Consider the following 115343-nt stretch of genomic DNA (forward strand, 5'->3'; position numbering starts at 1 on the left):
TCGACCAGAGCATTTAAATCGTCCTGAAGTGAGGGAAAGGTAATGTGAATTTCCTGCTGCGCTAAAATGTTGATGAGGATTTCTTTGTATAAATCCAATGTAAACACCCCATCCTTATCATACCATCATTGCTAACTTATAGCAAGCAATATGTTGCTAATTTTCAGTTAGCATGAAGGCATGGGAGAATATGTGGGAAATTATACGCGATATTACAATATCATCGGCGAGAACATAGCCTATTACCGAAAGAAAAAGCATTTGACGCAGGAAGGCCTTGCGCTGAAGGCTAATATTTCGAGAGTACATATCAGCCATATTGAGGCTAAAAATGTACATAAAGCGCCGTCGCTGGATATTCTATTTAGGCTTTGTGATATTCTGGATATTGAGCCATATCAGCTGTTTAAAGAGCGGGAAGATATGTGACACCGGGATACTTCGCACTGTTAAAAGCGGGAAGTAAGCGTAAGCCCGAAAGAAAAGGAGCGCTTGTTAAAAAAGCACCTTCCAATGGAAGGTGCTTTTTCTTATCAATCGAATATCCTTACAGCTCGGGAACGGTTTTGAGTCCCTCGGCCAGCATTTCATCGGTGTATTCTGCATCCACGATCTTGCCGTGATTGTAATTATCGTAGGCCGCCAGGTCCAGATAGCCGTTGCCGCTTAAGTTAAAGAGGATGACCTTTTCCTCCCCGGTCTCCTTGCACTTTAAGGCCTCCTGGATAGCCACGGCGATGGCGTGGGAGCTCTCCGGGGCCGGCAGCAGCGCCTCGTGCTTGGCGAACAGCTTGGCCGCGGCGAATACTTCGCTTTGGGAAACCGAGGTGGCTTCCATCAGCCCGTCCTCGTGCAGCTTGCTGATGATGGGCGAGCAGCCGTGATACCGCAATCCGCCGGCGTGGATGCCACTGGGCACGAAGTCGTGGCCCAGGGTATACATCTTCATCAGCGGCGTAAAGCCGGAGGCGTCTCCAAAGTCGTAAGCTAATTTGCCCTTGGTCAGGCTGGGGCAGGCCGCAGGTTCCACGCCGATAATGCGGATATCCTGATGGTTTACGATCTTATCCCGCATAAAGGGGAAAGCGATACCGCCCAGGTTGGAACCGCCGCCACAGCAGCCGATGACGATATCGGGATACTCGTCGGCGATCTCAAACTGCTTTTGCGCCTCAAGGCCGATAATGGTCTGGTGCAGCAATACGTGGTTGAGCACGCTGCCCAGGGCATAGTTGGTATCGCTGCGCCCGGCCGCTACCTCCACCGCCTCGGCGATGGCGATGGCCAGCGAGCCGCGGGAATCGGGATGCTCGCGCAGGATGCGCCGGCCGCTCTCGGTAGAGGGGCTGGGGCTGGGGATGACCGAGCCGCCGTAGGTCTCCATAATTACCCGACGGTAGGGTTTTTGATCGTAGCTTACCCGCACCATATAGACTTCGCAGGCCATATCGTAAAAGCCGCAGGCGATGGAAAGGGCGGTACCCCACTGGCCGGCGCCGGTCTCCGTAGTCAACTTTTTGATGCCGGCGATCTTATTATAATAGGCTTGCGGTACCGCGCTGTTGAGCTTGTGGCTGCCCGAGGCGTTATTCCCCTCGTACTTATAATAAATGTGCGCAGGGGTACCCAGCGCTTCTTCCAGACAATAGGCGCGGATCAGCGGGGAGGGCCGCATCAACTTGTACATCTTCATCACTTCATCGGGAATGTCGATATACCGTTCCAGCGTCATCTCTTGCTCGATCAGATCCTTGGGGAAAATCGCTTCAAAATCGGCCCCGGAGGCGGGTTTATGCGTAGAAGGATTGAGCGGCGGCGCCACGGGATTGGGCATATCCGCCTGCATATTATACCAGGCTTTGGGCAGCTGGTCTTCAGTTAAATAAATGCGTCCGGGAACCTTCTTTTTAGACATGTGAAAAACTCCTCTCAAACTCGTCTCATTTGCCATTATGCCCGTGCCTTCCGGGCATCTCCGGCCGTTTTATTATAAAGGATGTGGGCACAAAAATGCAAGTTTTTCCGCTGCGCTCTTGACAACTACCCAAAATCCGCTATGATAAGAAGAAGAAATATCGCGCGGCGATGGAGTTAAAGTGGCAAGCGCTAAACTGCTTTTTAGCGAGCCGGGGTGAGTGGAAGCCCGGCGGGCAGGCGGCCACGGGCGCCTCCGGAGCGCGGCCCGTTTGAAAAGAGGGCGCTTATAAAGCAGGCGCCAAAAAGGGTGGAACCGCGGAAGGATAGCTTTCGTCCCTTGGTTTAGGGGATGAAGGCGTTTTTTTATGGCTTTTTATAAAGGAGGAGTATGGATATGGCAAAGGCAGTATCCCAAATGGAAAAACTGGTGGCGCTGTGCAAAGGGCGCGGCTTTATCTTCCCGGGCTCGGAGATCTACGGCGGCCTGGCCAACACCTGGGATTACGGCCCGCTGGGGTGCGAGCTGAAAAACAACGTGCGGGACGCCTGGTGGCAGAAATTTGTGCGCGAAACGCCGATGAACGTGGGATTGAACGCGGCGATTTTGATGAATCCGCAGACCTGGGTGGCCTCGGGTCACGTGGGCGGTTTCTCCGACCCGCTGATGGATTGCAAAGCCTGTAAAGCGCGCTTCCGCGCCGACAAGCTGGTGGAGGACTATCTGGCCGAAAAGGGCGAGGAGCTGCATATCGAGGGCTGGGATAATGCGCAGCTGGAGCAGTTCATTGCCGAGCGGGGCATCGTCTGCCCGGAGTGCGGCAAGGCGGATTTTACCCCTATCCGCAAGTTTAATTTGATGTTTAAGACCTTTCAAGGCGTGACGGAGGATGCGAAAAACGAGATCTACCTGCGCCCGGAGACTGCGCAGGGCATCTTCGTGAACTTTAAAAACGTACAGCGCACCACCCGCAAAAAGGTGCCGTTTGGCATCTGCCAGGTGGGTAAGTCCTTCCGCAACGAGATCACGCCGGGCAACTTCACCTTCCGCACCCGGGAGTTTGAGCAGATGGAGCTGGAGTTCTTCTGCAAACCGGGGGAGGATATGGAGTGGTTCAACTACTGGGTGGATTTCTGCCGCAAATGGCTGCTCTCCCTGGGCATTAAAGAGGAGAACCTGCGCATGCGCGCCCACGACCCCGAGGAGTTGAGCCACTACAGCAAGGCCACTACGGACTTTGAGTTCCTCTTCCCCTTTGGCTGGGGCGAGCTGTGGGGCGTGGCCGACCGGACGGACTTCGACTTAAAGCAGCATGCCCAGCACTCCGGGGAGAACTTTGAGTATCAGGACCCGGTGACCAATGAGAAATATATCCCCTACTGCGTAGAGCCTTCTTTGGGACTGGACCGCGTGGTGCTGGCTTTCTTAAGCAACGCCTACGAGGAGGAGCAGCTGGAGGGCGGCGATGTGCGCACGGTGATGCACTTCCACCCGGCCATTGCGCCCTTTAAGGCGGCGGTGCTGCCCCTGCAAAAGAAGCTGGGCGAGAGCGCACAGGCCCTGCAGGCCAAATTGGCCAAACGCTTTGCGGTGGATTATGACGACGCCGGCTCCATCGGCAAGCGCTACCGCCGCCAGGACGAGGCGGGAACGCCGTTCTGCATCACGGTGGACTTTGATACCGCGCAGGACAATTGCGTGACCGTGCGCGACCGCGATACCATGGAGCAGGTGCGCATGCCCATGGATGAGCTGGAGGCTTATCTGGACCAAAAGTGCGCATTTTAGGTTAATAGGTACTTAAAAGGGGTGGCGGAAGGATTTTCCGGCGCCTCTTTTTGTTGCCGCTCTCTTTTAGCAAAGGGGAGAGACGTGCTATAATAGGGAAGCTTTAGTAAGGAATTTTGGAGGAGAAGATGGCAAGAACGATCGCGGCGCCGGCTACGCCGCCGGGACAGGGCGGCGTGGGCATCGTGCGCATTTCGGGCCCGGAAGCGCTGGCCGTGCTGGAGAAGGTCTTTAGGCCGCAAAAGGGCGGCTATCCCTTGGTGGCCAGGCGTATGACCTACGGCCGCGTGGCGGATGAGAAAGGACTGGTGGACGAAGCGCTGGCGGTCTATTTCGCCGCGCCGCACTCCTATACCGGGGAGGATGTGTGCGAGATCCAGTGCCATGGAGGCAGCATGGCGGTGCGCAGGGTATTGGAACGGTGCCTGTCTAACGGCGCGGCGCTGGCCCAGCCCGGAGAATTTACCAAGCGGGCCTTTTTAAACGGGCGGATGGATCTTTCCCAGGCCGAGGCCGTGATGGATTTGATCGGCGCGCAGAGCGAGCGGGCCCTGTCCCAGGCGGCAGACCAGCTCTCCGGCCGGTTAAGGGGCGAGATAGAGGCCATGCAGGACGCCCTGACGGACCTGATGGCCCAGCTGGAGGTGGCCCTGGACTACCCGGAGGAGGATGTGGAGGAGGAGACCCTCTCCAGCGTGGCGGCGCGCATCGGCCTTTTGCGGGAACAGGGCGGCGCGCTGCTGGCGCAGTTCTCCCAGGGACGACTGCTGCGGGAGGGCGCGCGGGTAGCCATTGTAGGGCGGCCCAATGCGGGGAAAAGCTCGCTGCTTAACGCCCTGCTGGAGGCGGACCGCGCCATCGTAACGGATATTCCGGGCACCACGCGGGATACGCTGGAGGAGACGTTGATCTTAAACGGGCTTCCCATCCATCTAGTGGATACGGCGGGGCTGCGCCAACAGGGGGATGCGGTGGAGCGCATTGGCATCGCCCGGGCGCGGGCGGAGCTGGAACAGAGCGACCTGGCCCTTTGGGTGGTGGACGGCTCGCAGCGCGCGGGAGAAGAAGACCGCCAGCTTGCACAAGCCTTGCGGGATAAGGCTGTGCTGATCCTGGCCAATAAGCAGGACTTGGAGCGGCAGTTTGATATAGCACTGCTGGAACAGTGGCTGCCCCAGGCGGAGGTGCTGGCCATCAGCGCGCTGACGGGAAATGGCCTAGATGAGGTCAAAAAGCGAATTTTTACCCGGCTGACCGGCGGCAATTGGGAAGAAGCGGGCGGCGCACGGCTGACCAATGCCCGCCAGGCCGCGGCAATGGCGCAGGCGCTTGCGGCGCTGGAGCGGGCGGAGGATTCCGCCCGGAGCGGACAAAGTCCGGATTTTGTGGAGATCGATCTGCGGGACGCCTTTGCGGCGCTGGGCGAGATCACCGGCCATACGCTGCATGAGCAGATCATCGACAGGATCTTTGAGAAGTTTTGCCTGGGCAAATAACCCGGTTATCTTAAAGGAGGAAATATGCGTTACAGGGCGGGAGATTACGATATCGTGGTGGTGGGCGCGGGCCACGCCGGGTGCGAGGCTGCGCTGGCCTGTGCGCGGCTGGGATTTAGGACTGCGGTATTGGCGCTGAACCTGGACGGCATCGCGATGATGGCCTGCAACCCCAATATCGGCGGCACGGCCAAGGGGCACCTGGTGCGGGAGATCGATGCGCTGGGCGGCGAGATGGGCCTGAACGCGGACGCTACGCTGATCCAGAGCCGCCTGCTCAATACCGCTAAAGGGCCGGCGGTACACTCGCTGCGGGCGCAGGTGGATAAGCGCCGCTATCACGAGCGGATGAAGGCCGTGATGGAGGATCAGCCGGGGCTGGATATCGTCCAGGCGGAGGCGGCGCGTATTTTGACCTGCGGAGGACGGATATCCGGCATCGAGACCTGCGGGGGCGCGGTGCTGGGCTGCCGCGCGGCGGTGCTGGCCACCGGTGTCTATCTTAAAGGGCGGGTACTGATCGGCGACCGGGCGTTTGCCAGCGGGCCCAACGGCATGTTCCCGGCCAACGCGTTTTCTGCCTCGCTGCTGGAACACGGATTTGCGCTGCAGCGCTTAAAGACCGGCACGCCCGCCCGGGTCCATCGGGACAGCGTAGACTTCAGCGTCATGTCCCGGCAGGAGGGGGATGCGCATATCCTGCCCTTTTCCTTTATGACGCCGGAGATAAAGCGCGAGCAGGTGCCCTGCTACCTGACCTATACCAATCCCGAGACCCATAAGATCATTTTGGAGAATCTGCACCTTTCGGCCATGTACTCCGGGCTGGTGGAGGGGATCGGCCCGCGGTACTGCCCCTCGATCGAGGATAAAGTGGTGCGCTTTAAGGATAAGGACCGCCACCAGGTCTTTATCGAACCGGAGGGACTGACCACCAAGGAGATGTATGTGCAGGGTATGTCCACCAGCCTGCCGGAGGCGGTACAGGTCAAGATGCTGCGCTCCATGGCGGGGCTTGAAAACGTCAAGATCATGCGCCCGGCTTATGCCATTGAGTACGATTGTATCGATCCAACCCAGCTGGGGCCGGATCTGCAGGCGCGCAAGCTGCCGGGGCTGTTTTTTGCGGGGCAGATCAACGGCTCCTCCGGCTATGAGGAAGCTGCGGCCCAGGGAATACTGGCGGGCATCAACGCGGCCCAATACGTAAAGGGCGAGCCGCCCCTGATTTTGGATCGGGCCACGGCCTATGCCGGGGTATTGGTGGACGATCTGGTGACCAAGGGCACCAAGGAACCCTACCGTATGATGACCTCGCGGGCCGAGTACCGGCTGCATCTTCGTCAGGATAACGCGGACCTGCGGCTGACCGCGCTGGGGCGCCAGGTGGGATTGGTAGAAGACGCGCGGTACGATCAAATGATGCGCAAGCGCGAGCAGGTAGAAAAGGCGCTGGCGGCCCTGGGGCGGGTGACGCTGCCGGCAGATGCGGCTTTAAAGCGGGCCATGGCGGAGAAAGAGGGCCTTGCGCCGCCGCAAAACGGAATCGGCGCGGACGCCCTGCTGCGCCGCCCTCAATGGGAATATGCGGACGTGCGGGAACTTTGCCCGCAGCTGCCGGAGATTTCCCGGGAGGCGGCCCAGCAGGTAGAGATCGGGCTGCGCTATGAGGGATACATCAAGCGCCAAGCGGCGCAGATCGCCGAATTTAAAAGGCTGGAGGGCCTAGCCCTGCCGGAGGAGCTGGATTACGCGCAGATCGTCGGACTAAGACTGGAGGCCCGGGAGAAGCTGAACCGCATGCGCCCGCGCACGCTGGGGCAGGCCAGCCGGATCAGCGGGGTCTCTCCGGCGGATATTTCGGTGGTGATGATCGAGCTGGAGCGGCGCAGGCGGCTGGAGGAGGAACGGTAAAGTAATGGAAGGGAATAACCATTTGGAAGTCGCCGCGCAGGCGGCGCAGCGGCTGAGCATCCTCGCCCGGGAGAGAGGGCTTACGCTCACAGCAGGGCAGCAAAAACAGTTTTGTACCTATGCCGGCCTGCTTTTAGAGTGGAATGCGCGGATCAACCTGACCCGTATTGTCGACGCGGAGGGAATCGCCGCCCTGCACTTTTTAGATAGCGTGATGCCCTTAACGATCGAAGGGCTGATCCCGGAGGGCGCAAGGGTGATCGACGTGGGCAGCGGGGCAGGCTTTCCGGGAATCGCGCTTAAAATTATGCGGCCGGATATCCAGCTGACGCTGAACGATGCGCTGCAAAAGCGGCTGAATTTTTTAGAAGAAGTCTGCACAGCGCTTGGGATAGAAAGGGTTCAGTTTGCGCACGGCCGCGCGGAAGAGGTGGCCGCGCTCAATAGCCCGTTGCGGGAGGCGTTTGATATCGTGACGGCGCGCGCGGTGGCGGCGCTGCCCATATTGGTAGAATGGCTGCTGCCCCTTTGCAAGGTGGGCGGGCGCGCGCTTTGCCTGAAAGGGGAGGCGCCTGGCGAGGTAGAGTCCTCCGCCCGCGCACTGCAGGCGCTGGGCGGAAAGGTAGAGCGCATCATTCCGCTTCCGGTCCCGGGGGGAGAAGCCCACCGGCTGATCCTCTGCAGCAAACAACAACCCACTACAAAGCGCTTCCCCCGCCGCCCGGGGGAGGCAAAACGCAAGCCTTTGTAATTGCGAAAACTGTCGAAATACAAAGGAAACAGGAGAAATATAGAGAAAATAGGAGTAAAAATACTGTCGAATCATGCAGAACGATTCTTATCCACAAATTTAGCTAAAATTGCAGGAAATAGAGAAATATTATAGAACCTTTTGCATAACAAAGTGCAGGAGGTTTCTCTATGTTTACGATAAAAAACCCATCCAATTCTCACCCGCAGGGGGGCTATCCTACGCCCACCATGCTTACCTCCATCCCGGTAAACTGTATATTGCCCAATCCCTATCAGCCGCGAAAGGTGTTCCCGGATGAATCGCTGCAGGACCTATGCGAGTCGATCCGGCAGGTAGGGTTGATTCAGCCTATTAGCGTGCGAAAGCTCGGCGGCCCTTATTACGAGTTGATTGCGGGCGAGCGGCGCCTGCGCGCCTGCCGGATGGCGGGCATACGGAGGATCGACGCTATCGTGCTGCCGGCCAACGATCAGGATTCGGCCATGGTGGCGCTGGTGGAAAACCTGCAGCGCGAGAATTTGAGCTTTTTTGAGGAGGCGGAGGGGTATTATAACCTGATTAACGAGCACGGCTTCACCCAGGAGGAACTGGCCCGGAGGATGGGCAAAACGCAATCCGCCGTGGCCAACAAGTTGCGCCTGTTAAAACTCTCGCCGGCGATCCGGCGGCGGTTGGCCGAGTCTACTCTGAGTGAGCGCCACGCCCGCGCCCTGCTGCGCATCCACGACGAAAAGGTGCAGGAGAAGCTGCTGGAACAGTTCATCAGTCGGGATATGACGGTGCGGGCGGCGGAAGAGTTGGTGGAGATGACCCTGCAAAAGCTTTATGCGGACCGCAGCCAGCGCGGTGAAGACCTGGGAAACGTCAAACCACGGGTGAAGCGGGCTATGCGGGATTCGCGCCTGCTGCTCAATACCTTCCGGCGGGTGGCTAAGGATATGCGTGTGGTGGGAGCGAATATCCAATATGAAGAATCCGCCAGCGAGGAATTCTGGGAAGTACATATCCGTATCCCCAAAAATCGCGGAGAAAAGGAAGCGCAGCAGCTCGCAACGGGTGCGGGCAATAAGATCATGGCGATCGGCGGACACAATGGATAGATAGTGTATGTTTCACGTGAAACAAGAAGGGGTGTGCAATAGGGCTTCCAAATGGGTAGCGTCACAAAAAAGCGCCGGTGAAGAGGGGAAAACAAAAGACAAAGAAAAGCGGACTGTTTCACGTGAAACAGTCCGCTTTATTTATAGAAAGCAATGTCGCTTTTAGTTATCGCCTTTAGACCCCAGCGAAGCGGCTAATTCGTAAATGCGTTCCAGATCCTCGCGGGAATAATATTCTAACTGGATCTTTCCCTTGTCAGTTGTGCCTTTGATCTCGATGCGTGTGCCAAAGGCCCGGCGCATGGTCTCCTGCACAAGGGCCAAGTCCTGCGACTGCGCAATGCTGGTTTCGGACGCCGGCTTTGGCGGCTTGGTCGCTGCTTTGACCAGTTGCTCCGCCTGCCGGGCGGAAAGCTCTTTGCCGGCGATCTGCTCCGCCAGCTCTAATTGCAGCTTGCTATCGTCCAGCGCCACCAGCGGCCGGGCCTGTCCGGGGTTCAGACGGCCGTCCTTGAGCATTTGCTGGATCGGGGCCGGCAAAGCCAGCAGTCGCAGGCAGTTGGCTACCGCGGGCCGGCTGCGGCCGATTCGCTCCGCCACGGCCTCCTGGGTAAGGGAGAATTCATCCATCAAAGCCCGGATGGAAACCGCTTCTTCAATGGGATTCAGGTCCTGCCGCTGAAGGTTCTCCACCAACGCCAGTTCCATTTGATCCCGCAGCTCCACCTCTCGCACCAGGGCGGGGATGGTTTTGAGCCGGGCCGATTTGGCGGCCCGCCAACGCCGTTCGCCGGCAATGATGCGGTAGCGCCCTTTCTCCTGTGGGGCCAAAAGGATGGGTTGCAGTACGCCGTGGGTCTTAATAGAGGCGGCCAAAACCTTCAGCGCTTCCGGATCGAAGGTCTGCCGCGGCTGATCCGGGTTGGGGTCGATCAACCGCAGGGGGATCTCCTGTATGCCGCCGCTGGCGGAGGGCTGTTCAGGCGCTGTTTCGGCCTGCTTCTCGGCCTGTGCCCAGTCGGGGAGACCGCTATCCGGCGTGGCGATCAGGGCGCCCAGGCCACGGCCCAGGCCGCCGCTCTTTTTTGCACTCATTTACTTTCCTCCTTTTACCCGGGCAAGCACCTCGTCGCTCAAGGCCAGGTAGGCCTCCGCGCCGGGGCAGCGGGCATCGTATTGCAGGATCGGCTGACCATAGCTGGGCGCTTCTGCCAGGCGAATATTGCGGGGAATGACGGTCTCAAACACCTTTTCGGCAAAGAAACGGCGCACTTCTTCAGAAACCTGGCTGGAAAGGTTGGTGCGGGTATCGAACATGGTCAGCGCCACGCCCAGCAACTCCAGATGCGGATTCAAGTGCTTGCGGACCAGATGTACGCTGTTCATCAGCTGCGTCAGCCCTTCAAGGGCGTAAAATTCGCATTGTATGGGCACCAATACACAATCCGACGCGGCCAGGGCGTTCACGGTTAACAGCCCCAACGACGGAGGACAATCCATTAAAATAAAATCAAAGCGATCAGAAAGGCCGCTCAATGCCCGCTGGAGCACGTATTCCCGCGCCATCATGGAGACCATTTCCACCTCGGCGCCCGCAAGGGCGATGGAGGAGGGCAAAAGGTCCAGATTTTGGACTTGCGTGTGGATCACGGCGTCGGGGCTGTCGGCCTCGCCGACCAGCACCTCATAGATCGAAGCGCGCTCTTGGTGTTTGTCCACCCCCAAGCCGCTGGTCGCGTTGCCCTGCGGGTCGATATCTACAATTAAAACCCGCTGGCCCTGCTTTGCCAGGCAGGCTGCCAGGTTGACCGTGGTCGTCGTCTTGCCCACGCCGCCTTTTTGGTTGGCGACGGATATGATTTTAGCCAAATGCAAAATCCCCTCTCTATAAGGTACAAACTATATTATAGAAGATTTCCCCGCCTATTGCAATGAAGGGATCCCCGCCCAAAAAGAAAACACCGCCGGCGGCCTGTTTACGAGGCCCGGCGGTGCTGACACGCGGTCAATATTTGAGCAAAATCCACACCAGTATTAAATGCAGCATAATGAACAGCGGCATGGAAAGGGTAAATCTCTTTTTACGGATCTTATGGCGGAAAAGCAGCATCCCCGCGCCAAAACCCAGGCAAGCGCCCAGCGCACAGAGCGCCAGCAGCCGTCTTTCCGGGATGCGGCGGCGGTTACGCACGGCGGCCATCTTATCATAACCGCACAGGCTGAAACCCAGCAGGCTGATAAAGCCGTAATACAGTGGCAGAAGGGTCTGCATCCACATCTCGCCCATATCAGGTTACCGCGCCGATGACCAAGGCGATGACGGAGGGGAAAAGGGCCACGACGGTGATGATCCGCGCAATGTGCAGGACCGAGACCTTAGGCCCGCTGGCGCCCAACTCGTCGGCGATCAGCGCCATATCTGAGGCCCCTGCGGGTGTGGTGGCAAAAAGCGCGGTGGTCAGATCCAGCATTTTAGCCTTATAGATGATGTACCCCAATCCCAGATTCATGATAACATAGCCAAAGATCAAAATAATGGCCGGGACGATGATGGTCCGCATGGCCAGGATATCGGCCAGCGTCAGGCCTGCGCCGATCAGTGCGCCCGAGCCGACCTGCGCCGCCTGCCGCACGAATACCGGCATATAGGCCCGGCGGGTGATCAGGTTAAAGGCCGCGGCAAAGAGCAGGGAAAAGGTCATCGTCCCCGCCGGGATCGCCAGTTTATACCCGATAAAGCCGCCCACGCCGCCGATGGCCAGCGTAATAAAGGTATATAGCACCTGCTGGCGGCGGGTAAGGGCCGCGTATTTTTCAACCGGGATATCTTCAGCCACAGCGTCAGGCTGGGATGCAGGCGCATCCTGCGCGGCAGCTTGGCCCTCGGCCTGCTGCTTTTTCAAGGTCCGGTTGGCCAGCGTTTTGAGCATGGGCGGAAACAGCAGCATGACAAAGAGCAGCCGGGCCGTCTGCATGATGGCGACCTGCGAGGTGTTCGCCCCCATATCCGCGCAGATCAGGGAGATATCCATGATGCCGCCGGGCACGGAGGAGAAAAGGGCTGTAGAAATATCCATTCCGCAAAAATAGTACATGGAAAGCCCCAACAGGATATTGATGATCAGCATCCCCGGGACCATGACGAAATAGGGCTTGATGACGCTTCTAAGCTCCTTGACGTTTTCGGGCTGGATGCTCAGCGCGATAAAAGAACCGGCTACCGATTGTGTGACGGGGCGCAGCGCGTCGGGGAAGTAGGCCAGCCCCGTGCAGACGCTGAGCGCCGCCACGGCGAACATCGACCCCACCATAAAGGGCGCCGGGGCTTTGATCTTGGTAAAAAGAAAGCCGCCGGCCACGGCTACGGCAATGGTCAGCAGGCAGGTCCAAAAAAGTTCCACAGTTTACCCCCCAAAAATGCATATTACGCAAAGCTAAAACGTTATAGCAACATTATATGCAACTTTAGAGCGAATGTCAATGGAAAGCTATGAGGGAGGGAATGCTATAGAAATAAAAAAACGGACGGGGTGTCCCGTCCGCTCCAAATGCGCTTTTTGTTTTAATGATTCTCCTGTAGCGCTTCGGCGATCAGCTGATAGATGCGATCATTCATGGCTGCGGCGTCCTCGCGCGTTAGGCCCGCGGTATCCAGTGGCGGGAGGATTTTCAGCCGCACTGTAGCGGGCTTGACCCAGATGCCCTGCTGCTCCATCACGCGGAAGGAACCATCTACCGCCAGGGGAATGATGGGAACTTGGGCGCGCTGGGCGATCTTCATCGCCCCGAACTTAAACTCGCCCATCTTGCGGCCGCGGCTGCGCGTCCCCTCGGGAAAGATGATGACCGAATGGCCGCCTTTGAGCGTATCTACGCTCTTGAGAATGGACGCCAGCGCCTGACGGGGATGATCCCGATCCAGAAAAACGCACTGCAAAAGGCTCATCCAGTACTTGACCAGCGGAACCTTAAGCAACTCTTTTTTTGCCACAAAGGCGTGCGGCCCATCCAAATGTGATAGCAGCACCGGAATATCAAAATCCCCCTGGTGATTGCTGACATACAGCACCGCGCCCTCTTTTGGCAGATTTTCCCGCCCTTCTACGATCACACGGGTCCCTGCCAGGCGCAACAGCGTGCGGGCCCAACGGGTCACGTGGATATCCAGGATGCGATCCACCCCTGCGGTATCTCCCCGTTTGGCCAGGGACTGGCCGCGCCACATGGCGGGCAGCGCATAGATGAGGTACGCTGCGAAGTAGAGGAACATGATGATCGTGCGCATACGGCTCCTCCTCTACAGTGCCAGCGCCGCGCGCAGCTCTGCCTTACCGGTGACGCCTACCAGCGACTGGTGGAACTGACCATCCTTGAGAATGACCAGGGTAGGGATGCTTTGGATAGCAAATCGCTGTGCCAAGGCGGGCTGCTCGTCAATATTGATCTTGCCGACGGTGACGTCGGGCAGCTCCTGGGCCAGCGCCTCTAAAACGGGCGCCTGCATCTTGCAGGGGGCGCACCAGGGAGCCCAGAAGTCCAGCAACACCGTTTTTCCGGGGGCCAGGGCCAGCGAATCAAAATTATCCTGGGTGATGGTGACGGTATTCATAGGGCATCGTCCCTCCTTGTCGATAAAATAAGGGCGCACGCGGGTCTTGCTGCCCTGGCGTGCGCCCGGTCTGCCTTACAGCACGTCGCTGATGACCTCGCCCAAAATCGCGATAGCCTTTTTGATGTTGGCCACGCTGGGCATGGAGAAGTTCAGGCGGAAGGTATTGGTTCCCGTGCCGTCACAGTGGAAGCCCGCGCCGGGGACAAAGGCCACGTTGTGCTCGGTCGCTTTCTTCAGCAGCGCCGTGGTATCGATGTACGGCGGCAGGGTAGCCCAGACGAACAGCCCGCCCTCCGGATGGGTGACCTTGACCTGTGCGGGGAAATTCTCGGAAATAGCCGAGAGCATGGCCTCCATCTTCACGCGGTAATCGTTGCACAGCTCCGCGATATGGGGGACAAGTAGCCCCTCTTTCAGGAACTCAGCTACGATGGCCTGCGAGAGATTGGAGGTATGCACGTCCGCACCCTGCTTGCCGATGGTCATCTTTTGCATCAGCTCGGGGGCGCCGATGGCCGCGCCCACCCGCAGACCTGGGGAGATCAGCTTGGAGAAGCTAGCCAGGTACAGCACATAGCCCGCCTCGTCGAAAGAAGCGATGCTGGGCAGCGCCTCGCCGGCATAGCGCAGGTCGCGGTAGGGGTCGTCCTCCACCACCAGCAATTCATGCTCGGCAGCGATGCGGGCGATGGCCTTGCGCCGCTCCAGCGTCAGCGTGCGTCCGCTGGGGTTCTGAAAGGTGGGGATGATGTACAGGAACTTGGGCTTGCCGTCCTTTAGGGCCTGCTCCAGCGCCTGGGGGATCAGCCCATCCTCATCGGTCTCCACCGGCCGGAACTGGGCCTGATAGGTCTTCATGGTGTGCAGCGCACCTAAAAAGGTGGGATTTTCTACCAATACAATATCACCCGGATTGACCATGGCCTTGCACACCAGATCCAGCCCCTGCTGGGAACCGGTGGTGGTCAGCACGTGGTCCACGTCCGTATGGATGCCCACGCCGGGCAGCCAGCGCACGATCTCCTGGCGCAGCGGCATCCAGCCCTCGGTCGCGCCATACTGCAGTACGGAAGAGCCCTGCTCCTCCATCAGCTTTGTGGTGATGCGGGCCACTTCCGCGCAGGGGAAGGTCTCAGGCGCGGGGTTGCCGCCCGCAAGCGAGATGATCTCGGGGCTGGCCAGCAGCTTAAAGATCTCCCGGATCGCATTTCCAGACAGGTTTTGTAACCGGTCGGCATATTTTAGATTCATGTTTTCTCCCTCCGACTTGCCATATCATATGCGCGCACAATCCCGCCGGGGCCGCGCGGCGCGAAGCGGGATTGCAAGATTTAATCGCTAACATTCATTATCGCCGGGTTGGGCGAAAAAGTCAACCTGGACAGCGGCTAGGAGAAGATTTATCCGGGTAAAATAAAACCGGCGCGCAGAAATGCTTCTGCGCGCCGGCCCTATGTCAAAAGGCAAGGGAGACGATCCAAATTCCTATCAAAACAGGCTAATCAAGCTTTTTGATAGGAACTGCGGCCTTCGTTGCCTTCCGATAAGTATGATGCCCCCGTACGGGGAAATCATACGCCTGGCTTTTTACTATTTTATGGCAGACGGATCTGTGCGGAAATGGCCCGGGCCACCATTTTAAAGGCACCGTTTTCAAGGGCGGTCGGCCCCACTTTATAGCCGCCGGCGATCTTTTCCACAGTGCCGATCAGGTTGTGCGAACCCGCACGAACCCAGGCGACCGTCCCCACGCGGGGCGCAGATTCGCGCACCATAAAGAGCGTGTCGCCCTCATGGATGCCTAAAGCGCGTAGACTGTCGTCCGGTATTTTGAGGTAGAGCACGCTGCCAGCGTCAAAACCTTGAATCTTGCCCCTTTCCAGCACCAGTGTGCGCTTGGCGACCTGCTCGCCCCTTATGTTGAGTACGGGCACATCCTGCATCAGCCCGGCCAGGGCGTGGTTCCACTGCTCGTTGGGCTGCGCCAGGGAGGGGCGCTGCGCGGCGGGCTTGGCCGGTTTAGGCTTGGCAACGGGCCGGACCGGCGGAGTGGATTCCTCCGCCACCGGGGTAAAAGCCTCGGACAGATCGCCCTTTTCCCCCAGGAGAGACAGGATGCGCGCGGCCTGTTCATCGGTCGGGATGCGGCGGCCCTCTTCTACTTCTTGCAAGAACTTATCGGCAATACCGGCTTTTTTAGCTATTTTTTTGCGGTCCAATCCCTTTTGTACCCGCAGCGTATGGATCTGATCTCCTAAACGGCTCATCGCTCTGGCTCCTTTCCCAGCGGAAGGCTTTTTAAATATTGTAGCAAACCGGCCGCCCTTTGTCGAGGCGGCGGCCTAACGCCAAATACGAAATTGTGATAAAATTAACAAAGCAACCTGTTCCATCGCTATGTGTTTTATGGTATAATTATTTGGGTTTTTATCAGAACTTATCGCTGATAATCATTGACAAGGGAGGAAGGTTAGATGCAATATTCCAAAGAAGTGGAAGAAATGTGTTGTGTGGCCAAAGGCCCCAAGCATGGACCGGCACCGATTCCTGAAGAGGGAAAATGGGTCAAAGCTTATGACGTCAAGGATATCTCCGGCCTGACGCACGGCGTTGGCTGGTGCGCTCCGCAGCAGGGTACCTGCAAGCTGACGCTGAACGTGAAGGACGGCATCATCCAGGAGGCCCTGGTGGAGACCCTGGGCTGCTCGGGCATGACGCACTCGGCCGCTATGGCTGCCGAGGTACTGCCGGGCAAGACGATTCTGGAGGCCTTGAATACCGACCTGGTTTGCGATGCGATCAACGTGGCCATGCGCGAGCTGTTCTTGCAGATCGTCTACGGCCGTACGCAGACGGCGTTCTCCGAGGGCGGCCTGCCCATCGGCGCCGGCCTGGAGGATCTGGGCAAGGGCCTGCGCTCTCAGGTGGGAACCATGTTCTCCACCGCTGAAAAGGGCGTGCGCTATCTGGAAATGGCCGAAGGGTACGTGCTGGAGCTGGGCCTGGATAGCAATAACGAGGTCATCGGCTACAAGTTCGTGCACCTCGGGCGCATGATGGAAATGATCCGCAAAGGCGTGGGCGCGCAGGAAGCTTACGACAAGTGCGTAGGCACCTACGGCCGTTTTGACGAAGCGGTTAAGACCATCGATCCGCGCAACCAATAATTTGTTAGCAGGGAGGGTTAAAATCAATGGCTACCTTTGAAGGTTATGAACGTCGAATCGGCAAGATCGAAGCTTGCCTGAAAGAATACGGCTATTCCTCGCTGGAGGATGCGCGCGACGCCCTGCTGGCGAAGGGCGTAGATGTGGACAAGATCGTCCGCTCCATCCAGCCCATCGCTTTTGAGAACGCGATTTGGGCCTATACGCTGGGCGCGGCTGTGGCGCTGAAAAAAGGCTATAAAAACGCGGCGGATGCCGCTGAGCTGATCGGTATCGGCCTGCAGGCTTTCTGCATCCCCGGCTCGGTTGCGGACCAGCGCGAAGTGGGCCGCGGCCATGGCAACCTGGGCGCGATGCTGCTGCGGGAGGAGACCAAGTGCTTCTGCTTCCTGGCCGGGCACGAGTCCTTTGCCGCTGCTGAGGGCGCTATCGGTATCGCCCGCACCGCCAATAAAGTCCGCAAGGAGCCTTTGCAGGTCATCCTCAACGGCCTTGGCAAGGATGCGGCGTATATCATTTCCCGCATCAACGGCTTTACCTATGTGCAGACTGAGTACGATTATGCCACCGGCGAGCTGAAGATCGTCAAAGAGACGCCGTACTCCAATGGCGATAAGGCTAAGGTCCGCGCTTACGGCGCAGACGATGTTTCTGAGGGCGTGGCCATTATGCGCCACGAGAACGTGGATGTTTCCATCACCGGTAACTCCACCAACCCCACCCGCTTCCAGCATCCGGTGGCCGGCACCTATAAGAAGTGGGCTGTGGAGCACGGCAAAAAGTACTTCTCCGTGGCTTCCGGCGGCGGCACGGGCCGCACGCTGCATCCGGATAACGTGGCCGCCGGCCCTGCCTCTTACGGCATGACCGATACCATGGGTCGCATGCATTCCGATGCTCAGTTCGCCGGCTCCTCCTCTGTGCCCGCGCACGTGGAGATGATGGGCCTGATCGGCATGGGCAACAACCCCATGGTCGGCGCCACCGTTGCCGTGGCCGTAGCGCTGGAGGAAGCGCTGTAACAGCGAAATACGAAAGGGATTTTCCAAAGCAGGGCGTTTGGTGTGACTGTCACCTAATGCCCTGCTTTTTTATAGACGCACTGGTGCGAGAAGATGAGTGTGTCGGCGACAGTCTGTTATACGCAAAGAGTGGCTGCCTGTATTTCTCGGTACCATTTTGCAGTGAATATTTTTGCTAGCGGCTGAACCAGTATATATCAAAATGTATTGCGAAAGCCCCCTATCCTGCCAAGGAATTTTCTCCTCGGGGGGAATGGCAGCGGGGGAATGCAGGTCTCCATCTTATGAATACAGGAGCTTGATGGATGACATAAAAGCAGGTAGAATAAAAATATCAATATGATCAACTCTCATTAATTCAAGTACGTTCTTAGAAATGATAAGTTGAATAAACATCATCCGGCAGGATCCTTGTATGGTGCAGTTTTATAAAAAAGCGAGGTGCTTCCTCATGGCGAAAGAAGGGCTGAAAACCCCGGTCTTGCGAGTTGTTAGGGCATGGCTTCTTGCTTGGGTTGTTCTCGTGCAATGCGGCTGTGCCGCACCACCCGCAGAGAGCTCGCAGACGTTAAGCGCTAAACTGACGATCGTAGACAAGTCGGGGGATATCTACTGGACGGCCGGAAACGCCGTTGTACATCAGGAGGGCCATTACCAAACGGGAATGATCACGCCGGACGAAAGGCATCTTGCGGCAGTTCAGGAAGATGGAACGCTGATGGTCGGCGGTGCTGGCGCACCGATCCAGAAGATAGACGAAGGATTTTACCAGTTCGGGGAAGTGACAGATCAGGGTTTTAATTATATTGTAGAGGTAGAGCGCTATCCGCTCAGTACGGTGGAATCGGTTTTAAGCACGCTCATATCGGACGAAAAGTTTGATGGAACCGTAGAACAGGCCCGAGCAGAAATGCTGGCGGCGGGCTACCCTGAAACGGTAGGCGGCGCAAAGAATTTCTACCTTTCTATTGTAGGCAAAGCCTATAACGACGTGCATAAGCCACGTAAAGCTTCATTTTTTGTGCCGCGGCGGTACGATTTTGAGATGGGAGAAATCGTGGGCCCAGAGCGGGGAAGCGATGTGACGGATGTTGTTGCGGCTGCGCGTGGGCTGACCTGCGCGTTTGTCACGGCGGGCGGGCGAAAAATCCAGGTGCTTAAAGAGGGCGCGCGCCAGCCGGAGCAAGTTGCGCGGCGTGAAAGCAACGTCCGCCTCATCGATGTTTCCGGGGACGGGCGTATGGTCTTTTGGAGCGAGGCAGAGAGTCAGGAGCAGAGGATATCCTATTTTTATGCCCTGGACGGCCAGGTCGAATGCTTTGCAACTCTGGAGGAGGCGGAGCGCGTCCATTCGATTGCCGCCGAAGCTTATATCCACGAAACCGGCGAGGCTGCGCTATTCATCTGCCCGTATGACGATGCGATTTATCGCTATGATAGGGGTTTGGGCATGAGGCGTTTTGCGTTAGAAAAACCGATTACCGATATCAAACTTTGGAACGATATCGAAGTTCTCTCGCGCGATGCGGATAGCGACTGGGATGGAATCTATACGGTTGTGGGGCGGGAGGGCAATCGAGAGGAGCTCTTATATTTATCCGCCGACGGAACCATAAAACGCGTTTTGGAAGATGCGGATCTCACCTACATGCAGATTTGTAGAGGAATGATCTATTATCAGGATCGGGCGGGCGCGCTCCACCGGGCCGCGCTGTCGGAGGGGAATTTAAGCGGAGATGCTCTGTTGGACGAGACGGTTAACAGTTTGGCACTGACGCCTGATGGTCGGGGAGTGTACTATACCCGAGCCCAAACAGAAGGGGAGAGTATCCTCTGCTTTGCACAGTTGGACGAGCCGCCCGTACAGATCGGCGAGATTTCGGATCGGATTTGCAGTGTAGGCATGGATGGAAGCGCGTGGTTTACCGCTCCCGGCGAGAAGGCAGTGCAGCTAGACCAGCCGCTGAGCGGAACGCTGATGTGCTATCACGACGGCGTGTTGTCTCCTATAGGCGCGAATCTCTGGGCAGTAGGGCGTCGGGTGGACCAGAAAGGCTATCTTGACCCGCAATTAAACTATTTTATCCAGTTTGTGGGATGGGATGACCACGAGCAACCGAATTATCGTTTAATGCGCTATCAGAACGGAAAACTTGAAGTGGCGATAGAGGATACGAAGCGGTAAGGCGTCCAGCGAAGCGTGCCCAAAAGGCGACATGGGGCAGGAATACAGGCATTAGCGCGATAAAGCCATTGTCAACCTGTTTATAATCAATTATAATAAACGGATGAGAGCGCTGCCTGGGCGGATGGGGGCATAAGAGGCCGCCCGGCGGTAAAATTGAGGAGGTTGTACGATGACGGGAGACAGTATACAAACCTTGATCGCGATGGTCGCCTATATGGCCGTCGTAATCGGGATTGGGCTCTTTTTCGCCAAGCGGGCGAACCAGAGCAGTGAGGACTACTTTATTGGCGGGCGGTCTTTAGGGCCATGGGTCGCGGCCATGAGTGCGGAGGCCTCGGACATGAGCGGCTGGCTGCTGATGGGCCTGCCGGGCGTGGCGTATTGGTGCGGCATCAGCGATGCGGCATGGACGGCGATCGGCCTGGCGGTGGGCACGTACCTGAACTGGCTGCTTGTAGCCAAGCGCCTGCGCCGCTATTCTACGCTGGCGGGCAATGCCATTACCATTCCGGACTTCTTCAGCAACCGCTTCCGCGAGAACAAAAAGGTGATCATGACCATTGCGGCGCTGTTTATTCTGGTATTCTTCACCGTTTACGCGGCTAGCTGCTTTGTGACGTGCGGCAAGCTGTTCAGCAGCCTGTTTGGCCTGCCCTATCAGTGGATGATGGTGGCCGGCGCGCTGTTCGTAATCCTTTATACCTTCCTGGGCGGCTTTCTGGCGGAGAGCGTTTCGGATTTCATGCAGGGCGTGGTGATGATCGGCGCCCTGGCTACGATCCTGATCGCCGGGACCATCGCTGCGGGCGGCGTGGATGCGGTGGTGCAAAACGCACAGTCTATCGACGGTTTCTTTACCTTCTTCGGCATCGCGACGCCGCAGGTGGACGCGGCGGGCGTGCAGCAGATCTCCGAGGCGGGGGCGCCGCTGTTCGGCGCGGCCGGGGATTATGGGCTGCTGACCATTATTTCGACGCTGTCCTGGGGCCTGGGCTACTTTGGCATCCCGCAGGTGCTGCTGCGCTTTATGGCTATCCGCAAGGCGGATGAGCTGCGCAAATCCCGGCGGATCGCCACGGTATGGGTACTGATCTCCCTGTTTGCGGCGGTATGCATCGGCCTGATCGGCCGGGCGCTGTTCCCCACGGAGAGCACGCTGCTTACGGCCGGCGGGGCGGAAAACGTGTTTATCGTGCTTTCTACGCACCTGCTGCCGCCGCTTATCGGCGGCGTGGTCATGGCCGGTATCCTGGCGGCTACCATCAGCTCTTCGGACAGTTATCTGCTGATCGCCGCGTCGGCCTTCTCCAAAAATATTTTCCAGGGCGTTTTGAAAAAAGACGCCACGGATAAACAGGTCATGACGGTTTCGCGTATCATTCTGTTGGCGATCGCCGTTATCGGCATGCTGATCGCGCTGGATGAGAATAGTGTTATCTTTAAGGTCGTATCCTTCGCCTGGGCGGGCTTTGGCGCGACTTTCGGGCCGATCATGCTCTTCTCGCTGTTCTGGAAGCGGACCAACCGCGCGGGCGCCATCGCGGGCATGCTCACCGGCGGCATCATGGTCTTTGTCTGGAACATGCTGCTGCGGCCCTTGGGTGGCTGGCTGGATATTTACGAGCTGTTCCCGGCCTTTGTGCTCAGCTGCATCGCCATCGTGGTGGTGTCCCTGCTGACCAAGGCGCCCTCCAAGGAGATCCAGGATGAGTTCGAGCAGGCAAAGACGTTTGAATGCTAATGCTTTAGATGAGGCAAGGGGCGCTTGACGGCGCCCCTTGTTTGCATAAATTTACCGGTTTGGAGAAATAATTGCCCTAAGGCATTGGCAAAAAGCCGGTCGGGTGCTATAATGATAAAAAATTTCGAGGGGAGGCGGCATAAGATGAAAGGGACTTCGGCGGCGAACTATTGCGGGATGGTCCTTTCCGGTGTCGCCTATGCGCGCGTATACGTGCAGGGCTCTATTTACGTTGGCCCGGCCGGAGTTGTGCTGCCCCTTGATAGATGATGGATTTTGCGGCAGAAAAGCTTCGGTCAAGGACCGGAGCTTTTCTTTTTTCCGCTCCCCGTTATCTTTACGCCGCGGCGCTGGCTTGCTATACTGAAAAAGGCGTTTTGTGGCGGGGCGGCTCATGCGGCACCATTAAGACGCGCGGATGCGAGAGGATGAAGGAGGACAAAGACCCATGCACGTAATGGATACCCTGAAGGAACGCGGATTTATTCAACAGGTCACCCACGAGGAGGATCTATACCGGCTTTTCGACCGGGAGCAGGTCACCTTTTATAACGGTTTTGATCCCACGGCGGACAGCCTGCACGTCGGGCACTATATCCCGGTGATGGCTATGGCGCATCTGCAGCGGGCGGGGCACCGGCCCATTGCGCTGGTGGGCGGCGGCACGGCCATGGTGGGCGATCCTTCCGGTAAATCGGATATGCGCAAGATGATGACGCGGCAGATCGTGGACCATAACGCGGCGTGCATGAAAAAGCAGCTTTCCAAATTTTTGGACTTTGGCGAGGGCAAGGCGTTTGTGGTGGACAATGCCGACTGGCTGCTGAACCTGAATTACGTTGAGTTTTTACGGGATATCGGCGTGCATTTCTCAGTCAACCGGATGTTGACGGCGGAGTGCTTCAAGCAGCGGTTGGAGCGCGGGCTCTCCTTTTTGGAGTTTAACTATATGCTGATGCAGTCCTATGACTTTTTGGTGCTCTATCAAAAATACGGCTGCAAACTGCAGACCGGCGGGGACGACCAGTGGAGCAATATGCTTTACGGCGCGGATCTGGTACGCCGCAAAGAGCAGGGCGAGGCTTTTGCGCTCACCTTTTCGCTGTTGACCAATAGCCAGGGCGTCAAGATGGGCAAGACCGTGGCGGGCGCATTGTGGCTGGACCCGGCCAAGTGCTCGGCCTACGATTTTTACCAGTACTGGCGCAATATTGACGACCGTGACGTGGAAAAGTGCCTGGCACTGCTGACCTTTATGCCGATGGAAGAGGTCCGGCGGCTGGGCTCCTACCAAGATGAGAAGATCAACGAAGCCAAACGCATCATGGCTTATGAGATCACCCGCATCATCCATGGCGATGAGGCGGCCAAACAGGCACAGGATGCGGCGGAAGCCCTGTTTGGCGGCGGCGCAGACGTCGGATCCATCCCCACCAGCCATATCACCTGCGAGATCTTTGAAAATAACCGCCGGGTGATCGACCTGCTGGCGCTGTGCGGCCTGTGCAAATCCAAGGGCGAGGCGCGGCGGTTGATTGCGGGCGGCGGCGTTAAGATCGAAGGGGAGAAAGTGGCCGATGTGGAGCAGGAGGTGGACCCGAACCGGTACGACGCGCGTACCTTCACCCTGCAAAAGGGCAAAAAGGGCTTCCACCGTTTCGTTGTGACGGAGGACTAAAGCATACGGAGGCGGCTTATGGAGATCACCAGCTATCGCTCGCTGGCGGCGGAGGGCAAAAGCGAGGCGGTTATCAAAAAGTCCCGCTTTTTAGGCTATGCAGCCCCGATCGAAAGCGAGGCGCAGGCGCTCGCCTTTATCGAGGATCTGCACAAAGCCCATCCGCTTTCCAGCGCCATTGCCTATGGTTATATGGCCGGGATGCGCCAGAATATACAGCGGTTTTCAGATAGCGGAGAGCCATCCGGCACGGCCGGGATGCCGATACTGGATGTGTTTAAGCAAAAGGAACTGACCAACGTGGTTTGCGCCGTGGTACGCTATTACGGCGGCATCCAGCTGGGCGCCGGCGGGCTGACCCGGGCGTTCTCGGGCACGGCGGCCCAGGCCATCGCCCAGGCGGGCATCGCGGTGTGGCAGCTGTCCTACAAGATTGGGCTGCATCTGGATTATGGGATATGGGGCAGCGCGGAGAACTATCTGCAGCACTCCCCCTTCCGGGTGCTGCACACGGATTTTGGGCAGGATGTGTACCTGGAGGTGCTGCTGCGCGCGCAGGAGGAAGCGCTCTTTACGGCTAAAATGCGTGATATGACCAGCGGCGGCGCACAGCCGCAGCGCCTGGATACCCTTTATTGGCCCTGGGATATCCTCGAATAAAAGGCGGCGCCGGGGCAAAAGGGGCCATAAAACGGCGTAACCGCTTGCGGGCGAAAGCCGGCAGGTGTATGATAATGTTACATGTAAAACGGTAGGATTAAGGCTGCCGGGCAGCCGGATTGGAGGACGAATATGCAATTGACAATCGAGAAAGCCAAAACACTCAAAGCCAAACCGACGGATGAAAGCAAGTTGGGCTTTGGCAATATTTTTACGGACCATATGCTGACCGTGGTCTACAGCCCGGAGGAGGGCTGGCACGATGCGAAGATCGAGCCTTACCACGCTTTTCAGATGGATCCGGCAGGCATGGTGCTGCACTATGGCCAGACCATTTTCGAGGGCCTTAAGGCGTACCGCTGCAAGGATGGGAAGATTCGCCTGTTCCGCCCGGAGCAGAACTTTATGCGCATGAACCGCTCGGCCGAGCGGCTGTGCATCCCGCAGATCGACGTGGACTTCATGGTGGACGCGCTCAAAAAACTGGTGGAATTAGAGCAGGATTGGGTGCCCTCTACGCCCGGCACGTCGCTGTACATCCGGCCTACCATCATCGCGTCGGATCCGCACCTGGGCGTGCGCGCATCAAACCACTATATCTTCTATATCATCCTCTCGCCGGTAGGCGCCTATTATGCCACGGGTCTGGATCCTGTGCCGATCTACGTGGAGGATAACTACGTGCGCGCGGTGCGCGGCGGCACCGGCGCAGCCAAGACGGCGGCCAACTACGCGGCCAGCCTGCTGGCGGGCGAGGAGGCCAAGAAGCTGGGCTATTCCCAGGTGCTTTGGCTGGATGGCGTTGAGAAGAAATATGTGGAAGAGGTGGGCTCCATGAACATCTTCTTCCGCTTTAACGACGAGGTGACCACTCCGGCGCTGGTGGGCAGCATCCTGCCCGGCATCACCCGCATGAGCGTGCTGCAGCTGGCCCAGGATATGGGGTATAAGACCACGGAGCGGCGCATCAGTATTGAAGAGGTGTTTGACCGCTATGATAAAGGCGAGCTGCTGGAGGTATTCGGCACTGGGACGGCTGCGGTGATCTCCCCGGTGGGCGAGCTCAAGTGGAAGGATCGCGTCATTAAGATCGGCGACGGCACCACGGGCGAGCTTAGCCAAAAGCTGTACGATACCCTGACGGGCATCCAGTACGGTGAGCTGCCGGATAATCACGGCTGGATCACCATCCTTTAAGGGGCGCTGATGAGGGCCGCCCGGTTGTGTTCCGGGCGGCCTTTTTTACCCTTTCAATCAATATACAAAAAAGGTAATAAAAATAACGTTTAAGTCAGAAGTTGTTTTCTTTTAATTGACAGCAAAATACGAAGCTCATATAATAAGAAAGAATCCTAAATGAGAGAGGAGTAATTTAACTATGGAGCAGAAAAGTAACGGTACGGCAGTAGCTAGTCTGGTGTTGGGTATCATCAGCGTTGTTTGTATTTTCCTGTGGCTGACCATTTGGGGTACTTACATTGGTTTGGCGCTGGGTATCGTCGGTTTGGTGATGGGCGTTAAGGCGAGAAAAGAGGGCGCCGCTGGTGTGGCGACCGCTGGGTTCGTTCTTTCTATCATCGGCCTGGTACTGAACGCGATCATGTTCTTCTCCTGCGCGATCCCGCTGGGCTGTGCGGCGTGCGCGGGTCAGTCTTTGCTCAACGAGCTCAACAGCTTGATGTAAGGCCAGTGCAATAGACAAAATTTAAACAGCAGTCCTTCCTGGGCTGCTGTTTACTTTCATATTAAGGAGAATGTAAATTGTATCCATTTATCCATCTCTTTGGAAATGTCACCCTGCCCACATATGGGGTGTTGTTGATGTGCGCGGTGGTGCTGGGGATCATCCTGGCGCTTAAGCGCAGCGCGCGTTACCACGTGAAGCGGGATGATGTGATCTATGCCGCCTGTTACATCGGCGCGGGCGCTATTATAGGCTCCAAGCTTTTGTATATGCTGACCATGATGCCCTGGATCGTGGAGAACTTTGCCTTGATACAGAGCAATCCTCAGCAATTTTGGCTGACGGCGTTGGGCGGGCTGGTCTATTATGGCGGGTTTATCGGCGGGGTTGCCGGTTTGCTGCTTTACAGCAGGCAGTATAAGGTCGACAAGTGGGCGTTGCTCAACGCCATCATTCCGGCGCTGCCGCTGATGCACGCCATCGGCCGGGTAGGCTGCTTTATGGCGGGCTGCTGCTACGGCTGCCCGGCCGAGCCCCCGCTGGGCGTGATCTTTGCGGCCAATTCCTCCGCCCCCCAGGGGGTTGCGCTGTTGCCGGTACAGCTGTACGAAGCGGGGTTTAACCTTGTGCTGTGTGTGGCGCTGTACATTATCGGCAACCGCACCCATAAAAAGACCGCGGTGCTGGGCACCTATCTGATCGCCTACGGCCTGGAGCGGTTCGTGCTGGAGTTCTTCCGCTATGACGCGATCCGCGGCGTATGGGGCGGCCTTTCCACCTCGCAGTGGATCAGCGTGATCCTGATCCCGATTGGGCTGTACCTGATCCTGAGCAAGCGCTTTAACCAGCCCATGCAGCTGGATGAAGCGGATCCGGGGGCTGGCCATGCACAGCCGGAAGGAGAAGAAAGTCTGCCGCCGCAGGAGGAAGGCAGCGCCCCGGCGCAGGAACCCGATGCAGAGCATCTCTCAGAGGACGAACCTAAGGAATAACGCAGACCGCACTTTTTGATCCATAGGCAATATAGAAAACCCCCGTCGGGTACCTGGCGGGGGTTTGATGTTCTGACGAGACCCGTGCGCGCGCATTAGCCGGCGGGCCATACAAAGTCGCCGGTAGAGAGCATGATATCGAATAAAAAATGCGATTGCATATCCGTAAAAGGGTAGTAAACGCTGTTGAGCAACAGGCCCTGATTCTTCCCGGGTTCGGGCAGGAAAAAGGTGAGCAGGTCGCCGTTGCGCAGCTCGATCTCGATGCTGGCAATATAGCGGATATCGCTGGGCGGAGGCGCGGCATGCACCGTATCAAAGGGAAGGGTGCGTACAGCCTCGATCATCAACGCGGTTTCCTCCCGGCTCAGACGCGTGTTTTGCTGAGGTTCGCCAGGCGGGCAGAGCAGTACGTCGATGCGGGAGGCCGTATCCATTTGCAAGATCTCAAGCGGCGAAACCTCTGCCGGCCTTAAAAATGTGCAAAGATAGGTAAAAAGCGCCAGCAATAGCGTAACGCCGGCGATGTATAATACCCGTTTCATCCGTTTTGCCCTCCTTTCCCCGGCTTGTATGCCCAGTGTAACATGCGCCGCAATTGTGCGCAAGGCGCGGCGGGCAGTGCCTTGCGCGCCTGCAATATAAACTTTACTTGACAGTAATGGACGCGAAAAGTAGAATAAAATCGGTAAGATGTGCGTATTTATGCACCCCGACGAGGGAGATTGAAGAATAAAGAGGTGGAGGACTGATGCGCAAAAAGACTGCGGGGCGGGGGATCGCCCTGATATTGGCGCTGCTGATGGCGGGGCTGCTGATGATCCCCAGCGCGGCGGCGCAGCCCAGTACCGGTGTGGATATTTCCTATTCCGCTGACCCGGCGGAAATGAGTGCGGCGGGGACCGTGCTAATCGCCGTAACGGTCAAGAACCCTGTAGGCAACGCTACGATGACGGGCGTGACGATCCAGGAAAACGGGCAGATCGTAGAGGAGCTGCAGGATATCGAGGCGGGACGCAACCGCACGACGAATATCGAGTACGACTTATCCGAGAGCCAGCTGGGGCAAGCCCTGCCCTTGCAGCTGCATTATACCCTGGATGGGGAGCAGTATAGCGAGGCCATACCGGTAGTCGTCAAAAAGATATCGGCGGCGCCGTCGCTGGAGTTTACCCGGGAGGTGGACCGCAATCCGGTAGAGCCGGGGGGGACGGTCAACGTGACCTATAAGCTGCGCAACGCGGGCAATGTGGCGATCACCAATATCCAGGTAAAAGACGATGAGCTGCACTTTAATAAAAAGCTGGATCTGCTGCAGGTAGGGGATACGCAGACCCTGACGCATAGCCTTGCGGTCGAGGCGAATATCAATTCCACCCCGGCGGTGACCTTTTCCGCTGCGGGCCAGGGCTATGCCAAGACGCTGGATGCGATGCTGATCTCCGTGGCCGTGCCCACGGTGGATATAAAGACTACCTGTGACCAGATGAATCCCGCGGCGGGGGACACGGTCACCATTAAGACAGAGGTGGTCAACCGCGGCAATATCACGCTGAAAAACATCGAGATCAGCGACGCCAACCTGGGCGTCGTTCACCAGGCTCAGCAGCTGGAGGCGGGCAAGTCGCTCTCCTTTGAGCAGGAGCTGAAGATCGAAAAGAACCAGACGGTACAGTTCAAGCTAAGCGCGATCAATACGGTAACGGGATCCACCTTTACAACGGAGGGGCAGCCGCTGAACTTCCAGGTCAAGCTGGAGGGGAACCCGGTGGATCTGCAGGTCCAGGTCAAGGCCGACCCGGCCGAGTTGGAAGAGCCGGGAACGGTCAAGTTCACGGTCGAAATGAAAAACTATGGTAAAAACGCCTTAAAGGATCTGGTCATCTCGGAGGCAAATAGCGGCGAGCTGGAGAAGGTGACCGGGGAGCTGGTTGCGGGCGAGACCAAGACGGTGGAGATCAATTTAAGCGTGCTCAAATCCCAGAGCTATGAATTCACCGTCAAGGCAGTGGATACAGCCTCTGGTATAGAGGGCAGCGGCCGCGCTGCGCCCATTGCCATTAATGTGCTGAGCGATCAGGCCCAGGAGGGCGAAGAGGACCAAAACGGCATGATGACGGCGCTTTGGAGCGTATTGGGCGTGATCGCCTTCTTGGCGGTGGCGGCAGGTGTGGTGCTGATCATCCTCAAGCGCCAGCAGAAAAAACACGGGCCTAAAGGGCCCAAACCCGGGACAAAGGGCGGCAAGCCCCAGCCGGCGGTTCCCACCGGACGGGTGGTGCGCCCGGTGCCGGACCCGTTGCCGGAGGAGGATATGCAACCGGATGCCGAGGACGAAGGGTTGCCGCAGGGGCCGATCAGAGATATGGACGATCTGGACATTCTGCCCATGGAGCAGCCGCAGCCTTCAGCACCGGAGATAGAAGAGCTGCAGGAGGACGATGCGCTTAGCGGCCCAGGCCCCGTGCTGATGAATGACGATCTGTGGCGGGCGGCACAGGAACCGGATTGGGAAGAGGAGGAGCCGGGCAGCTGGGAGGAGAACGCCTACGGGCAGATCAACGTCCGGCGGGATGCCAATGCGGGCCGGCTGCCGGTCCAGCCGATAGATGATGATGGAGAGGATAAGCCGCAGGTGTAAGCGCGGCCGGAGGCGAGGGGAGTCGAACCCCTCGCCTTTTTGCTGCACGGGCGACGCAGAATAAAATGTAACATTTTGTTATTCTTGTACCTAAAAACAAGGGTTCGACCGGCGTCTTGTCCCTGAAAAGGCCCGAATATCGGGTTTTCGGGCGTTGCAGCGCGCTGTCCCCGGGCGAGGAGGCAGGGTTGCATTTGCGGGGGGCGAGCAGGTATAATAAAGTGTCGGATTATGGGGAGGGATCATTACAATGGCCTTTACGGGTTTTTCTCCGGAATTGCTGGATTTTTTTATGGGCGTGCGGCTGAATAATTCCAAGGCTTATATGGATGCGAACCGGGAGGTCTATAAGCGCGTGGCGCGGGAGCCCTTTTTAGCCCTGGCCGCCGAACTGGCGCCCGTGGTGGCCCGCATCGATCCGGCTCTTGAAGTGCGCCCGGAGCGGGTGGTATCCCGCATTAACCGGGATACGCGCTTTAGCAAGGATAAAAGCCCTTACCGGGATCATCTGTGGATCGGCTACAAGCCACCAAAGACGCGGGCCAGTGAGGCCCACGGCTTCTTTTTTGATGTGACGCTGGAGGGTTATCACTATGGCTGCGGGATCTGGGGCGAGGTGCGCCCGCTGATGAACGCCTTTCGGGACCGGGTGGAGGCCTTCCCGGATACGTTTCGTCAGCTCCTTTCAGAGCCTAAGCTCAAGGACTTTGCCGTTGGCGGAGACCTGTATAAAAAAGACCGCAAGCCCGAAATCGATGCGGACCTCAAGCCCTGGGTAAACCGCAAGAGCCTGTTTTTGGAGTTTGAAGGCCCCTTGGGGGCAGGGCTCTTTACGCCTCAGCTGGCCCAGGAAGTGCGGGCGGGCTTTGAGGCTATGGCGCAATGGTATCGCTTTGTGATGGGTATTTAGATAGATGGAGGAAGCTATGAGCAATACGAGATGGATTATCGAACGCGAAGAACAATCGATCATTCTGGTCACCGAGGAGCTGGCCAAGGGCCGCGGACATAAATCAAAAAAGACCCTGCCGCGGGAGTTGGTGCGCCTGGTGTGCCAAAATCTGGCGGCGGTCACCAATATCTGCGAGGCGGTCATGCTCCGCTCAGAAAAGGAGATCGAAACGCCGGTGCAAAAGGAAACGGCGGTCTGGCTCAAATCCGGGCTGATCAAACGGATGACCGGACGGCGCCGCTGTGTGGTGTTCTTTGCGCCCCCGGCGGAGCTGCTATACGCCAGCGAGGAAGAAGGGGAGTGGCCGGGAGATTTTCTGCTGATCGCCCCGGGGGATATGAAACGGCTCAGCGCCGCGCTCAACCGCTTCGCGCTAAAGGATTATGTGGAGTATTACGACGCCGTATGCCGCCTGAGTTTGGCGACTGTGGCTTTATATGACGATGCGGAGCTGGTCATCAACGCGCCCAGCGACGAGTGGTTGGCTACCGCCCTGAGCGGTATTGAAACGATCGAAGGATGCGTTGGCGGGCATGAGATCCTGCATAAGCTGCTGCAGAGCGTTTCCGCAGTCCAGGAACAGGCGCAAGAGGAGATGGGCGGCGAGGCGGAGACCGAGGCGGACATCGCCAAGCGGGTGGCCCAGCTGTTTTCGGACCCGGAATTTACCACCCATCCCTCCGAGCCGCCCAAGGCCTGGTACGACCTTTTAAGCCAGGAGGACGCTCAAAAGCAAAAGGATGAGCCGGCGCCGCCGCAGGACGAGCCTGCGCCGGAGCAAAGCGAACCGGAAGCGCAGGAGCCGCCCGCCCCGGCATCCCAGGAGCCGGAGCCTCAGGCACAGAGCGAGAAAAGCGGACAGTAGCCGCAAAAACAAACCCTTTTAGAAGGAGTACTGTGATCCTATGAATCCAGGCGCCAGCGCTCGTCGCGGTATGAAGATTTTTTACGTCTACTATGCGCTGCTGTACATGATCAATGCGTGCTCAGCGGTGTTTTCGATCTACTTTCAGAGCATCGGCTTTTCAGTCGCGCAGATCGGCCAGATCCTAGCTGTGGGCTCGGCGGTATCCTTGCTGGCGCAGCCGATCTGGGGTAAGGCTGGGGACCGGGCCAAATCCAAGATCCGCGTGGTGCAGCTGCTGGCCCTGTTGTTGGTACTGGTGGTGGCGGCCATGCCTTTTTCGGGCAGCTATGGTTACGTGCTGTTGGTATTTACGCTGTTTTTCTTTTTGGTCATCCCGCTGATCCCCATGACGGATGCGCTGACCATCGAGTACATGGACCGTACCGGGGGGCACTACAGCGTGGTGCGTGCCTGCGGCCCGTTGGGCTTTGGGCTGATCTCGCTGACGTTGGGGCCGCTGTTAAACGGACGGCCCACGTACGTGTTTTATCTGCTGGTCGCGATTTTGGCGCTGGTGGCGCTGCTGGGCTTTAAGGTGCCCAGCTTGCCCCATACCCCCCTGCCGGAAGGCGCGCTGCCCAAGCGCGCCCCCATGCGCGATCTTTTCAAGGATAAGGGGCTGTTGCTGCTGCTGGGCTTCCTAGTCCTGATGCAGATATCCCATAACTTCTATGCGGCGTTTGAGGCCGTATTCTGTTCGGATATCAGCGGCGGCGACAATAACCTCATCGGCTACAGCATGGCGCTTTGCTCGGTGAGCGAAGTGATCTTTTTGCTATTTGCCGATAAGTTGTGGCGCGCCATCGGCACGCGCAAGCTGCTGCTGATCAGCAGCGCTTTTATGATGCTGCGCTATTTCGGCCTGGCCCTGGTGGCCCAGCCGGCCATGCTGCTGGTGATGGATATGACCCATGCCTTCTGCTTTGCGGCGACCACCTTCGCCCTGGCGCGCTATATCGCGCGCTCTGTAGTGCCGGAACTGCAGATCAGCGGGCAGATGCTGGTGTGGGTACTGGCACAGAGTTTTGCCAAAATCGTTTCCACCCTGTTCGGCGGCATGCTGGTGGACGCCATGGGCGGCATCCAGCCGGTATTCTGGATTGCGGGGGGACTGGTGGCGGCCGCCGCAGCGGCGTTTATACTGCTCTCGAAAAAGGTCAAGGATCCCGAACAGGAGTGGCTTGCTTTACACATTTAATCCTTATAAACCAATATTATAGAAATAGAGAAAAGGGCATATCGTTGTCGCCCACCGGCCTGTTCAGGGCCGGATCATCCCGTTATCATCCGGGGGCGGGCCGCTCCCGGCGCAAATAGAAAAGGGGGATGGGTGCTCATGGGGGGAGAAAGCGCGGCGCGCCGCGGGAAGGGGATCGGGCAGTTCTATCTATTTTACGGGCTGGTGTATGTGACCACGGCCTGTAACTCGGTTCTATCGGTTTATTATGATGCGGCGGGGCTTACAGCCACGCAGATCGGACAGGTGTTGGCCATGGGCGCCGTAATGGGCTTTCTGGCGCAGCCGGTCTGGGGATGGGCGGGAGACCACAGCCGCTCAAAAATGCGCCTGGTACAGCTGCTGGTGCTGGCCATGATCGTGGTCATTTCGCTGATCCAGCTCAACAATACATTTCCATACATCATCGTTATGGCGTCGTTGTTCTATTTCTTTTTAAAACCGCTCAACCCCATGGTGGATTCGGTGGCTATCGAGTATCTGGACAGCGTAGGCGGCAGTTATAGCCGGGCGCGGGCCTGCGGCCCCATCGGCTACGGGTTGACCACGCTGGTGACCGGCGCCCTGATGGACCGCAGTGCGGGCAACGTCTTTTACGTGCTGCTGGCAGCGCTGGGCGTGTTGGCCGTGCTGTGCTTTTTTATGCCGGTCGTCCCGGGCCGCCAGTCCAGCGCGGCGCAGGGTAAAAAAGCCTCCATGTGGCTGCTGTTTCGGGACCGGGAGCTGGTCGTTCTGCTGGTCACCTTTGTGCTGATGCAGGTATCCAATAACTTTTACCATAATTTTCTCCCGCTCTTTTATCAGGAGCTGGGGGGCGATAATACCCTGATGGGGATCGGCCTGGCGATCTGCGCGGCCAGCGAGGCGCCGGTGCTCTTTTTTGCCGACCGGATCTGGCGCAGGATGGGCACGCGCAACATGTTTTTGATGTGCGGCGCGGTAATGACCTTTCGCCACTTCGGCATGGCTTTTATCAATTCACCCTATCTGATCTTCGTACTGGATACCACGCACGCCTTTTGCTTTGCGGCCACCAGTTTCGCCCTGGCGCGGTATGTGGCCACATCGGTCATCCCCGAACTGCGCACCAGCGGACAGATGATGATCTGGGGCCTGGCGCTGAGCTGCGCCAATGTGACCTCCTCCCTTGCCGGTGGGTCGCTGATCGATCTGTTTGGACGGGTACAGCCGCTCTATCTGTTTACCGGCAGCATCTGCCTGGCGCTGGTGGTGGGGTTGTTTATCTACTGCCGTATTTTTGCACCTCCTGCGGCGATACAGAAAATGCAATAATGCCCGTTAAAAAACAAAGTTTTCTATTGGTTAATCGAAATAATGATGATACAATAGGGTTGGAATTGGGGCGCCCGGGTTAATCACGGGCAGCCTCTCCAAAAGGAGTGAGATTATGCAAACAATCGGCTTTATCGGGCTGGGAATCATGGGCAAGCCCATGGCGGCCAACCTGCTGGGGGCAGGTTATCCGCTGATCGTTTATGATATCGTCCCCGAGGCGGTGGCTGAAACGGTGGCCAAGGGCGCCAAGGCGGCCAAGTCCCCGGCGGATGTCGCGCGGCAGGTGGATATCGTAGTCACCATGCTGCCCAACTCGCCCCAGGTCAAGACCGTGGTCTGCGGGGAGGATGGCGTACTTAGCGGCGCCAAGGCGGGGCTGATCCTGGTGGATATGAGTTCGATCGCGCCTCTGGCGGCCCAGGAAATCGCCCGGGAGGCGGGCAAAAAAGGCGTCGTCATGCTGGATTGTCCGGTTTCCGGCGGCCAGCCCAAGGCCGTGGATGGGACGCTGTCCATCATGGCCGGCGGCCCGGAAGAGGTATTTGAGCAGGTCAAGCCGATGCTGCTGTGCATGGGGGCCTCTGCCGTGCTGGTGGGGGACGTGGGCAGCGGGAATATGACCAAGCTGGCCAACCAGATCATCGTAGCGGGCAATATTGCAGCCATGAGTGAGGCGATGGTGCTGGCCTCTAAAGCGGGCATCGATGCGGAAAAGGTTTTTGAGGCCATCCGCGGCGGGCTTGCGGGCAGTACCGTGCTGGATGCCAAGATGCCGCTGATCCTGCAGCGCAACTTCAACCCCGGCTTCAGGATCGATCTGCACGTAAAAGACCTGGGCAACGTGGTGGAAACGGCGCAGGAGGTTGAGGCGCCCATCCCGCTGACGCAGGAGGTGCTGGAGATGATGAAACACCTGCAGGCAGAGGGCAAGGGCGGACAGGATCACGGCGGCCTGGTGCAGTATTACGAGGAAAAGGCCGGCGTAAAGGTCCAGAAATAGCGGTGCGTTTTAAGCTCACGTGGGGCTTAACGATATTACGAAACATTTAAAAGGGGAATACGAGGAGGAAGTAAACCATGGCAGAGATGAAAGCAGCAGTGATGACCAGCCTTGGCCATATCGAGATGAAAAATGTGCCTAAGCCCGAAAAGGCGGCCCCGGGCAAGGCCATCGTAAAGGTGGAATATGTGGGCATCTGCGGTAGCGACCTGCACTATTTCGAGCACGGCAAGATCGGCGATTATATCGTGGATTATCCGTTTATCCTTGGCCATGAGAGCGGCGGCGTAGTTACCGAGGTGGGCGAGGGCGTGACCAACCTGAAGGTGGGCGACCGCGTAGCCCTGGAGCCGGGTGTGACCTGCGGCAAGTGCGAGTTCTGCAAGACCGGCCGCTATAACCTGTGCCCGGATGTGGAGTTTTTTGCCACCCCGCCGTTTGACGGCACGTTTGTGGAGTATGTAGAGCACCCGGCGGATATGTGCTTTAAGCTGCCGGATAACGTATCCACCATGGAGGGCGCGCTGATCGAGCCCCTGGCCGTGGGCCTGCACGCCGCCAATCAGGTGAACGCGCAGATCGGCCAGAACGCGGTGGTATTGGGCAGCGGCTGCATTGGCCTTGTGACCCTGATGAGCCTGAAGGCTAAGGGTGTATCCCCGGTCTATGTGGTGGATGTGATCGATAAGCGCCTGGAGATGGCTAAGAAGCTGGGCGCGGACGTGGTGATCAACGCGGCCAAGGAGAATACTGTGGACGCGATCATGAAATTGACCGATGGCGCGGGCGTAGACCTGGTCTGCGAGACCGCCGGCAGCAAGGTGACCACCCAGTCCACGGTGGAGCTGGTCAAGCGCGGCGGCGATATCGTGCTGGTGGGCATGAGCCCGGATTCGGTTCTGCCCTATGATATCGGCACGCTGATGAACAAAGAAGCCACGCTGCACACGGTATTCCGCTATCGCAACCTGTATCCGGTGGCGATCGCCGCGGTGGCCTCGGGCGCGATCCCGCTCAAGGATATGGTGACCAACGTGTTCGAGTTTGACGACACGCAGCACGCCATGAGCTATAACTGCGAAAACAAGGCGGATGTGGTCAAGGCGGTCATCAAGGTGGCAGACTAATCTGCGATGTTTGAGCCGCCGCGCCCCTTCGCGGAGACGGTGGCGGCTATCGGCGCGGTAAAGATAAAAGTGCAGGGGGAGAGTCCTCCTGCACTTTTTTATGCGCGGGCTACAGTGACGCGCTGTAAAGGGGCTAAAATCCGTTTGTGGCCGTTTTAAGGCTGGGAGGCATTCCGAGCCATTACCTGGGCTAAGTTGCGCCTGGGGCGGGTTTATGGTACGATGAGGGGCAGATAAACGCGTGCGTTTTATAGGTTGAGGGAGGTTAATGCGATTATGGCATCGGGGATCGACGTAGTAGTCAAAATCGGGTCGATGGCGCTGATCCGCAAACGGGAGAACGACATCGATTATAATATTATCAGCCGTTTGGCCGGGGAATTGCGGCCGGGGATGATCCTGGTCTCCTCCGGGGCCACGGAGATCGGCCGGCTGGATTATATTAAGCGCGTAGGGCAGGAGCTCTATGGCGATCCAGATGAGGTCAAGACGGATTATTCGGCCCAGGGGCAGGCGATTTTGATGAATAATTACCGCCAGTTTGTGGACCAGCGCTATGCTGTTCGGCAGATTTTGGTAGAGCATCAACACTTTAACGATCCGGAAAAGCGGGAGTACATCCGCCGGATGCTGCTGCGCGCGCCGGTACAGCAGGCGATCCCCATCATCAATTATAACGACCCGGTATCCTTTGAGGAAAATCGTAAGATGGAGCTGAGCGATCTCAAGGCGCGGGCAGGGGAGAATCGGCATCTGGTGGAGTGCGTGGATAACGACGAAACCGCGGCGGTCATCTCGCAGTTGGTAGGCGCGCGGACGCTGCTGATCCTATCCTCTGTGGAGGGGATCTATCAGGACCCCGGCGATCCCGCCACGCTGGTGGAGCGGGTTACCGGTTCGGACATTCAAAGCGTGGTTGCGGCCATACGCGAGCTGCAAAAGTCCTGCGTAGGGGCCAGCCGTGCGGGGGCCAATGGCGCCAAGGCTAAGCTGGAATTCGTTTTAGGGCCGGTGCAGGCGGGCACGCGGGTCATCATCGGCCATGCGCGCCATAGCATTAGGGATTTGCTGGAGGGCCGCGTTGCGCGCACGGTGATCGGCGTGGAGTAAAAGCGGCAGGGGATGTAAAATCGGTTCAAAGAGGGCGGCATTAGCCGCCCTCTTTTTATGCGTCAGCGACTGAGAACGTAATAAAAAACGCGAATGATATGACTCAAATGTGAACTATATGAAGAAATTTGACTTATTAATGCCGTTAAATACATAATTATTTCATGATTGACATATTAATGACACATTTGTTATAATGGTCTTGCGGCCAAAGGCCGCGGGCATTCTCTGTCATGTCTATACGTCGGCATGCAGCGGGGCCTATACTCTCCGCACATTTCAATTTAGGGGGAAACAGGGAGAGATAAACGGATTAAGGAGGGGAAACACACATGTCTAAACGTATCTCTATTGTCTTTTGTCTGCTATTGGTCGTAGCGATGGCGTTTTCGATCGTAGGCTGCAATAACCAGCCGGCAGACTCGTCTTCCAGCGCGGCGCCTTCGGGCGAGGCTTCGGCGTCTTCCAGCGCGGCAAGCTCAGAGCCAGTCCACATGGAGTTCTGGGATATGGCCTGGGGCCCGGCAGAGAAGTATCCGCCTACGGCCGAGGCTATTGTAAACAAATATTGCCAAGAGGTAGCGCCCAACGTTTCCATCAACTATACCAATCTGCCCTGGAGCAACTGGTTTGAAACCTATTCAACCGCGGTTGCTTCCAACGGCGCGCCGGACGTGGCTATCGGCGGCGGCTTTATGCCCTTCCAGTTTGCGGTAAACAACGAGGCTGCGGACCTTAAGTGGATCGTAGACGAGTGGAAAAAAGAGGGCACGGATGACGATTTCCTCGAAGGTATGCTGGATTACTACGTGTTCAAAGGCAAAACCGTTGGTATCCCGTTCAACTATGACCCTCGCGTGATGTACATCCGCAAGGACTGGCTGGCCGACAAGGGCCTGTCTATGCCCACGACGTATGAGGAGTTCATCAACGTTGCCAAGGCCTTTACCGAAAGGGATAAGGAGATCTATGGCTTGGCTTTCGGCGTTGTGACCAACTCCGCTGGCCCGTTCAGCTCTACGGCTACCGGCAACGGCGGCATGCTGTACAATAAGGATGGCTCTGCGAATATCAATAGCGACCGTAACCTGCAGGTGATGAAATTCTTCCGTACGCTGAAGGATGAAGGTTGCCTGCCCGACGGTATTGAGAACTACTCCGGCGACGACGCGACCAAGCTGTTCAACGCGGGCAAGGCCGGTATCGTGATCAAATCCTGCGGCGACTATAAGAATGCCAGAACTACGGACGGCTTTACGGCTGACCAGGTTTGCATTCTGCCTCCGCTCAAATCGCCCTCCGGCGTGCAAAAAGAGCAGCTGTGCGTGAATGGTTACATGGTATTTGAACAGTCCCAGCACAAGGAAGAAGCGATGAAGTTCCTCAAATGGTTCTCGGAGAACAGCTCTGATCTGTGGGATCAGGACAAGGGTGGTCAGGATGGTTATCCCGCCCGCTTGAGCTACATGAACGAGATGGACGAGTTCCAGAAGGATTATCGCAAAGACGTGATCGATAACGTGTTGTCCAACGCCATCACGCTGTGCTACCCGCTGATCAGCGGCGTGCCCAGTGCTTCGGCGGCTGAGGGCCAGAAGTACGATATGATCTGCATGCAGGCGGCGCTGACCATGGATGAGGCCGGCATGAAGAAGACGCTGGAAGATCTGCAGGCAGAGTTCCAGAAAACGATTGAGGATCAGGATAAGTAAAAGCAAGCGCTTTTGTTTCCAAATAGAGGAGGCGGTCACCCGCCTCCTCTATTTATGTTTTATTAATATTGTTGTGAACAAATTTGAAAAAATATTTGGCGAATTGATTTTATAGGCGCGGTGGCGCTATAATGTCCACATAAAATCCGCATTCGAGCTAATTTCTAGTCCCGCAAATCTAACGGACGTAAATTTAATTCGTTCATCCCGATTTACCTATTGATACCGATATTCAGCGATAGGAATGTCGCGAATATTCGATATAGCGCAGCTATAAATATAGATTGGCTGTGTTAAATGATCAAAAGGGGGAACACACATGTCCAAACGCATCTCTGTCGTATTCTGTCTTATGTTGGCCGTGGCGATGGCATTCTCGACCGTAGGATGCGCGCAGCCCGCGGCGGACAGCGCTGCCAGCTCGGCCCCATCCGGCGATGCTTCTGCATCTACCGAGGCGGGCGGCGGTGAAGCGATCACCCTGGAGTTCTGGGATATGGCCTGGGGTCCGGCGGAAAAATATCCGCCTACGGCTGAAGCCATTGCGCACCGTTATACTGAAGAGGTAGCTTCCAATGTCACCATCAATTATACGAATCTGCCCTGGAACAATAACTTTGAGCAGTATTCTACCGCCGTTGCCTCCAACAGCGCCCCGGATGTAGCCATTGGTAATGGCTTTATGCCCTTCCAGTTTGCGGTGAATGACGAGGCGGCCGATATTGGCTGGATCGTGGATGAGTGGAAAAAGGAAGGTACCGATGGGGACTTCCTGGAAGGCATGCTGGATTACTATGTGTACCATGACAAGGTAGTGGGTATTCCGTTTAACTACGACCCGCGCGCGACCTACTATCGTGCAGATCTGCTGGCGGAAAAAGGCCTGCAATGCCCCACGACCTATGATGAGTTCATCAATGTGACCAAGCAAATGACGGATAAAGAGAACGAGTTTTACGGCTTTGCTTTCGGCGTCGTTTCGGATTCCGCAGGCCCGTTCAGCAATTATGCCACCGGCAACGGCGGCATGCTGTACGATAAAGACGGCAACGCGAATATTAATAGTGAGCGCAACTTGCAGGTGATGAAGTTCTTCCGTACATTGCTGGACGAAGGCTGCCTGCCCGAGGGCATTGAGGGTTACAGCGGTCCGGATGCCACCAAGCTGTTTGCGGCAGGCCAGGCGGCGTTCTGCTACAAAGCGGTTGGCGACTATAAAAACGCGGTCACCACCGATGGTTATACCACCGATCAAGTCAAGATCATGCCTCCGCTCAAATCGCCCTCCGGCGTGCAAAAGGCGCAGCTGTGCGTGAACGGTTATATGGTATTCGAGCAGTCCGCGCATAAAGAAGAAGCCATGAAATTCCTGAAGTGGTTCTCTGAGAACAGCGCTGACCTGTGGGATCAGGAGAAGGGCGCGCAAGATGGCTTCCCGGCCCGCCTAAGCTTTATGAACGAGCTTGACGAATTCAAGAAGGATTACCGACAGGAGGGGATCACCAAGATCCTGAACAACGGCATTACGCTGTGCTATCCTATGCTGAATGGTTCGCCCAGCGCCGCAATGGCTGAAGGCCAGAAATATGATATGATCATTTTGCAGGCGGCGCTGACGATGGATGAGCAGGGTATGAAAGATACGTTGGAAAAACTAAATAATGAATTCCAGCAAATCATCGATGAGCAGGATTGATGAACAGCTATAAGCAAAGTAAAACGGGGTGCAGCTTAGCTGCGCCCCGTTTCGCTATTATACGACAAATTTACATATTGACAAAAATAAGGCAAAAAGTTATACTTAACCAAAGAATATCGTTTGTTTACATATTATATTTACAAATCACGTATTTTGTCATAATTTAACTTTTTCATCTAATGGGATTACAAATATCATCTCGCCGGTTAGGGGATGGGCTGATATTTGCAATAGGGTGGACTGGCTATACAAATAAAGCCGGCACTCAAGAAATTCAAGAGGGGGAACACACATGTCGAAACGTATCTCTGTCGTCTTCTGTCTGCTGCTGGTTGTGGCGATGGCATTCTCGATCGTAGGATGCTCGCAGCCCGCGGACAACTCTGCTGGTTCGGCTTCGTCCGGCGATGCTTCTACATCCGCCGGTGCGGACAATGCTGAGCCGGTCGAACTGGAATTCTGGGATATGGCCTGGGGCAAGGCGGAAAAGTATCCGCCCGCGGCTGAGGCTATCATCGAAAGGTACTGCACTGAAGTAGCGCCCAACGTATCGATCAAGTACACCAACCTGCCCTGGGGCAACTGGTTCGAGACCTATTCCACGGCCGTGGCTTCCAACGGTGCGCCGGACGTGGCCATCGGCGGCGGTTTCATGCCCTTCCAGTTCGCGGTGAACAACGAAGCGGCTGATCTGCAGTGGATCATCGACGAGTGGAAAAAGGAAGGCACCGACGGCGACTTCCTGGAAGGCATGTTGGACTACTACGTGTATCATGACAAAGTAGTGGGTATTCCCTTCAACTACGATCCGCGCGCGACCTATTACCGCGACGACTGGTTTAAAGAAAAGGGCGTTGCGGTGCCCACGACTTATGATGAGTTCATCAGCGCAGCCAAGCAGATGACCGATAAGGAAAAGGGTATTTACGGTTTTGCGTTTGGCGTTGTAACGGATGCGGCTGGTCCCTTCATGAACTATGCTACCGGCAACGGCGGCATGCTGTATGACAAAGACGGCAATGCGAACATCAACAACGAGCGTAACCTGCAGGTGATGAAGTTCTTCCGCGCGCTGCTGGACGAGGGTTGCCTGCCCGAGGGCATCGAGGGTTACAGCGGACCGGATGCGACCAAGTTGTTCAGCGCTGGCCAGGCGGCGATTTGCTACAAAGCTGTAGGCGACTATAAAAATGCTGTGACATTGGATGGCTTTACGACGGATCAGGTCAAGATCATGGCCCCGCTGAAATCGCCCTCCGGTGTGCAGAAAGCTCAGCTGTGCGTAAACGGCTATCTGGTATTTGAGCAGTCTGAAAACAAGCCCGAAGCGATGAAGTTCCTGAAATGGTTCTCCGAGAACAGCCAGGATCTGTGGGATCAGGACAAGGGCGGCCAGGACGGCTTCCCGGCTCGCCAGAGCTTCATGGACGAGATGGATGAGTTCAAGAAGGATTACCGCCAGGAGGCGATCACCAAGATCCTGTCCAACGGCATCACGCTGTGCTACCCCATGATCAGCGGCGCGCCCAGCGCTTCCGCGGCAGAGGGTCAGAAGTTTGATATGATCTGCTTGCAGGCCGCTTTGTCCATGGACGAGGCTGGTATGAAGAAGACGCTGGAAGATTTAAATGAGCAGTTCCAGCAGATCATTGACGAGCAGGATTAGGAAAGAAGATTAGACTAGCAAAAAGAGAGGCGCCGCGGCGCCTCTCTTTTTATTGTGTCTTAAATGTGAAATAATAAGGAGGAAATATGTTTTAGTTGACGAAAATGTTTCTAATTGCTATAATCGTACATGAAATATTCATGATTACTGCAATGATTACACAAATTGCGTTATTATGACATATTTATCCTTGCTGGGGTTACAAATACATGTCCATATCCCATGGGAAGAACATGTATTTGCAATAGAGTGGGGCGTTTATATTTTGAAGAGATTCAAAAAGACGGGCTGCACTCGATCATTACAAAAGGGGGAACACACATGTCGAAACGTATCTCTGTCGTCTTTTGTCTGCTGTTGGTTGTGGCGATGGCATTCTCGATCGTAGGATGCTCTTCTCAGCCCGCGGCAGATAACTCTGCCAGCTCGGCTCCGTCTGGCGATGCTTCTGCGTCTGCCAGCGCGGATAATGCTGAGCCGGTGAACCTGGAGTTCTGGGATATGGCCTGGGGCCCGGCGGAGCAGTACCCGCCCACGGCTGAGGCCATTATCGAGAAGTACACCACCGAGGTGGCTCCGAACGTCTCCATTAAGTACACGAACCTGCCCTGGAGCAACTGGTTCGAGACCTATTCCACGGCTGTGGCTTCCAATGGTGCGCCTGATGTAGCCATCGGCGGCGGTTACATGCCCTTCCAGTTCGCGGTAAACAATGAGGCGGCCGATATTGGCTGGATCGTTGACGAGTGGAAGAAGGAAGGCACCGACGGCGATTTCCTGGAAGGCATGCTGGACTACTATGTTTATCATGACAAAGTGATCGGCATCCCCTTCAACTATGATCCGCGCGCTACCTATTATCGTGCCGACCTGTTGGCGGAAAAAGGCCTGGAAGTACCGACCACCTACGAAGAGTTCATTGATGTTACCAGCAAGATGTCCGATCCTGCCAACAACTTCTACGGCTTCACGTTCTCCGTTGTGGGCAGCACGGCTGGCCCGTTCAGCAATGTAGCTACCGGCAACGGCGGTATGCTGTATGACAAAGACGGCAATGCGAACATCAACAGCGAGCGCAACCTGCAGGTTATGAAGTTCTTCCGCGCTTTGAAAGATGCGGGCAGCCTGCCGGATGGTACCGAAGGTTATGCCGATAGCGATTGCACCAAGTTGTTCGCCGCCGGCGGCGCGGCGTTCTGCTACAAGGGCGTTGGCGACTACAAAAACGCTGTGACCAAAGACGGCTTCACCACCGATCAGGTCAAGATCATGGCTCCTTTGAAATCGCCCTCCGGTGTACAGAAGGCTCAGCTGTGCGTGAACGGCTACCTGGTATTCGAGCAGTCCGAAAATAAAGAAGCTGCAATGAAGTTCCTGAAATGGTTCTCTGAGAACAGCCAGGATCTGTGGGATTCTGACAAGGGCGCCCAGGATGGTTTCCCGGCTCGCCAGAGCTTCATGAACGAGATGGACGAGTTTAAGAAGGATTATCGCCAGGAGGCGATCACCAAGATTCTGTCCAACGGCATCACGCTGTGCTACCCCATGCTCAGCGGCGCGCCCAGCGCTTCCGTTGCTGAGGGCCAGAAGTATGACATGCAGCTCATGCAGGCTGCTCTGACCATGGACGAGCAGGGCATGAAGGATACGCTGGAAAAACTGAATACGGAATTCCAGAAAGTTATCGACGAGCAGGACTAAAATCCATTCGTAACTGAAAAAAAGAGACGGCATAGCCGTCTCTTTTTTTATGCATTTCTTGGAAAATTAGCGTCAAATAAGAAGTGGATGTAAAAAAAGTGAAAAAAGTCCTCAAAAATCCCCCTGTTTTATTAGTTGACTAAGCTTATTTCGTTTTGATATTATAACATCAAAATGAAAGATTATGAATGGAACATGATTGGTGCTCTATTTATAATCAGCTCTTCTATATTGGAAGGGCGAAGAAAAACAGAAAGGGGAACACACGCATGTCAAAACGTATCTCTGTCGTATTTTGCCTGCTTTTGGTTGTGGCGATGGCATTCTCCGTTGTGGGATGCTCGCAGCCGGCAGACAACTCTGCCAGTTCGGCTTCGTCCGGCGACGCTTCCGCGTCTACGGGTGACAGCTCCGAGCCGGTGAACCTGGAATTCTGGGATATGGCCTGGGGCCCGGCGGAGCAGTATCCGCCCACGGCTGAGGCCATCATCGAGAAGTACACCACTGAGGTGGCTCCGAATGTCTCCATCAACTACACGAACCTGCCCTGGAGCAACTGGTTCGAGACCTATTCCACGGCTGTGGCTTCCAACGGTGCGCCGGACGTGGCCATCGGCGGCGGTTACATGCCCTTCCAGTTCGCGGTGAACAACGAAGCTGCCGACCTGCAGTGGATCATCGACGAGTGGGAGAAGGAAGGCACCACTGATGACTTCCTGGAGGGTATGCTGGACTACTATGTCTATCATGACAAAGTGATTGGTATTCCGTTCAACTACGACCCGCGCGCGATCTTCTATCGTGCCGACATCCTGGAGGAAAAGGGTCTGGAAGTGCCGACCACCTATGATGAGTTCATCGATGTGACCAGCAAGCTTTCCGATCCTGCCAACAACTTCTACGGCTTCACGTTCTCCGTTGTGGGCAGTGCGGCAGGCCCGTTCAGCAACATGGCCACCGGCAACGGCGGTATGCTGTATGACAAAGACGGCAACGCGAACATCAACAGCGAGCGCAACCTGCAGGTTATGAAGTTCTTCCGCGCTTTGAAAGATGCGGGCAGCCTGCCGGATGGTACCGAAGGTTATGCCGATAGCGACTGCACCAAGCTGTTTGCTTCCGGCGGTGCCGCGTTCTGCTACAAGGGCGTTGGCGACTACAAAAACGCTGTGACCAAAGACGGCTTCACCACCGATCAGGTCAAGATCCTCACCCCGCTGAAATCGCCCTCTGGTGTACAGAAGGCTCAGCTGTGCGTGAACGGCTACCTGGTATTCGAGCAGTCTGATCAGAAGCAGGAAGCGATGAAGTTCCTGAAATGGTTCTCCGAGAACAGCCAGGATCTGTGGGATTCCGAGAAGGGCGCCCAGGATGGTTTCCCGGCTCGCCAGAGCTTCATGAACGAGATGGAAGAGTTCCAGAAAGATTATCGCCAGGAGGCGATCACCAAGATCCTGTCCAACGGTATCACGCTGAGCTATCCCATGCTGAACGGCTCGCCCAGCGCTTCCGTTGCTGAGGGCCAGAAGTATGACATGCAGATCATGCAGGCTGCTCTGACCATGGACGAGCAGGGCATGAAGGATACGCTGGAAAAACTGAACGCCGAATTCCAGGAGGTTATCGACGAGCAGGACTAAGGCATAGGCTATCCTAATAAAGAGAGGCGAAAAAATCGCCTCTCTTTTTCTTTTGTCAACACAATTAAGGCGAAAGATAATTAATTATGTCAAAATTAAGAATAAATGAGGCTAAGCAGGGTTTTGATTGACACTCATCTTTGTGAACTGCTATAATCGTCCATGCAGTATCCGTTTTTTATGCATTTATTACGTAATTCATGTATAAAGGACATATTGTTCACGAGAGGGTTACAAGTTCCCAGTTGTCTTAGGACTGTTGGGACTGTAATGGTGTAAGCTATTGGAGGGTTTAGCAATAGCCTGCACTCGATCATTACAAAAGGGGGAACACACATGTCGAAACGTATCTCTGTCGTCTTTTGTCTGCTGTTGGTTGTGGCGATGGCATTCTCCGTTGTGGGATGCTCGCAGCCGGCAGACAACTCTACCAGCTCGGCTTCGTCCGGCGACGCTTCCGCGTCTACGGGTGACAGCTCCGAGCCGGTGAACCTGGAGTTCTGGGATATGGCCTGGGGCCCGGCGGAAAACTATCCGCCCACGGCTGAGGCCATCATCGAGAAGTACACCACTGAGGTGGCTCCGAACGTCTCCATCAACTACACGAACCTGCCCTGGAGCAACTGGTTCGAGACCTATTCCACGGCTGTGGCTTCCAACGGTGCGCCGGATGTGGCCATCGGCGGCGGTTACATGCCCTTCCAGTTCGCGGTGAACAATGAAGCTGCCGACCTGCAGTGGATTGTTGACGAGTGGAAGAAGGAAGGCACCGACGGCGACTTCCTGGAGGGCATGCTGGATTACTATCGCTTTAAAGATAAGCAGATTGGTATTCCGTTCAACTATGACCCCCGTGCGACGTTCTACCGTGCCGACCTGCTGGAAGAAAAAGGCCTGGAGTGCCCCACGACTTATGACGAGTTCATTAGCGTGACTAAGCAGATGACCGATAAGGACAATGGCTTCTATGGCTTCACGTTCTCCGTTGTGGGCAGCGCGGCTGGCCCGTTCAACAACATGGCCACCGGCAATGGCGGTATGCTGTACACCAAAGACGGCAACGCGAACATCAACAGCGAGCGCAACCTGCAGGTTATGAAGTTCTTCCGCGCTTTGAAGGATGAAGGCTGCCTGCCTGAGGGTACTGAGGCCTATGCCGATAGCGACTGCACCAAGCTGTTCGCCGCCGGCGGTGCCGCGTTCTGCTACAAGGGCGTTGGCGACTACAAAAACGCTGTGACCAAAGACGGTTTCACCACCGATCAGGTCAAGATCATGCCCCCGCTGAAATCGCCCTCTGGTGTGCAGAAGGCTCAGCTGTGCGTGAATGGCTACCTGGTATTTGAACAGTCTCAGAACAAGCAGGAAGCGATGAAGTTCCTGAAATGGTTCTCCGAGAACAGCCAGGATCTGTGGGATTCTGACAAGGGTGCCCAGGATGGCTTCCCGGCTCGCGTGAGCTACATGGATACCATGGATGAGTTCAAAAAAGAGTACCGCCAGGAAGCGATCACCAAGATCCTGAACAATGGTATCACGCTGTGCTACCCCATGCTCAGTGGTGTTCCCAGCGCTTCCGTTGCCGAGGGCCAGAAGTATGACATGCAGATTCTGCAGTCTGCCCTGACCATGGACGAGGCTGGTATGAAGAAAACGCTGGATGACCTGAACACGGAATTCCAGAAGATCATCGACGAGCAGGACAAATAAGTCCGGTTAGTCTGAAGATTTTAAAAGGGAGACGATCTAAAGATCGCCTCCCTTTTTGTTTGCACAAATTAAAAAACGGCACTGGTCAAGTCTTAAGTGAGTAAAAAATACAGGTATTATAAAATTATCCAGAATATATATATATTCTCAATGCCGGAAGACGCTCCTCCTCGAAATTGACACCCCTTGAAGCGGTCTGTTATGATGGTGCAAGTCTCACGAAATGCGGTACATTTTGTATCATGTTGTGAGGTCAGGGGGAAATTGTAGATTACAAGCCGCGCTGCCGGATCAGCTGGTTGGGTAGCGGGGTTTGCAATAAACGCTACATTAAGCGAGGGATAATGTAGCAAATTCTTCAAGGAGGGGAAACCCAATGTCAAAACGTATCTCTGTCGTATTCTGTCTGCTACTGGTTGTGGCGATGGCATTCTCTGTCGTAGGATGCTCGCAGCCTGCGGACAACTCCGGCGCGTCTGGTGACGGCGCCGCCAGCGGCGAACAGGTCAACCTGGAATTCTGGGATATGGCCTGGGGCCCGGCTGAGACCTACCCGGTAGCAGCGGAAACCATTATCGAGCGCTATACCACCGAAGTGGCGCCCAATGTTTCTGTTAACTACACAAACCTGCCCTGGAGCAACTGGTTTGAGACCTATTCTACGGCTGTGGCCTCTAACGGTGCGCCGGACGTGGCCATCGGCGGCGGTTTTATGCCCTTCCAGTTCGCGGTAAACAACGAAGTAGCCGACATTCAGTGGATTGTGGACGAATGGAAAAAGGAAGGCACGGATGGCGACTTCTTGGAGGGCATGCTGGACTACTACCGCTTTAATGATAAGCAGGTGGGAATCCCCTTCAACTATGATCCGCGCGCGACTTATATCCGCTACGATTGGTTGACGGAAAAGGGTTTGGAAATGCCGACGACCTATGACGAGTTCATCAATGTGGCAAAAGCGTTGACCGACCGTGACAATGAGATCTATGGCGTGGCCTATAGTATCGTTTCGGATGCGGCCGGCCCGTTTATGAATTATGCTACCGGCAATGGCGGCATGCTGTACGATGAAAACGGTAACGCGAACATCAACAGCGAGCGCAACCTGCAGGTTATGAAATTTTTCCGCGCGTTGAAGGATGAGGGCTGCCTGCCCGATGGTATTGAGAACTACGCGGGCGATGACTGTGTGAAGTTGTTCAATGCCGGCAAAGCGGCGATCTGCATCAAGGGCGTTGGCAACTACAAGAACACGGTGACCAAAGACGGCTTCACCACCGATCAGGTCAAGATTGTTCCCCCGCTTAAATCGCCCTCCGGCGTGCAGAAGGCGCAGCTGTGCGTAAATGGTTACCTGGTATTCGAGCAGTCCCAGCACAAGCAGGAGGCGATGGAGTTCCTGAAATGGTTCTCCGAGAACAGCCAGTTGCTGTGGGAAGAGGGCGGCCAGGACGGTTTCCCGGCACGCCAGAGCTTCATGGACGAGCTGGACGAGTTTAAAAAGGATTACCGCCAGGAGGCGATCACCAAGCTGTTGTCCAACTCTATTACCAATTGCTACCCGCTGATCAGCGGCGTACCCAGCGCTTCCTCCGCGGAAGGCCAGAAGTATGACATGGTGATCATGCAGTCTGCCCTAACGATGGATGAGGCGGGAATGAAGAAAACGCTGGACGACCTGCAGGCCGACTTCCAGAAGATCATCGATCAGCAGGATAAAGTAGCGGGTTAAGGCGAGATACTTTTCCTGGTTAGAGAATTAAAAAAGCGAGGCGGAAGAAACATTCTTCCGCCTCGCTTTTTTATGCGCGCAGCGAAGAGGGGTAAAAAAGATGAATCAGGGGATGCAATCGGATGTACCAAAGCGACGGATGTCTGTAAATATCCACCATGAAAAAAGGGGGGAATATACAATGGAAGCCTGCTGGAATAACTATATAAATAGTGGATTCATAGGATATACACATTCATCCAAACTGCTTCGCATTTGAACAATCAATAAGGCAAAATATAGTATTATAAAATTAGGCAAAATTATATATAGTTTTTTGGTTGCGGCGAGCGCTGCGTTTGAGAGAAAAGTCAGTTTTTTTTACCTATAAATGTACGTAAAAATGGAATAGGCGTACAAAAATAATGGTAAATCAACAGGGCGAAGGATACCCTTCGCGAGATCAAAGCCCCAAGAGGATATCGACTGCCTGCTGCATCCCCGTTCGTTCCCGGTAATGGCGGACCAACGCTTCCTCGTGCGAAGATAAAAGAAGCGGCGCCTCGGGTATATCCTGCTCTACAATATGTTGCAATTGATCCACCGTAATAGAAAGGCCGCGACAGATTTTGATGATATTATCGATTGAGGCTTTGCCGATGGCTTGATTGTTCAGAATGGATAATAATGTGCTATAGGGCATCCCGATCGACTCAGCAAATTGCTTGTAAGTCATATTCTTCTGCTTAATTAGTAGCTTGATATACGCTTCTCTTTGCAAGGAATTCACCTCACAGACAGGATAGCACGTAAAAAAGGAATAAACAATAAAAAACGACACAATATAAATATTACAAAAAAACTACTTGCAAAAATCGCTATAGCGTTTTATACTAGCGTTGTAAAACGCTATAGCGATTCATGGAGTGAGAATATGTATCCACGCATTGAATCGATACTGGTCAAAATTGGGATGACCAAAAGAGAGTTGGCGGCAGCCTTAGGGCTGGATTATGAGGTCTTATTACTTAAACTCGAACGCAAAGACTATTTTACATTAGATGAAGCAATTGCATTGAAAAGAATTACCGGCGCATCTGACAGTATCGAAGAATTATTTACCTTTCTTGCTTAAGTACTAGCGTAGTAAAAGCCCAGGCGGATCGACAAAAGAAGCATTGTAGATCACATTTCTTTTTTGGGCAGCTTGTTTTTCATCTACAAACTTCACATTATGGATGATCTATGGTTATCAATAGCATAAACCCAGGAGCGAGTGAATAAAAAGAACTAGTCCTATAAACAGTGGCGGGCATGCTTTTTCGCTACCCTGTTTCCTTATACCCAAAAAGGACATAGGGGAGAGAAAAATCATCTATATTACCACGGTATGTAAAACGAAGGAGGGTCTTTTAATCATGTTGATTCCTTGGAAACCGGTGAAAGTGGCGTTGATTGGCGCGGGGACGATCAGCGGAGAGTACCTGAATAACATGGTACACAATTTCGACATACTGGATGTGGTGGGATGCTCGGACATCATTCCGGAGCGGTCGGCCGCCCGGGCAAAAGAATTCGGCATCCGGCAGATGACCAATGAAGAGATCCTGAGCGACCCTGAGATTGAGGTCGTGGTCAACACCACTTATCCCACGGCACATTACACTGTAAGCAAATCGATCCTGGAGGCGGGCAAGCACCTCTATTGCGAAAAGCCGATGAGCGCAACGAAGGAAGAGGCCAAGGAGCTACTGGATATGGCGCGCGCAAAGGGCCTGTATATCGGCAACGCGCCGGATACCTTCCTGGGCGGAGCTGCGCAAACCGCCCGCAAGCTGCTGGATATGGGGATGATTGGTACGCCCATCACGGCCCGGGCTACGCTGATCCGCGGGTACCACCTGATGGGCGGTGCTGAAGAAAAGCTGCCGTTTACCTTCTATCCCGGCGGCGGCATCATGTTTGACGTGGGGTGCTATTACCTCGTCAATCTGATCAATCTGCTGGGGCCCATCAAGCGGGTCGCCGGCTTCTCTCAAACGGTTTCAAAGGAAAAGTTATATGTTAATCCCGCTCATCCGCAGTATGGGCAGACCATCCCAGTTCAGTCCCCTAACAATACGTTGGGCGCGCTGGAATTTGCCTCCGGCGTTTTGGGGACCATCACCACGACATCGGAGTGCTTCTCAGAGACCCCGCAGCTCGAGATCTATGGGACGGAAGGCACGATCGTCTGTGCGGACCCCAACTGCTTTGGCGGCGAGGTACTGGTGCGGCGCACCGGCAATAAAGAATACTTCCCGGTGCAGCTGACCCACGCCTATACCGACCCGAATTGCCGGGGCATCGGCGTTGCAGACTTCGCTTACGCCATCCGTAACGGCCGCAAGGCGCGGGCGGATGCGGAACTGGCCTATCATTTCCTGGAGGCGACGGTGGGGATGATCGAATCTGGCGAAACGGGACGCTATTACGAAATGCAAAGCAGCTGCGAGCGCCCGGCTGCCCTGGCCTCCGGCATTACTACGGGCTATACCGAATATGTATTTAACCACTGATGAAGATAGGAACCGCCCTAAACAGCGGGGCGGTACTTATAAAAAGGCCGATATAAAAGAAAAGGCCAATGAAGGGGGAAAACACACATGTCCAAACGTATCTCAATGCTATGCGGCCTGCTGCTGGTCGTGGCAATGGCTTTCTCAGCCATAGGCTGCGGCGGCGCGCCCGCAACCGAGCCAACCGACGGCGCGCAGACCTCCGGGGACGCTACCGCAACAGAATCTACCAGCGCGGCGGAACCCGTCACGTTGAAATTCTGGGATATGGCCTGGGGCCCGGCGGAGGCATTTCCGGTAGAATCCGAAAAGATCATCGCCAAGTATACCTCGGAAGTGGCGCCTCATGTCACCATCGAGTACACGAACCTGCCCTGGAGCAACTGGTATGAGCAGTTCTCTACGGCCGTAGCCTCCAACGGCGCGCCGGATGTTTGCACGGGCGGCGGCTATATGCCCTTCCAGTTCTCCACCAACGACGAGATGGCGGACCTGCAGTGGATCGTGGACGAGTGGAAAAAAGAGGGCACGGATAAAGACTTCTACGAGGGGATGCTGGATTACTGGCGTTTCCACGACAAGCAGGTCGGCGTTCCGTTCAACTACGACCCGCGGGCGACCTTTATCCGCATCGACTGGCTGGAAGAAAAAGGGCTGGAAATGCCTGAAACCTATGATGACTTTATCGCCATAGCCAAGGCCTTGACGGATAAGGATCAGGGGATCTATGGCGTCACCTTTGGCGTGACCACTGGCAGCGCCGGCCCGTTCATGCAGTTTGCCACCGGCAACGGCGGCATGTGCTACAACAAAGATGGCACAGCCAATGTGGATAACGAGCGCAACTTGCAGGTTATGAAGCTGTTTAATACCCTGCAAAAGGATGGCTCTTTGCCCGAAGGTATCGTCAACTATAGTGGTGACGACGCGGATAAGCTGTTCATGGCCGGCAAGGCGGGCATTTCGATCCGCTCGGCAGGCGGTTTCAACACCTATTTGAACGGCGGAATGACCATCGATCAGGTGGCTGTTATGCCGCCGCTGACCTCGCCCAGCGGCACGAAGAACGGGCAGGTCAACCCCAACGCCTACATGATGTTTGAACAATCCCAGAATAAAGAGGAAGGCATGAAGTTCCTCAAGTGGTATTCTGAGAACACCTACACCATCTGGACCGACGGTAAGCAGGACGGCTTCCCGGCGCGCATCAGCTATCTGGAAGGCGACGAATTTAAAAAGCCGCAGCGCGCGCAGATCATCGACCGCGTACTGTCTAATGCGGTACAGCTGGTTTACCCGCTGCAGAGCGGCGTGCCCAGTGCCTCTTCGGTCGAGGGCCAGAAGTTTGACCAGACCTGCATGCAGGCTGCGCTGACCATGGATGAAGATGGCTGGAAAGATACCCTGGCGACCCTGCAGACCCAGCTGGAAGGCTTGATTGCGGACCTGGACAAATAAGACTCCGGATGGATCAGAACAACTGCTAATTTCGGGCCTATGTTAGGGGGGAAGGCTGCGTGTTCCCTTCCCCCTGGCAGGGCCTTCTTTATGGGCGCAAGTGCGCGTTTAAGGAGGAAAAACCATGCTTAAACCCTGGAAACCGGTAAAGGTAGCGCTGATTGGCGCTGGCGTGATCAGTGGCGAGTACCTGAAAAACATGGTGTATAACTTTGATATTCTGGATGTGGTGGGCTGTTCGGATATCATTCCGGAGAAGTCCGCGGCGCGGGCGGCCGAATTCGGCATCCGGCAGATGACCAACGAGGAGATCTTAAGCGATCCCGAGATCGAGGTCGTGGTCAACACCACTTATCCGACGGAGCATTATAACGTAAGCAAGCAGATTCTGGAGGCCGGAAAGCACCTGTATTGCGAAAAACCCATGTGCGCGGAGCTGGGGCAGGCCAAGGAACTGATGGACATGGCGCGGGAGAAGGGGCTGTACATCGGCAATGCGCCGGATACCTTCTTGGGTGCGGGGTATCAAACCGCCCGGCACCTGCTGGACGCGGGGATCATCGGCAAACCCATCATGGCCCGGGCTACGCTGATCCGCGGTTCTTACGTTTTGGGCGGCGCCGAGCCGAAGTTCCCATTCCCTTCTTATCCCGGCGGTGGTATTATATTTGATGTAGGATGCTATTATCTTGTCAACCTCATCAATCTTTTAGGGCCCATCCGTCGCGTGGCGGGCTTTGCGCAGACCAATATCAAGGAAAAGCCCTATGTCAATCCCCACCATCCTGAATATGGCGACCAGGTCAAGACCCAATCGCCCACCAATACCATCGGCGCGCTGGAATTTGAAAGCGGCGTGCTAGGCACGATCATGACCACGACGGAGTGCTTCTCGGAGACCCCGCAGTTGGAGATCTACGGCTCCGAAGGCATTTTGACCTGCCCGGACCCCAACTGCTTTGGAGGCGATGTGAAGGTGACCCGGGTTGGGTACCGCGAGCCTTATGTGGTGCAGCATACCCATGCCTATACGGACCCGAACATGCGGGGCATCGGCGTGGCGGAGTTTGCCTATGCGATCCGCAACGGGCGCAAAGCGCGCACGGACGCCTCGATGGCTTATCACTTCCTGGAGGCTTCTTTCGGCATGATCGAATCCGGCGAAACAGAGCGGTACTATCACCTGCAAAGCACCTGCGAGCGGCCGGCGGCTTTGGCCTCGGGCATCACCACGGGCTACACGGAATACGTATTTAACCACGAATAGTCAACTTGAATAAAGGAGTTAAATGCCTATGTATAAATCAGTTGTCTTAGGCTGTGTAAACGTAGATGTGCCGCTTTTAGAGGGGATCGCCCTGGCGGGGCGCCACGGCTTTCAGGGCATTGAGGTGCCGCCGGACGGGGCCGCGCTGATTGGTGAGGACAAAGTGCGGGATGCGCTGGCGCAGTGGGGGTTGAATAACGCTGGGTTTGCGCTGCCGCTGGCTTATAAGGCTGCGGACAAGGCGGAATTTGAAGCGGGGGCCGAGCAGCTCAAGACCATGGCGGAAACGGCTGCGCGCCTTGGCGGAAAGGGGTGCTACACCTGGATCACGCCCTGGCATGAAACGATGACCTATCAGCAGCATTTTGATTTTATGGTGGAGCGCCTGGGGCGGTATGCGGCGATCCTCAAGGAGTTTGGCATTGCCCTGGGTCTGGAATTTGTGGGCGTGCAAAAAGCCAGGGATACCCATCCCAATCCCTTCATTTATAATATCCCGCAGATGCTGGAGCTGTGCGATGCGATTGGAACCGGGAACTGCGGGCTGCTGCTGGATTGCCACCACTGCTATACCGCCGGACACGATATGAAGGATGTGTACGGGCTGAAAAAGGAGCAGATCGTGTTGGTGCACGTCAACGACGCGGTGGCCGGTTATACGCTGCCCGAGCAGCCGGATAATCCCCGTGCCCTGCCGCGGGAGACCGGGGTACTGGACATCGATACCTTTATGGATGCGCTAGTCAAAATTGGCTACGAAGGGCCGGTGGCGGTAGAACCCTTCAGCCCGAAGCTCAAGGCGATGGAGGATAACGACGCAAAACTGGACCTGACGATGGAAGCGCTGAACAGCATTTGGCCTGCGTAACGGTCAAGGAACACCAAACTCAAGGATGATAACGAACCGAACCATGAGGCCGGCAGTATTGCCGGCCTTTTTTTGCGAAAATTGAGGGGATTTAAAAGGGATTCGCTCCCGTAGAGCGAATTTTATTAAAATATGATTTTGGGTTTTAATGAGGTGAGGATAAAGGTGGGTACGCGTATTGAAACAAAGCTGCCGGATTTCTATCTGCGATTTGCGACCGAGCAAGATGTGGATACCGTTTTGGATTTTATCAAACACATCGCGGAATATGAAAAGATGAGCGATCAGGTTCAGGTGACGCGGGAAATACTGCACCAATCCCTGTTTGTACGCCGCGCCGCAGAGGCGATATTGGCCTATGAAGGGGATACCGTGGTGGGTTTTGCCGTGTTTTTTGAAAACTTTTCGACCTTTACGGGCAAGCCGGGCCTTTATCTGGAGGACCTTTTCGTGTTGCCGGAATACCGCGGCAAAGGATACGGCAAGGCCCTTTTATGCTTCCTGGCGCAGTTGGCTGTAGAGCGGGATTGCGCTAGGATGGAGTGGACCTGCCTGAATTGGAATACCCCTTCGCTGCAATTCTACCAGACGCTGGAAGCGCGTACGATGGATGAGTGGACGGTGCACCGCTTAACGGGCGGTACGCTGGAGCGGGCGGCCGCACAATTCCCGGGGAAGTAAAGAGGGAGGAAGGGCCATATGGCGACATACCGACCCAAGCTGCATTTTACCGCCAAAAAGGGGTGGATCAACGACCCCAATGGGCTGGTGTACCGGGATGGCTGGTATCACCTTTTTTACCAGCACCATCCCCGCAGTACGCTATGGGGACCGATGCACTGGGGCCATGCCATCAGCCGGGATCTGCTGCGCTGGCGCCACCTGCCGGTGGCCCTGAAGCCGAACGACCAGGGGATGGCCTTTTCGGGCAGCGCGGTGGTGGATGTGGGGAATACCTCGCACCTGGGCAGCGGACGCGACCCGATGGTGCTTTGCTATACGCAGCACGGCAGCGTGGAGCAGCAGGGGTTGTCCTGGTCAAGTGACGGGATCTTTTTTAGGCCCTATCCCGGGAACCCGATCCTGGAGAATCCCGGGATTCCAGATTTTCGGGACCCCAAGGTCTTCCGCGTAGAGGGCGAAACGCTTTGGCGGATGGCGCTGGCGGCAGGGGACCGGATCTGCTTTTATCAATCGGAAAACCTGCGCGGATGGGAAAAGACCGGGGAGATACTCCGGCCGGGAACCGTCCCCTCCGGCGTGTTGGAATGCCCGGACGTGTTTCCGCTGACGGCGCCGGACGGCAAGATGTACTGGATTTTGCTGTGTAGTATTTCGATGGCGCCGGCGCAAGGCGGCTCGCGCACGCTGTATTTGATCGGCGATTTTTCGGAAGGACAATTTGTGGCCGATCCGCAGCTTCAGGCATCAATCTGGCTGGACGAGGGGGCTGACTGCTATGCCGGCGTGACCTACAACCAAGCGCCTGGCGGGCGGCGGATCATGATGGCGTGGCAAAGCAACTGGGCCTATGCGGATAAGACGCCCACCGGGCCATACCGTGGGACGATGTGCGTACCAAGGGAGCTGCGGCTGGCCAGAGCCAAGGGACGCCTGGTGCTGGCACAGCGGCCGATAGAAGAGCTAAAGCGCTGCCGGGGTCCGTTTATCACATTTGATACCCTGCCCGAGCGGGAAAGAGCGGTGGCCCTGCCTGGCGAATGTTTTGAGATCACATTAAACAGCGATACGCCTTATGCCTGCCGGTTTGAGAACGACAGCGGAGATTGTCTGGCGGTGGGGCTGGATGAGGATGGCCAGTACTATATCGACCGATCCCGCGCGGGGCAGGTAGCCTTTTCGCCGCATTTTTATCCGCGAGCGGTCTGCAAGCGGCTGACTGAGGACGAGGATTTGGCGATGCGGCTGATTTTCGATACGCAGACGGTGGAAGCGTTTTTTGATGGCGGCCGCCAGGTGATGAGCGCGCAAGTGTTTCCTAAAACGCCCTTCACCCGCGTGCGCTTTACGGGCGCTGCGCAGGGGACGGTTTACCAACTGAAAGGATAGCGGAACGATCCGCTTGGATATAAATAGCAAACATTTATTTTGGCAAATGCTGCGCAGGCTGTAAAGACCTGTGCGGTTTTTGCGTTTTAGCTGAACGATCCCCGGTTATAAAACGGACTTAGGAAGGATGTTAACGTTTGGGTGAATAGGGCCTTTAAAGCAGTTTATATATTAGGAAAAAAGAAGTAAAAAACATGTTGCAAATACGACCGGAAGGGCGTAACATTTTTAATGTATAGGAAACACCTCTGAGGAAACACCTCTGAGGAAACACCTCTGAGGAAACACCTCTGAGGAAACACCTCTGAGGAAACACCTCTGAGGAAACACCTCTGAGGAAACACCTCTGAGGAAACACCTCTGAGGAAACACCTCTGAGGAAACACCTCTGAGGAAACACCTCTGAGGAAACACCTCTGAGGAAAGGCACATCATGTCCTCGGGGGGAAAATAGTAGTAGCAAGCCGCCCCTTTCGAGGAGAAAAGAAAGGGGTATCTTTTATGAAGAAGGCAAAAAGGCTGCTGGTTGTTTTACTGTGTTGCGCCCTAACGCTTGGACTGATTCCGATGGCCGCAGCCGCAGCGGAGCCCATAGCGGCGGTTTCCCTGTCCGTAAGCGGTTATGGGATCGGCCAGCCGATGGCAGATGCTAACATTACGACGACTACGCAGGGCGTTACCTTAACCGCTATTGGGGGCTGGCGGGATGCCCAATATAATGAAGTGACAGGGAAGTTTGAAAAAGGGATACGCTACTGTCACTACATTAGCCTGAAAGCGGAAGATGGGTATTTATTACCGGCTATGACGAACGACAACATAAAGGACCTTATAACGGTCAACGGTAAAAAGCCCACATATGCCTTTGTAACGAAAACCGAGGCCGACGGCAGCGTGCAGATCGTCTTTTTTATGGATGCGTTAAGTGAGCAAGTGGATACGCTAGCGCTTACCGTCAAGAATCTGGTCGTAGGGAATACCTGGGCCGAGAGCAATGTAACGGCGGATTCCGAGAAGGTATTTGTACAGAATGCGAAACTTATCTATAAAGGCGTAGTCAGCGACCATGATATTCCGGTAACCGATCCGCTGCAGGCGCACACCGCCTACCAACTGTACCTTTATATTTGGACCAACAGCGGCTACAGTTTTGATGTAAGCAATATTCAAAAAGAGGATGTGACCGTGCGGGTCAACGGCCAGACCGTAACGCCCGTGGCGATTCGGGATGGCGGCGACAATGGGAGAAGCATTGTAATGGATGTGGATATGCCGCTTTTGCATAACTATGGTGCTTATCAGTACGACGAAAACCAACACTGGCAGGAATGCCAAGATGCCGACTGCCCGGATAAAGAGGGCAGCATCCGCTACTCGATGGCGAGCCACAGCTTTGGGGATTGGACGGAAGTAAAGGCGCCCACGGAAACAGAGCAAGGAAGCAAGGAGCGTGCCTGCGTATGCGGCTATAAGGAAACGGACATAGTTTCTGCAACGGGGCATGTTGAAACCGAGATCATCAACGCGAAAGAGGCGACTTGTACCGAGGAAGGATACACGGGCGATAAGGTCTGCAAGGGCTGCGGCGAGGTGCTGGAAAAGGGCACGGTGATCGCAAAACTGCCGCATAACTACGTAGATGGTAAGTGCAGCGTCTGCGGCGCGGCCGATCCCAGCGTAAAGCCTGCGGAAGCTACGCCTACCCCTGTGGCGGAGACCACGGATGGTACCGCAACAGAAACTGCAACCCCGAAGACGGGCGAGACGAACAACATGATGGTGTGGGCGGCACTCCTGCTTCTGAGTAGCTTGGGCATTGCGGGAACGGTGCTGTACGGCAGAAAGAAAGCGGCCAAATAGTTACCGCTCCATAAAAGATATAAGAAAGGCTGGCCGAGGATGATCGGCTAGCCTTTTTTTATATTGTATTCCTTTATAGAGGCCTGGGGATAAGTTGATACCGTCCGTATTCAGGTGCTTTTCAACAGCAGGGAAGCGCGCAAGCGCGGCATTCCATGAATATTCCAAAGCTGTGCAAAAGAAAAAAGAGAGCAGAAAAATCTGCTCTCTTTTTATATGGGTTAGGTTTTATTCCGCAGCCAGGCGCTTGTAGCTATCCAAACGGGCCTTGGCGTCCGCCTCGGTCTTCTCGAACAGCTCATCGGCAACCTCGGGGAACTGCTTCTTCAAGGAAGCATAGCGAATCTCGCCGGCCAGGAAGCCCTGGAAGTCGCCCGTGGGCTCCTTAGAATCCAGGGAGAACGGGTTCTTGCCCTGCTCTTCCAGCTCCGGGTTGAAGCGATACAGCGGCCAGTAACCGGCCTCAACCGCCTTTTTGATCTCCGCCTGAGACTTGCTCATGTTGATACCATGGTTGATGCACGGCGCATAAGCGATGATCAGGGACGGGCCGTGATAAGCTTCCGCCTCGGTCATAGCCTTGATCAGCTGATTGGGGTTCGCGCTCATGGCGACCGTGGCCACGTACACATAGCCGTAGCTCATGGCCATCATGCCCAGATCCTTTTTACGGGTGCGCTTGCCGGCGGCAGCGAACTTGGCGATGGAACCGGTAGGCGTGGACTTGGAGGCCTGACCGCCGGTGTTGGAATACACCTCGGTATCCAGAACCAGGATGTTCACATCCTCGCCCTGGGCCAGCACGTGATCCAATCCGCCGTAGCCGATGTCGTAAGCCCAACCGTCGCCACCGAAGATCCAGACGGATTTCTTAACGAACAAATCGCTCTGCGCTAAGATAGCGGCAGCCTTCTCGCACTTATCGGCGTACTTGGGCAGCAACTCGTTCAGCGCGGCAGCGGCAGCCTTGGAAGCGTCGGCGTCCTCTTTGCCATCCAGCCAAGCCTGATAGGCGGCCTTCAGATCTTCCGGCGCGCCCTCCATGGCGTCGATCATCATGTCGGCCAGTTTGGCGCGGCGCTGATTGAACGCCAGGTTCATGCCGAAGCCGAACTCCGCGTTATCCTCGAACAGGCTGTTGGCCCAAGCGGGACCCTGGCCCTTTTCGTTGGTGGTGTACGGGCAGGTCGGGGCGGAACCGCCATAGATGGAGGAGCAGCCCGTCGCGTTGGCAACGACCATGCGATCGCCAAACAGCTGAGAAACCAGCTTGACATAAGGCGTCTCGCCGCAGCCAGCGCAGGCGCCGGAGAACTCGAACAGCGGCTGGAGGAACTGGCTGCCCTTAACGGTAGCCTTGCTCACCGGTACCTCGACCTTGGGCAGCTTCTCGGAGAAGGCCAGGTTGGGGCTCTCGATGGGTTCCACTTCGGCCAGCGGCGTCATGACCAGGGCTTTCTGCTTGGACGGGCAAACGTCCGCGCAGTTGCCGCAGCCGGTGCAATCCAGCGGATAGACCTGAATGCGGAACTCCATGCCCTCTAAGCCCTTGCCAATGGCTTTCTTATGCGTATAACCTTCCGGCGCGCCATTCAGATCCTCAGCCTTAGCGATGACCGGGCGGATCGCCGCGTGCGGGCAGACCAGCGAGCACTGGTTGCACTGAATGCAGTTCTCGGGGATCCACTTGGGTACGTTAACGGCGATGCCGCGTTTTTCGTACTGGGTGGTTCCGGTGGGAACGCGGCCATCAGCAGAGAAGGTGGAAACCGGCAGCTTGTCGCCTTCCTGCGCCAGGATCGGATGGATGACCTCGTTGAAATAATCGGGAGCCTGCACCTTGACGGGAACGGCGCCCTCGGTGGTGGTAGCCCAGGACTCGGGCACCTTCACCTCGACCAGGCCGCTGATGGCGTTATCGATAGCGGCATAGTTCATGTTGACGATCTTATCGCCCTTGCGGCCGTAGGACTTTTTAACGGCCTGCTTCATGTAATCCTCAGCCTGCTCGTAGGGGATTACGTTCGAAATCTTGAAGAACGCGGCCTGCATGATGGTGTTGATGCGGCCACCCATGCCCACCTCGCCGGCGATCTTGATCGCGTCGATGGTGTAGAACTTCAAGTGTTTTTTGGCGATAACATTCTTCATGGAAGCGGGCAGCTGCTCGTCCATCTCCTCAGGCGACCAGGGGCTGTTGAGCAGGAAGGTGCCGCCATCCTTAATGGATGAAAGCATGTTATAGCGCGTCACATAGGACGGGTTATGGCAAGCCACAAAGTCGGCCTGATCGATCAGATAGGCGGACTGGATGGGCTTATGGCCAAAGCGCAGGTGCGAGATCGTGATGCCGCCGGACTTCTTGGAGTCATACACGAAATAGCCCTGGGCGAACATATCGGTATGGTCGCCGATGATCTTGATGGAGTTCTTGTTGGCGCCGACGGTACCATCAGAACCCAGGCCGTAGAACATGCCCGAGAAGGTGCCTTCCGGTACGGTGTCGATCAGCTCGCCCTCCGGCAGGGAGGTGAACGTCACATCATCGTTGATGCCCACGGTGAAGTTGTTCTTGGGCTGGGCAGCAGCCAGGTTATCCAGAACCACTTTGACCATGGAAGGCGTGAACTCCTTGGAGCCCAGGCCATAACGGCCGCCGAACACCGCGATATCGCTCATGCCGTTCTCAGAGAGCACGGTGCAAACATCCTGATACAGCGGCTCGCCCAGAGAACCGGCCTCTTTGGTGCGGTCCAGCACGGCGATCTTCTTGACGCTCTTGGGCAGGGCAGCGATAAAGTGCTTGGCCGAGAAGGGACGATACAGGCGAACCTTCAGCACGCCGACCTTCTCACCCTTAGCGGTGAGGTAGTTAACGGCCTCCTCCGCCACATCGCAGCCGGAACCCATAATGATGACGACGCGGTCAGCATCGGGCGCGCCCACGTAATCAAACAGGTGATATTCGCGGCCGGTGAGGGCGGAAACCTTTTTCATCTCCTCTTCCACGATCTCGGGCACGGCCTGATAATACTTGTTAGCCGCCTCGCGGTTCTGGAAGTAGATGTCCGGGTTCTGAGCGGTACCCTGCTGATGAGGATGCTCAGGATTCATGCCGCGTTTGCGGAAAGCCTCGATGGCGTCATAATCCACCAGCTTGGCCAGATCTTCATAATCGATATCCTCGATCTTGGACACTTCGTGAGAGGTACGGAACCCATCAAAGAAGTGCACAAAGGGCACGGAAGCCTTCAGCGTGGCCAGGTGCGCTACGGTAGCCAGGTCCATAACCTCCTGTACGGAAGCGGAAGCCAGCATCGCAAAACCGGTGGCACGGGTGGACATAACGTCCTGATGGTCGCCGAAGATGGACAGCGCGTGCGCAGCCAGGGCGCGGGCGCTTACGTGGAAGACGCAGGGCAAAAGCTCGCCAGCGATCTTATACATATTGGGGATCATCAGCAGCAGGCCCTGGGAAGCGGTGAAGGTGGTGGTCAGGGCACCGGCGGCCAAAGAGCCGTGTACGGCGCCGGCGGCACCGGCCTCAGACTGCATCTCGCTGATCTTCAGCGTCTGACCGAAAATATTCTTACGGCCATGGGCAGCCCAGTCGTCACACACTTCAGCCATGGTGGACGAAGGCGTGATGGGATAGATCGCCGCTACATCCGAAAATGCATACGCCACATGGGCGGCGGCGGTATTCCCATCAATGGTAATTTTCTTAGCCATGTAGGAAACCTCCTTAAAAATTGTACGTTGGATAGGGTATAAACAAACGCGGCAAAGCCACGGCAATGCGCCATCCACCCCGGATCGGCTTTACCGGCATCTTTACCGCCCTTATTATATCTTTTCTGTTAAAGGCTTGTCAAGGAAAAGGGGGCGTGACTTCTATATAATACAAATTCCCGCCGCGGGCCGCGCCTAAACCTGGGATAAGCGCTACGAATACCCTTGGGGAAACCCCTGTACTTTTGCACGCTAATGTGATAAAATACAAGGCAGAAGGGCCGCGGCAGCGCAGGGATAGGCCGCGGATACCGAAAGGACAGAGGGTGGAATGTGATGGAAAAGCTTTGGAGCGCCGTAACCCAGCGTCTGGAACCGTACGTTCCGGGCGAGCAGCCGCAGGACCGGCAGTATATCAAATTAAATACCAATGAGAATCCCTATCCCCCGTCTCCGCGGGCGCTGGAGGCCATTCGTGCGGCGGCAGGCGAGGGGCTTAGGCTCTATCCCGACCCGGAGGCCCGCGGATTACGCCGGGCGATCGCGCAGCGGCATGGGCTGGGGATAGAGGAGGTCTTTGCCGGCAACGGATCGGACGAGGTGTTGGCGCTGGCCTTCCAGGCGTTTTTTGATGCCTCACGAACGCTGCTTTTCCCGGACATTACCTATAGCTTTTATTCGGTGTTTTGCGGACTGTTCGGCATCCCCTACCGGGAGGTGCCGCTGGACGAAGGACTTTGCATCCGGGTGGAGGATTATCTGCAACCCTCCGGCGGGGTGATCTTCCCCAACCCCAATGCGCCCACGGCCCAGGCGCTGGCGGCGCAGGATATCCTGCGCATCCTGGAGGCCGACCCGGACCGCGTGGTGGTGGTGGACGAGGCGTACGTGATGTTCGGGGCCGAGTCCATGGTGCCCTATATTCGGGATTATCCGAACCTTCTGGTGATCACCACCTTAAGCAAATCACACGCGCTGGCGGGCCTGCGGGGCGGCTATGCCCTGGGGCAAGCCCATTTGATCGAAGGGCTAACGCGGGTAAAGGATTCGTTTAACTCCTATCCACTGGACCGGCTGGCGCTGGCCGGTGCGCAGGCAGCTATTGAGGACGAAGCCTATACCAAGGAGCAGACGCTTAAAGTCATGGCCACCCGGGAGCGGTTTGCCGCCGCCATCGGGGCGATGGGCTTTACAGTGCTGCCCTCCCGCGCGAATTTTGTGTTTGCCGCGCCGCCTCAGGGGGTAAGCGGCCAGGAGATGTTTGCCGCGCTGCGGGAACGGGGCATACTGGTGCGCCGCTTTTCCAAAGCGCGGATCGATAATTACCTGCGCATTACCATCGGCACGGAGGAAGAGATGGAAAAGGTGCTGCGCGCGGTCGCGGAAATCCTTGCGCAAAGGGCATAGCGCCTGAAAATATAATATAAATATAGGAAGCGTAAAGGATTAAAAAAGGAGGCGGAAACCGGGCTATGGGCAAGCGTTATCAAAACGATGTGGCGATCAGCTGGCCGGTGGAGACGGCGGAGCGGATCATAGGGGACTTTTTTGACAAAGAGGGTTTTGTGCTCACCGATTATAAGGGCGAGCGGGTATGGAAAAAGGGCGTGGGGCTGATGACGGCGCCCCAGTTTGTCAAGACCACCTGCCGGCAGGGCGGCGTGCAGATCGAGGCCTGGCTTAAGTTTGCCATCCTGCCCGGGGTGTATTGCGGCGAGATGGGGCTGAACGGCTTCTGGGGCTTTGCGGTAAAGCAGATGCTTCGCGGACGGGTGGAGGCCCTGATCGCGCTGTTGCAGCAGCCCGGAGGACAGGGCGGAGCTGAGCAAATACCCGCCCAGCCGGTAACAGCGGAACAGACGAAGAGGGCTGCGGTATCCGCGCCTCAGGATGAGCCTGAAAGCCTGGCCGATAGCGCTGCGCCCGCAGCGCAAAGCGAACCAGCCACGGCGGTGACGCAGGCAGAAAGTCCCGCGGTATCCGCGTCAGTAAATACGGCGGAGCGTAGGGCTGATACGGACGCTGCGCCCGCAGCGCAAAGCGAACCGGCTGCAGCGGAAGCGGCACAGCCTGTGCCGCCCAAGATGCACGACCCGGTGAACAAGGCCACCCTTTCGCTGGTGATGGGGCTGGTCTCCATCGTGACGTGGCTGATCCCCTTGGGCGGGCTGGCTACCTCGATCATCGGCATCGTCAGCGCGGTGCCGGGCATGCGCTCTTCCGCTCGGGGGCGGGCGGTGGCAGGCTTGGTACTGAGCATCATCTTTTTGGTGATCTCGGTGGTGGCCTGGATGATCAACTTAGCGGGCGCCTGCCTGGTATTAAGCGATATCTTTTAGGCTTGGCCGTCTTGCCAATTGGATAAAAATATGCTAGATTAAAGGTGTAGAAACCTTTAGAGATGAAGAGTAAAGGTATGGGCGTGTTTGCTATACACGTAAAGTACTTTTACTCTTTTTTTGCGCCTATAGCGCCGCAGGTTTCTACCGTCAATCGATTCGTTAAAGGCAATGAAGAAAGGGGAAAATGGATCATGGCTAAAACCAACATCGTCGATTGGACCACGATTACCAATTTCGTAGTAGACGCTTTTAAAGGCTACGGCATCCCGGAGGAGGACGCGAAGATCTGTGCGGACGTGCTGCTGGAGAGCGACAAGCGCGGCATCGAGTCCCACGGGTGCAACCGCTTTAAGCCTATCTATCTGGACCGCATCAAGGCGGGCATCCAAAACCCCGTGACCAATTATGAGATCGTGAAAGAGACCGAGACCACCGCTGTGGTGGACGGGCATGACGGCATGGGCCAGGTCATCGGCTATAAATCCATGCAGCTGGCTATTGATAAGGCTAAAAAGTACGGCATGGGCATGGTGGTTGTGCGCAACTCCTGCCACTATGGCATCGCCGGCTACTACACCACCATGGCGGCTAAACAGGGCTGCATCGGCCTGACCGGCACCAACGCCCGGCCCACCGTTGCGCCGACCTTTGGCGTAGAGGGCATGTTCGGCACCAACCCCCTTACCCTGGGCGTGCCCACGGATGAGGCGTTTGACTTCAACTTTGACGCGGCTACCTCCATCACCCAGAACGGCAAGCTGGAGTACTATGAGCGCATCGGCGAGAATCTGCATGCCGGTACGGTAGTGGGCGCGGATGGCAAGGCCATTGAGGGCGACGCGGGCGCGGCGCTTAAGGCTATCGGCAGCGGCAATGCGGCGCTGACCACGCTGGGCGGCATCGGCGAAGATTTGGGCGGCTACAAGGGCTACGGCTTTGCGATGTTCGTAGAGTTCCTTTCCGCGGTACTGCAGGATGGCAGCTACGGCAAAGCGCTGATCGGCAAGGGCGAAAACGGCGAGAAGCGCCCCTTCCACCTGGGTCACTTCTTCATCGCCATCGATACCGACCACTTCATGGGCGAGGATGTTTGCCGCAAGAAGGCGGGCGACATTATCCGCGAAGTGCGCAGCGCCAAAAAAGCCCCGGGTGCAGAGCGCATCTACACTGCCGGCGAGAAGGAGTACGAGATCCGTCTGGCCCGCAAGGACGGCGTGCCCATCAACGAGTCTGTACAGAAGGAGTTCATCGCCGTGCGCGACGAGCTGGGCCTGACGCAGTATAAATTCCCCTTTGAGGACTAAGAAAGATTCGATTTCATAAGAGGAGGACAATATGAATATCCGTGAAGAGTCGCTGAAAAAGCATTATGAGTGGAAGGGCAAGATCGAAGTGGTCTCCCGCGCTTCCATCAACACCCGTGAGGAGCTGGCCCTGGCCTACACCCCCGGTGTTGCCGAGCCCTGCATGGTCATCCATGACGACTATGACAAGTCCTTTGAGCTGACCCGCCGCAGCAACCTGGTAGCCGTCATTACCGATGGCACCGCCGTGCTGGGTCTGGGCGATATCGGCCCGGAGGCCGGTATGCCGGTTATGGAGGGCAAATGCGCGCTGTTTAAGGAGTTTGCGGATGTGGACGCCTTCCCGCTGTGCGTGCGCTCCAAGGATGTGGACGAGATCGTCAACACCATTTATATGATCTCCGGCAGCTTTGGCGGCATCAACCTGGAGGATATTGCCGCGCCCCGCTGCTTTGAGATCGAAAACCGCTTGAAAGAGCTGTGCGACATCCCGATTTTCCACGATGACCAGCACGGGACGGCTATCGTCGTGGCCGCGGCGATGATCAACGCGCTGCGCCTGACGGGCAAGAAGAAAGAGGAGATCAAGGTGGTCTTAAACGGCGCGGGCGCCGCGGGCAACGCCATTGCCAAGCTGCTGCTCAGCCTGGGCATCAAGAGCGTGGCCATGTGCGACCGCAAGGGCCTGATCTATGAGGGCCGCGAGGGCATGGACCCTGCCAAGCAGGAAATGGCCAAGATCACCAACCTGGAGAAAAAACAGGGCTCCCTGGCGGATGCCGTCAATGGCGCCGACGTGTTCCTGGGCGTTTCCGCCCCGGGCGTGCTGACCCCGGATATGGTGCGCACCATGAACAAGGATGCGATCGTACTGGCGATGGCCAACCCCACGCCCGAGATCATGCCGGACGAGGCCAAGGCCGCCGGCGCGCGCATCGTGGGCACGGGCCGCAGCGATTTCCCCAACCAGATCAACAATGTGCTGGCCTTCCCTGGCATCTTCCGTGGTGCGCTGGATTGCCGCGCTTCCGAGATCAACGAGGCGATGAAGGTGGCCGCCGCCGAGGCGCTGGCCAACCTGGTGCCGGACGACAAACTGAACGAGGAGTACATCCTGCCGGATGCGCTGGATAAGCGCGTGGGCCAGTTTGTGGCCGAGGCCGTTGCCAAAGCCGCCCGCGAAAGCGGCGTGGCCCGCATCTAACCAAAAGCGATAAAAAAGACCGCTGCAAAACGCAGCGGTCTTTTTATATATCAATAGGCGAATTAAAATTCTTTTTTGCTCATGATCCGTACGGACAGGGCGTAAGAGAGCGCTACGATCGCCAGTACGGCCAAGGGCAGCAGCGGCAGGGCGATCTGAAACCAGCGGTCCAGCGCGGCGAGATCCGGCGCGGGCAGCCCCAACGCCTCGCCGATATAGCGCCAGCCCAGGGATAGAACGGTGGGGATCAGGACTACGGCCAGCAACAGCAGCCGCCCTTTTTCCGCGCCGAACTTATAGAGCAGCGGCAGCAAAATACTGCCCAAGACCAGGGAAGCGCCGCAAAACAGGCCCGCTTGCATAAACAGCGCGCCGGGGTCCCACTGGCCGCGGATGATACCCTGGATCCCGATAGCAACGCAGCCCACCAGGCAGCCCAACGCGGCCAGGATCAGCATGACGGCGTATTTCCCCAAAACCAGCTGCTGGCGGGTGATAGGCATGGTCAAAACGTATTTATCCCATTTGGCCATTTCGTCGTAGCTCAAGGTGGTGATGACCATCATGGTGCACAGCACCGTGGCCACTGCGGCGAAGCCGCTGTTCTCCATGGGGAGAAAAATAGCCCCGTAGAGCAGTAGAATTAGGATCAGGGTAAAGCTATAGCGTTTGAGATTTAAGAAATCTTTGGCGATCAAACCCTTCAAAGCGTGCGCCCCCTTACGTAAAACAACATGATATCTTCCAATGTGGCCGGTTCGACCACGGCGCCGGGGTGATGGATACGATAGGCATTTTTATCCCGGACCAGCACCTCGCAGCTGAACTGCCCTTTGCGCAAGCGCAGCGCCTGGCTGCGATCCAGTGTGGCCAGCGCCTGCTCGCTGCATTTGAGGATGCCCATCTTGCCGGTCAACTCGTCTTTATTATCGCTCAGGGCGACCTGCCCTTCGTGGATAAAGGTGACATAGTCGGCGATCTTGTCCAAATCGCTGGTGATGTGAGAGGAAAGCAGGATCGCTTTGCGTTCGTCCTGGATAAAATCCATAAAAAGATCCAGAATTTCCTCCCGCACGATGGGGTCCAGGCCGCTGGTGGGTTCGTCCAGCAGCAACAGCCTGGGATGGTGCGCCAGTGCAGCGGCAATGCACAGCTTGGTCTTCATCCCCTTGGAAAGCGCCTTGACCGGCTTACCCTCGGGGAGGGAAAGCTGGCGGGTCAGGCGGGTAAAATAGGCGGGATCCCAGTTGGGGTAGATGCCGCCCATAACGGTGGAGATATGGCGAAGCGTTAGATTATCGTGAAAGCAGCTTTCGTCAAACACCACGCCGATCTGCGCCTTAATGGCGTTTTCCAGCCCGCCGTCCCTGTGGCCCAGCAGCGTGATCTCGCCGCTGTCGCGATGGATCAAATTCAAAATAGCCTTGAGGGTCGTGGTCTTCCCCGCGCCGTTCTCCCCGATCAGGCCCATGATACTGCCGCAGGGCAGCGAGAAAGATAGATCTTTAAGCGCGAAGTCGGGATAGGCCTTGTTGAGGTTTTTCACCTCCAGCGCCATTTCCATTTTATTCATCTCCTTTGTAGAGTACCTGTAAAATTTCCACCAGCTCGTCACAGGGCAGCGCGCAGCGCTTGGCCGCATCTACCGCCTGCTGCAGGTGTGCTTCGACCTGGCGCAAATGCTCCTCGCGGATAAAATCCGTATTTTTACCGGCTACAAAGCAGCCTTTGCCGGGCACGGTTTCGATAAAGCCGTCCCGCTCCAGATCCGCATAAGCCCGCTTGGTGGTGATCACGCTGATGCGCAGTTCTTTGGCGAGCAGGCGCATGCTGGGCAGGGCGGCACCCTCCTGCAGTTCGCCGCCCAAGATCATGGCCTTGAACTGCGCGGTGATCTGCTCGTAAATGGGCTTATCGCTGGCATTGCTGATAATGATATCCATGCGATCTCCTTGTATACTGTGTATAAACGATATGCACAGTATAACTGCGATATGCAAAAAGTGCAAGCCCTTTTTGCAAATTTCATTCTTTTTCCAGCGCGGCATTTATATACTAAAGTAAAAATAAAGGGGGGAATACCGATGGTGATCCATACCGTACAGCCGGGGGAGAGCGTACAGAGCATCGCGCAGCAATACGGCGTTTCGTCATATAGATTAACGGTGGAAAATGGGCTGGAGTTTCCCGTGCGGCTGGCCGTAGGGCAGGCCCTGGTGATCCAGTATCCCAAAGTAGTGCACAAGGTCGTCGCGGGCGATACGCTTTGGCGTATCGCGTCGGATTACGGCATCAGCGTCAACCAGCTTTACCGCAACAACATTGAATTGGGCGGATGGGACCGGATCTTTCCTGGACAGGAGTTGGTGATCGAATACGCAGATGCGCCGCAGGGCGAGATGGCTGTAAACGGGTATGCCTATCCGTTTATCGAGCCGGCCACGCTGCACCAGGCGCTGCCTTACCTGACGTATCTGACGCCGTTTAGTTACAGCGCCCAGGCGGATGGCGAACTGGATGACATTGAAGACGAACGGCTGATCGCCCTGGCCAAGCAATGGGGTGTAGTGCCGATCTTGCACGTATCCAATCTGGACGAGGATGAGCGATTTAGCACTGACCTGGCCAGTCAGCTATTGAACGACCCGGTGGCCGTCCGCAGGCTGATCGAGGAGATCCTGGAGACCCTGGTGGAAGAAGGTTATGGCGGGGTGGACGTGGATTTTGAATCCGTCGCCGCGGCGGACCGGCAAAAGTATGTAGACTTTATACAGGCTTTGGCCGACCGGCTCAACCCGCGGGGCTACACAGTCACCGTTGCATTAGCGCCCAAACTCTCGGACGACCAGGAGGGGCTGCTTTATGAGGGGATTGATTATCAAGGCCTGGGGCAGGCGGCTAATAACGTGCTGCTGATGACCTATGAATGGGGCTATACCTATAGCGAACCCATGGCCGTAGCGCCGCTAAACAGCGTGCGGCAGGTGGTAGAATACGCGCTGACCCGTATCCCGGCGGAGAAGATCTTTTTAGGCGTGCCCAACTACGCCTATGACTGGACGCTGCCCTATGTAGCGGGCCAGTCCCGCGCGCGGGCGCTGGGCAACCAACAGGCGGTAGCGCTGGCGCAGCATAAAGGGGCTGAAATCATGTTTGACCCCATCGCCCAGACGCCCTATTTTAATTACTATGATGAGGGTACCCAGCACGAGGTCTGGTTTGAGGATGCACGCAGCATCCGCGCCAAATTGGCGCTGATACCCGAATACGGGTTACAGGGAGCGTCATACTGGAACTTGATGCGCCCGTTTGTACAAAACTGGGTGCTGCTCAACGCGCTTTACAATATCCGCCAGGGCTGAAGAGAAAAATAAAAAAAGCCGGGCAGCCTGTGGGGAACACTAATAAGGAAGTAGCAGAGATAACCATAAACTTAATAGCCGACAAACAGAGTTGCTAGTGTTTGAGAAAAAGCCGATACTGAGTCAGATAATACTGGGTCAGTATCGGCTTTTTATGTTAGCAATTGTCGATAAATCCTTATCGTGATATAATTTTGATAAATTATAGATTGGATATTTATTTCGGAACATTTGAAATAGGAGGCAGATGAAAATGGCCTTTGATGCTCAACAGAAGAAGGTTAATGATGTTCTTTCTGGAGATGTCAGGTATGTAATTCCACGGTATCAGCGCAAATATGTATGGCAAGAAAAGCAGTGGAGGGAACTTTTTGACGATATAAAATATTGCCTTGATGTTTCCAATGAGTACAAAGAAAAAGGTCAAGAAATTGAATGGACTCATTTTTTGGGAAGTTTCGTTTTTGAGCGCAGTGGGAAAGATTTAATCGTGATTGATGGCCAACAGCGTTTAACGACAATTACCCTTATGTTATGTGCTATATGTACACTTTTCAATGAAATAGGAGAAGAACCTCGTTTTCGCGGTGTAACAAAGTATATTATTGGCACAGATGATATGGGAGCAGCTTATGCACGGGTTGATAATCAAGACTTGGATAATTTCCAATTTATTGTTGCGGAATCAACAGAATATAACAGCTTACAATCTAAACCGAAATTGTTCTCCGGAGCATATATGGTAAATTCACCACAAGATAATGTAAATGTAAAGCAATGTTTTTTCTTTTTTTATAATCAGTTTCAAGAGTTAATTCATCACAGCAAAAATCCCGCTGCTGAACTTGGAAATATTAAAGATAAGATTATGGGATTAGATGTAATAGACATCCGCGCTTCAAATCAGCAAGAGAGTTATAATATCTTCGAAATTTTAAATGCGCGTGGCGTTGATTTGAAGCAGCACGAGCTGATTAAAAATTACATTTTTAAGTATATTCATCCTCGCGCCAATATTGATACAGCCAAAATGAAATGGAATTCTATGGAGGCTAAACTGTATATAAGCAGGAGGTCAACATTAGATAGCTTTTTCACACATTATGTCTCACACCGATTCGAAAAGCCTAACAAGGATAATACAGAATTTCGAATCGTGAAGCAATTTTGCGATCGCCAACATATGGGAGATTTTTTGGACGACCTATATGAAAAGGCCTCCTTTTATCGGATGTTTTATTTTCCAGACGAATGCGACAATCCGATTATTAAAGAATCATTGCAATTCTTTTTGAGTAATAATCATCGGCAATTTCGCCCGCTATTCCTTTCGGTAATTTCCGCATACAAACGTCATAAAATCACAGAAAGCGATGCGGAAAAGTTTTTTGTTTTTATTCGAAATTTTTATCTTGGATACGGTGTAGTGTGTAACGGTAAATCAAATACCATAGAAGATATGGTATATCAATATGCTCGAAAAATTGAAAATGAGGATGCTATCACTGCTTTAAATGAATTAAAATTAAAGCTATACCAATATTACCCGGATTACAATACATTTGAAGCAAATTTTATACTTTTGGGATGGTCACACCGGGTAAAAAGTTATAAGACCCTAAGTCGAAAAAAAGAGGTTCAATACATACTTTCCGGAATCGAAGAACACCATTTAGCCTCCAATCAGGAACTAACTGTCCACAAATTTTCTATCGAACACATAGCCAATGATGACGGATCAGAAACTCATTGTAAGATTGGAAATTTACTTATGCTTGCAGAACTAATTAACGGCGGTGCTGCTGATAAAACTTATACTGAAAAGATTCCTTACTATAAGCGATCAAATTTTGTGTCAACAAGAAAATTTGTAGAACGTTACGGAGAATTGGAAGAGTGGTCTGAGAGTAATATAATCGAACGCGGGAAATATATGGCAAAACTTGCATATGATGTAATTTGGAAATTTTAATTTCTACGCATTTTAAGTTGTAACTATAAAGGGTTGAGTGCCAAGATATTCCCGGTTGTCCATTCGGGGTAGAACGGCAAAGACAAGGTAGGACGGCATGACCTTTCAGCCATGCCGCCCTGCGACAATCAAATTGCCTCCTTATAGGCGCGCGCCTTAGGCTGCCCGGCTTTTTAACGCTAAAGTTTGATGACCTGCCCGGGATAGATCAAACTGGGGTTAGCGATGCCGTTGAGGGCGACCAGATGAGAAACACTGGTGCCAAAGCGCTGCGCTATCCCCCAAAGCGTATCGCCCGCGCGCACTGTGTAGCTGCCCGAAGCGCCGCCTTGCTCTACGTGGATATCCAGCACCTGTCCGGGATAGATCAGGCTGGGATCTGCGATATGGTTGACGCCCGCCAGATACTGCACGGTGGTGCCAAAGCGCCGGGCAATGCCCCAAAGCGTATCCCCCTGGCGCACGGTATAGGTCTGCACTGTAGTCTGCGGCGTACCGGGTACCTTGAGCACCTGCCCGGTATAGATCAGGTTGGGATTGGCGATGCCGTTGAGCTGCACCAGCGCGGAGACGGTGGTATCAAACCGCTGGGCGATGGCGCTAAGGGTATCGCCCCGGCGCACCGTATAAAGCTGGTACGGCTCGCAGGAGGAACAGGGCGTATCTCCGCTCATGAACATGGCCTGGGTAAACTGATCCCGGTCCACGTTGCCGCTGATGCCGGAAACGCGGCCGGTGCTGGTGTACTGGAAACCGGCCCAGCTCGACCATTTGCCGTTTGCCGCAGGGGCGGAAACGCCATACTCCGCCACCCAAAGGGAGTAAACGGCCAGATCGGCCGCAAACACATTCGCGGCTTGATAGCTGTTGCTGTAGATGGCGACCTCCTTGCCGCTGGCCTGCTGCAGCGTTTCTAAAAACGCGCGGGAGATGGCGTTGATCTGATCGACTGTGAGGCTGCCAAAGTACTCAAAATCCATGACCAGGCGGCACTCGGGCTGCTTGCCCCGCACCGTGGCGGCAAAAAATTGGGCCTCCTGCCGGGCCTCCTCCACGCTGCGGGCGTTGACATAGTGATAAAAGCCCACCTTCAGGCCGTTGGCCTTGGCCTGCGCATAATTGCGCTCAAAGTAAGGGTCGACATAACTAGAACCCACACTGGAGCGGATATAGACCACCTCGATGCCGTCGCCGGCCACGGCGGCAAAGTCGATCTCGCCCTGCCACTTGCTCACGTCAATGCCGGCATAGATGCGCTCATCGGCCGGGCCGAAGGCCAGCGCGGGAACGGTCAGCACGACCAGGCAGCTTAAGGCTAGCACCAGGGCCGCCAGCGTGCGCCAACTGCTGATTTTCATTCATCCAAACCTCCTTTTTCGTCAGGATACTTTCAGTATACGTGGCAAAGGGATATTTGGTTCATCCTGCTAGGCATATCCGCACACCGTATAGCGGAGTGGTTAGGAAAATATCCAATGGGACAATTGGCGGGGTAACCTGGCTGTGCAATAAAAAGGCCCTGACTTTCGTCAGGGCCTAGGGATAGATTTAAGGTGTTACCGCCGGGTATCTTCTTTGGCGCGGGTGTGCTGGCGGATCGCCAATACGATGTTGGCGGCTACCAATGCGGCCAGCATCAAGGCCAGCAGGGGATAGGTTTGCGCATCGTCCCCGGTATCCGGACTGGAAACGCCAGTGGGCGCGGGCGACGGCTGGGCGGTGGGCGCTGCGCTGGGGGATGCTGTGCCGGAGGGTGCGGGAGAGGCCTGCGCGCTCTCCGTGGGGGCGGGCGTTACCGTTGCGCTGGGGGTGGGCTGCGCCGGCTCTGGAACCAGGGCGACCAGGCCGGGGACGTCAAGTCCCTTTTCAAAATCGCCGGTCTGGATGAATTTGATCAGCGCTTCCTCGCAGGTGGAGATTTCGTATTGGGTGGGCGCCGATACGATGTCCGGATATTCCGCATCCGCAATGACGTAGCTGTTCGTGGCGACCGAGTAGGTGCGCACCGGGTCCAGCGGCGCGCCGCCGATCTGGGCCTGCACGACCCGGCTGCCGGCCGGGCGGGTCACATCGTAAGTGGCGCTGATGCCGCTAAATTGTAGATAACTACCGCTGTTTTCCGGCCAGGCGTATTGATAGGGATCCTCCCCATTGGCGACGGCCTGTTTTTGGAGCGTGTAAACCGCATCGCACTGGATGCCGATATCGATGGCGTGTTCCAGCACGTTTAGAAGCTGCTGCCCGGTCAGCTGCCGCACGACCAGGGTATTTCCGTAAGGCGAGATGCTGATCATATCCTTATAGACGATCTGCCCCTCCGGAAGGCCCGCGCGGATGCCGCCGGCGTTTTCGATGGCCACGTCGGCCCCGGTAGCGTTGCGGTAAGCGTTGGTGACCAAGCGGCCGATGGCCTGCTCGCTCACCCGAAGTTCCTCCCAGGAATAGGGGAGGGCGCGGGTGCTTTGACCGATTTCCCGATTCAGCAGCGGCTCTTGTAGCTCTACGATTGAAGAAATGGTTTGATCGATCGCCGGATCCGACAGGCCGGCTACATCGCTGGCGGATAAAAAGCGCGCGGTGGTAGCGCTGGCATTTACCCGGCCGGAAGCGGGGTCAAACGCCAGGGTCAATACGCCGATGTTTTGAAAATAGTACCCGGCCTCCACCACGGGCACCTCTCGGCCGTCGGCATCCGGATAGACCGTATCGATGAGCAGATGCTCGTGCCCGGCGATTACCGCGTCCACCCCGTGCAGGGCGGAGACAAAGCCGGGCAGATCCGCCTGATGGGTTAAGGCGATCACGATATCGCAGTTTTCCACATCCCGCAGAATCTGGGCGATCTCGTTGGCCTTATCCGCCTCGGGCAGAAACTGGAGCCCGGCGACATGGGCCGGCGGGGTGGAGGTGTAAAACGCATCGTCGATCACCCCGAAAACCCCTATCCGCAGCGGGGTGTTGTCGCTGGCTACCACGTCTTTGACCAGATAGGGCGCATCAAAAAAGGCGCTGGCGCTGTCCGTTACCACATTAGCGGCCAGTATCTTAAAGCTTCGCCCCTGTCCCAGGGCCTTGAGCTGGTCTTTGCCATAGCGCCAATCGTGGTTGCCGGGCGTCGTGGCGTCATACCCCACGGCAGCCATCAGCTGAGCGATGGAAGCCCCCTTTTCCACGGTGGCAAAGGCCTGCCCGTGGAAGGTATCCCCCGCGTCCAACACCAGGGCGGGCTGTTCCCGGTCGATCACGGCCTTGAGCGCGGAAAAACCGATCTGTCCGCGGCTGGTGGCCGTATAGTAACCGTGCAGGTCGTTGGTGTGCACGATCTTGACGGTGGTTTGCGCGTTCCCCTCCTCAGGCGCGGCGAGTGCAAAGCCGGAGAGGGAAAGTAACATACTGATCGACAGCAGCAAAGATAGCAGCTTTTTTTTCATACCGTTACTCCTTTGGATTTTAACCTTGCGATCCTAAAGCAGTATACTATAAAAAGCAGCGGGAAGGAAGCCCGTAGCGGTTGAATTTGCGGCGGGCCGATGCTAGAATGAAGCGGGATTTACCGGCGGCAGAAGCGCGTTTGCATCTGCCGCAAACGCGGCGGAGAAAGGCGGAGTTCAGTATGGATAAAGAGGCGCGCATCATCGCGCTGATCGCCCAGGCGGGCAGGGCGATGGTGGAGTTTGAAAAGGATTTTGACGTCATTGAAAAGGGTGGCAGCCAGAATTACGTGACCACGGTGGACCTGCGTGTTCAGCGGATGATCGCCCAGGCGCTGGAGGAGATATGCCCGGAGGGGATATTGATCGCCGAGGAGGAAGGGCTTGGAAAGGCCCGGACAGCGCCCTGCTTTTTCGTGCTGGACCCCATCGACGGGACCAGTAACCTGATGCATGGCATGAAGCACAGCGCCATCTCCCTTTCCATGCACGAGGCGGGGCGCTATGCCCTGGCCATCGTCTACGATCCTTATTTAGAGGAAATGTTCGTAGCCAACCGCAAGGGCGCGTTTTTAAATGGCGCGCCCATCCGTGTATCGTCCCGTCCGCTGACGGATGCGCTGATCGGCTTTGGGACTAACCCCTACGACCGGACCCGCTCCCACGAAAACTTTGCGGCGCTGGAGGCGCTGTTTTACCATTGCCATGAGATCAGGCGTTCGGGCTCGGCGGCACTGGACCTGGCCTATGTGGCCTGCGGCAGGCTGGATGGAATGTTTGAACAGAATCTGCAGGCCTGGGATTTTTCGGCCGGCCGCTTTCTCGTAGAGCAGGCTGGCGGCAGGGTGACGGACTATGCCTTAAATAGCCCCGACCCGACATGCGAGACCTCGCTGATCGCCTCTAACGGCCTGATCCATGAGCAGATGCACGGATTGATCACAGGAGGGCGAAATGGAAATTGATGCGGTTTATGAGGCTGGCACGCTATATCTAGACGAACGGGACGAATTGTTGATCCTGGACCAGACCCTGTTGCCTGGGGAGCGGCGGTATATCCCCGTGAAAACGGCGCAGGAGGTATGGCAGGCGATCTATCAATTAAAGGTGAGGGGTGCGCCCGCCATCGGCGTGGCGGCGGCCTATGGTCTATATGTCGCCTCAAAAAATATTGAGGAAAACGATGCCGGCAAATTTTGTGATAAGGTACGTGAGATGAGCGCCTATCTGGCCGGGGCGCGGCCTACGGCCGTAAACCTGACATGGGCGCTTGAACGGATGGAAGGGGCGCTAAACCTGGCGCGGGCCGCGGGCGTCCCGCCGCAGGCGCTGCGCCAGGCGTTAAAGGAGGAGGCGCTTGCCATCCATCGGGAGGACAGGCAGGTGTGCTTTTCCATCGCCCAAAACGGGCTGACGCTGCTGAAAAAAGGGATGGGGCTGCTGACCCACTGCAATGCCGGCGCGCTGGCTACCACAGGCTGCGGCACGGCGCTGGCGCCCATCTACTTAGGGCAGGCACGGGGCTACGGATTCCGGGTCTTTGCGGACGAGACCCGGCCGCTGCTGCAGGGGGCCCGGCTGACGGCTTATGAACTGGCTGATGCGGGCGTGGATGTTACGGTGATCTGCGACAATATGGCGGCCAGCGTGATGGCGCAAGGGCGGATAGATGCGGTATTGGTGGGCTGCGACAGGGTGGCTGCCAACGGGGACGCGGCCAATAAGATCGGCACCCTATCGGTAGCGCTGGCGGCAAAGCACTATGGGATTCCGTTTTACGTTTGCGCCCCCACCTCGACCCTGGACCCCGCCTGCCCGGACGGCGCACAGATCCCGATCGAGCAGCGGGACGGCGCAGAGATCGCGCAGATGTGGTACCGGGCGCCCATGGTAGCGGAAGGGGCAAAGACATATAACCCCGCCTTTGATGTAACGGGCCACGAGCTGATCACGGCGCTGATCACCGAAAAAGGCGTGCTCTATCCGCCCTTTGACCGGGCGATCGCCGCAGTTCTGCGGCCCTAAGGATCAAAGCGTACATTCAAAGCTGGTGTTGCGGCTGGTGAGATCAAAGAGCAGCACACCGCTTTCCCAAAGGCGAAAGCGCGCGCTGGCACAGTTGCTCTCGTGGATGGTATCCACCATTTGCCCGTTGCGCGGCGCTTTGAGGGGGAGCGCAGCATGCGCCTTAATATCCACCCGGAGCCGGTACCGCCCCTGGGCAAGGGCGAGCCCATCCCGCCCTGCATGGCGGATGTGAACGCCGCGATAGGTCGCCAGGCGGATCTCTTGGCCCTTATAGTGGATGGCGCAGATGCAACCCATAAAATGAAAGCCCACAAAAGGGATGTCGGCTACCGAGGCCATAACGCTTAGGGGCTGAGAAAAGTCGTTGCAGTGCAGCCAAAGGTACGCGCTGGGGAAGGAACGGCCCCGGTCGCCCTCAATATAGCCCCGGCCGCCGGATAGGTCCAACATCCGCCCGTCGATGAGAAAGCCGCCTTCCAGCGTATGCCCCATGCTGACCACCTCATGGCGGCACTGCATGGGCAGGAACTGAAAAGGCCCCATGATGTCCCCCTTGAGCGGCGTATAGGGCCCGTACCGCACGGCGCCTTTGATCTGGGGCAGATCTAGCCGGATCCCTTGGGCGCCGATCTGGCAGCCGGCGAGGCTATCGTATTGCCAAACATGCGTGTTGGTGATGACCTGGATAAACGGCCCGCCATCCGCCTTCCCGGCGATCAGGCACAAGGTTTGTCCGTCCTTTTGGTGCTTATAATACCGTCCCTCAAAATAATGATTCATGCGCTGCTCCCTCTGCGTTTTTCTTAGTATGGCAGATGAGCGAGCGGCAGTATGCGTGAGGATGTAAAGAAAAAATTTTTGAACAGTGAAAAGGCTTTTGCATCCCCCGCCCGAATTACAAAAAATGCTGGAAGATAACAACTTAAAACCATTAATTCTGAGCCGCGACGGTACGGGTGAATTTGTACAAAAATCGCCGCAAACTTAGTGAAGTTTGCGGCGATGTGGCGCACCTGTCGGGATTCGAACCCAAGGCCTTCCGCTTAGGAGGCGGACGCTCTATCCTACTGAGCTACAGGTGCGTGTTGTAATAATGAGCAAAAATATTATCCCACGGCGGGCAGTAAAAGTCAATAAAGAACCGCCGCGCTCTCATGGGTGCGGCGGTTGTGGGGATATACAGGTTATTCTGCCCGCAGGGCTTCGATGGGATGGAGCTTTGAGGCCTTGTTGGCGGGATATAATCCAAAAATCACGCCAACGAAGATCGAAAAACCCAGAGAGATCATCACGATATAAGCGGGCACGGTGTAGCTAGCCTGCAATACGGCGGACAGGCCCCAGACTATGAGGTAGGATATCCCAAGGCCGATCAGCCCGCCTAAAAGACTGAGGACCAGCGCCTCGATCAAAAACTGCATCAAAATACTGCCGCGGCTAGCGCCCACCGCTTTGCGGATACCGATCTCCCGCGTGCGCTCGATCACCGAAACCAGCATGATGTTCATAATGCCGATGCCGCCTACCAGAAGGCTGATGCCGGCGATACCGCCCAGCAGCAGGGAGAGCGTATCGGTAACCGAGCTCATGGTCTCCAGGATCGAGGTCTGATTAAATACGGTATAAGCATCCTCATCCTGGCGGAAGTGGGCGAGCAGCACCTGATCTAACGCCGCCTCGGCTGCGTCCACATTCTCAGCATCTGCGGCTGCGGCGTAAAAAGAGGACACGCCGCTGACGTGATAAAGGCGCTGGGCCAGGGTATAGGGGATGATCACGGCACTATCATTACTGCCCATGACGGTCTGGCCGGATTCCTCCAGTACGCCCACGACCAAAAAGCTGCGCCCGCCGATAGAAACCGTTTCGCCCACCACATCCTGGCGGCCAAAAAGTTCGTCGGCAGCTTCATACCCCAGTATCGCCACGGCGGAGTTGTTGTCCAGATCCGGCGTTTTCAAAAACCGTCCGCGGGCCAGGGTGAGTGCGCTGAGATCCTGATAAGCCGGCACGGTGCCGATAATGCTGGCACTGTAGGTGGTGCTGCCCGCCTTGACTGTGCCGCTTTGGGAGATTTTAGCTGCGGTGGCGGAGATAATCTCGTTTTCAGCGGCGATATTCTCCACATCCTGCAAAGAGAGCGGCAGATAACGCGAACTTGTGATGTTTACCGTTAAAAGATTGCTACCCAGCGACTCGATGGAGCTGGTAACCGAGGAAGTCGCCCCGGAGACCAGGGAGACCAGGACTACGACGGCGATCGTCCCGATGATAATGCCCAGCATTGTTAAAAACGAGCGCATCTTTCGCCCTGCGATGGAGGAAAAGGCCATGCGGAAGGATTGCAGAATCATACATGCACCTCCCTTTCTGTAACGCATCCGTCAAGAATATGGATGCTGCGCTTGGCCTGCCCCGCGACGTCGCCATCATGCGTGATCAGTACGATGGTGTTGCCGGCGGCGTGCATCTCGTGAAACAGCGCCATGATCTCAAGGCCGGTGCGGTGATCCAGGTTCCCAGTAGGCTCGTCGGCCAGGATCAGCGCGGGCCGGGTGACCATGGCCCGCGCGATGGCAACGCGCTGTTGCTGCCCGCCGGAGAGCTCTGAAGGACGATGGTCCAGCCGGTCGGTCAGTCCCACGCGGGCAAGGGCCTCCTGGGCGCGCGCGCGGCGATCTTTTCCCCGCACGTTCTGATAGACTAGTGGCAGCTCTACGTTTTCCAACGCGGATAAACGCCCCAGCAGGTTAAAATTCTGGAAGATAAAGCCGATCTTTCGGTTCCGGATGCGGGCCAACTCCCGCTCGGAATAGCTTTCGATCGCCTGGCCGTCCAGAATGTATTCGCCCGAGTCCGCCACATCCAGGCAGCCGATGATATTCATTAAAGTCGATTTTCCGCTGCCGGAGGGCCCCACGATGGAAACGAATTCCCCATCCTCGATCTGCAAATTGGCATGGTTGAGGGCGTACAGGCTTTCGCTGCCGATGGTGTAGACCTTGGAAACGTCGGTCATTTTGATCATACGGCCGCCCCCTTACTGGCCGCCGCCCGGGCCACCGCCCATGTTCGGCATGGAACCGCCGCGGCTGCCGCCCATATCGGGCATGGATGCGGGCTCAAAATTCATCATGCCGCCGCCCGGCATCATCATTTCCGTTTCATCCGAGCTGCTCTCGGTGGGCATATAGGCGATCACGTCCCCCTCGCTCAGACCATCGGTGATCTCTACATTCGTACCATCGGAAAGGCCGGTGGTGACGGTGCGCATCTCACCCAGAGCCCCGTCCTCGGCATAGGAGTAGACGAATTGCTCGCCGCCCCGCTCCTGCAACGCGTCAAGGGGGATCAGCAGCGCATCGGTTCGGCTGTCGATCACGATGGTGGCGGTGGCGTTCATACCCAGTTTCATTTCCTGGGAAGGGGTGACGGAGATGGTGACCGGATAGGTGGTGACCCCCTGCTCGGCGGAGCCGGAATCAGATACTTTGGTGATCTCGCCCTCGAAGGTCTCATCGGGCAAGGCGTCTAAGGTGATGCGTACCTTCTGCCCTGCGGCTACCGAGAGGATATCCAGCTCATCGATATTGACCGTGAGCGTGATACTGTCTGCGTTGGCCAATACGAAGCCGGTATTCTCGCCGCCGGGCAGGGATTGGACGACGCCATCCACGGGTGCCGTAACGGCGTTCCCTTGGGCATAGTTCAAAAGGGTGCGCAGCGTTTCAGCCTTTTCCTGGCGGGAGGCGTATAGCGACTCATAATTGCTGGAGGCGGGCTTGCTGGTCAACGTCACGAGAGTAGAGCCGCTATAAACATAACTGTCCACCGATACGCTCACTGAGCTGACGGTGCCATCCGTACCCATGACCTCAAGCGGACGGTTAACGACCATCTCGCCCTGGCCATAAGTAGTGGCGCCGTCCGAGGAGAGGACGGTAGCGGTTTCACCCGGGACAGGACCGTTATCGCTGAAGGTAACGGTCACCTCGCTGCCGGAAAGGGCGGCAACCGTGCCGGACTTTGTGGTTCCATCGGGCAGCTGGACCTTAACGCTTGCGTCCGGCGCGGGGGCTTCCTGCCCATCGGCCAGGGTGAAGGTGACCTTCATCTTTCCATCCAAAGAGAGCACGGCCAGCGCCCCATGCTGGGCCATGACGGTGCCGATATCGTCGCCCGCCGCAACGTAAAGCTGCTTGACCCGGCCGGCGGCCGAGGCGGTGATAGTTTTGGAGGATGCCGTTTCAGAAGTGCTGGACAGCTGGGCATCCAATGTAGCGATCTCATTTTTCAGGCTGTCGATAGCGCTGCGCAGCGAGGCGGAATCCAGCGTAGCCAATACGTCGCCCGCCTTGACGGAATCTCCGGCGGATACCTTGGTTTCCTCAACGCTCAGGTTGCTGGGCAGCTCAAGCGTGGTGGTTTCCCCAGCGGCCAGCGAACCGGTGCCTACCACGGTCTTTTCGATGGAACCTTTGGTGGCGACGGCCTGCATGACCTGCAACGCCGCCTGAGCAGGGCGGCTCATGAAGAAACGGGCGCCGACCAACACCCCGGCTACAATGACCACGGCGCCGATGGACAGGCCGATGATCAGTTTTTTCTTCTTTTTACTTGATGTCTTTGCCATGTTGAACCTCCAAAAGAATTTTTTGCATGAGGTATGACCATATTCGGCCTTAGAATAGGCTGGGGATATGAACGGCGAATGAATGAAAATAGGTTAAATTGTAAACGGACTGTAAACGGTTTTTAGGCCAAACTGCCCCTTTGCGACACAGTGTAGGGGTGCTATAATAAAAACTGGCAATTAAAATGGACATCAAGCGCCCGGTATGGGAGTGCTTATTGAATAAACGGCGAGGAATCGCCTGGAAGGATGATGGAAAATGGCGCACATCGTGCCGGAAGGATATAAAAGCAAGTTAGGGGTCAAGCAGACGCAGCGGGCTATCAAACTGCTCAAGGACGGGTTTGAGGAGCGGCTGTGCGGCGCGCTGAACTTGACGCGGGTATCGGCCCCGCTGTACGTGCCGGCGTCAAGCGGCTTAAACGACGACCTTAACGGGGTTGAGCGGCCGGTGGACTTTGACCTCAAAGAGATGCCGGGCGAGCAGATGCAGATCGTCCAATCCCTAGCCAAGTGGAAGCGCTTTGCGCTAAAGGAATACCGCTTCCCCGTGGGCGAGGGGCTATATACGGATATGAACGCCATCCGCCGGGACGAACAGACCGACAACCTCCATTCGACCTATGTGGACCAGTGGGATTGGGAAAAGGTGATCACCGCCCAGGAGCGGAACCTGGACACGCTCAAGACGACGGTGAGCTATATTCACGATGCGATCTACGAAACGGCCGAGGAGATCGGGCGCAAGTACCCGCAGCTTAAAAACCGGCTGCCCGAGGAGATCGCCTTTATCACCACCCAGGAGCTGGAGGATCTCTATCCAGAGCTGGCGCCGGAGGCGCGGGAGCGGGCCTATGTGAAGGAGTACGGCGGGGCGTTTTTCATGCAGATCGGCTGGCCGCTGCGCTCGGGCAAGCCGCACGACCTGCGCGCGCCGGATTATGACGACTGGAGCCTGAATGGGGACCTGGTCTATTACCATAAGGAGCTGGATGTGGCGCTGGAGATCTCCTCCATGGGCGTGCGGGTCGATCCGCTGGCCATGGAAAAGCAGCTGGCCCACGCAGGGCAGAAGGCTAGAAAGAGCCGGCCCTTCCACGCCGCGCTGCTGGCGGGTGAGTTGCCGCTGACCATTGGCGGGGGCATCGGCCAGAGCAGGCTTTGCATGCTGCTGCTGCACAAGGCCCACGTGGGAGAGGTGCAGGTATCCGTGTGGCCCGAGGAACAGCGCCGGATGCTGGAAGATAAGGGGATCGCCATTTTATAGAGGAGCGATGGGATGAAATTTACCAAAATGCACGGCGCGGGGAACGACTATATTTACGTGGACGGATTCCGCGAGCGCTTGCCTATGCCGGCGGAACAGCTGGCAATAGCGGTCAGCCGGCCGCACTTTGGGCTGGGCAGCGATGGGCTGATCGTGCTTACCCCCTGCGCGGAGGCCGACGGGCGGATGCGCATTTATAATAACGATGGAAGCGAGGCTATGATGTGCGGCAACGGAGTGCGTTGCGCCGCACGGCTGCTGCATGAGTGGGGCGATGCTAAGGGCGACGAAGTGCGCGTGATGACCAATGCGGGCCTGCGCACCATAAAGCTGCTGCCAGACGCCCGGGGCAGGCTGACCCGGGGCCGGGTGGATATGGGAAAGCCGGTGCTAAGGCCTGCGGATATCCCGGCGGCGGTACCGGGCGAGCGGGCGGTAGGGGTGCCGCTCACCGCCGGAGGGCAGACGCTGCGCTTTACCTGCGTATCCATGGGCAACCCGCACGCGGTCTGTTTTGTGGAGGACCCTGACCAGTTCCCGGTGACGGAGCTGGGGCCGCTTTACGAGCGGCACGCCGCCTTCCCCAACCGGTGCAATATCGAGTTTGCCCATGTGAGCGGGCCGGAGGAGATCCACATGCGGGTGTGGGAAAGGGGCAGCGGGGAGACGCTTGCCTGCGGAACGGGCGCCTGTGCGGTATTGGTGGCGGCGGTGCTCAATGGCCTGAGCGAACGCGCGGTGGATATGTACCTGCCCGGCGGGCAGCTGCATATTCTTTGGGACGAAGCCGACGGGCACGTCTATATGACCGGGCCCACCAGCATCACCTGTACGGGGGAATGGCTGGGAGACGAATAGCAGTTAAGCGCGCCCGCGGCAAGCAGCCCGGGCGCTTTTTTTATGGCGGCCACGCTATACAACGAAAAGCTAATTGTGATATGATGAAAGGCAGAAACGGAACGAAAAGGAGGTTTTGACATGGCTGCTTTTGGCTTTGCGCCGCAGACACACGTATATGATATCACGCCGGTCGAAAACCTTTTTATCGAGGAATACATGCTGGGCGCGCCGGGAGAGTTTGTCAAAGCGTATCTGTACGGGCTCAAGCATTGCTACTACCCGGGGCAGGGCTGTGCCAGCGCCGGGGAAATGGCCAAAGCCCTGCAGATGGAGGAAGGGCAGCTGCTGGACGCGTTCCGCTATTGGCAGCGCCAGGGCCTGGTTCGGCTTGTCTCGGAGGCGCCGTTGCAGGTGGAGTATGAGAACTTAAAGCAGCTGATGGGCGGCGCGCCGGCGGGGCAGCCCCAGGAGGAGCAGGCCTACCCCTACCGGGAGTTTAACGCCAGCCTGCAGCAGATATTTGGAAGCCGGCTGATCAAACCCGAGGAATTCCAGCGGGCGTACGACTGGATCGAAATATTGGGCCTGGCACCTGAGGCGGTCATGATGCTATGCCAGTACTGCCTGCAAAAAAAGGGCGGGCGGGTCAGCTTCAATTATATCGATAAGGCGGCCCAGACCTGGGCGCAGGAGAACGTAAAGACCTATGAGGCGGCGGAGGAATACCTGCGCGGGGCGGAGGCGGCCTCATCCGGCGCGGTGCAGGTGCTGCGGCGGCTTGGCATTTACCGGCTGCCTACCATGGAGGAGATGAGCCTTTACCGCAAGTGGACCGAAAGCTGGGGCCTGCGGCCGGACGCGGTGCTGGCCGCCTGCCGGGAGACCACCAAAAGCGCGCGGCCTTCGATGGCTTATCTCAACGGGATATTGGAAAATTATAAGGGACAGGGGCTGCGCAGCGCCCAGGACGTGGAGGATTACCAGCAGGCGCGGGTAAACCGCCAGGCGCAGTTGCGCCAGGTTTGGGAGGCGCTGGGCAATACGGGCAGCGCGTACCCTGCGGGCATGCAAAACGAATGGATGCGATGGACGCAAGAGCTGGGCTTTGCGGACGACGAGGCGATCCTGATCGCGGCGCGCTATTGCAACGACCAGGGTTTCCACCAGGTGCGCCAGCTGACCGCGATGCTAGAGCGCCTGGCGGACCAGGGGTTGATCGCTGCGCACGCGGTGCGCGGCGCGCTGGCGCAATATGCGCAGGCCAGCGGAGAGCTTAAAGAGGTGTTTGTCCGTGCCGGGCTGCGGCGCGCCCCGCGGGAAGAGGATGTGGCGCGCTACCGCGAGATATGGCTGGGCGAGTGGAACATGCCCTTTGAGCTGGTGATGCTGGCGGCGGAATCCGCCGCGCAGGGCCAGGCGCGGGACCGGATGCACGCGATGGACAGCTTGCTTAGAAGGTGGCACGAGCAGGGCATAAAGAGCCTGCGCCAGGCGCGGGAGCAGCTGCAAAAGGCGCCGGAGAAGCGCCAGGAGGGAAACCGCAGGAACCTGCCGGGGGAGCAGTATATGCAACAGGATTATACGCCTGAACAGCTAGAGGGCGTGATACGAAAACTCTAATGGAAAGGCGGTGGATGCCGTGCCCGGGAGCAAGCGGGAATGGATGCGCCAGGTTTTGGACGAGTGGAGCCTGAAACGGGACCGCAACCGCAGGCGGATGGAGCAGGCGCGCGCGCAGATCGAGCGGGAGGTGCCGCAGTGGGCGGACATCGAGCGGCAGATCGGCGCTTTGCAGGCGGCCGCGGCGCGCCAGGCCCTGGCGGACCCTTCCTCCGCCCAAACGGTGGCCGAGGAAACGGCCCAGACGGTGGCGGTATTGCGCTCGCGTCAGGCCCAGCTACTGGAGAGCGAGGGCGTTGACCCTACCGCGCTTGAACTGCAGTTTGACTGCCCCCTTTGCCGGGATTCGGGATTTTCAGATGCGCAGGGGCGGGTATTATGCACCTGCGCCCAGCGCAGGCTGGCAGAGCTGTGCGCCCGGGATTCAGGGCTGGAGGCCTTTCCAAGGCATACTTTTAAGGATTTTGACGAGAGCATCTTTCCCCAGGGCGGCACGCAGAACCAGCGCGCGCAGATGCTACGGCTGCGGGATTTCTGCCTGGATTATGCCCGGGCTTTTCCCAAGAATGAGACGCATAACATCCTGTTGATGGGCGCGCCAGGGCTGGGGAAGACCTTTTTGATGCACTGTATCGCCTCGGAAGTGATCCGCCGGGGTTTCTCGGTGCTGACCACCACGGCCTACCGGCTGCAAGAGGCGCTGCTGGAGCAACCCTTAGGCGGCGGATACGAGCGGCGCAGCGCCCTGTACCTCACCCCGGAACTGCTGGTGCTGGACGATCTGGGGGCTGAGCCACGGATCAGCAATGTGACCCTGGAGCAGCTTTTTGCCGTGCTCAATGAGCGGATGATCTCCGGCAAGGGGACGCTGATCACCACCAACTTAACGCTGCCCGAGCTGCGGGACCGCTACCGCGACCGGGTGATCTCCCGGCTGATCGATCCCCAGCAGACGGCCACCTTCCTTTTGACGGGGCAGGATGTGCGCCTGCGCCGGGACGGCAGCCAAGGTTAACAAAATTTACCATTTAATTATCCGGGTGCGTGGGGATAACCGCGGCCCGGCGGGATACAATAGCATTATCCGGATGGGAACTTTAATTGTTGCCCATACCGGTTAACCGGCCCGGGACGAAGGCGTAAAGCCTTTGTCCCGGGCTTTTTTATGGTTCACTTCCAATAGAGAATTTGCCAGAAGCGGGGCAGCCGTGCATCCATAGCTAGTCTTTTTTGCCACCGAGAATAATAGGGTAAACCATAGGGTTTTGACGAAGGGGCATAAAGGAGGGTATAATGGATGCATAAAATGGGGATGAAGGGCCTAAAATGGCCGATTAGGGCGAAAAAGGGCCGTTTTTCCCTTTGGACGCTTGCGCGGCCGGGGAAAGGATGCTGGCAGATTTACCTATGCGCCGTGGCGGCGCTGGTGATTGCAGCCCTTGCCTACGGCCTGCCCGGCGGGGAAGGAGCGGCCAGCCTGCGCAACCGGTACGACTTGGCGCTGGATTTTTATCCCCAGGCGCGCCAGCTGGACGGCGTGGCCAGGGTGGACTACTGCAATACGGCGCCGGACCGGCAGGAGGAGATCTATTTCCACCTCTACCCCAACGCGTTTGCCGACGAGGAAAGCACCCCCATCCCCAAGGAAGAGTGGGAGATGGCCTATCCCGAAGGGTTTTCGCCCGGCGGGATGCAGGTCGCGGCCGTGCGGGTGGATGGGAAAAATGTGCCCGTGGTGCTGGACGGCCAGAGCGAGGATATCTTGTGCGTGGATCTGCCGCGGGCGCTGGCGGGCGGCGAGCGCTGCCGGGTCGAGATCGAGTACAGCGTTACGCTGCCCAAACTCAATTACCGCACGGGCCAGGGGGCGAACGGCTTCCAGTTCGGGCAGTGTTATCCGATGCTGGCGGTCTACGATGAAACGGGATGGAATCTGGACCCCTATTACGCCAATGGCGACCCGTTCTATTTTGAGTGTGCGGATTACCGAGTCACGATGACGCTGCCGGAGGAACTGGTGCTGGCCCATACCGGAGAGCAGCTGCGGCAACAGGCATGCTTTGGACGCAAACGCCTCTACTTTGAGGCGGAAAACGTGCGGGAATTTGCGATGATGGCCTCCAGGGGCTATACGGTGCAAACGGCGATGGCGGGGGATGTGGAGATCCGCTCCTACGCCTGGAATGAGGAGGGCGGCGCGCAGGCGCTGGAATACGCCAAGGATACGGTGGACTTTCTCTCCGAACTGCTGATGCCCTATGATGGGGCGCAGCTTTCGGTAGCTCAATCCGATTTTTACGTAGGCGGGATGGAGTACCCGCATCTGGTCCAGATCGACGAGACCTTTTACCGGACATGGGAGCTATACCCCTATCTGGAGATGATTACCGTACATGAAACCGCCCACCAATGGTTTTATGGACTGGTGGGCAACGACGAGGTGGATGAACCCTGGCTGGACGAGGCGCTTACAGAGTATATGACCATGCGCTATTATGGCTACCGTTATGACGAGGCGGCGGAAAAGCGGGCGTTTCGCAACTTTATAACTGCGGACCTGCTGGATATGGCCCCTGAGGGAATCCCGGAGCCGCCGCTGCAAAACAGCCTGATGCCCAGCTTTGAATACGCAAACGGCACGGAGTACTCCGCGCAGGTATACGCCAGGGGGGCCTATGCCCTGCGGGAGACCGAGCGGTACATGGGCCGGGAGGCCTTTGACGCCGCCCTGCGGGCTTATGTGGAGCAGCGGGCGCATCAGGTGGCTACGGGCGAGGATCTGTACGCCGCGCTGGAGGCGCAAAAGCCCGGCGCGGGCGAATATTTACACGACTGGTTAAGCGGGCGCAAGCGGATACTCCGCTCCAGCCTGCTTCAGGAGATGCAGCAGCCATAAGGAGGGCTGCAAAAACCATCAGAGTAAGGGGAAAAGGCATGAGGCGAGATAGAAAAAAAGATGCGTTCCCGTGGGGCAATGGGGACGGACGCGAAAAGAACTGGCCCAGCGCCCAAGAGGTGCGCCAGGAGGCAGAAAAGAAGCGGCGCGTTTTTTCGCTGGATCTGCATGGCGGCGCCAAGCGCGCTGAAAAGGCAGAAAAGAGCACGCCACAGCCCGTGCGGCCTGCCCGGCCCGCGCAAAGCGAGCCGCCGCGGCGCCGAGAGGCGGCGCGCGCGCGTACCATTACGGTGGAGCGCCCGTCTCACCAGGCGGTGCGCTTTCGCCCGATGCCCAGCCGGTACAGACGGCGAGCCCGTAAAAACCTATACATCAAGCGCGCGGTGGGCGGGATATTGGCCGCATGCCTGGTGGTAGCGCTGGTGGTGGGCATCCCCATGTGGCAGGCGCGCACGGTAAAAGCGGCCCGCGTTTATATCGACGGGCGCGAGGCCGGGCTGGTGCAGGATGCCCAGGCGGTGGAGCAGGCCTTTGCGGCGTATAAAGAACAGGTGCAACGGGAGACTGAGGGGCAGATGGTAGTGGATGCCCAGCTGACCGTTGAGCCGGTGGCGGTTTCTAACCTGCACGTAATGGACGCCCAGCAGGTGGCCCAGCAGGTAGCGGCCGTGGCCCAGCCCAAGAGCCGGGCGGCCGTCGTTGCGGTGGGCGACCAGACGGCCGTGGCCGTGCAAACCGAGGAGGAAGCCCAGTGGGTAGTGGATCAGCTGCTGGAGCCCTATAAGGCGGAGCGCAGCGGCGAAACGGTAGAATCCGCCGCGTTTGTAGAGGAAGTAACGGTAGAGCAGAGCAACGTATCCCCGGAGGATATTCGGGATAAGGAGACGGCGCTATCGCTGATGCGCTATGGCGCAACGCCCGACCAGGTGCAAAGCTATACCGTGCAGCAGGGGGATACCCTTTCCGAGATCGCCCAGGAATACGGCGTGCGGACCAGCGACCTGCGGGCCGCCAACCCCCAGCTGGTCAGCGCGGATATGATCGACATTGGCGACGAGCTTTCCATATCCAAGAGCAAGGGCCTGGTCAACGTACAGACGGTGGTGGAAAAGCGCACGCAGGATACCATCGACTTTGAAACCGAATATCAGGATGACGCGGATATGCTGACCACGCAGAAAAAGGTGATCCAGGAGGGCGAAAAGGGCACCCGCGAGGTGGTGGCTGAGATCACCTACGTCAACGGGATTGAGGTATCGCGCAATGTGCTCAGCGAGACGGTGACCAAGCAGCCGGTCAAGCAGATCGTGGCGCGGGGCACCAAAAAGGCCTCGGACCAGGCGGTGAGCGCATCGGCCAGCAGTTCGGGCTTTTTGTTCCCCACACAGGGGCGCATCTCCTCCCGCTTTGGCCAGCGGTGGGGCCGGCTGCACGCGGGGCTGGACATTGCAAACGTGGTAGGCACGCCGGTGCACGCCTCCAAGGCCGGTACGGTGAGCTATGCCGGATGGCGCGGCGGTTATGGCAAATGCGTGATGATCGACCATGGGAACGGCGTGCAGACCCTGTACGGGCATAACAGCAAGATACAGGTGACCGTGGGGCAGAAGGTATCCGCGGGCGAGACGATCGCCCTGATGGGTTCCACCGGCAACTCGACCGGCCCGCACTGCCATTTTGAGATACGCATCAACGGCTCGCCGGTCAACCCGGAAACAAAATTATAATAGCGGGGCACAAAGGGCCGCGGCGGAGAACGCCGCGGCCCTTTGCAACTGCATGAAAAGGTTTGAATTACCAAAAAAATTACCGCCGGCCCGGCGGTACAAGTGTTGCATACAGCGCCGGGCGGTGCTACAATGAAAAAGAACTCTTCTGTTAGGTGAGGTTCCGTTACGGATACATGCTGCTGCCCCCAAACATCCAGAGATGCCCCGGGGTCAACAGGTATTACCGAGTTAAGGTTTTACTTAATGTAGCTGGCATGGCTTAGTCCATGCCAAAGCTGTAACGTGCCAAAGCTCTACGTTCAAAAGAGGTGGATTGCATATTGTGTGCAGGCCCTTTTGCCGTGGAATTTTGGCAAAAGGGTTTTATTTTTACGTTCGTTTTATGAAAGGAGGAGGCATAGGTGGACGGCGACCCTGGTAACCAGATGGAATGGAAAGCGCGATCATGGGGGCGTGCCCCCAGCCTCTCCCGGTAAAGCAGACGCCCGGCTTTCTTGGCGCCGCTTTTGGGAGGCGCAAATAAGAGAAAGCAGGTGGAAACATGTTGGCGATTTATAAGACGATTGAGGAGAACCTGCGCGAGTTTACCAGTTTTGACGGGCTGCTCGAGCAGGAGGATACCATCAGCGGCGCCTGGGTCAACCTGGTGGCGCCCACGGAGGAGGAGATTTTGCAGACCAGCGAGCGGCTGCATATCGACCTGGACTTTGTGCGCGCAGCGCTGGACGACGAGGAGCGGGCCCGCATCGAGGTGGAGGATGCCAATATCCTCATCATTGTGGATATGCCCCAGGTCGAAATGGAGAACGACTCTTTTGTTTATACCACGTTGCCGCTGGGCATCGTACTGACGGAGGAAGCGCTGGTCACCGTCATGCTAAAAGAATCTCCCCTGGTCAACGATTTTATCGATGGGCGGGTCAAGACTTTTTATACGTACAAGCGGACGCGGTTTATTCTGCAGCTGCTCTACCGCAATGCGGCGCGGTTTTTGAGCTACCTAAAGCAGATCGACAAGGCCTCTACCCGCGTGGAGGGCGAATTGCATAAGTCCATGAAGAACAAGGAGCTGATCCAGATGCTGAAGCTGGAAAAGAGCCTGGTGTTCTTCTCCACCTCCCTGAAGGGGAACGAACTGGTGCTGGAAAAGCTGCTGCGCATGGACTATATCAAAAAATACCCGGACGATACGGATCTTTTGGAGGACGTCATCGTCGAAAATAAGCAGGCTATTGAAATGTGTACCATTTACCGGGACATCCTCTCCGGGACCATGGACGCGTTTGCCTCGGTGATCTCCAACAACCTCAACATCGTTATGAAGTTTATGGCGGCGGTAACCATTATCCTTGCGGTGCCGGCGCTGGTGGCCGCCCTGTGGGGCATGAATGTGCCGGTGCCCTTTGAGAGCAACCCCATGGGTTTCTGGATCGTGATCGGCATCGCGGCGCTGGCCACGCTGCTGGCGACGATCTATATGGCCAGGCGTAAGATGTTTTGACCCGAACTTGAATTGGTAAAAAAGGCCAAAGAAATAATTTTGCCTAAAGCGTTAAATTATGCTAAAATAAACCCGTGTATGGAGGCGACAGAGCAAGACGGAGGCTTATGCCCTTTGGCTTGCTTTTGTATATGCCTAATTTGCAAAGGATAAAGGCGGCGCTGCGCCGCATTTCATAGATTCGGCAATACAGGGCTCTGGTCTATCCGGGGCGAATTTGGGAGGAGGAACCCCCGCGGCGTTCCCTTTTGCGGGGGAGTGAGACTTGGATAAATTTAGAATTGTGGGCGGGCATCCGCTCCGGGGCACGGTCAGTGCGGCCGGGGCAAAAAACGCGGCTGTAGCGGTGATCCCGGCGGCCCTTTTGAGCGATGAGATCAGCGTGATTGATAACCTTCCGCTGATACAGGATGTATTTGTATTAAGGGATATTCTGGTGGCCATGGGCGCGAAGATCGCCCTGGAGGGCAACCGGATGACGATCGACCCCAGCGGGGTGACCTCGTCCGACGTGCCCGAGGGGATGGCCCAGCGCATGCGCGCCTCCTACTACCTGATGGGCGTGATGCTGGGGCGCTTTAAACGGGCCAGGGTCCCGTTCCCGGGCGGGTGTAATATCGGCATGCGGCCGATGGACCAGCATGTAAAGGGCTTCCGGGCCATGGGCGCGGAGGTGGATATTGACCACGGCTGCTTTGACGCGGTGGCCAGGGAACTGGTAGGCAGCGAGGTCTATCTGGATGTAGCCTCTGTGGGGGCGACCATCAATATCATGATGTGCGCGGTCAAGGCCAAGGGCAATACCATGATCGTCAACGCCGCAAAAGAACCCCATGTGGTGGATACGGCGAACTTTTTAAACGCTATGGGCGCCAGCATCAAGGGCGCCGGTACGGACGTGATCCGCATCAAAGGCGTAGAGCGGCTGCACGGGTGCAATTATACCATCATTCCCGACCAGATCGAGGTGGGGACGCTGATGATCGCCGCCGCGGCTACGCGGGGGGATGTGACCATCCGGGGCGCGATCTCTACCCACATGGAGGCGCTGAGCGCCAAACTGATCGAGATGGGCGTGCAGGTGGAAGAGGGCGAGGACTATATCCGCGTGACGGCGCAGGGGCGGCCCAAGGCCGTCAATATCAAAACGCTGCCCTATCCCGGGTTCCCGACGGATCTGCAGCAGCCGATCACGGTGCTGCTCTCCACCGCGAGGGGGACCAGCGTGATCACCGAGAATATCTTTGAATCCCGCTATAAACATATCGACGAGATTCGGCGGATGGGCGCGCTGGTGCGCATTGAGGATCGAGTGGCGATCGTAGAGGGCGTAGAGCAGCTGACCGGCGCCAGGGTGACCGCCAGCGACCTGCGCGCGGGCGCAGCGCTGATCGTAGCTGGGCTTTTGGCTAACGGCGTGACGGAGATACGCAACATCAAATATATCGAGCGGGGCTACGAGCAGATCGATAAAAAACTGGTCGGTCTTGGGGCTGATATCTGCCGGGTGCCGGACGAAGATTAAGGTCAAAGATGGAGAGCAGGACGAATCGTCCTGCTTTTTTTATTGCCGTGCGCGTGCACATCACAAGAAAACAAAGAAAGTTAGTTATATTTATTGACGAACTATAGCGTTGCGAGTATGATAGTATCGTTGTCAAATATCTCAATTTACAAGGGGGAGGTTTTTCACATGCTGAATTGTCCGGACATTACGCTGAACAATGGCGTTAAGATCCCGCAGCTGGGGCTGGGCGTATTCCGCTCGGAGCCGGGGCAGGAAACGGCGGGCGCGGTAACCGCGGCGCTGGAGGTAGGGTATCGCCATATCGATACGGCGAAGGCCTATAATAACGAAAAAGACGTGGCCAAGGGCATTAAAGACAGCGGCATCAAGCGCGAGGAGATCTTTATCACCTCTAAGGTGCCCACTGAGGATATCGAGGCCAAGTTGACCTATGAGGCCAGCATGCAGGCTTTGGATAAGCTGGATACCGATTATATCGACCTGTATCTGCTGCATTGGCCCATCACCAATTACATTGAGGCCTGGGAAGTGCTGATGCGCCTGTACGAAGAAAAGAAATTCCGCGCCATTGGCGTGAGCAATTTTGAGGTACACCATCTCCAGGCGTTGGAGCAGCGGGGGCTGTTGACGCCGGCCGTCAACCAGATCGAGCTGCACCCCACCTTCCAGCAAAAAGAGGTGAAGCCCTACTCGGAGAGCAAGGGCATTTTCGTCGAGGCCTGGAGCCCGCTGGGCGGCCGCGACCACTTGCTGATTGCGGACCCGGTGATCGCCAATATCGCCAAAAAGCATGGCAAGACTGGCGCGCAGGTCATCATTCGCTGGCACCTGCAGACTGGCAACATCGTGATCCCCAAATCGGTAAAGCCGGAGCGTATCGCCGATAACGCCAAGGTATTTGACTTTGAGCTGGACGGCGAGGATATGCAGGCCATTGCCGCGATGGATACCAATAAGCGCAGCTATTGGGATCCCAACCGGTGGAACACCTAAGCAGAAGAAAAGAACTAAAACCCCCTCCAGCAGCTGGAGGGGGTTTGCTGTTTTAATCGGGCGTTGCGCAGGGTATCTCCAAAACCGATGGGTAAGCGCCGCCGGTAAAGATGCGCTGTGTTGCCGGACGTGTACGCGCCTGGCAGGCCCAAACGCCGGGATAATTGCTATGTACAGCGTATTGGGGAAAGTCGGAGGAGGCAATATCCAGCCGGATGCGGGAGCCAGGCTGTACCAGCCAGGCGATATCCCAAAGGGTGATATTGACCTCCACCACCGTGCCGGGGGTATAGCTGCCCCGCTGGCTGGCGCCGTTGCGATAGGCCAGGGTGGTGATGCCCCCACGGATATTGACTGTGGTACCATCCGCAAAGACCTCCATCACCTTGGCGGTGAAGGCGGTATCCTCGGCGCTGGAGGCTACAAACAGGCGGGCGTTCAGCTTGCCGTTGATCTCAAAGGCCTGCGCAGTGGACGCGGAGAGAAAGCTGACCACATCCGCACGATAGCCGCACGCCGGTTGGGGCAGGCTGCCGATCTCCTCTCGCGTATGGAATAGGGATTCGGCCCCGTGAGAGGGCACAGGGTCCTCGGGATCATACACATAGCTCGCCTGGGCCTGCGCCTCGGGCGGCAGGGGGAGCAGCGCATGCGCCCCGTCCTGCGTGGCGCCGGCGTCCAGATAGAAATGCTGGATCTGGCGGGCGCGCACGGGAAAGTCCGGCCAGGTTTCCCAACGATCAGCACCGATGGCGTAAAGCTGCACGGCTTTTTGGGGCAGCCGTTTTTGCAGCAGGGTCTCTTCAAACCAGGCCAGGGGAGACTGGACGCTGTCATCTGCCAGGCGCTCTGCCTTGTGATGGGTGAGTGCCAGCCCGTACCCGTGGTTCCAGGGACCGATCTGCAGGATGCTGTGCGCCTTGGCTTGGGGCGATAGATCTTGATAGGTGACAAGGGCGCTGCCCAGGTGATGATCGTACCAGCCCTCGCGGATAAAGACGGGGATGTTGACCTTGCCGGGAATATCCTTGAGCATCTTCCAAAAGCCCTGGCTCCAATAGGGATCGCTGCGGTCGGTATGGCTGATCCAATCCCGGTACCAGGGCAGGCTTACGCCCCAGAGCGCCTCATCCACATGGAGCTGAGGGCGGTAGCGGTAGGAATCCATCATGTTAGAGGCTATGGGGACGCCGGCATTTTCCTGCGCCCAGGCGGTGAGGATATCCTGACGGAAGAGTCCGTCCTGGTAGGCGGATGTGTGCCGGTCCGTCCCGTATACGCCAAGGTACATGGATTTGACCTGGGGCGGCAGCGCATCGGCCATGCACCAACCGGTCAGCGCCAGGTAGGAGTTGCCCCAATAGCCGATCCCGTCGGTATAGGGCTGGGCGGCCAGATAGTGAAGGGTGGTAAGCCCGTCAGCGCGCTCGTTGACGTTGGGTTCCCATTCCCCTTGGGAGCCGCCGGTGCCCCGGCACCATTGCAGCACAAAGATGAATCCGCGCTTGGCGTATTCTTCGCCGTGGATCTCAAGCTCCTGCGCCATCCCCGGATAGCAGCAGCGCTGTAAAACGATGGGGGCCTGCTCGCGCTCTGCAGGGAAAAAGAACACGGTGCGCAGCTCGACCCTGTCGGCCATGGGCAACAGGAGCTCCTCGCGCCGGGCCAGCCGGGTCGTAGGGGCGGGCGTGGCGCTGCGGTAAAGCTGCCTGAGCACGGCCAGGCGTTGGCTTGCCTTGCTCATCACTTACACCTCACAATCATCAGCAGGGGCGGCGGGTTATTTCAGCGAATCCAGATATTGCCTGGGCCCCAGCTCATACAAGTCGTTCCCCAGCGAATCGATCGCCACCACGGCGGGGAAATTCTCCACCTCCAGGCGGTAGACCGCCTCGCTGAGCAGATCCGGAAAGGCGCAGACCTGGGCCGATTTAACCCGCTGGGCCAATAACTGCGCGGCCCCGCCGGTGGCGGCGAAATACACCGCGCTGTTGCGGATAATCGCCTCGCGAACGGCCGGGCTGCGCGGCCCCTTGCCCAGCATGGCGGCCAGCCCCAAATCCAGCAGCCGGGGGGCGTACTTGTCCATGCGGGAGCTGGTGGTGGGCCCGCAGGCGCCGATGGGGCGGCCCGGCGGAGGCGGGCAGGGCCCTACGTAAAATATCGTCTGCCCGGCAAGAGATACCGGCAGGGGCTTGCCTTCGTTTAACAATGCGTCAAAACGGGCATGGGCGGCGTCCCGCCCGGTATAAAGCACCCCGGTGAGCGATACCAGGTCCCCCGCGTGCAGGGTGGAGATGACTTGCGGCTCCAGAGGCAGGGTCAACGGAATTTCATGTGCGGACATCTGCCTTCCTCCTTTACGTCCTGCATGTGCAGCGTGGCGCTGGCATGGCGGGCGGCGTTGCACTGGATGCTGACCGCCACCGGCAGGCAGGCGATATGGGTGGGGCTGACCTCCAGATGTACGGCCATCGCTGTGGTGCGTCCCCCTACGCCCTGGGGGCCGATGCCCAGGGCGTTGATGCGTTCGAGCAGTTCGGCCTCGATCTGGGCGGCCTGCGGTTCGGGATTGGGCTGCCCCACCTCCCGCAGCAGCGCGTGTTTGGAGAGCAGGGCGGCTTTTTCCATGGTCCCGCCCAGGCCAACGCCCACGATGATGGGCGGACAGGGGCTGCCGCCGGCCTCTTTTACGCATTGCACGACGAAATCCTTAACGCCCGCCAGCCCATCAGAGGGGGTGAGCATTTTAAGCTGGCCCTTGTTTTCGCTGCCCGCGCCCTTGGGCGCCACGGTGATCTTGAGCGTATCCCCGGGCACCAGGCGCAGATGGATCACAGCGGGGGTATTATCGCCCGTGTTTTTACCGGTGAGCGGATCGCGGATGGACTTACGCAGGTAGCCATCCTGATAGCCGCGGCGCACGCCCTCGTGGATGGCGGCCTCCAGATCGCCGCCGGCCAGGCGCGCCTGCTGGCCCAACTCTACCCATACGATGGCCACGCCGGTATCCTGGCAGATGGGCAGGTTTTCACGCCCGGCGAGCTGGGCATTTTCGATCAACTGCCCCAGCAACGCGCGGCCCAAAGGCTGGGTTTCCTGCTGGCGCGCCCTTTGCAGGGCGGCCATGGCGTCGGGCGGCAGCGCGCAGCAGGCGTCGATGCACAGCTGGCGCACCTGATCGGTAATTTGTTGTGTAGTTATCGCACGCATAAAAGCCTCCTTGGTATTAAAAGGATATAGCGTATCAATCGTTATTAAGGATAGCACGCGCCGCGCCGGTTGTGCAAGGCGGGGTTTCACGTTATAATAGGCTATAAGGGCGTTTGGTACGCCTGTAAGGAGGAAAAAATGGAACTTTGCACGCTTTTTTCGGGCTCCAGCGGCAATGCCTGTCTGATCCGCTGCGGGGATACGCAGCTGCTTGTGGATGCGGGGGTATCCGCCAAGCGGCTGGTGGGCGCGCTGCGCAATTTGGATGTGGACCCCGGAGAGCTGAGCGGCATTCTGGTCACCCATGAGCATATCGACCATATCCGGGGGATCGACGTGCTATCCAAATCTTACAACCTGCCCGTTTACGCCAATGAGGGCACCTGGGCGGCCATGGAGCCCAAGGTGGAGCGGGTGGCCCTGCGCAACCGCCGGGCCTTTCAGCGCGCGCAGGATTTTTATATCCGGGATATCAACGTACAGCCCTTTTCCATCCCGCACGATGCGGCGGACCCGGTGGGTTACGTGCTGACAAGCGGGAAGTGCCGCTTTGCGATGGCGACGGATATGGGCTATGCGCACCCGGATGTGCTGGAAACGCTGAAGGGGTGCCAGGGGATCGTGTTGGAATCGAACCATGATGAGGAGATGCTGCGCCGGGGGAAATACCCTGCGCGGCTGAAACAGCGCATATTGGGCCGGAAAGGGCATTTGAGCAACGCGACCTCGGGCGAGCTGGCGTTGAAGCTGGCCCAATCCGGCACGCGGGCGCTGCTCCTGGCCCACCTGAGCCGGGAGAATAACCTGCCTGAACTGGCCTTTTCCACTGTTAGCGGCTGCCTTAGCGCGGGCCAGGTGGAACCGGGGAAGGATATCTATTTGCAGCTGGCTCCCGCAGATGGCGCCAGCGCGCTGATTAAAATGGGATAGAGGATGCAAGAAAAAGTGGAGAATCAAACCAAAGCGAGTCTGAGCCTGTTCCAAGCGGGATGGGTGTACTTTACCGCAGCGATCGGGATGATCGTACTGCCTTTTTTGCTGCTGCCCGTGCAGTATCTGCCGGGCGGAGACTACCTCACGCAGCTTTTGATCTACGGGTTAGCCATTGCGCTGCCGGTTTTTTTGTTCGCCCATCTGGGAGTCAAGGCGCCGCTGCGCCAGACGCTGCAATTTGGCGGCATCCGGATCGGAGAGCTGTTGCTGGTGGCGGGCATGGCCGTGGTGGGCTATGCGGTCGTGATCTTTTTTAACTTTCTCTGGAGCCTGTTGTTGGATGCGGTCGGTTACCCGGCGATGCCGCAGGTCATGCCGCAGGTCTCGGGCGGATGGGACTTGGCGGTGAATCTGGGCATGGTGGCGCTGCTGCCGGGCATACTGGAGGAACTGTTGATGCGCGGCGGGATCATGCCGGCCTTCCGTGTCTGGGGCAAGTGGCCCGCCATTTTGATTACCGCGGTGTTGTTTGGCCTGCTACACATGAACCTGCGGGCGCTGCTTTATGCTACGATACTGGGTGGCATAATGGGGTATGTGACCTATCGGACGGGTTCGGTCATGGCGGGGATGGTCTATCACTTCTTTAATAATGCCATTGGCGTATTGCTCAGCGCCGCGGCCGATGGGCTGCAGGCCGCAGCCGGCGGCGCGGTGCAACAGGCCCAAACGCTGCTGGAGCTGCCGGTGGATGAATTATTGGCCTCCGGGCTGGCGATCGGGCAGCTGGCGATGGCGGCCACGGGTATCTTTATCGTGCTGCTTTACAACTTTAACCGGATAACGGCGCAAAAGGCGGCCCTGGCCCAGGCGCAGCCGCGGCCGGAGAAGCCCAGGAGCTGGACTTGGCTGATCCCGTTTATTCTGGCGGTTGTGGCCTGCATTCTGGTGATGCTTTTATCGCTGATAGGAGGCTAAACGGGTGGATATTCGGGTGATCGCCGTGGGCAGCTTAAAAGAGACCTATTGGCGGGGCGCTTGCGCGGAATATCTTAAACGCCTACAGGCCTATGCCAAGGTCGAGGTGGTGGAGCTGGCGGATGAAAAGGCGCCCGAGCGGCTCAGCGAGGCGCAGCGCCAGCAGGTCATGCGCAAAGAGGGCGAGCGCATCCTTTCCCGTATTCGGGAAAGAGAGGTGGTTGCGGCGCTTTGTATCGACGGCAGGGCGTATACTTCCGAGGCGTTTGCCAACTGGCTGGGCGAGGTGGAGCAGGGCGGAAATCCCCTGGTGCTGGTCATCGGCGGTTCGCTGGGGCTGCACGAATGCGTGCTCAAACGCGCACAGTACCGGTTGAGCTTTTCCGCAATGACTTTTCCGCATCAGCTGTGCAGGGTGATCCTGCTCGAGCAGGTATACAGGGGTTACCGCATCCTGCGCAACCAGCCCTACCATAAATAATGCAGGTGAGCGGAATGACTTTTGTTGAAGATTATATGCGCCAGGCGCTGGCACAGGCGCAAATGGCCCTGCAGGCGGGCGAGGTGCCGGTGGGCGCGGTGGTGGTGCGCGAGGGGCGGATCATCGCCCGGGCGCATAACGAGCGCGAGAGGCTGGGCGACCCGACCGCCCACGCAGAGGTGCTGGCCTTGCGGCGGGCGGCGCAGGCGGTGGGCGACTGGCGGCTTGAGGACTGTACGATGGTGGTGACATTGGAACCCTGCCCGATGTGTGCGGGCGCGATCGTGCAAGCGCGCCTGGGGCAGTTATTCTTTGGCGCTTACGATATGCGCTATGGCTGCTGCGGGAGCGTCTTGGCCCTGCCGGAGGATGAACGGCTGCAGGGCGCCTGCCGCGTGGCGGGCGGCTTTTTGGAAGAAGAATGTGCGGCGCTGATGCACAGCTTTATGCAGGGCAGGCGTTAGAAAAGCTGTTGCAGGGGCCTTGTCAAGGCCCGGCGGATATGGTAAAATGATGTTCGTTATCATGTGGAGAGGTATCGAAGTGGTCATAACGGGGCTGACTCGAAATCAGTTTGCGTGAAAGCGCACATGGGTTCGAATCCCATCCTCTCCGCCACCAGCGTAATGCTGGGTTTAGGTTCGCAAACTACCGATGTGGTTTGCGAACTTTTTTATACCCAAAACGGACACTTATATCATCAGGGGTAAATGCTCCCGGGTTCGAGCCTTCTACCTGATTAGAAAAAACAGGCTTGTTATAGCCATGAACATGCAAGCAGGATGCGTATGCGAAAGGTTATGTGACCGCTGCATGACAAAGCGGCGGTATAATAAGCCCAAGAGGAGCGCCTTCCGGTCAGCGCCAACGCTTTACATCGCGTAGGGGCTCCGGTATACTGGAGGTGCGGGGCAGAGGCCCCGCATATTAAAACTTTAGTACTGTAAAGGTGGGCTGCGTGTGCGCAAAGAGGCCTTGAGAGCCGGTGCGCTGTTGCTTACCCTTGCTTTATTATTGCCGGTAGCGGGCTGCCAGGGCGGGGCGGATGGCCCTGTGCAAAGCAGCGCTGCTGTACAAAGCGCGGGCCCAAGCATGCCCAAGCGGGATGCGGCGCCCCAGGTGTTGGTGCCCGAAGCGCCGGGAACGGAGACGCTGGGCAACGACAAGGTGTGGATCGACGTTTCCAACCGGGGTGAAGGCTATATCACCGTGCGCTATGATGGCGATAACGACAAGGTCAAGCTACAGATCACCTGTGGCGAGGGCGAAACCTACACGTATAATCTGCAAAAGGATGTACCGGAAGTATTCCCGCTGACAGCGGGAGACGGCCAGTACAGAATTGGCGTATATGAAAATATTTCGGGCACGAAGTATTCCCAGGTGTTCAGCGGGGAGCAGGCGGTTGCGCTGGACAGCGAATTCGGGCCGTTTTTATACCCTAACCAGTATGTAGATTTTGACGAAGACAGCCAAGCTGTGGCCAAGGGCGCGCAGCTGGCCGAAGGGGCGGCCGATGAGCTGGAAGTGGTAGGGCGGATATACGATTTTGTGGTGGGGGAGATTCGCTACGATTACGATAAGGCGGATAATCCCACCAGCAATTATCTGCCCGATATCGATGAGACCCTGCAAAGCCGGATGGGGATCTGCTTTGATTACGCGGCGCTGATGACGGCGATGTTGCGCACGCAGCGCATCCCCACCAAGCTGGTGATCGGTTACGTGGGCGAGCTGTACCACGCCTGGATCAGCGTGTATATCGAAGGGCAGGGGTGGATCAATAATATCATCTATTTTGACGGCGAGAAGTGGACCCGGATGGACCCGACCATGGCCTCCACGGGCGGGGGCGCGCAGGAGTATGTGGGAGATGGAAAATCCTACCACGAGCTGTATTACTATTAGGGCCGGAAGGAGAAAGACGATGGCAAAAAAAGTGCGCCAACTCTCAAACCAGGAGATTGCCGCGTTTTGTGAGCAATTATCATTTATCGTCAAGGCCGGGATCACCCTGCAAGAGGGCCTGGTGATGATGGCGGAGGACCTTAAAGGGGGCGAGGGCGCGGCGCTGCTGGGCCAGCTGCTAGAGCACGTGGAGCTGGGGCAGCCCTTGGCCTACGCCCTTAGGGAAAGCGGCGTTTTCCCCGATTATATGGTCAATATGGTACAGATCGGCGAGGCGGCGGGCCGGCTGGAAGAAGTGTTGGACGCCCTGACTGCATACTACCAACGCAGCGAGGCGCTTTCGCGCGCCATCCGCAGCTCCATAACCTACCCGCTGGTGATGATCGCGGTGATGGTGGCGGTGATCCTGGTGATCATCATCGAGGTATTGCCGGTGTTTCAGGAGGTGTTTGCCCAGCTGGGCGGGGAGGTCAGCACCTTTGTACAGGGTATGATGGACTTTGGCGCTACGGTCAGCCGCTATTCTGCTTGGATCATCGGCGCGCTGGTGGCTTTGGTGCTGGCTTTTTTGATCCTGCGCAGCTTCCCCAAAGGGCGTGGCGCCCTTTCCGCGCTGTATGCGGCGATTTTCCGCAAGACGAACGATACGCTTTCTTCCGGACGGTTTGCCTCCGCGATGGCGCTGATGCTCTCCAGCGGTATGGATGTGGACGAGTGCCTGGAGATGGCTACGGATCTGATCGAGGATGAGCGGGTGAGGCGCAAAATCGCCGCGGCGCGTGAGCAGGTGGCCGCGGGCGAGGGCTTTGCCAATGCGATCGTTTCAGCGGGGCTGTTTTCCGGCCTTTATGGAAAAATGGTGACCATCGGTTTCCAGACGGGGGCGCTGGACAGTGTGATGCACAAGATCGCCGCACGTTATGAGGAGGAGACCGACCGCAGGCTGGGGGCGCTGATCGCCGCACTGGAACCTACGCTGGTGGCCATCCTTTCGATCATCGTAGGGATGATCCTGCTCTCGGTCATGCTGCCGCTGCTGGGCGTTATGTCCGCGATCGGCTAAGGATGGAAGGATAGGAGCAAAAATGGCCAGAAATATTTTTGCCAGGCCTCAGCGCGGGCTGGCGCGCAGGCTACCCGCCCTGCTGACGGTTTTATTTGCCGCGGCGATATTGGTGGGCGTGACCCTGGGTGCGCGGGATGTGTCCAACACCACCCGTCAGGAGCAGCTTGCCGCGGCCCAGCAGGCCGTGCGCCGCGCGGCGGTGCAATGCTATGCCATTGAAGGGCAGTATCCCAGCGACCTGGAGTACTTGCAGACCCATTACGGGTTGATCCTCAACCGGGATAAATATGTTTACCATTATAACAGTATCGGGTCGAACCTGATGCCGGAGATCAGCGTTTTCCCGGCGGAGTGAAACGGAAAGGAGGCGGCATAGATGGAGCGTAAGCGGCATGTAACGGATATCGTGATTTCCCTTTCGCTTTTCTGCGTGTTCGCCGTCCTAGCGCTGTTCGTGGTGGTGTTGGGGGCGAATGTGTATAAGGGGATCTCGCGGGATATGCAGGCCAATACCGATGCGCGCAGCTCGATCATCTACCTGACGGAGAAGGTGCGCCAGACAGGCGAGCCGGGGCAGGTGGAGATCGGCGCGGTGGGCGGTTCGCCCGCGCTGATCCTATATCAGCACGAGGGCGGGCAGGCCTATGCCACCTGGATCTTTGTAGGCGAAGGGCAGCTGCGCGAGGTGACCCTGGAAAAAGGCCAGCAGGCTGATGCGCAGGATGGGCAGCAGATCATGGCGCTGCAGGCGTTGGAGCTGCACATGGCGGGGGGAGACCTGATGCAGATCGCCGCAACCGGGCAGGATGGACAAGTGTATGAAGGCGCCGTGGCCCTTGTGGGCGGCGGGATCGGGTGACGGATATGCAGCGATCATCAAGTAAGCTTTTTTTGTTGGAAATGGCGATCATCCTGGTGTTCTTTTCCTTTGCCGCCGCGGTCTGCACCAATCTATTCGTCAAGGCCAAGGTGCTGAGCGTGGAGAGCACGGAGTTGACGATGGCTACGCTCAAGGCGCAGGCGGCTGCTGAGGCGGTCGAAGCGGCGGGGGGCGAGAAAGAAGAGCTGGCGCGGCTGCTGGAGGGCTCTGCTGGCCAGGACGGCGTGACCGTAAGCTATGATGAGGATTGGCGCCAAACTGCACAAGGACGGTATAGTCTGACCGTTCTTCTGACGCGCAAGGATGCGCTGGTGCAGGCGGAGATTACCGTCAGCAAGGCGCAAGAGGAGATATTTGGGCTGAACACCGGCGTGCTGGTGCGGGAGGTGGCGCCATGAACGGACGCAAAAGCGGTTTTAGCATCGGCACCGGGAGCATCTCGATCCTGACGCTGTTTGTGGTGCTCTGTTTAACCACGTTTGCCGCCCTGGCGCTGACCGGAGCCAGAGCGGACAAGGCGCTGGCGGATAACGCGGCCCAGGCGGTACGGGATTATTACGCGGCCGATCTTGAGGCCGAAACGCATTTGGCGGATATTCTGACGGCGGTAAAGGGAAACCCGCAATGGCAGGAGGCGCTGGAGACGCAGGACGTCCATTATACGGTGGAAGACGGCGCCTTAACGGTGGCGTTTACACAGCAGATCGACGCGCGGCGGACCTTAAAGGTACGCGCCGCCTTAATGCTGGACCAGGATGGGCTGCCCGGCGGCGGATGGCAAAAACAGCTGTGGCAGGTGGAAAGTGAGCAGAACCAGCAGGAACAAAAGCCGAACCTGCTGCACTAAAGGAGGTAGGGCATGCAAGCGGAACAGATCTTAAAAGCGGCGGCGGAAAAGCAGGCCTCGGATATCTTTATCGTGGCGGGCGTTGAGCTGTCCTTTAAAATAAAGAACCAGATCCAGCGCATGGGCGAGGAGCGGATGATGCCGGAGGATACGGAGCGCATTATCCTGGAGATCTATTCGCTGGGGCAGCGGGACCCGGCGCGGATGCTCAAGACCGGAGATGATGATTTTTCCTTCTCACTGGTCGGGGTTTCCCGCTTTAGGGTCAGCGTTTACCGCCAGCGCGGCTCGCTGGCCGCCGTGGTGCGGGTGATCGCCTTCCAACTGCCGGACCCCAAGGAGCTGGGCATCCCGGATATCGTGCTGGAGCTGGGCAAGCGCCCCAAGGGGCTGGTGCTGGTCACGGGCCCGGCGGGCAGCGGCAAGTCTACCACCCTGGCGTGTATTATCGATGCGATCAACCACAGCCGGGTATGCCACGTGGTAACGCTGGAGGACCCCATTGAGTTTTTGCACCGGCACGATAAAAGCATTATCAGCCAGCGGGAGATCGATACGGATACCGAAAGCTATCAGGTAGCCCTGCGGGCGGCGCTGCGCCAGGCGCCGGATGTGATCCTGCTGGGCGAGATGCGGGATTATGAGACTATCAGCGTGGCGATGACGGCGGCGGAGACCGGGCATTTGGTAATTTCGACCCTGCACACCATGGGCGCGGTCAACACCATCGACAGGATTATCGACGCCTTTCCGCCCAACCAACAAGGGCAGATTCGCGTGCAGCTTTCTACCGCGCTGCAGGCCGTGGTTTCCCAGCAGCTGCTGATGACCAAGAGCGGCAAGGTGGCCCCGGCCTTTGAGATCATGCTGTGCAATCCGGCTATCCGCAATATGATCCGCGAGGCCAAGACGCACCAGATCGATACGGCGATCTTCTCTTCAGCAGCTGAGGGCATGGTCGGGATGGATGCCAGCTTGCTCAAAATGTGTAATGAGGGGATTATTACCCCGGAGGATGCTGTTATGCACAGCGCGTCCGCCGAGCTGATGCGAAAGAAATTGAGGGTTTAAGGGTAAAAGTATTTGACTATAAAGTACATTACCGGCTGTGCGTTGTGCTATAATACCTAGAATATATACCGATAGAAAGGGAGCATATACCGTTATGACACAAGAGGCGGTGCTTCAGGTCCAAATGCTGGGAGGGTTCCAGGTCTCCTACGGCCAAACTGAGGTGGTGGCCCGCAACAGCCGCAACAGCAAGGTGCTGCAGCTGTTTGCCTACCTGGTTTGCAACCGGGACAAGATGATCCGCCAGGATGAGTTGATCGGCATTTTGCTGCGGGATGAGGAAAGCGAAAATCCCGTAGGGATGCTTAAGAACCTGGTCTACCGCCTGCGCAAGACCCTGGAGGCCGCGGGCGTTACCCGTGCATGCATCCAGTATAAAAAGGGCGCGTACGGCTTTTGCGCTGCGGTGCCTTGTACGGTCGATATAGAGCGCTTTTCCCAGCGTATCCAGAATTTGCGGGAGAATCCGCTGCCGGACGATGAGGCGCTGGCGCAATATCTTGAGGCGGCCGAGCTTTACGATGGCGGCTTTTTGCCGCGCTTTTCGCGTGAACCGTGGGTGGTCGGCTACTCGGTGCGCTACCAAGGGATGTATGGGGAGTGCCTGGAGCGCGCCTGCGCGCTGGCCAACCACACCGGCGAGCAGGAAAGGCTTTTGCCATACCTGCGCAAGGCCGTAAAGCTATATCCCTATGAAGAAACGCTGGCCGTGCTGTATTTGGATACGCTTTACCGGGCCAAGCGGGTAAAAGAGGCGCTGGAGGCGTACGAGGCGATTTGCGCCACACTGCTTAACGATCTGGGCATCGGCCCTACAGAGCGGCTGCGCCAGCAGTTTGATATTATCTCTAGCGGGGTGCAGGAGGTAACGCCATCGGTCATGGAGGTCCGCAGCCGGATGGCGGAGGCAGAGCGGGAGCCGGGCGCCTATTTTTGCAACCTGGAGGTTTTTACCAGCTTATACCGCTTTGTGCTGCGGCATATGGAGCGCAGCACACATTCTGTCTATTTGATGCTGTGCACCCTGAAGGAGGAAGATGGAGAGGCGCTGCCTACCGGGGAACGGATGCGAAAGGTGAGCGAGAGTTTCCGTGCTGCAGTTAAGGAATCGCTGCGGCGGGGGGATACGTACACGCGCTACAGCTCCTCCCAATTCGTGCTGATGCTGATGGAGATCAAGCAGGAGGATTGCGACGGCGTTGCCCAGCGGATTCGGCACAGGTTTCACCGGTTTCCCAAAATGGGCCGGGTTCAGCTGGATTTTAAGTGCATCTCCGCCGCGGATATGGATGAAATGATGGAACGGCGCGAAAATCAGGCGCTTGCGAGTTGGTAACAGACGACGGTATTTGCGCCTTTCGATAAATCGGAGGGCGTTTTTTACGGAATAAAGGCCTATATGTTGGATATGCGTGACCGCTGCTGCGACCCTGACGTGATAGGATAAGGATATAAAAAGGGGAGGGCGGCAAGGTTGCGGGAGGGAATTTGGATTTGCGTAGACGCTTGGGAGGAATCCCGGATATTGGGCCGGTTTTACCATGCCGCCACGGGGAAAGGCGCGTTTAAAGACCTGAACCAGTTGCTGTTGCGGCTGGAGGAGCGTTTTGACGAGGTAAATGCGCCCAGGGCTACGACGGTCAGCCGGTCTTTTGGGCAAAGGGTTAAAGTGCAAAAGGATAAGGGAAAAGGGACTGTGGAAAAGATGAAGGAAAAACCAGAAGCGGGGAAAAAGGCTACCTTTATGGTGCAGGTACAGTATCGCGAAAACGCGAGCTGGCAGGGTCAGATCACTTGGGTAGAAGCGAATCAAACCCGAAATTTTCGCAGCGCGCTGGAGCTGATCAAGCTGATGGACAGCGCTGCCGGGAGCGATAGACTCCCTGAACAAAGGGAACAGGCCAGGGACTAATAAGGCAATAAAACGGAGCAATGCCGCAGGGAACTGCGGCTTTTTTTATTGCGCGGCGGTGTAGCCCAAAGCACCCAGCCGGGCATGGAAAACGCGGGAGGCGCAAGCGTATAATAGTAAAAACGATGAAGTGGAGGGAACAAGATGCGCGTGATATTTCATGTGGATGAGGAGGAAAAATGGCCCCTAGCCCTGGGAAATGTAAAAAATATGGTAGCTTACTGCCGGCAAAATGCCAGCGCTTATGAGATCGAGGTCGTAGCCAACAGTCAGGCGGTCTTAACTTATCGCGAAAGCGGACATCTGGAAGCGGAAATGCAGGCGCTAAGCCAGCAGGGCGTAAAATTTGCCGCATGCCAAAATGCACTGCGGGCATTGGGCATCTCCCAAGAGGAGTTGAGCGGCTTTGTACACCCGGTGCCGGCAGGGGTCGTCGAGTTGGCGCAAAAACAGGCGCAGGGCTTCGCCTACATCAAGCCATAAAGGGTGCGCAGCCCGGGCGGAGCTAGGGGATATATCCATTTACAATAAAAACACCATTACGCTTTGCGGCATAAGATATATAGGATTCGTATATCTCACATGCAAAGGGGTGTTTTTATGGGATTGACATTGATCAATCAAAACGTTAGTAAAAGTTATATTGGCTGTGACGAAATTTTTTCCGTCCAGCTGACCTTGGCCGCGGCGCCGAGCTTGCTGGAAAAACCCTGCGATATCGTTTTGGCGGTCAACACGTCAGACGGCATGGGCGGCGAGGCGCTGGGCGAGATCAAAGAGATGGCCGGGCGGCTGATCCGTTTGGTAGCTGCACAAACCCATGGCGGCCGGGCAGATCATATCGGCGCAGGAAACCGGATGGGGCTGATCAGCTTTAGCGACGAAGCTTATATTGAGGTTTGGCCCATCACCGCAGCGGTAGGACTGCGATGCAGATTGAATAAGCTGCGCGTAGGCGGAAAGGCTAATCACGCGGACGCGTTTATCAAGGCGCGGGCGCTTTTTAATATGCAATCCGCAAGCCGTAAAGTGTTGATCGTATGGACAGACGGCGTGCATACGGCGGGCGGGCCGTCCGCCAAGGCCGCCGACAAACTCAGAGAGATGGGCGTAGAAATCTATTGCGTAGGCGTTTCTGCCCGTAACGAGGTAAATACCCGGGCGTTGAACGCCTGGGCCAGCGGGCCCGAAGGGGCGCACGTGTTTTTGCCGCATAAGAGCGCTCGGACGGCCTGGAAGAATCTAACGCATAGCCTTACCTGCGCGGGGGCGACAGATCTCGTGCTCCAGGAGCGGTTTGGCAGAGCGTTTCACATCGTCGGGACGCCCAAGGCCAGCAAAGGGCGCGCACGCAGGATCGGGCAGCGGACCTTAAGATGGGATATCGACGCGCTGGGCGTAGACGGGGCGCAGGGCGCTACGCTGCACTTTTTACTGCGGCATACCGGCGGGGGAGAAGGGCTAAAGCCTATTGCCCATAGCGCCGTGTACGCGGATAAACAGCAAAATGACGTTCAGATCCCTATACCGAAGGTGCAGATCCAATGCGGAGCGGGCTTTGGCTCTCTGGCGGGGGAGGATTGGGAGGATGGACAGCCGTGATTCCAGCGGTACACTGGGATGGCAATTAAACATTGCGGCACACAATAAAGCAAGGACGGGCAGGGGATTATCCCCTGCCCGTCTTTCCGAATGACTTTAGTTTCGCGGCGCGCCGTTGCCCCCGCGGGGCATTTGCCCATCGCCGCCCGGCATGCGCCCATTGCCGGTTCCGCCCATATTGCCGCCCATGCCGCCGGTGGTCACCCCGCTTTCATTGAGATAGGTGATGCCCTCGGCGGCGGTAAAGCTGACCGTATTATCGCCGCAGGTAAGCGCATATTCGCTGTCCGCTGCCAGGCTGGGCAGGGAAAGGATGACGTTGCGGAAGGCTTTTCCGGGCGTAAAGGATGCCAGCGTATTGCCCTCTTTATCCGTCAGAACGATCGGCGTACCGGCCGCCTGCTGGGCCGTGCAGGTCATGGAGAGAATGTTTTGGCTGTCCTGCTGTGTGGGCGTTTGCACCATGCCGGCGCTGCCTGCGGCGATGAGGAGCCCGCCGGTGACTTCAAAGCTGCCGTCAAAATCCAGCGCGCCGTTGCCGTCGTTCACCGGTCCGCTGATCAGCAGGGTACCGCCGCTCATTGTGATGGACCCATTGGAATCCAACCCGTCGCCGGAGGCATCCACGTAGATCGTGCCGCCGCTGATGGTGATGGTGCAGTTGCTGTTTCCGCCGGAACCGGGCGCCGCCATGCCTTGGCTTGCCGTCTCGCTCCCATCGCTGGCGTTGATCCCGTCATCGCTGGCGACAAGGGCGATCTCACCGCCGGAAATATCAATGCTCGTGCCCTCTAGCCCCTCGTAACAGGCGGATATATCCAGCGTGCCGCCGGAAACGGACAGCGCCCCATCGGCGTGCAGGGCGTCATCCCCCGTAGCCAGGTTAAACGTGCCGCCGGATACCGTAAGGGCGCCATTGCTGTGCAGCGCGTCGTCCAGCGTATCAAGGTCAAACGTGCCATCGGTGATGGAAAGCAGGCCACCGGCTTTAAGGCCCTTGGCGCTGGTCTCATCCTCCTGCGCGGTTTGCTCCGCGCTGGGGAAGCCGCCGCCGCGTACCATCTCATTGCCATCTGTGTGCGCCGCCGCGTTGGCGCTGCCCCCGGCGGTGACGATGCGCAGATCACCCCCGCTGATGAACAAGCCCGCGTACGCCTGGATGCCGTCGCCCTGGGCGGCAATATCCAGCGTTCCGCCAAGAATCACGATGGAACCTTTGGCGGCGTCCGTATCGTTGGTGGATTTCAGCCCGTCGTCCTGCGCGCGCAGGGTAACCGTTCCGTCCTGAACCACCAGCAGATCCCGCCCCAATATGGCATCATCCGCCGCGTCGATGGTGATCTGTCCTTCCATGATCTTGAGCGTATCTTTGCTGGCGATGCCGTTGTTATACTGGGCTTCGACGGTCAAGCTGCCCGTGCCGTTTATGGTCAGGTCGTCTTTACAAAACAGGGTGGCGTTGGGCTCGTCGCTTTCTGCATCAGGGAAGACGTAATCGCTCCCGTCGCTTAAGGTATTCTCCGTACCGGGCGCCAGGCTGACCACGGTCTTGCCGGCCTGCTTGGCATAAAGGGGCGAGGAGGTGGAGCAGTGCATGCTTACGCCGTTGAGGATCAAGCGCACCACATCGTCCTTTCCGGCGTCTACGATCAGCTGCCCCTCGGCCAGCGTGCCGGTCAGCACATAGGTGCCGGGGGAGGTGATGGTGACGCAATTACCGCTGACGCTGGCCCCCGCCCCGGAAACCGATGCGGCTGTGCCGGAAAATGCGATGGCGGTGGCGTTGCCCTCATCCCAGGCGGTATAGCTGTCATCCGCATCAAAGGTCACCTGGGGCTGGGTAACGGATACTGCGCCCTGTTCGGTGCCGGAAGCGCTCTGCTGCGCGGCGGATGCGGAGGGAGCAGCTGTTTGGGTATTTTGTCCGCTGGCGCATCCGGGCAGCAGTGCAGAACTCAACAGCAATGCAATACAGGTATAAATAACTTTATTCTTTCGGCTCACGGTGGGCCTCCTTTCTGTGGGGAGGGGTTAAAGCTCTTCGCGGCTGCTACCAGAATGGTTGCATACGATGGTCAGGTTGCCGTTGCGGCAGCGCAGCGCATCGATCAGCGCTTTTTCCTGTGCCGGATCCTTGAGCGTAATATGATAGTACAGGTCAAACATACTGCCAAGGTTGGTGGTTTTGATCTTATGCAGCTGGTGTGTGCGGGTATACTGGGCAAAGATATCCTCAAATACCGCAGTATAATCCAGGTCTTCGGGAATCAGCACGCGCAGCTCCCGCGCGCTGCGGGTCTCGCCAAAAGGCGTGCGGGAAAGAAGAAACAGCACTACGCTGACCAGCACGGTGATCAGCCCCGCAAAGGTAACGTAACCCATACCGGTGGCCAGGCCCACGGCCATAGCGAATACGATGCTGGTGATCTCCTTGGAGCTGCCGGGAACCGAGCGGAACCGCACCAGGCTAAAGGCGCCAAGCACCGCTACACTGGTGCCCAAGTTGCCGTTGACCATCATGATGATGACGCCGATCAGGGCAGGCAGCAAAACCAGCGAGATGACAAAGCTTTTAGTGTAGGTGCTGTGGATCATATAGACCAGGGCGATGATCAACCCGCAGACCAGCGCCGCCCCGGTGCAGATCAGCGCATTGGTTATGGACAGGGTCTCCGTACTGGCCGTCAGAATACTTGAGAACATGGTTCAAACACTCCTTTTGTAAAGCGAACTTTTCGCTTTTATAAACATTGCCGTATTTTGAAAAGGATACGGGATAGATCTTAAGCGCGTTTAGTGCCTGGGTCAGCCACAGCGGCAGGGCCGTGGGGGTTTTGATCTCCAGCAGGTAGGCCTCCTGCTCCAGCAAGGGCCGCCCCTGGCTGCCCAGAGCTAAGTCCAGCTTTTGTCGCCGGCTGCGGATGTGGGTATCCACCGTCAGCCGCAGGCTCTGGTCTTCGCGGCCGTGGTAGGCCAACCGGTCATAAGCGAGAAAGAGCCTGGGCACAGGGTGGTAAAAATCCAAGAAGTAGAGGATCTCCCGCAGGATCTGGTTGGGCGCTTCAGGCCGCTCGCCAGCCAGCAGGGCGCGGGCCTGAGATAGCGGCATACAGGCACGGCGCTTGTAGACGATACCCTTCCATTTTTTCTTAAGCTCTAAAAAAACGGTATCCGTTTCCTTTGGCGTGCCATAGCTGCGCAGCCGCAGTTTTTCCTTATAGGGCGGCTTGTCGATCGACCGGCGGATCAGCTCGTCATGCGCGGTATCGAAATAAATGTTGCAGATGGTATACGCCCCATAAGCGTCCGCCTCCAACTCCGGGGTAATTCGCTGCATCAGCGCCTGGTATTGCTGAGGATTAAGCAGGTATTTTTTTTCCGCGCGGCGGAATACATTGGGGCTGGCGGCCATCTGCACCACTCCTTTCATTTTGACGTTATCATCATAAAAGGCGGCGATGAATCGGTTGTTTCGAATTTGTAAATAAACGGTGAATCCGAAATTTACATGCGGCAAACCGGCGGTTGTTCCGTTTCTATCCATCTGTTAGAATAAAGGTAGGGTTACAAAGGAGAATAAACATGCAAGATTTTATCGTTTTTAAGGATGTTAAAAAGGTCTACCAAATGGGCGAGGTGGCGCTGGAGGCGCTCTCCGGCGTCAATTTCAGCATTGCCAAGGGCGAGTTCGTGATCATTGCCGGGGCCAGCGGCGCGGGCAAGAGCACCATTTTGAATATACTGGGCGGGATGGACAGTGCGACCAGCGGCACGGTCACGGTGGATGGCGCGCAGATCAGTGCCTTTAACCGCAAGGAGCTGATCACCTACCGGCGTTATGATGTAGGCTTTGTCTTCCAATTTTATAACCTGGTGCAAAACCTCACGGCCCGGGAGAACGTGGAGCTGGCCACCCAGGTCAGCCGGCAGCCGTTGGATCTGGACGAAGTGATCCAGAATGTGGGGCTGGCGGAGCGCAAGGATAACTTTCCCTCCCAGCTATCCGGCGGGGAGCAGCAGCGTGTGGCCATCGCTCGGGCTCTGGCAAAGAACCCCAAGCTGCTGCTATGCGATGAACCCACTGGCGCGCTGGATTACGCCACGGGCAAGGCTATTCTCAAACTTTTGCAGGATACCTGCCGCGCTACGGGGATGACGGTGGTGATCATCACCCATAACCTGGCGTTGACCGCTATTGGCGATAAAGTGATCCGCATTAAGAGCGGCAAAGTGGACCGGGTGGAGGTAAACTCGTACCCTCTGGACGTGGAAAAGGTCGAGTGGTAGGCCGATAAATAGATGAATAAGGGCAGGTGATGGTATTTCACCTGCCCTTTATTTGAATAAGCGCGAACTTTATCATTTTGCAAGTAAGGCCGGCCAAGAGAAAACTGCCTGGCGCCGGTGACCTTCAGGTGCGGCGCTTTACGCGCATCAGCGCCAACCCGCCCAACATCAGCAAAGGGAATATCGCAGCGGCAAACAGGCCGCATTTCAGCCCCAACTGTTCGCCCGCCACCCCCAGGGTTTGCCCCAGCGCCATCAGCCTTGGCGCGGCCTGCGCCGTATCGGAGATCAGCCCGGCCAGCCATGGCCCAAGGGCACACCCCAAATCGCCCATCAGCGCCAGCACGCCGAACATGGCGGTACCCCCGGCGGGATAGCGCTCTGCCGTGAGGCTGAGCATCCCCGGCCACATCAGGCTGATGGAGAGCCCGCAAAGCGCGCAGGAGAGCAGGGAAAGCACGGGCCAGGGCGAAAATACGGTGACCAGATAACAGGCCACGCACAGCAGTGCGCTGCACATCAATACGCGCCGCAGGCGCAGCTTATGGCCCCAAATGCCATAAAATACCCGGCCCAGCCCCATTAATATGGCAAACAGGCAGGGCCCCAACAGGTCCCCCATCACCTTGGGCACGCCCAGCCCCTTCTCTGCAAACAGGGAGGACCACTGGGACATAGCCAGCTCCGAAGCGCCCGCGCACAGCATTAGCAGCATGGCGATCACAAAGATGCGGCTGGTAAACAGGCGGCGCAGCGGCGTTTTTTCCTCCGCTGAAACCATGGGCGCCAGCGGAACGCGCAAAAATAAGAACAGATTATACAGCGGGATCAGCGCCCAGAGCAGGGGCAAAAGCGGCCACATCCCATCCCCCATAAAGTGC

The 115343-nt window shown here is 57.0% G+C and carries 100 protein-coding genes, 2 tRNA genes and 1 riboswitch (2 of these 103 cut by a window edge); of the genes, 72 read left to right on the forward strand and 30 right to left on the reverse strand.

Going from position 1 to position 115343, the window contains the following annotated elements; all coding sequences use genetic code 11:
• On the reverse strand, nt 1-98 hold the 5' portion of the coding sequence (locus H8699_RS07640) for a hypothetical protein (protein ID WP_249285161.1). 151 nt of this gene lie to the left of the window's left edge; only the first 98 of its 249 coding nucleotides appear in the window; it begins with the start codon at nt 96-98; the stop codon falls past the left edge of the window.
• A 94-nt stretch (nt 99-192) separates the two neighbouring features.
• Between H8699_RS07640 and H8699_RS07645 the strand changes: the two genes are divergently transcribed.
• Nucleotides 193-429 (forward strand): helix-turn-helix domain-containing protein, encoded by a 237-nt coding sequence (locus tag H8699_RS07645; RefSeq protein ID WP_243125601.1) that lies wholly within the window; start codon nt 193-195, stop codon nt 427-429.
• Between the two features lie 118 nt (nt 430-547).
• On the opposite strand, the gene H8699_RS07650 is transcribed toward H8699_RS07645, so the two are convergent.
• Complete coding sequence (locus H8699_RS07650) at nt 548-1915, reverse strand: TrpB-like pyridoxal phosphate-dependent enzyme (RefSeq protein WP_249285162.1); 1368 nt, start codon at nt 1913-1915, stop codon at nt 548-550.
• 396 nt (nt 1916-2311) lie between these two features.
• On the opposite strand from H8699_RS07650, the gene H8699_RS07655 reads away from it, so the two are divergent.
• The 5 genes from H8699_RS07655 to H8699_RS07675 all read left to right on the forward strand — a co-directional run bounded on the left by H8699_RS07655 (nt 2312) and on the right by H8699_RS07675 (nt 8967).
• Entirely contained in the window at nt 2312-3703 is a 1392-nt protein-coding gene (locus H8699_RS07655) for a glycine--tRNA ligase (protein ID WP_249285163.1), read from the forward strand.
• A gap of 128 nt (nt 3704-3831) precedes the next feature.
• On the forward strand, nt 3832-5199 hold the full coding sequence (gene mnmE, locus H8699_RS07660) for a tRNA uridine-5-carboxymethylaminomethyl(34) synthesis GTPase MnmE (protein WP_249285164.1): 1368 nt from the start codon (nt 3832-3834) through the stop codon (nt 5197-5199).
• Nucleotides 5200-5223: 24 nt separating this feature from the next.
• Nucleotides 5224-7113 carry a tRNA uridine-5-carboxymethylaminomethyl(34) synthesis enzyme MnmG gene (mnmG, locus tag H8699_RS07665; RefSeq protein ID WP_249285165.1) on the forward strand — a complete coding sequence of 630 codons (1890 nt, stop codon included), beginning with the start codon at nt 5224-5226 and terminating at the stop codon, nt 7111-7113.
• 4 nt (nt 7114-7117) lie between these two features.
• A complete protein-coding gene (gene rsmG / locus H8699_RS07670; RefSeq protein ID WP_249285166.1) occupies nt 7118-7864 on the forward strand; it encodes a 16S rRNA (guanine(527)-N(7))-methyltransferase RsmG in 747 nt (248 codons plus the stop codon).
• A 170-nt stretch (nt 7865-8034) separates the two neighbouring features.
• Complete coding sequence (locus H8699_RS07675) at nt 8035-8967, forward strand: ParB/RepB/Spo0J family partition protein (protein WP_249285167.1); 933 nt, start codon at nt 8035-8037, stop codon at nt 8965-8967.
• A 162-nt stretch (nt 8968-9129) separates the two neighbouring features.
• On the opposite strand, the gene H8699_RS07680 is transcribed toward H8699_RS07675, so the two are convergent.
• The 8 genes from H8699_RS07680 to H8699_RS07715 all read right to left on the reverse strand — a co-directional run bounded on the left by H8699_RS07680 (nt 9130) and on the right by H8699_RS07715 (nt 15846).
• Nucleotides 9130-10062: a ParB/RepB/Spo0J family partition protein gene (locus H8699_RS07680; RefSeq protein WP_249285168.1), complete on the reverse strand. Its 933-nt coding sequence runs from the start codon at nt 10060-10062 to the stop codon at nt 9130-9132.
• Nucleotides 10063-10836 carry a ParA family protein gene (locus tag H8699_RS07685; RefSeq protein ID WP_249285169.1) on the reverse strand — a complete coding sequence of 258 codons (774 nt, stop codon included), beginning with the start codon at nt 10834-10836 and terminating at the stop codon, nt 10063-10065. It lies immediately after the preceding gene.
• 136 nt (nt 10837-10972) lie between these two features.
• On the reverse strand, nt 10973-11239 hold the full coding sequence (locus H8699_RS07690) for a DUF1294 domain-containing protein (protein WP_249285170.1): 267 nt from the start codon (nt 11237-11239) through the stop codon (nt 10973-10975).
• A gap of 16 nt (nt 11240-11255) precedes the next feature.
• Nucleotides 11256-12368, reverse strand: coding sequence for an AbrB family transcriptional regulator (locus H8699_RS07695; protein WP_249285171.1), 1113 nt, complete (start codon nt 12366-12368; stop codon nt 11256-11258).
• A 161-nt stretch (nt 12369-12529) separates the two neighbouring features.
• A complete protein-coding gene (locus H8699_RS07700; protein WP_249285172.1) occupies nt 12530-13252 on the reverse strand; it encodes a lysophospholipid acyltransferase family protein in 723 nt (240 codons plus the stop codon).
• A 12-nt stretch (nt 13253-13264) separates the two neighbouring features.
• Nucleotides 13265-13576 (reverse strand): thioredoxin, encoded by a 312-nt coding sequence (gene trxA, locus H8699_RS07705; RefSeq protein ID WP_249285173.1) that lies wholly within the window; start codon nt 13574-13576, stop codon nt 13265-13267.
• A 75-nt stretch (nt 13577-13651) separates the two neighbouring features.
• Nucleotides 13652-14830, reverse strand: coding sequence for an aminotransferase-like domain-containing protein (locus tag H8699_RS07710; RefSeq protein ID WP_249285174.1), 1179 nt, complete (start codon nt 14828-14830; stop codon nt 13652-13654).
• Nucleotides 14831-15174: 344 nt separating this feature from the next.
• Nucleotides 15175-15846, reverse strand: coding sequence for a helix-turn-helix domain-containing protein (locus H8699_RS07715; RefSeq protein ID WP_249285175.1), 672 nt, complete (start codon nt 15844-15846; stop codon nt 15175-15177).
• A 207-nt stretch (nt 15847-16053) separates the two neighbouring features.
• Here H8699_RS07715 and H8699_RS07720 point away from each other — a divergent pair, with 207 nt between their 5' ends.
• From H8699_RS07720 to H8699_RS07760, 9 genes are all read left to right on the forward strand, one after another.
• Nucleotides 16054-16746 carry an iron-sulfur cluster assembly scaffold protein gene (locus tag H8699_RS07720; protein WP_138294730.1) on the forward strand — a complete coding sequence of 231 codons (693 nt, stop codon included), beginning with the start codon at nt 16054-16056 and terminating at the stop codon, nt 16744-16746.
• A gap of 26 nt (nt 16747-16772) precedes the next feature.
• Nucleotides 16773-17768, forward strand: coding sequence for a GGGtGRT protein (locus H8699_RS07725; RefSeq protein ID WP_138294729.1), 996 nt, complete (start codon nt 16773-16775; stop codon nt 17766-17768).
• A gap of 415 nt (nt 17769-18183) precedes the next feature.
• Nucleotides 18184-19953: a hypothetical protein gene (locus H8699_RS07730; RefSeq protein ID WP_249285176.1), complete on the forward strand. Its 1770-nt coding sequence runs from the start codon at nt 18184-18186 to the stop codon at nt 19951-19953.
• 172 nt (nt 19954-20125) lie between these two features.
• The gene (gene putP, locus H8699_RS07735; RefSeq protein WP_138294728.1) at nt 20126-21697 is read left to right on the forward strand and encodes a sodium/proline symporter PutP; all 1572 of its coding nucleotides are present in this window, start codon (nt 20126-20128) and stop codon (nt 21695-21697) included.
• A 448-nt stretch (nt 21698-22145) separates the two neighbouring features.
• The gene (tyrS, locus tag H8699_RS07740) at nt 22146-23375 is read left to right on the forward strand and encodes a tyrosine--tRNA ligase (RefSeq protein WP_249285177.1); all 1230 of its coding nucleotides are present in this window, start codon (nt 22146-22148) and stop codon (nt 23373-23375) included.
• An 18-nt stretch (nt 23376-23393) separates the two neighbouring features.
• Nucleotides 23394-24035 (forward strand): IMPACT family protein, encoded by a 642-nt coding sequence (locus H8699_RS07745; protein ID WP_249285178.1) that lies wholly within the window; start codon nt 23394-23396, stop codon nt 24033-24035.
• Nucleotides 24036-24167: 132 nt separating this feature from the next.
• A complete protein-coding gene (locus H8699_RS07750; protein WP_249285179.1) occupies nt 24168-25232 on the forward strand; it encodes a branched-chain amino acid aminotransferase in 1065 nt (354 codons plus the stop codon).
• Nucleotides 25233-25413: 181 nt separating this feature from the next.
• Nucleotides 25414-25719, forward strand: coding sequence for a hypothetical protein (locus tag H8699_RS07755; protein ID WP_249285180.1), 306 nt, complete (start codon nt 25414-25416; stop codon nt 25717-25719).
• A gap of 77 nt (nt 25720-25796) precedes the next feature.
• The gene (locus H8699_RS07760; RefSeq protein ID WP_249285181.1) at nt 25797-26711 is read left to right on the forward strand and encodes a prolipoprotein diacylglyceryl transferase; all 915 of its coding nucleotides are present in this window, start codon (nt 25797-25799) and stop codon (nt 26709-26711) included.
• 95 nt (nt 26712-26806) lie between these two features.
• Here H8699_RS07760 and H8699_RS07765 read toward each other — a convergent pair whose 3' ends face one another.
• Nucleotides 26807-27256, reverse strand: a complete 450-nt coding sequence (locus tag H8699_RS07765) for a hypothetical protein (RefSeq protein ID WP_249285182.1) — start codon at nt 27254-27256, stop codon at nt 26807-26809.
• 206 nt (nt 27257-27462) lie between these two features.
• On the opposite strand from H8699_RS07765, the gene H8699_RS07770 reads away from it, so the two are divergent.
• The 15 genes from H8699_RS07770 (at nt 27463) to H8699_RS07840 (ending at nt 48841) form a co-directional block, all read left to right on the forward strand.
• Nucleotides 27463-29352 (forward strand): DUF7507 domain-containing protein, encoded by a 1890-nt coding sequence (locus H8699_RS07770; protein WP_249285183.1) that lies wholly within the window; start codon nt 27463-27465, stop codon nt 29350-29352.
• 250 nt (nt 29353-29602) lie between these two features.
• Nucleotides 29603-30262, forward strand: coding sequence for a DUF2461 domain-containing protein (locus H8699_RS07775; RefSeq protein ID WP_138294721.1), 660 nt, complete (start codon nt 29603-29605; stop codon nt 30260-30262).
• A gap of 16 nt (nt 30263-30278) precedes the next feature.
• Nucleotides 30279-31169 (forward strand): hypothetical protein, encoded by an 891-nt coding sequence (locus H8699_RS07780; RefSeq protein ID WP_249285184.1) that lies wholly within the window; start codon nt 30279-30281, stop codon nt 31167-31169.
• Between the two features lie 40 nt (nt 31170-31209).
• Complete coding sequence (locus H8699_RS07785) at nt 31210-32409, forward strand: MFS transporter (protein WP_249285185.1); 1200 nt, start codon at nt 31210-31212, stop codon at nt 32407-32409.
• Between the two features lie 138 nt (nt 32410-32547).
• Entirely contained in the window at nt 32548-33741 is a 1194-nt protein-coding gene (locus H8699_RS07790) for an MFS transporter (RefSeq protein WP_249285186.1), read from the forward strand.
• 115 nt (nt 33742-33856) lie between these two features.
• Entirely contained in the window at nt 33857-34744 is an 888-nt protein-coding gene (gene garR, locus H8699_RS07795) for a 2-hydroxy-3-oxopropionate reductase (RefSeq protein ID WP_283244179.1), read from the forward strand.
• 77 nt (nt 34745-34821) lie between these two features.
• Nucleotides 34822-35871, forward strand: a complete 1050-nt coding sequence (locus H8699_RS07800) for an NAD(P)-dependent alcohol dehydrogenase (RefSeq protein ID WP_243125598.1) — start codon at nt 34822-34824, stop codon at nt 35869-35871.
• Nucleotides 35872-36147: 276 nt separating this feature from the next.
• Nucleotides 36148-36981, forward strand: a complete 834-nt coding sequence (locus H8699_RS07805; protein WP_249285187.1) for an amino acid kinase family protein — start codon at nt 36148-36150, stop codon at nt 36979-36981.
• A 332-nt stretch (nt 36982-37313) separates the two neighbouring features.
• Nucleotides 37314-38693, forward strand: a complete 1380-nt coding sequence (locus tag H8699_RS07810; RefSeq protein WP_249285188.1) for an ABC transporter substrate-binding protein — start codon at nt 37314-37316, stop codon at nt 38691-38693.
• Between the two features lie 319 nt (nt 38694-39012).
• On the forward strand, nt 39013-40389 hold the full coding sequence (locus H8699_RS07815; protein WP_249285189.1) for an ABC transporter substrate-binding protein: 1377 nt from the start codon (nt 39013-39015) through the stop codon (nt 40387-40389).
• A 295-nt stretch (nt 40390-40684) separates the two neighbouring features.
• Entirely contained in the window at nt 40685-42058 is a 1374-nt protein-coding gene (locus tag H8699_RS07820) for an ABC transporter substrate-binding protein (protein ID WP_249285190.1), read from the forward strand.
• Between the two features lie 321 nt (nt 42059-42379).
• On the forward strand, nt 42380-43759 hold the full coding sequence (locus H8699_RS07825; protein WP_249285191.1) for an ABC transporter substrate-binding protein: 1380 nt from the start codon (nt 42380-42382) through the stop codon (nt 43757-43759).
• 269 nt (nt 43760-44028) lie between these two features.
• On the forward strand, nt 44029-45399 hold the full coding sequence (locus H8699_RS07830; RefSeq protein WP_249285192.1) for an ABC transporter substrate-binding protein: 1371 nt from the start codon (nt 44029-44031) through the stop codon (nt 45397-45399).
• A gap of 336 nt (nt 45400-45735) precedes the next feature.
• On the forward strand, nt 45736-47109 hold the full coding sequence (locus H8699_RS07835) for an ABC transporter substrate-binding protein (RefSeq protein ID WP_249285193.1): 1374 nt from the start codon (nt 45736-45738) through the stop codon (nt 47107-47109).
• A gap of 376 nt (nt 47110-47485) precedes the next feature.
• The gene (locus H8699_RS07840) at nt 47486-48841 is read left to right on the forward strand and encodes an ABC transporter substrate-binding protein (RefSeq protein ID WP_249285194.1); all 1356 of its coding nucleotides are present in this window, start codon (nt 47486-47488) and stop codon (nt 48839-48841) included.
• 442 nt (nt 48842-49283) lie between these two features.
• On the opposite strand, the gene H8699_RS07845 is transcribed toward H8699_RS07840, so the two are convergent.
• Nucleotides 49284-49601, reverse strand: coding sequence for a helix-turn-helix domain-containing protein (locus H8699_RS07845; RefSeq protein WP_138294708.1), 318 nt, complete (start codon nt 49599-49601; stop codon nt 49284-49286).
• Nucleotides 49602-49754: 153 nt separating this feature from the next.
• On the opposite strand from H8699_RS07845, the gene H8699_RS07850 reads away from it, so the two are divergent.
• The 8 genes from H8699_RS07850 to H8699_RS07885 all read left to right on the forward strand — a co-directional run bounded on the left by H8699_RS07850 (nt 49755) and on the right by H8699_RS07885 (nt 58901).
• The gene (locus tag H8699_RS07850; RefSeq protein WP_249285195.1) at nt 49755-49955 is read left to right on the forward strand and encodes a hypothetical protein; all 201 of its coding nucleotides are present in this window, start codon (nt 49755-49757) and stop codon (nt 49953-49955) included.
• A gap of 283 nt (nt 49956-50238) precedes the next feature.
• Nucleotides 50239-51378, forward strand: a complete 1140-nt coding sequence (locus H8699_RS07855; protein ID WP_249285196.1) for a Gfo/Idh/MocA family protein — start codon at nt 50239-50241, stop codon at nt 51376-51378.
• Between the two features lie 87 nt (nt 51379-51465).
• On the forward strand, nt 51466-52836 hold the full coding sequence (locus H8699_RS07860; protein WP_249285197.1) for an ABC transporter substrate-binding protein: 1371 nt from the start codon (nt 51466-51468) through the stop codon (nt 52834-52836).
• 124 nt (nt 52837-52960) lie between these two features.
• Nucleotides 52961-54103 (forward strand): Gfo/Idh/MocA family protein, encoded by a 1143-nt coding sequence (locus H8699_RS07865; protein ID WP_249285198.1) that lies wholly within the window; start codon nt 52961-52963, stop codon nt 54101-54103.
• A gap of 28 nt (nt 54104-54131) precedes the next feature.
• The gene (locus H8699_RS07870) at nt 54132-54971 is read left to right on the forward strand and encodes a sugar phosphate isomerase/epimerase family protein (protein WP_249285199.1); all 840 of its coding nucleotides are present in this window, start codon (nt 54132-54134) and stop codon (nt 54969-54971) included.
• Nucleotides 54972-55136: 165 nt separating this feature from the next.
• A complete protein-coding gene (locus H8699_RS07875) occupies nt 55137-55652 on the forward strand; it encodes a GNAT family N-acetyltransferase (protein ID WP_249285200.1) in 516 nt (171 codons plus the stop codon).
• A gap of 18 nt (nt 55653-55670) precedes the next feature.
• The gene (locus H8699_RS07880) at nt 55671-57041 is read left to right on the forward strand and encodes a glycoside hydrolase family 32 protein (RefSeq protein WP_249285201.1); all 1371 of its coding nucleotides are present in this window, start codon (nt 55671-55673) and stop codon (nt 57039-57041) included.
• Nucleotides 57042-57542: 501 nt separating this feature from the next.
• Nucleotides 57543-58901 carry an LPXTG cell wall anchor domain-containing protein gene (locus tag H8699_RS07885; RefSeq protein WP_249285202.1) on the forward strand — a complete coding sequence of 453 codons (1359 nt, stop codon included), beginning with the start codon at nt 57543-57545 and terminating at the stop codon, nt 58899-58901.
• Nucleotides 58902-59129: 228 nt separating this feature from the next.
• On the opposite strand, the gene nifJ is transcribed toward H8699_RS07885, so the two are convergent.
• Complete coding sequence (nifJ, locus tag H8699_RS07890) at nt 59130-62633, reverse strand: pyruvate:ferredoxin (flavodoxin) oxidoreductase (protein WP_249285203.1); 3504 nt, start codon at nt 62631-62633, stop codon at nt 59130-59132.
• A 336-nt stretch (nt 62634-62969) separates the two neighbouring features.
• On the opposite strand from nifJ, the gene hisC reads away from it, so the two are divergent.
• The 4 genes from hisC (at nt 62970) to H8699_RS07910 (ending at nt 67483) form a co-directional block, all read left to right on the forward strand.
• Nucleotides 62970-64040, forward strand: coding sequence for a histidinol-phosphate transaminase (gene hisC / locus H8699_RS07895; RefSeq protein WP_249285204.1), 1071 nt, complete (start codon nt 62970-62972; stop codon nt 64038-64040).
• A gap of 65 nt (nt 64041-64105) precedes the next feature.
• Nucleotides 64106-64972: a DUF4190 domain-containing protein gene (locus H8699_RS07900; RefSeq protein WP_249285205.1), complete on the forward strand. Its 867-nt coding sequence runs from the start codon at nt 64106-64108 to the stop codon at nt 64970-64972.
• Nucleotides 64973-65166: 194 nt separating this feature from the next.
• Nucleotides 65167-66279: an Ldh family oxidoreductase gene (locus H8699_RS07905; RefSeq protein ID WP_283244180.1), complete on the forward strand. Its 1113-nt coding sequence runs from the start codon at nt 65167-65169 to the stop codon at nt 66277-66279.
• A gap of 31 nt (nt 66280-66310) precedes the next feature.
• Complete coding sequence (locus tag H8699_RS07910; RefSeq protein WP_249285206.1) at nt 66311-67483, forward strand: NAD(P)-dependent malic enzyme; 1173 nt, start codon at nt 66311-66313, stop codon at nt 67481-67483.
• 62 nt (nt 67484-67545) lie between these two features.
• On the opposite strand, the gene H8699_RS07915 is transcribed toward H8699_RS07910, so the two are convergent.
• The 3 genes from H8699_RS07915 to H8699_RS07925 are packed head-to-tail and all read right to left on the reverse strand — an operon-like array spanning nt 67546 to nt 69426.
• Nucleotides 67546-68190 carry an ABC-2 transporter permease gene (locus H8699_RS07915; RefSeq protein ID WP_249285207.1) on the reverse strand — a complete coding sequence of 215 codons (645 nt, stop codon included), beginning with the start codon at nt 68188-68190 and terminating at the stop codon, nt 67546-67548.
• Nucleotides 68187-69047: an ABC transporter ATP-binding protein gene (locus H8699_RS07920; RefSeq protein WP_249285208.1), complete on the reverse strand. Its 861-nt coding sequence runs from the start codon at nt 69045-69047 to the stop codon at nt 68187-68189. The genes H8699_RS07915 and H8699_RS07920 overlap by 4 nt, the downstream gene beginning before the upstream one ends.
• 1 nt (nt 69048) lies before the next feature.
• Nucleotides 69049-69426, reverse strand: coding sequence for a GntR family transcriptional regulator (locus H8699_RS07925; protein ID WP_249285209.1), 378 nt, complete (start codon nt 69424-69426; stop codon nt 69049-69051).
• 141 nt (nt 69427-69567) lie between these two features.
• On the opposite strand from H8699_RS07925, the gene H8699_RS07930 reads away from it, so the two are divergent.
• Nucleotides 69568-70845, forward strand: coding sequence for a glycosyl hydrolase family 18 protein (locus H8699_RS07930; protein WP_249285210.1), 1278 nt, complete (start codon nt 69568-69570; stop codon nt 70843-70845).
• Nucleotides 70846-71098: 253 nt separating this feature from the next.
• On the forward strand, nt 71099-72817 hold the full coding sequence (locus H8699_RS07935) for a DUF262 domain-containing protein (RefSeq protein WP_249285211.1): 1719 nt from the start codon (nt 71099-71101) through the stop codon (nt 72815-72817).
• A gap of 179 nt (nt 72818-72996) precedes the next feature.
• Here the strand turns inward: H8699_RS07935 and H8699_RS07940 are convergent, their stop codons facing one another.
• The gene (locus tag H8699_RS07940) at nt 72997-74175 is read right to left on the reverse strand and encodes a LysM peptidoglycan-binding domain-containing protein (protein ID WP_249285212.1); all 1179 of its coding nucleotides are present in this window, start codon (nt 74173-74175) and stop codon (nt 72997-72999) included.
• 198 nt (nt 74176-74373) lie between these two features.
• Nucleotides 74374-76248: a bifunctional metallophosphatase/5'-nucleotidase gene (locus tag H8699_RS07945; protein ID WP_249285213.1), complete on the reverse strand. Its 1875-nt coding sequence runs from the start codon at nt 76246-76248 to the stop codon at nt 74374-74376.
• Between the two features lie 182 nt (nt 76249-76430).
• Between H8699_RS07945 and H8699_RS07950 the strand changes: the two genes are divergently transcribed.
• Both H8699_RS07950 and mtnA read left to right on the forward strand, forming a co-directional pair.
• The gene (locus H8699_RS07950) at nt 76431-77213 is read left to right on the forward strand and encodes an inositol monophosphatase family protein (RefSeq protein ID WP_249285214.1); all 783 of its coding nucleotides are present in this window, start codon (nt 76431-76433) and stop codon (nt 77211-77213) included.
• Nucleotides 77203-78273: an S-methyl-5-thioribose-1-phosphate isomerase gene (gene mtnA / locus H8699_RS07955; protein WP_249285215.1), complete on the forward strand. Its 1071-nt coding sequence runs from the start codon at nt 77203-77205 to the stop codon at nt 78271-78273. The genes H8699_RS07950 and mtnA overlap by 11 nt, the downstream gene beginning before the upstream one ends.
• 3 nt (nt 78274-78276) lie before the next feature.
• Here the strand turns inward: mtnA and H8699_RS07960 are convergent, their stop codons facing one another.
• From H8699_RS07960 to H8699_RS07980, 5 genes are all read right to left on the reverse strand, one after another.
• On the reverse strand, nt 78277-79056 hold the full coding sequence (locus H8699_RS07960) for a tocopherol cyclase family protein (protein WP_249285216.1): 780 nt from the start codon (nt 79054-79056) through the stop codon (nt 78277-78279).
• Between the two features lie 225 nt (nt 79057-79281).
• Nucleotides 79282-79358 (reverse strand) — tRNA-Arg (locus H8699_RS07965).
• A gap of 102 nt (nt 79359-79460) precedes the next feature.
• Complete coding sequence (locus H8699_RS07970; RefSeq protein WP_249285217.1) at nt 79461-80630, reverse strand: ABC transporter permease; 1170 nt, start codon at nt 80628-80630, stop codon at nt 79461-79463.
• Nucleotides 80627-81304 (reverse strand): ABC transporter ATP-binding protein, encoded by a 678-nt coding sequence (locus tag H8699_RS07975; protein ID WP_249285218.1) that lies wholly within the window; start codon nt 81302-81304, stop codon nt 80627-80629. Before H8699_RS07975 ends, H8699_RS07970 begins: the two co-directional genes overlap by 4 nt.
• A gap of 12 nt (nt 81305-81316) precedes the next feature.
• The gene (locus H8699_RS07980; protein ID WP_249285219.1) at nt 81317-82909 is read right to left on the reverse strand and encodes an HlyD family efflux transporter periplasmic adaptor subunit; all 1593 of its coding nucleotides are present in this window, start codon (nt 82907-82909) and stop codon (nt 81317-81319) included.
• 259 nt (nt 82910-83168) lie between these two features.
• Between H8699_RS07980 and asnA the strand changes: the two genes are divergently transcribed.
• The 9 genes from asnA to H8699_RS08025 all read left to right on the forward strand — a co-directional run bounded on the left by asnA (nt 83169) and on the right by H8699_RS08025 (nt 95284).
• Nucleotides 83169-84176, forward strand: coding sequence for an aspartate--ammonia ligase (gene asnA / locus H8699_RS07985; RefSeq protein WP_249285220.1), 1008 nt, complete (start codon nt 83169-83171; stop codon nt 84174-84176).
• Between the two features lie 12 nt (nt 84177-84188).
• On the forward strand, nt 84189-85034 hold the full coding sequence (dapF, locus tag H8699_RS07990; protein WP_249285221.1) for a diaminopimelate epimerase: 846 nt from the start codon (nt 84189-84191) through the stop codon (nt 85032-85034).
• 120 nt (nt 85035-85154) lie between these two features.
• A complete protein-coding gene (locus H8699_RS07995; protein ID WP_249285222.1) occupies nt 85155-86636 on the forward strand; it encodes a DnaD domain protein in 1482 nt (493 codons plus the stop codon).
• A 19-nt stretch (nt 86637-86655) separates the two neighbouring features.
• Nucleotides 86656-87651, forward strand: a complete 996-nt coding sequence (locus tag H8699_RS08000; protein WP_249285223.1) for an ATP-binding protein — start codon at nt 86656-86658, stop codon at nt 87649-87651.
• Between the two features lie 282 nt (nt 87652-87933).
• Nucleotides 87934-89532 carry a M1 family metallopeptidase gene (locus H8699_RS08005; protein ID WP_249285224.1) on the forward strand — a complete coding sequence of 533 codons (1599 nt, stop codon included), beginning with the start codon at nt 87934-87936 and terminating at the stop codon, nt 89530-89532.
• A 38-nt stretch (nt 89533-89570) separates the two neighbouring features.
• Entirely contained in the window at nt 89571-91259 is a 1689-nt protein-coding gene (locus H8699_RS08010; RefSeq protein ID WP_249285225.1) for a peptidoglycan DD-metalloendopeptidase family protein, read from the forward strand.
• Nucleotides 91260-91399: 140 nt separating this feature from the next.
• Nucleotides 91400-91573, forward strand: a riboswitch (M-box (ykoK) riboswitch).
• A gap of 230 nt (nt 91574-91803) precedes the next feature.
• Nucleotides 91804-92763 carry a magnesium transporter CorA family protein gene (locus H8699_RS08015; protein ID WP_138294676.1) on the forward strand — a complete coding sequence of 320 codons (960 nt, stop codon included), beginning with the start codon at nt 91804-91806 and terminating at the stop codon, nt 92761-92763.
• 265 nt (nt 92764-93028) lie between these two features.
• On the forward strand, nt 93029-94288 hold the full coding sequence (locus tag H8699_RS08020) for a UDP-N-acetylglucosamine 1-carboxyvinyltransferase (RefSeq protein ID WP_249285226.1): 1260 nt from the start codon (nt 93029-93031) through the stop codon (nt 94286-94288).
• 168 nt (nt 94289-94456) lie between these two features.
• Complete coding sequence (locus tag H8699_RS08025; RefSeq protein WP_147517356.1) at nt 94457-95284, forward strand: aldo/keto reductase; 828 nt, start codon at nt 94457-94459, stop codon at nt 95282-95284.
• Between the two features lie 52 nt (nt 95285-95336).
• Here the strand turns inward: H8699_RS08025 and H8699_RS08030 are convergent, their stop codons facing one another.
• From H8699_RS08030 to H8699_RS08040, 3 genes are read right to left on the reverse strand one after another with little or no spacing between them, the layout of a single operon-like run.
• A complete protein-coding gene (locus H8699_RS08030) occupies nt 95337-97028 on the reverse strand; it encodes a CocE/NonD family hydrolase (RefSeq protein ID WP_249285227.1) in 1692 nt (563 codons plus the stop codon).
• A 36-nt stretch (nt 97029-97064) separates the two neighbouring features.
• Nucleotides 97065-97631 carry a FumA C-terminus/TtdB family hydratase beta subunit gene (locus tag H8699_RS08035; RefSeq protein ID WP_249285228.1) on the reverse strand — a complete coding sequence of 189 codons (567 nt, stop codon included), beginning with the start codon at nt 97629-97631 and terminating at the stop codon, nt 97065-97067.
• Complete coding sequence (locus H8699_RS08040; RefSeq protein WP_249285229.1) at nt 97607-98497, reverse strand: fumarate hydratase; 891 nt, start codon at nt 98495-98497, stop codon at nt 97607-97609. The genes H8699_RS08035 and H8699_RS08040 overlap by 25 nt, the downstream gene beginning before the upstream one ends.
• Nucleotides 98498-98635: 138 nt before the next feature.
• On the opposite strand from H8699_RS08040, the gene H8699_RS08045 reads away from it, so the two are divergent.
• The 16 genes from H8699_RS08045 (at nt 98636) to H8699_RS08120 (ending at nt 110175) form a co-directional block, all read left to right on the forward strand.
• Entirely contained in the window at nt 98636-99427 is a 792-nt protein-coding gene (locus H8699_RS08045; RefSeq protein ID WP_249285230.1) for an MBL fold metallo-hydrolase, read from the forward strand.
• A gap of 15 nt (nt 99428-99442) precedes the next feature.
• Nucleotides 99443-100408 carry a CPBP family intramembrane glutamic endopeptidase gene (locus H8699_RS12525; protein WP_249285231.1) on the forward strand — a complete coding sequence of 322 codons (966 nt, stop codon included), beginning with the start codon at nt 99443-99445 and terminating at the stop codon, nt 100406-100408.
• A gap of 4 nt (nt 100409-100412) precedes the next feature.
• On the forward strand, nt 100413-100889 hold the full coding sequence (rlmH, locus tag H8699_RS08055) for a 23S rRNA (pseudouridine(1915)-N(3))-methyltransferase RlmH (RefSeq protein ID WP_249285232.1): 477 nt from the start codon (nt 100413-100415) through the stop codon (nt 100887-100889).
• Nucleotides 100890-100903: 14 nt separating this feature from the next.
• Nucleotides 100904-101353 (forward strand): nucleoside deaminase, encoded by a 450-nt coding sequence (locus H8699_RS08060; protein WP_249285233.1) that lies wholly within the window; start codon nt 100904-100906, stop codon nt 101351-101353.
• Nucleotides 101354-101418: 65 nt separating this feature from the next.
• A tRNA-Ser gene (locus H8699_RS08065) sits at nt 101419-101507 on the forward strand.
• A gap of 342 nt (nt 101508-101849) precedes the next feature.
• Nucleotides 101850-102797 carry a transglutaminase-like domain-containing protein gene (locus H8699_RS08070; protein WP_249285234.1) on the forward strand — a complete coding sequence of 316 codons (948 nt, stop codon included), beginning with the start codon at nt 101850-101852 and terminating at the stop codon, nt 102795-102797.
• Nucleotides 102798-102816: 19 nt separating this feature from the next.
• Nucleotides 102817-103860 carry a type II secretion system F family protein gene (locus H8699_RS08075; protein WP_249285235.1) on the forward strand — a complete coding sequence of 348 codons (1044 nt, stop codon included), beginning with the start codon at nt 102817-102819 and terminating at the stop codon, nt 103858-103860.
• A gap of 22 nt (nt 103861-103882) precedes the next feature.
• Nucleotides 103883-104218: a hypothetical protein gene (locus H8699_RS08080; RefSeq protein WP_249285236.1), complete on the forward strand. Its 336-nt coding sequence runs from the start codon at nt 103883-103885 to the stop codon at nt 104216-104218.
• Nucleotides 104219-104239: 21 nt separating this feature from the next.
• Nucleotides 104240-104722, forward strand: coding sequence for a DUF4860 domain-containing protein (locus H8699_RS08085; RefSeq protein WP_249285237.1), 483 nt, complete (start codon nt 104240-104242; stop codon nt 104720-104722).
• On the forward strand, nt 104719-105141 hold the full coding sequence (locus H8699_RS08090) for a hypothetical protein (protein ID WP_249285238.1): 423 nt from the start codon (nt 104719-104721) through the stop codon (nt 105139-105141). The genes H8699_RS08085 and H8699_RS08090 overlap by 4 nt, the downstream gene beginning before the upstream one ends.
• Nucleotides 105138-105590, forward strand: a complete 453-nt coding sequence (locus tag H8699_RS08095; protein WP_249285239.1) for a hypothetical protein — start codon at nt 105138-105140, stop codon at nt 105588-105590. The genes H8699_RS08090 and H8699_RS08095 overlap by 4 nt, the downstream gene beginning before the upstream one ends.
• Before the next feature lie 12 nt (nt 105591-105602).
• The gene (locus H8699_RS08100; protein ID WP_249285240.1) at nt 105603-106661 is read left to right on the forward strand and encodes a type IV pilus twitching motility protein PilT; all 1059 of its coding nucleotides are present in this window, start codon (nt 105603-105605) and stop codon (nt 106659-106661) included.
• Nucleotides 106662-106755: 94 nt separating this feature from the next.
• Entirely contained in the window at nt 106756-107997 is a 1242-nt protein-coding gene (locus H8699_RS08105; protein ID WP_249285241.1) for a BTAD domain-containing putative transcriptional regulator, read from the forward strand.
• A 138-nt stretch (nt 107998-108135) separates the two neighbouring features.
• Nucleotides 108136-108573, forward strand: coding sequence for a hypothetical protein (locus tag H8699_RS08110; RefSeq protein WP_249285242.1), 438 nt, complete (start codon nt 108136-108138; stop codon nt 108571-108573).
• A gap of 144 nt (nt 108574-108717) precedes the next feature.
• Nucleotides 108718-109056 (forward strand): DsrE family protein, encoded by a 339-nt coding sequence (locus H8699_RS08115; protein WP_249285243.1) that lies wholly within the window; start codon nt 108718-108720, stop codon nt 109054-109056.
• 117 nt (nt 109057-109173) lie between these two features.
• On the forward strand, nt 109174-110175 hold the full coding sequence (locus tag H8699_RS08120) for a vWA domain-containing protein (RefSeq protein ID WP_249285244.1): 1002 nt from the start codon (nt 109174-109176) through the stop codon (nt 110173-110175).
• Nucleotides 110176-110271: 96 nt separating this feature from the next.
• Here the strand turns inward: H8699_RS08120 and H8699_RS08125 are convergent, their stop codons facing one another.
• Genes H8699_RS08125 through H8699_RS08135 form a run of 3 tightly spaced genes read right to left on the reverse strand, consistent with a single transcriptional unit; the run spans nt 110272 to nt 113605 of the window.
• Nucleotides 110272-112179, reverse strand: coding sequence for a carbohydrate-binding domain-containing protein (locus H8699_RS08125; protein ID WP_249285245.1), 1908 nt, complete (start codon nt 112177-112179; stop codon nt 110272-110274).
• Between the two features lie 27 nt (nt 112180-112206).
• Nucleotides 112207-112866, reverse strand: a complete 660-nt coding sequence (locus H8699_RS08130) for a DUF4956 domain-containing protein (protein ID WP_249285464.1) — start codon at nt 112864-112866, stop codon at nt 112207-112209.
• Complete coding sequence (locus H8699_RS08135; RefSeq protein ID WP_249285246.1) at nt 112748-113605, reverse strand: polyphosphate polymerase domain-containing protein; 858 nt, start codon at nt 113603-113605, stop codon at nt 112748-112750. The genes H8699_RS08130 and H8699_RS08135 overlap by 119 nt, the downstream gene beginning before the upstream one ends.
• Nucleotides 113606-113757: 152 nt before the next feature.
• Here H8699_RS08135 and H8699_RS08140 point away from each other — a divergent pair, with 152 nt between their 5' ends.
• Nucleotides 113758-114462 (forward strand): ABC transporter ATP-binding protein, encoded by a 705-nt coding sequence (locus H8699_RS08140; protein ID WP_249285247.1) that lies wholly within the window; start codon nt 113758-113760, stop codon nt 114460-114462.
• A 124-nt stretch (nt 114463-114586) separates the two neighbouring features.
• On the opposite strand, the gene H8699_RS08145 is transcribed toward H8699_RS08140, so the two are convergent.
• Nucleotides 114587-115343, reverse strand: partial view of an MFS transporter gene (locus H8699_RS08145; RefSeq protein ID WP_249285248.1) — the 3' portion only. It continues 494 nt past the right edge of the window; the window shows 757 of its 1251 coding nt (coding positions 495-1251); the start codon falls outside the window, past its right edge; it ends in the stop codon at nt 114587-114589.

The sequence above is a fragment of the Luoshenia tenuis genome (assembly GCF_014384745.1).
Lineage (GTDB): Bacteria > Bacillota > Clostridia > Christensenellales.

Excerpts from the sequence above, each read along its gene's own strand:
- H8699_RS07920 (WP_249285208.1), bottom strand. The coding sequence starts at position 69,047 with ATGGAAATGGCGCTGGAGGTGAAAAACCTCAACAAGGCCTATCCCGAC.
- H8699_RS07900 (WP_249285205.1), top strand. The coding sequence starts at position 64,106 with ATGGGCAAGCGTTATCAAAACGATGTGGCGATCAGCTGGCCGGTGGAG.
- H8699_RS07995 (WP_249285222.1), top strand. The coding sequence starts at position 85,155 with ATGGCTGCTTTTGGCTTTGCGCCGCAGACACACGTATATGATATCACG.
- H8699_RS08095 (WP_249285239.1), top strand. The coding sequence starts at position 105,138 with ATGAACGGACGCAAAAGCGGTTTTAGCATCGGCACCGGGAGCATCTCG.
- H8699_RS07690 (WP_249285170.1), bottom strand. The coding sequence starts at position 11,239 with ATGCAGACCCTTCTGCCACTGTATTACGGCTTTATCAGCCTGCTGGGT.
- H8699_RS07755 (WP_249285180.1), top strand. The coding sequence starts at position 25,414 with ATGGAGCAGAAAAGTAACGGTACGGCAGTAGCTAGTCTGGTGTTGGGT.
- H8699_RS08005 (WP_249285224.1), top strand. The coding sequence starts at position 87,934 with ATGCATAAAATGGGGATGAAGGGCCTAAAATGGCCGATTAGGGCGAAA.
- H8699_RS07905 (WP_283244180.1), top strand. The coding sequence starts at position 65,167 with ATGGCTAAAACCAACATCGTCGATTGGACCACGATTACCAATTTCGTA.
- H8699_RS07970 (WP_249285217.1), bottom strand. The coding sequence starts at position 80,630 with ATGATTCTGCAATCCTTCCGCATGGCCTTTTCCTCCATCGCAGGGCGA.
- H8699_RS07725 (WP_138294729.1), top strand. The coding sequence starts at position 16,773 with ATGGCTACCTTTGAAGGTTATGAACGTCGAATCGGCAAGATCGAAGCT.
- H8699_RS07910 (WP_249285206.1), top strand. The coding sequence starts at position 66,311 with ATGAATATCCGTGAAGAGTCGCTGAAAAAGCATTATGAGTGGAAGGGC.
- H8699_RS07730 (WP_249285176.1), top strand. The coding sequence starts at position 18,184 with ATGGTGCAGTTTTATAAAAAAGCGAGGTGCTTCCTCATGGCGAAAGAA.
- H8699_RS07925 (WP_249285209.1), bottom strand. The coding sequence starts at position 69,426 with ATGGATATCATTATCAGCAATGCCAGCGATAAGCCCATTTACGAGCAG.
- H8699_RS07865 (WP_249285198.1), top strand. The coding sequence starts at position 52,961 with ATGCTTAAACCCTGGAAACCGGTAAAGGTAGCGCTGATTGGCGCTGGC.
- mtnA (WP_249285215.1), top strand. The coding sequence starts at position 77,203 with ATGGAAATTGATGCGGTTTATGAGGCTGGCACGCTATATCTAGACGAA.
- H8699_RS07715 (WP_249285175.1), bottom strand. The coding sequence starts at position 15,846 with ATGAGCCGTTTAGGAGATCAGATCCATACGCTGCGGGTACAAAAGGGA.
- trxA (WP_249285173.1), bottom strand. The coding sequence starts at position 13,576 with ATGAATACCGTCACCATCACCCAGGATAATTTTGATTCGCTGGCCCTG.
- H8699_RS07785 (WP_249285185.1), top strand. The coding sequence starts at position 31,210 with ATGAATCCAGGCGCCAGCGCTCGTCGCGGTATGAAGATTTTTTACGTC.
- H8699_RS07855 (WP_249285196.1), top strand. The coding sequence starts at position 50,239 with ATGTTGATTCCTTGGAAACCGGTGAAAGTGGCGTTGATTGGCGCGGGG.
- H8699_RS07800 (WP_243125598.1), top strand. The coding sequence starts at position 34,822 with ATGGCAGAGATGAAAGCAGCAGTGATGACCAGCCTTGGCCATATCGAG.
- H8699_RS07650 (WP_249285162.1), bottom strand. The coding sequence starts at position 1,915 with ATGTCTAAAAAGAAGGTTCCCGGACGCATTTATTTAACTGAAGACCAG.
- H8699_RS07945 (WP_249285213.1), bottom strand. The coding sequence starts at position 76,248 with ATGAAAAAAAAGCTGCTATCTTTGCTGCTGTCGATCAGTATGTTACTT.
- H8699_RS07810 (WP_249285188.1), top strand. The coding sequence starts at position 37,314 with ATGTCTAAACGTATCTCTATTGTCTTTTGTCTGCTATTGGTCGTAGCG.
- H8699_RS08100 (WP_249285240.1), top strand. The coding sequence starts at position 105,603 with ATGCAAGCGGAACAGATCTTAAAAGCGGCGGCGGAAAAGCAGGCCTCG.
- H8699_RS08045 (WP_249285230.1), top strand. The coding sequence starts at position 98,636 with ATGGAACTTTGCACGCTTTTTTCGGGCTCCAGCGGCAATGCCTGTCTG.
- dapF (WP_249285221.1), top strand. The coding sequence starts at position 84,189 with ATGAAATTTACCAAAATGCACGGCGCGGGGAACGACTATATTTACGTG.
- H8699_RS07745 (WP_249285178.1), top strand. The coding sequence starts at position 23,394 with ATGGAGATCACCAGCTATCGCTCGCTGGCGGCGGAGGGCAAAAGCGAG.
- H8699_RS08025 (WP_147517356.1), top strand. The coding sequence starts at position 94,457 with ATGCTGAATTGTCCGGACATTACGCTGAACAATGGCGTTAAGATCCCG.
- H8699_RS07820 (WP_249285190.1), top strand. The coding sequence starts at position 40,685 with ATGTCGAAACGTATCTCTGTCGTCTTCTGTCTGCTGCTGGTTGTGGCG.
- hisC (WP_249285204.1), top strand. The coding sequence starts at position 62,970 with ATGGAAAAGCTTTGGAGCGCCGTAACCCAGCGTCTGGAACCGTACGTT.
- H8699_RS08015 (WP_138294676.1), top strand. The coding sequence starts at position 91,804 with ATGTTGGCGATTTATAAGACGATTGAGGAGAACCTGCGCGAGTTTACC.
- putP (WP_138294728.1), top strand. The coding sequence starts at position 20,126 with ATGACGGGAGACAGTATACAAACCTTGATCGCGATGGTCGCCTATATG.
- H8699_RS07835 (WP_249285193.1), top strand. The coding sequence starts at position 45,736 with ATGTCGAAACGTATCTCTGTCGTCTTTTGTCTGCTGTTGGTTGTGGCG.
- H8699_RS08140 (WP_249285247.1), top strand. The coding sequence starts at position 113,758 with ATGCAAGATTTTATCGTTTTTAAGGATGTTAAAAAGGTCTACCAAATG.
- H8699_RS08075 (WP_249285235.1), top strand. The coding sequence starts at position 102,817 with ATGGCAAAAAAAGTGCGCCAACTCTCAAACCAGGAGATTGCCGCGTTT.
- H8699_RS08030 (WP_249285227.1), bottom strand. The coding sequence starts at position 97,028 with ATGAGCAAGGCAAGCCAACGCCTGGCCGTGCTCAGGCAGCTTTACCGC.
- H8699_RS08135 (WP_249285246.1), bottom strand. The coding sequence starts at position 113,605 with ATGAAAGGAGTGGTGCAGATGGCCGCCAGCCCCAATGTATTCCGCCGC.
- H8699_RS08010 (WP_249285225.1), top strand. The coding sequence starts at position 89,571 with ATGAGGCGAGATAGAAAAAAAGATGCGTTCCCGTGGGGCAATGGGGAC.
- H8699_RS07775 (WP_138294721.1), top strand. The coding sequence starts at position 29,603 with ATGGCCTTTACGGGTTTTTCTCCGGAATTGCTGGATTTTTTTATGGGC.
- H8699_RS07825 (WP_249285191.1), top strand. The coding sequence starts at position 42,380 with ATGTCGAAACGTATCTCTGTCGTCTTTTGTCTGCTGTTGGTTGTGGCG.
- H8699_RS08080 (WP_249285236.1), top strand. The coding sequence starts at position 103,883 with ATGGCCAGAAATATTTTTGCCAGGCCTCAGCGCGGGCTGGCGCGCAGG.
- H8699_RS07850 (WP_249285195.1), top strand. The coding sequence starts at position 49,755 with ATGTATCCACGCATTGAATCGATACTGGTCAAAATTGGGATGACCAAA.
- H8699_RS07770 (WP_249285183.1), top strand. The coding sequence starts at position 27,463 with ATGCGCAAAAAGACTGCGGGGCGGGGGATCGCCCTGATATTGGCGCTG.
- H8699_RS07805 (WP_249285187.1), top strand. The coding sequence starts at position 36,148 with ATGGCATCGGGGATCGACGTAGTAGTCAAAATCGGGTCGATGGCGCTG.
- tyrS (WP_249285177.1), top strand. The coding sequence starts at position 22,146 with ATGCACGTAATGGATACCCTGAAGGAACGCGGATTTATTCAACAGGTC.
- H8699_RS07870 (WP_249285199.1), top strand. The coding sequence starts at position 54,132 with ATGTATAAATCAGTTGTCTTAGGCTGTGTAAACGTAGATGTGCCGCTT.
- H8699_RS07930 (WP_249285210.1), top strand. The coding sequence starts at position 69,568 with ATGGTGATCCATACCGTACAGCCGGGGGAGAGCGTACAGAGCATCGCG.
- H8699_RS07885 (WP_249285202.1), top strand. The coding sequence starts at position 57,543 with ATGAAGAAGGCAAAAAGGCTGCTGGTTGTTTTACTGTGTTGCGCCCTA.
- H8699_RS07700 (WP_249285172.1), bottom strand. The coding sequence starts at position 13,252 with ATGCGCACGATCATCATGTTCCTCTACTTCGCAGCGTACCTCATCTAT.
- H8699_RS07940 (WP_249285212.1), bottom strand. The coding sequence starts at position 74,175 with ATGAAAATCAGCAGTTGGCGCACGCTGGCGGCCCTGGTGCTAGCCTTA.
- mnmG (WP_249285165.1), top strand. The coding sequence starts at position 5,224 with ATGCGTTACAGGGCGGGAGATTACGATATCGTGGTGGTGGGCGCGGGC.
- H8699_RS08040 (WP_249285229.1), bottom strand. The coding sequence starts at position 98,497 with ATGCGTGCGATAACTACACAACAAATTACCGATCAGGTGCGCCAGCTG.
- H8699_RS07765 (WP_249285182.1), bottom strand. The coding sequence starts at position 27,256 with ATGAAACGGGTATTATACATCGCCGGCGTTACGCTATTGCTGGCGCTT.
- H8699_RS08105 (WP_249285241.1), top strand. The coding sequence starts at position 106,756 with ATGACACAAGAGGCGGTGCTTCAGGTCCAAATGCTGGGAGGGTTCCAG.
- H8699_RS07780 (WP_249285184.1), top strand. The coding sequence starts at position 30,279 with ATGAGCAATACGAGATGGATTATCGAACGCGAAGAACAATCGATCATT.
- asnA (WP_249285220.1), top strand. The coding sequence starts at position 83,169 with ATGGCGCACATCGTGCCGGAAGGATATAAAAGCAAGTTAGGGGTCAAG.
- H8699_RS08115 (WP_249285243.1), top strand. The coding sequence starts at position 108,718 with ATGCGCGTGATATTTCATGTGGATGAGGAGGAAAAATGGCCCCTAGCC.
- H8699_RS07830 (WP_249285192.1), top strand. The coding sequence starts at position 44,029 with ATGTCAAAACGTATCTCTGTCGTATTTTGCCTGCTTTTGGTTGTGGCG.
- H8699_RS07790 (WP_249285186.1), top strand. The coding sequence starts at position 32,548 with ATGGGGGGAGAAAGCGCGGCGCGCCGCGGGAAGGGGATCGGGCAGTTC.
- rsmG (WP_249285166.1), top strand. The coding sequence starts at position 7,118 with ATGGAAGGGAATAACCATTTGGAAGTCGCCGCGCAGGCGGCGCAGCGG.
- H8699_RS08120 (WP_249285244.1), top strand. The coding sequence starts at position 109,174 with ATGGGATTGACATTGATCAATCAAAACGTTAGTAAAAGTTATATTGGC.
- H8699_RS07860 (WP_249285197.1), top strand. The coding sequence starts at position 51,466 with ATGTCCAAACGTATCTCAATGCTATGCGGCCTGCTGCTGGTCGTGGCA.
- H8699_RS07880 (WP_249285201.1), top strand. The coding sequence starts at position 55,671 with ATGGCGACATACCGACCCAAGCTGCATTTTACCGCCAAAAAGGGGTGG.
- H8699_RS08035 (WP_249285228.1), bottom strand. The coding sequence starts at position 97,631 with ATGTCCGCACATGAAATTCCGTTGACCCTGCCTCTGGAGCCGCAAGTC.
- H8699_RS07750 (WP_249285179.1), top strand. The coding sequence starts at position 24,168 with ATGCAATTGACAATCGAGAAAGCCAAAACACTCAAAGCCAAACCGACG.
- H8699_RS07720 (WP_138294730.1), top strand. The coding sequence starts at position 16,054 with ATGCAATATTCCAAAGAAGTGGAAGAAATGTGTTGTGTGGCCAAAGGC.
- H8699_RS07710 (WP_249285174.1), bottom strand. The coding sequence starts at position 14,830 with ATGAATCTAAAATATGCCGACCGGTTACAAAACCTGTCTGGAAATGCG.
- H8699_RS07655 (WP_249285163.1), top strand. The coding sequence starts at position 2,312 with ATGGCAAAGGCAGTATCCCAAATGGAAAAACTGGTGGCGCTGTGCAAA.
- H8699_RS07815 (WP_249285189.1), top strand. The coding sequence starts at position 39,013 with ATGTCCAAACGCATCTCTGTCGTATTCTGTCTTATGTTGGCCGTGGCG.
- H8699_RS07950 (WP_249285214.1), top strand. The coding sequence starts at position 76,431 with ATGGATAAAGAGGCGCGCATCATCGCGCTGATCGCCCAGGCGGGCAGG.
- H8699_RS07675 (WP_249285167.1), top strand. The coding sequence starts at position 8,035 with ATGTTTACGATAAAAAACCCATCCAATTCTCACCCGCAGGGGGGCTAT.
- H8699_RS07840 (WP_249285194.1), top strand. The coding sequence starts at position 47,486 with ATGTCAAAACGTATCTCTGTCGTATTCTGTCTGCTACTGGTTGTGGCG.
- nifJ (WP_249285203.1), bottom strand. The coding sequence starts at position 62,633 with ATGGCTAAGAAAATTACCATTGATGGGAATACCGCCGCCGCCCATGTG.
- H8699_RS07680 (WP_249285168.1), bottom strand. The coding sequence starts at position 10,062 with ATGAGTGCAAAAAAGAGCGGCGGCCTGGGCCGTGGCCTGGGCGCCCTG.
- H8699_RS07960 (WP_249285216.1), bottom strand. The coding sequence starts at position 79,056 with ATGAATCATTATTTTGAGGGACGGTATTATAAGCACCAAAAGGACGGA.
- H8699_RS08085 (WP_249285237.1), top strand. The coding sequence starts at position 104,240 with ATGGAGCGTAAGCGGCATGTAACGGATATCGTGATTTCCCTTTCGCTT.
- garR (WP_283244179.1), top strand. The coding sequence starts at position 33,857 with ATGCAAACAATCGGCTTTATCGGGCTGGGAATCATGGGCAAGCCCATG.
- H8699_RS07980 (WP_249285219.1), bottom strand. The coding sequence starts at position 82,909 with ATGGCAAAGACATCAAGTAAAAAGAAGAAAAAACTGATCATCGGCCTG.
- H8699_RS08060 (WP_249285233.1), top strand. The coding sequence starts at position 100,904 with ATGACTTTTGTTGAAGATTATATGCGCCAGGCGCTGGCACAGGCGCAA.
- H8699_RS07975 (WP_249285218.1), bottom strand. The coding sequence starts at position 81,304 with ATGATCAAAATGACCGACGTTTCCAAGGTCTACACCATCGGCAGCGAA.
- mnmE (WP_249285164.1), top strand. The coding sequence starts at position 3,832 with ATGGCAAGAACGATCGCGGCGCCGGCTACGCCGCCGGGACAGGGCGGC.
- H8699_RS07935 (WP_249285211.1), top strand. The coding sequence starts at position 71,099 with ATGGCCTTTGATGCTCAACAGAAGAAGGTTAATGATGTTCTTTCTGGA.